Here is a 114,983-nt window from a genome sequence, read left to right on the forward strand (position 1 = left end):
TACGTATTCTTGGTCACCTTCAGGAGGAACGGCTGCAACCGCTTCTGGATTAGCGGCAGGAACTTACACTTGTACCATCACAGATGCGAATTCATGTCAAACAACGCAATCTTTTACAATCACTGAACCTTCAGCTTTTAATATTACAAATTCACATATAAATGTATCTTGTAATGGAGCTGCCAACGGATCAGCAACAGTTAGTGTAACTGGAGGAACAGGAGCTTATACGTATTCTTGGTCTCCTTCAGGTGGAACTGCTCCAACTGCTTCAGGACTAGCTGCCGGGACATACACTTGTACTATTACGGATGCTAACTCTTGTCAAACAACAAGTACTTTTACTATTACTCAACCAGCTATCCTTGACAACTCAATAACTTTAAGTAGTACAATGCTAACCGCAAACCAAGTTGGTGCTACTTATCAGTGGATTGACTGTACTAATGGAAATGCAGTACTTCCAGGTGAAACAAACCAAAATTTCACACCAACAGTTAGTGGCGATTATGCAGTAATTATTACAATGGGAAGCTGTTCAGTTACTTCATTTTGTACAACTGTTTTAGGAGCTGTTGATTTTGAATCTAATACCAATTTTGTGGTTTATCCTAATCCTAGCAACGGAATCATAACTATTAAATCAAGTTTTGATGGCCAATTTCAAATTATGAATCAATTAGGACAAATTGTTCGAACAGTTGATGTAATTTCAGGAATTGAAAAAACTATTGAACTTGAAAACGTTGCAAAAGGAATTTATCACTTGTCTGGAAATACAAAAGAAGGTGTAAAAGTAAATAAGAAGATCATTCTTAATTAAAAGAAGATCAACATAAATTATAAAAACGAGTACGCTTATAAACGTGCTCGTTTTTTTTCTGCAATCTCATTACTGACAGCAAAAACAGGTATTTTCACTCATAACCGTCCTTAAACTTATTAATAGATTTGATCTAGAAACTATTAAATCAATAATCATAAACAATCAACCAATTAAAAGTAAAATCATGTCAGAACAAAAACTGCAAAACGAAGTTGTGGCTGGAGAAGTTCCTTCACAAGCAACATTTTCATTAGTATTAAGCCATTTGTATAAAGGCGACAAACCAGTTATTGCAAACGCAAATTGTGTCTTTTCTTATTCTTGGAATTTCGACACCAACATGGGATTAGCACAATTAGTATCAATCGATAATTGTGATGTAAATATCACATTGCATCCGCTAGGAATCCAGGGTTATTTAGATTTTATGTCTGATATGGCTCCTACTTCTGTAGTTATCAATGGTCAAAGAGTTGTTCTAAACCGTATCATCCTGAACATTCAATTGGCAACCAACAAACGAAGTGGCGGTATCATGTTCAATGAAAATGGAGATATTATCCAGACAACTGATAATTTTGTCAACGCAAAAGCATCGTTTTAATCACTTACTTTGCCACTAAAAAAGAAAGCTGTCTCAAAAGGACAGCTTTTCATTTTATTGTTAAAAAATTCCATTAAAAAGGAACATCACTATCATCATCAAAAGAATTCATGTTGCTTCCAAACGCTTCATTTGGACTTGGCAAATTAGGTGTAATAAACGGATTGTCATCCATATTCATACGGGAAGGCATTGCGTCGAAAGGAGAACCAAAATCGTCAAGATTGTCAAATTTACCCAAACTTCCGATAAATTTTAAACGAATGTTATCCAATCCTCCGTTACGGTGTTTTGCCACGATAAACTCTGCCTGACCTTGAGTTGGTGTGCGCTCTTCATCATCCCATTCATCAATTTTATAATATTCAGGACGATAAATGAACGATACAATGTCCGCATCCTGCTCAATAGCTCCTGATTCCCTCAAGTCGGAAAGTAGTGGTCTTTTACTGGCTCCACGCGTTTCAACGGCACGCGACAACTGCGAAAGTGCAATTACCGGAACATTCAACTCTTTTGCCAAAGCCTTTAAGTTTCGGGAAATGGTCGAGATTTCCTGCTCACGGTTTCCTCCTCCTTTTCCGTTTCCTCCAGCGGTCATTAACTGAAGGTAATCAATTACGATCATCTTAATTCCATATTGAGAAGCCAAACGACGGGCTTTAGCACGCAAATCGAAAATAGAAAGCGAAGGCGTATCATCAATATATAAAGGGGCTTTCTCCAAATCTTTTACTTTGATGGAAAGCTGTTCCCATTCGTGTTTTTCTAATTTTCCGGTTCTTAGTTTTTCCGAAGAAAGTCCTGTTTCTGAAGAAATCAAACGGGTAATTAACTGTACGGAGGACATCTCCAAGGAAAACAATGCAACCGGTGCTCCCGCATCAATCGCCATATTTCGAGCCATCGATAATACGAACGCGGTCTTACCCATACCCGGACGTGCCGCGATAATGATCAAATCCGAAGGTTGCCATCCGGAAGTCAGTTTGTCCAAATCGTGAAAACCGGTTGGAATTCCGCTCAATCCTTCTTTATTAGCAATTTCTTCAATTCTTTTTTTCGCCTGAATAACCAAACTTTGCGCCGTTTCCGAACTTCTTTTGATGTTTCCTTGCGTTACCTCGTACAAACGGGATTCGGCTTTGTCGAGCAAATCAAAAACATCGGTGGTTTCATCATACGATTCTTCAATAATTTCTGAAGAAATACGAATCAAACTGCGCTGAATAAATTTCTGAAGGATAATGCGCGAGTGAAATTCGATGTGTGCCGAAGATGAAATTTTCTGGGTAAGCTGAATCAGGTAAAAATCACCACCGGAAAGCTCCAATTTTGCATTCTTTTTTAACTGAGCCGAAACGGTTAATAAGTCGATGGGCTGCGTATCGTTAAACAATTGAACGATTGCCTCAAAAATGTATTTGTGAGCGTCTTTGTAAAACGCCTCAGGGCTTAAAATATCGATTACCTCATCTACCCCTTTTTTGTCAATCATCATTGCGCCAAGCACAGCTTCTTCAAGGTCTAGGGCTTGAGGCGGCAGCTTGCCTTTTTCCAGGTTGATAATGGTAGTTTTATCAACTTTAACGGGGTTTATATTTCTGAGGTTTTCCATGGTGCTAAATTAGCCAATTTTTGCAAAAATTAAATTTGAGTTGTTAATAAACCAATGTTCATAACTCATCATTTATTGTTAATAAGTCAAAAAAAATCCGAAGCGGTAAGGCCTCGGACTCTATATCTTGTGAGCAATTGATTTTACTCTTTATACTCGCCCATGTTGCAGTATTTATCCATTCTCTGAGCCACTAGATCAGTTGTTGATAAATCTTTCAACTCGTTAAAAGCATTCATAACATATTGCTTAACATTCTCGAAAGCAGTAACCTTATCACGGTGTGCCCCTCCAAGTGGTTCCGGGATAATACCGTCGATTAGCTTGTTTTCTTTCATGTCTTTAGCTGTTAATTTTAAAGCTTCTGCGGCTTTCTCTTTATATTCCCAGCTTCTCCATAAAATAGACGAACAAGATTCCGGTGAAATAACCGAATACCAAGTGTTTTCCATCATATAAACGCGGTCACCAACACCAATTCCTAAGGCTCCACCAGATGCTCCTTCACCAATGATTACAGTAACAATCGGCACTTTCAAACGCAGCATCTCAAAAATATTTCTGGCAATGGCTTCTCCTTGTCCTCTTTCTTCTGCTTCTAAACCTGGATAAGCTCCCGGTGTATCTACCAATGTTAAGACAGGAATGTTGAATTTTTCGGCCATCTTCATTAAACGAAGCGCTTTGCGGTAGCCTTCAGGATTTGCCATACCAAAATTACGCAACTGGCGCATTTTAGTATTGATCCCTTTTTGCTGACCGATAATCATAAACGACTGGCCGTTGATTTTACCTAGTCCGCCTACCATTGCTTTATCGTCTTTCACACCTCTATCTCCGAACAATTCCAGAAAAGTATCGTTGGTAAGGTTCGAAATGTGCTCTAAAGTATAAGGACGGTTTGGGTGACGCGACATTTGAACACGCTGCCAAGCCGTAAGATTCTTATATATATTCTTTTTGGTTTCTTCTAATTTCTTTTCGATTTGTTTGCAGGTACTGGTAACGTCTACATCCGACTCCTGCCCAATGATTTGGCATTTATCCAATTGCTCTTCAAGCTCTTTAATTGGAAGTTCAAAATCTAAATATTCCATTTTGTTTTAATCTTTGGTTTTAGTTTGAAATGCAAAGATAAAATTTTCATTTCACATTGCGGAAACTATTTCTTAATTAGTTTTTCTCTTTTTGTAGTTTTTCATGATCCCATTCAATACTACGGTGGCTAATATTATTGAAGCTCCAATGTAAAATTCAGAACTCATTTTTTCGCTTTCCTTAAAGACCAAAACCCCTAAAATGATCCCGTAAATCGGTTCAAGATTGATGGTTAGCATGACCGTATAAGGCGTTAGAAATTTCATCACTTTTACAGAAGCCAAAAAAGCATACGCTGTACAGACTGACCCTAATACCAGCAGCCAAAGCAAATCATTCATGGAAATTTTGAAAAAATCTGTAGTAAAACTTCCGTTGAAAAGAAGGTAAATGGAAAAGAACCCTACACCTCCCAATAACTCATAAAAGGTAATGACAGCTGCGTCGTTGGATTTAGCAAACTTCCCGTTAATTACTGAAAAAGATGCCGATAAAAATGCCGAGGTAAGCGCTAGCAAAATCCCTTCCACGTAATTCCCCTCTACTTTAAAAATTATCCCAAGGCCAAAAACCACCAAAAGTCCGAACAGAACTTCATATAAAACAATCTTTTTTCCGTAGAAAACAGGTTCGAGAATCGCTGCAAATAAAGCCCCTGTAGATAAACAAGCCAGCGTAACTGAAATATTGGAAACTTTAATCGCCTGAAAAAAAGTAAACCAGTGCAAAGCAATCACCAATCCTGAAATAAGAAAAGCAACCAGCATTCGTTTGGTAAGCACTAGTGAAATTTTTCTTAATTTAATGTAAAAGAAGATTATTGAAACCGCTATCAACATTCGATACCATACTAAAGATAAAGCATCTAATGTAATAAGCTTCCCTAAAACTGCAGTAAACCCCCAAACGAAAACAATCAAATGGAGATGAAAGTAGCTTTTTAGTTTATCGTTTGGCATTTCGAAGTAGATAAATAGCTAAAATTCCAAAAAGAACGTTTGGCAACCAAACTGCAATTAGTGGCGAAATACTGGAAGCTTCGGCCAAAGTTCCAAAAACTTTATCAAAGAAAATAAAGGTAAAAGCCAAAGAAATTCCCAAAGCCAGATTGACTCCCATTCCGCCTCTACGCTTCATCGACGAAACCGCCACCGCAATAATGGTTAAAATAAAAGCCGAAACCGGCAAACTATACTTCTTATACTTAACCACCAAATAGCGATCAATATCTGAAGAACCTCGTGCCTTTTCTTTTTCAATAAACTTGTTTAACTCTCCTAAAGTCATGGTTTCAGCAATGTAAACCACCGGTGTTAAATCGTCAAGATCGAAATCAAACTCTAAATCTTTCTGTCCTTGAGCTTCTAAATTATCATTTAAATCACCGACGTATCTTTTTTTATAATCAAATAAAGTATAGGTACTGTCTGCTTCGTTCCATTTAATCCTGCTTGCTGTGATTTTATATTCCAATTTACTGTCTTTAAATTTTTCAAGGGAGAAGTTAAATCCCATTTTAGACATATAATTGAAGTTACTCACATAAATGAATTCGTCTTTACTAATTTGACGATAAACATCCTGATTTTCACGAACTTTCGGATTGTTTTTCAAATAAGTGTACCGAAAATCATTATACCCTTTACTGGCTTTCGGAACCAAAACAAAGGCCATTAGCGCTGCAAATAAAGACACTACGGTTGCACCAATAAGATAAGGTCTTAAAAAACGCGTAAAAGAAATCCCGGAACTCAAAATAGCAATAATCTCAGTGTTATTTGCCAATTTTGATGTAAACCAAATTACCGATAAAAACAGGAAAATCGGGAAAAGCATATTGGCAAAATAAATCGTAAAATTAAGATAATAGGTCAGAACTTCTCCGAACGGCACCTTATTTTCAATCATCTTATTTACTTTTTCAGAAACATCAATCACTATTCCGATGGGAATAAAAAGCAATAACATTACCGAAAAAGTTGTCAGATAACGCTTTAAAATGTATTTATCGATTATTTTCATCCGGGTCACAGAAAATTAAAGTCGCTGACTCATGTTTTTAACCATCATCTCTTTCCACTGACGGAAATCTCCAGCTAAGATATGCTTTCTTGCCTCACGAACCAACCACATGTAAAAACCTAAGTTGTGGATTGTTGCAATTTGCTTACCAAGGTATTCATCGGCAGCAAACAAATGGCGTAAATAAGCTTTGGTGTATTCTGTATCTACGAAAGTGTGTCCCATTTCATCAATTGGAGAAAAATCATCGGCCCATTTTTTATTTTTGATGTTGATGGTACCGTTGGCCGTAAACAACATTCCGTTACGGGCGTTACGTGTAGGCATTACACAATCGAACATATCAATTCCTAAAGCGATGTTTTCCAAGATATTAATTGGCGTTCCTACTCCCATCAAATATCGGGGTTTGTCTTCCGGAAGAATTGCAGTAACCACTTCGGTCATCGCGTACATTTCTTCAGCAGGTTCTCCAACGGAAAGTCCTCCGATGGCGTTCCCTTGGGCTCCAACACCAGCAATATATTCAGCTGATTGCGCCCTTAAATCTTTATAAGTACTTCCCTGAACAATCGGGAAAAACGTTTGTTCATAACCATATTTAAAAGGAAGTTTTTCCAAATGATTGATGCATCGGTCTAACCAACGGTGGGTCATGTGCATGGAACGTCTTGCATAATGATAATCACACGGATAAGGCGTACACTCATCAAAAGCCATAATGATATCAGCACCAATAGTACGCTGGATCTCCATTACGTTTTCCGGTGAAAAGAAATGGTACGAACCGTCAATGTGCGATTTGAACTTCACTCCTTCTTCTTTGATTTTTCTGTTCGAAGAAAGGGAATATACCTGATATCCTCCTGAATCGGTCAAAATATTACGATCCCAATTCATGAATTTGTGCAATCCACCCGCTTTTTCCAAAATTTGGGTTTGCGGACGCAGGTATAAGTGATAAGTATTTCCTAAGATGATATCCGGGTTGATATCGTCTTTTAATTCACGTTGGTGCACTCCTTTTACAGAGGCTACAGTTCCCACAGGCATAAAAATCGGAGTTTCAATAACTCCGTGATCAGTGGTTACAAATCCGGCTCTCGCCTTTGTTTGTGGGTCTTTTTGTACTAAATCGAACTTCATATATACATTTTACAATCGGCAAAGATAAAACAATTACAAATTACCAATTGTCAATTGCGAGTTAAAAACAATGTTAATCCTTTAAATTAATTTTCAAATCCTCAATAATGGAATTACCCCATCAACAAATAGTCAAAATCCCAATTATCTGATTATCTTTGCAACTGTTTAACTTTTACTTTCAAAATGAAACCTAACATTCAACAATTAAGCAATTTAACGATTCAGGTAAGAAGAGATATTCTTCGTATGGTTCACGCGGTAAATTCAGGTCACCCTGGAGGATCTTTAGGCTGTACAGAGTTTCTTGTAGTGCTTTACAAACACTTAATGGAGCGCAAACCGGAATTTGACATGAACGGTATTGAAGAAGACATCTTCTTCTTGTCCAACGGACACATTTCACCGGTTTTCTACAGCGTTTTAGCACGTAGCGGATATTTCCCAGTGAAAGAATTAGCTACTTTCAGAAAATTAAATTCCAGATTACAGGGCCACCCAACTACACATGAAGGACTACCTGGAATTCGAATGGCATCAGGTTCATTAGGACAAGGTCTTTCGGTTGCCATTGGAGCGGCTCAGGCTAAAAAATTAAATAACGATAACCACTTGGTGTACATCTTAACCGGTGACGGTGAATTGCAGGAAGGTCAAAACTGGGAAGCAATCATGTATGCTTCGGCTAAAAAAGTAGATAACCTGATTGCTACTGTAGATTTAAACGGAAAACAAATCGACGGTTCTACAGACGAGGTACTAAACATGGGCGATTTAAAAGCGAAATTTGTAGCTTTTGACTGGGATGTAGTTGAAATTAAAGAAGGTAACAACATTGAGGCCATCATCAACGGAATGAACCATGCCAAATCTTTATCAGGAAAAGGTAAACCGGTTTGTGTATTGTTACATACTGAAATGGGACACGGAGTTGATTTTATGATGCATACACACGCTTGGCACGGTAAAGCTCCGAATGACGAGCAATTGGCAAGCGCATTGGCTCAAAACTATTCTGAAGACGAAGTAGATTACTAGGATAAAAATTGATGCTTTAAAGTTCTGACAACAGAACATACAAACCTTTCAGTTTTTAACTCTTTCAATTAAAAAACAAAATGAAAAAATATACAAATACAGGAAGTAAAGACACCCGTTCCGGTTTCGGAGCTGGTATGACCGAACTAGGTCAGAAGAACGAAAATGTGGTTGCTTTGTGTGCCGATTTGATTGGTTCTTTAAAATTTGACGATTTCAAAAAAAATCACCCGGAGCGTTTTTTCCAGATCGGAATTGCTGAGGCAAACATGATAGGAATTGCTGCCGGTTTAACTATTGGAGGAAAAATTCCTTTCACGGGAACTTTCGCCAACTTCTCTACAGGACGTGTTTACGATCAGATTCGTCAGTCTGTGGCTTATTCTGATAAAAACGTAAAAATCTGTGCTTCTCACGCCGGTTTAACTTTAGGAGAAGACGGAGCAACGCACCAGATTTTAGAAGATATCGGTTTAATGAAAATGTTACCGGGAATGACAGTAATCAATACTTGTGATTACAACCAAACTAAAGCTGCAACCATTGCACTTGCAGATCATCATGGGCCGGCTTATTTACGTTTCGGACGTCCGGTTGTTCCTAATTTCACTCCTGCAGATGAGCCATTCGTAATTGGAAAAGCAATCCTATTAAACGAAGGAACCGATGTAACAATCATTGCAACAGGTCACTTGGTTTGGGAAGCTTTAATTGCTGCTGAAACTTTGGAAGCAAAAGGAATTTCTGCTGAAGTTATCAACATCCACACCATCAAACCTTTGGATGAAGAAGCAATCTTAAAATCTGTTGCTAAAACAGGTTGTGTAGTAACTGCAGAAGAGCACAATATTTTAGGAGGCTTAGGAGAAAGCGTTTCAAGAGTTCTTTCCTTAAACAATCCAAAACCACAGGAATTTGTTGCCGTTAACGACAGTTTTGGAGAATCCGGAACACCTGAGCAATTAATGGACAAGTACAAGTTAAACAATCAGGCGATTGTGGAAGCTGTAGAAAAAGTAATGAAGAGAAAATAATCTCATTATTAATAATAAAAAAATCCCGCTCAATGAGCGGGATTTTTTTTATTTATATCTTATTGAATAATATCTAAATTAATCGTAGTAAAACAATTTTTATCTAAATGCCTTCTTTTTCTGGTTGGAGTTGCATAATCCCCCGAACAATCAGGAATCCCCTGAGTGTCATCCACATAAATAGTTGCAGGATCATTCGCCGCAGCACCGTTAAAAGGATACACATACCTGTTTACAGATTGAACTACACCATTATTATTCTTTATAGTTACCGTATGAGTAATTTCATCTTTGGTTAAATACCCGTCATTATCATCATCAATATCTCTGTAATCCGGAATACCATCACCATCGGTATCTTGTAATGTCCCATCAGCATTATAATTAAATTCAAAGTGCGACTCTACACCATCTAAATCCGTATCTAAATGTGTAACATTATTAAGGTTAAAAATGAAAACCAAAGGAGAGTATGCGGTAATATCACCAACAGCTCTCTCATAATACCCCAAACCTGACGGTAAAAACACCACACCAGCCCCATAAGCCTTATGAGTTAACACCCCTTCAGAATTTAGAGTATTCTTACCACTTCTAAATTTAGGAAAAATATACTGCCACCCTAAAATAGTCTCATAAAGATTGATGTTTACTGAATTTGGTCTTTGATCGAAAACAGTATCATCAAGCAACATCCCTTTGTAGGTTGTTAAAATTTTATCCACGGCACATGGAGTTTTTCCTCCGTTGTTATAAACCGCTGGATCCTCCGGATAACCCTGAAATAAATTCAAATAGTAAACCTTATATTCTAAGCCATGCAATTTAACGGTCATAAACGTTAAAAGCGGGTGGTCTTTAATAGGTGTTTGAGGAGTACCTGTATCAATTTTACCAATAACAACATTAGTAATATCTTTGGTTCCGTCCCCATTATCTACTTCATTATAGGTTACATAATGGTTTTGCAAGTAGTCTTCAATTTTTGCTAAATCTTCCGGATAAACCTCTGCATAAGGTCTTGGGGGAGTATATGATGTCCCACCATCGTCTTTCTTACAAGCTGTAAAAAAAACTGCAAAAAGGAAAAAACAAGCTATTTTATAAGCGATCTTCATTATTAGTAATTTTAATGGCGCAAGATACAATTTTACTTTATTTTTGTACTATTATTAACAATGATTTTAACGAATTCCGATGAGGATTGACAAATATTTGTGGTGTGTGCGCTATTACAAAACCCGCAGTATTGCCACTGAAGCCTGTAAAAAAGGACACATTACCATCAACGGTCAGGAGGCTAAACCTTCAAGAGATGTGTTCCCATCCGATAAGATTACCTTACGAAAAGACCAGATTAATTACGTTCTGATCGTTTTAGACATCCCGCAAAATCGCGTTGGTGCTAAACTCGTAGATATTTACCGAAAAGACGAAACACCGGCAGAAGCTTTTGAACATCTGGAACTGCTTCGTCTCTCTAAAGAACATTACCGAGCTAAAGGAACCGGGCGCCCGACCAAAAAAGACCGTAGGGACATTGACGATTATTCTCTTGATTTTGATTCCGAAGACCATGAAAACGAAACTGAATAGCCACTATTGGGAAAACCGTTACCAAAATAAGGAAACCGGCTGGGATGTTGGTCAAATCACCACACCTTTAAAAGAATACATAGACCAGATTCAGGACAAATCCTTAAAAATACTGATTCCGGGAGCAGGCAACGCGTATGAATTAGATTATTTGCTTTCTAAAGGATTTACCAATGTTTTTGTTGTCGATTTTGCCGAAACTCCGCTGCAAAACATCAAAAAACGTTTTCCTGATTTTCCCAGCGAACAACTTTTACAAACCAATTTTTTTGAATTGGATAACACATTCGATTTGATCATGGAACAAACCTTCTTTTGCGCCTTATCGCCTGAATTACGCAAAGATTATGCAAAGAAAATGAGCGAATTGTTAAATAAAAAAGGAAAACTCTTCGGATTGCTTTTCGATTTTCCACTTACTGCAGAAGGTCCTCCATTTGGCGGAAGCAAAACAGAATACGAAAACTTGTTTTCAGAAAAATTCGACATTAAAGTATTAGAACCCGCATACAATTCAATAAAACCACGAGCCGAAAAAGAGCTATTCTTTATCCTTCAGCTCAAATAATATTTACAATTGTAAAAAAGTCTCTTTCTTAAAAATTCGTTACTTTTGGGTTGAATTTAAAACACTTTAGAGTCGATTCAAAAACAAACAACACAACATGAAAAACATCATCTTAACCAAAGAAGAAATCCAGCATAAAACCAAACGCATTGCCTTTCAGATTTATGAAACTTTCGCCGATGAAAACGAAGTAGTTTTAGCCGGAATTGCCAACAGCGGATTCACGTTTGCCAATAAAATAAAAAAGGAACTGGAGCAGATTTCCGATTTGAAAGTTACCTTATGTGAGGTAGAGATTAACAAAAATAATCCTCAGGATGAAATTCGCACTTCCATCCCAAAAGAAGAATATCAGAATAAAGGATTGGTACTTATAGACGATGTTTTAAACTCAGGCACTACATTAATCTATGGTGTAAAGCATTTTTTAGATGTTCCTTTGAAAAAATTCAAAACTGCGGTACTCGTAGACCGTAATCATAAAAAATACCCTGTAAAAGCTGATTTTAAAGGTTTATCCTTATCTACTTCACTTCAGGAGCACATACAAGTTGTTTTTGAAGGAGAAGACCAATATGCTTATTTAAGTTAAGCTGGTAATAATTTCCTCAGTTATGACTTGCGGTGATTTATCATCTACATCAATAACTACTTTAGCCTGATGATAGAAATAGCTTCTTTCAAAAAGATGTTTCGCAATAAAATCTTCTAATTCCGCATCGCTCTTATTGGCCAACAAGGGGCGATGTTTTTTTTCTGAGGCAACTCTTTCTACAATTTTCTTTATTGAAGCCTTTAAATAGAAGGAAAATACGTTTCCAGGCAAAAGGACTTCATGATTGTTCGCATAACATGGAGTTCCTCCCCCAAGACTTAGCACAAAAGTTTCATGCTTCTCTAAAAAAGTTTTCAGCGTTTGATGTTCTAATTTTCGAAATTTGATCTCTCCTTCATCTGTAAAAAGTTGAGAAATTGTTTTTTGGGTGTTTTTTTCGATGATTGCATCCAGATCAAAAAAAGGAATTTCAGTTTTTTCAGCCAATAATTTACCAATTGTAGTCTTCCCGGACCCCATATACCCAACCAAGATAATTTTTTTCATCACAATAAAACCTTATAAATTAAGCGCTTACCAAATTCCTTTAAAAAAAAGTCAAATTTATAATAAATTTCCCTTGGAAAATAAATAATACGCCTTATATTTGCACCCGCAATCAGGAAATGATTACAGACTCGGTAGCTCAGCTGGTAGAGCACATCACTTTTAATGATGGGGTCCTGGGTTCGAATCCCAGCCGGGTCACAAAAATGACCTTTTTCATTTCCTGAATGCAACGACTCGGTAGCTCAGCTGGTAGAGCACATCACTTTTAATGATGGGGTCCTGGGTTCGAATCCCAGCCGGGTCACGAATAAATTAAAACATAAGCAAAAGCGTAAAGTTTACTTTTAAGATTTTGAGTTGTTTTGATTTTCAAGGCGGAGCCTTGAGGGATCAACGAAGTTAATCCTTAAAAAACATAAAAGTCAAACAGTATTGTTTGACTTTTTTTATTTACGGCCACGTGGAGAAATTGGTAGACTCGCCATCTTGAGGGGGTGGTGCTGCAAGGCGTATGGGTTCGAATCCCATCGTGGTCACAAATAAATTGAAACATAAACAAAAGCGTAAAGTTTACTTTTACGCTTTTGAGTTGTTTTAATTTTCAAAGCGGAACTTTGTAGGATCAATAAAATTATCTGTTTTAAAAATACAGCTCTTAAAATGTCTAATTAGGCAAATTATTTAGCTTTTACTAACGCAATTGCAACACCCAATTAGAGACAATAGTCATTTTTTAAGTATATAGTTCACTAAAGCTTTCAGAAAAGGACGCTTCGGGCAATTCCAAATTACTGACAACTCCTCAAAAAACGTTGTTTTTTCATCTAAAAATTTAAAAATCAACTCTGGCTTTACCTTAGAGAACATTCCTGAAAACAACTCATATCCTAATTCATTCCTTTCAAATAAAACCGAAACAAACAAACTATCATAAAAAGTAAAACGATTTGGTTTATAAAACGTTCTGAAATCAATGATGTTTTTTTTCAAGACCTCCACTACTTTTTTGGAATACTTCACAGAATTTTTAAAAGTATAGCCCGTACTCGCTTTTGTCCATCCTCCGGCGGAGCCAATATTTAAAATTCGTTTTGAATTAAGCGTCCATAACGGAAAAACAGACATTGGTATGATGCCGCTTTCTTGTCTGGTGATTTGATAATCAAAAATCCCTTTTTGCTCCAAATAGCTTTTGATTTCAGCAACATACGCTTGATCGTTTAAAACATCAGCAGAAAAAAGAGTATACTCCACCAAAGCTTCTGTTTGCGAAACAGGCAAAACATACATAAAACGTGTATTCCCTTTCTGCAGCACCGAAAAATCCATAAAAACAACACTATTGCTATCAAAAAACGGTTGTGTTGTTTTTACAAACCAGCCCTTAAAATGCTGTAAAAGCAAAGGATACCTGGTATTATTTTTCAAACGATTGGTATCAAAAACACTATTGAACAAAACATCGGCTGAATAACAATTTTGATTGGTCTGCACCTCGACCCCATCAATAGTTTCAGCAAATGATTTTACACATTCTTTTTTCCATTCAATCGTCGAAGATGCTTTCAGCTCATTTATAATTCGACCGTAGAATGTTTTGGATTCAATCATCTTATACTTGAACTCTTCAGAAAAACATTCAATCTGAAGCTTATTGTTTTTAAAACCACCTTTGGTCCACGTTTTACTAACAGCCCAATCCCATTCTCCAGTCCCGTATTCCCAAAAACACCAAGTCCTGTCATTGTCATTTTTATCAGAAGGCTCAAGCACTAAAATATTTTTTCCGGTGGTTAAATCAGCCTTAACCATCTCATTCAAAATCATGAGAGCCGCCATACCTGCTCCCGAAAAAATATAATCGTATTTCATATCCTTGTTACTGAATCTAAACAAAAATAACGAAAGCGGGAATAATTTCTTAAATTTGTTTAAGAAAAAAATAAAATCAATGAACATTATTAAAAATGTGTTTAGCATTAAGGATCTGGAAAACCTTTCCGGAATCAAGGCACATACCATTCGAATCTGGGAAAAACGATACGGTTTACTGGAACCAATGCGAACAGAAACCAACATTCGTCATTATGACATTGAAAATCTTCAAAAACTGCTAAACGTTACCTTATTATACAACAACAATTATAAAATTTCAAAAATTGCCCAATTCAGTCCAGAGAAAATTGCAGAACTTGTAAAACAGACCGCAACAAGAGAAAATCACTTAAGTCATGTGCTCTCCAATTTTAAATTGGCCATGATGAATTTTGACGAAATATTATTCCACAAGACGTATAAAGACCTGGAGAAAAACAACGATTTTTCAGCGATTTTTTTTGAAGCACTGATTCCATTGCTTCATGAAATAGGTATTTTATGGCAAACCGATACCATAACACCTGCCCACGAACATTTTATCAGTTATCTAATCAAACAAAAACTTCTTGTAAATATTGAAAAAATTCAGTCCTTACCACAAAAAAATGAAGGAACCTACGTCCTTTTCCTTCCTCCTAACGAGATTCATGAATTGGGCTTGCTGTACCTCAACTATGAAATCCTGAGAAACGGTTACAAAACCATTTTTCTAGGACCGAGCATTCCTATTGAATGCCTAACAGATATTAAAAAACGTTTTAACAACATCACTTTTGTAACTTACATAACTGTCGAACCTAGTCCTGACGCCATTAACGACTATTTAAAAGAGTTTGAAATCAGCTTACTGACGCAGGATCAATCGAAACTTTGGGTGTTTCTAAAATCTTCAGAATACATTGAAGAACATAGGCTTTCAAAGAGCATAAAAACATTCTCTAAGATCACAGATATTCGATCAGAATTAATTTAACGGAAGATTTTATAATTTTGTTTAACTTTTTATTATTTTTGTTAAACAAAATATGAAAACAACGATACAAATAATTGGTTCCGGTTTCTCTTCTTTGTCAGCAGCATGCTATCTGGCAAAGCAAGGACATCGTGTTACTCTTCACGAAAAAAATGCTACCATTGGTGGACGTGCACGACAATTAAAGAAAAATGGTTTCACCTTCGACATAGGACCAACTTGGTATTGGATGCCTGATGTTTTTGAGCGCTTCTTTGCCGATTTCAACAAAAAACCATCTGATTATTATGAACTAATCAAATTAAACCCAGCCTACAAAGTATATTTTGATGTTCAGGACTTCGTCATTATTGCGGACAACCTCGAAGAAATCGCTGATACTTTTGAAACCATCGAAAAAGGAAGCAGTAAAAAACTAAAACACTTTATAAAAGAAGCCCAAAGCAATTATACTATCGCTATTAAAGATTTGGTTTATCGTCCAGGAGTATCGCCTTTAGAATTGGTTACCACTGAAACCGCCCTAAAAGTTGGTCAATTTTTCAGCAACATCTCTAAAGACATCCGTAAACAATTCAAACACAAAAAACTGATTCAGATACTGGAATTTCCGGTCTTGTTTCTGGGAGCCAAACCATCAGACACTCCATCGTTTTATAACTTTATGAATTATGCAGATTTTGGATTGGGAACCTGGCATCCAAAAAACGGGATGTACAGTGTGATTCTAGCGATTGAAAACCTTGCAAAGGAATTAGGTGTTACTATTAAAACCAATTCAGAAGTTCAAAAGATACTTGTAGAAGATGCAAAAGCAATAGGCCTGGTTGTCAATGGAGAAAAGATCTACAGTGATGTTGTAGTTAGCGGTGCCGATTATCATCATTCCGAAAGTCTTTTGGCAGAAAAATACAGAGGCTATTCGGAAAACTATTGGGATAAAAAAATCTTTGCACCTTCTTCCTTACTGTTTTATGTAGGGTTTGACAAAAAAATACAAAATGTTGAACATCATACGCTCTTTTTCGATGTAGACTTCGATGCGCATGCCGCTGCAATTTATGATACACCAAAATGGCCGGAAGACGCGTTGTTTTATGCAAGTTTTCCGTCGAAAACCGACAAGAATGTTGCCCCAAGTAATTGTGAAGCAGGCATCTTTCTAATTCCTTTAGCACCTGGTTTAGAAGACACCAAAGAATTACGTAATGTTTATTTCAACAAAATAATAACCCGTCTAGAAAAAATAACAGATCAAAGTATAAGAGAATCAATCCTATTCCAAGAATCGTTTTGTGTAAATGATTTCATTAAAGAATACAATTCATACAAAGGTAATGCCTACGGAATGGCTAACACATTGATGCAAACCGCTTTTTTACGACCAAAACTGAAAAGCAAAAAAGTGGAAAACCTTTATTTCACAGGGCAATTGACAGTTCCCGGACCTGGAGTTCCACCTTCATTAATTTCCGGAAAGCTGGTTTGCGATCTCATTCAAAAATATTATAGACCTGAAAATCAACTAGTATGAAAGCACTTTTTGATCAAATTTCGTTTGAATGCAGTAGAAATGTAACCAAAGCCTACAGCACATCGTTTGCGAGTGCCGTTCGAATGTTGGCACCCAGTATTCGTCAGGATATCTATAATATTTACGGCTTTGTGCGCTTTGCCGATGAAATCGTCGATACGTTTCACGATTACGACAAGGAAGCTTTATTTGGCTATTTTGAAGACGATTTGGAAAAAGCACTCGAGAATAAAATTAGTCTGAATCCGGTTTTGAATTCCTTTCAGGCAACAGTCCGAAAATATGATATCCCGAAATCACTCATAAATGCCTTCATGAAAAGCATGAAACAGGATTTATACAAAAAACAATACAGCACTTTCGAAGAATATTCAGAATACATATACGGTTCTGCCGATGTGGTAGGACTGATGTGTCTGAAAGTATTTGTAAAAGGGAATGATGTAAAATACGAGGAACTGAAACATTCTGCAATGCGCTTGGGCTCCGCATTTCAGAAAGTAAACTTCCTTAGGGATTTAAAAGCCGATCATGAAGAACTCAACCGTTCCTATTTCCCTAACACGGATTTAAGTTGTCTGAACGAAGAATCCAAACAACAGATTATTGCTGAAATTGAAGCCGATTTTGACGCAGGTCTAAAAGGAATCGTTAAATTACCGATAGAAGCCAAATTCGGGGTTTACACGGCGTATGTTTACTATAAAAAACTGCTTACAAAACTAAAAAAAACGCCTTCTTTAGAAATCAAAAATACGAGAATACGAGTTCCAGATTATCAAAAAGTAGGCTTACTGGCCAATTGCTATCTAAAGTACCGGTTAAATTTACTCTAAAAAAACAACTGTTATGTGGCTACATATTCTGGTTTTTCTACTCACATTCTGCACTATGGAATTTATAGCATGGTTTAGCCATAAGTACATCATGCACGGTTTTTTGTGGTGTTTACATGAAGATCATCATCATAAATCACACGATTCCTGGTTTGAACACAACGATGCTTTTTTTGTAATTTATGCCATCATTAGTGTTACTTTTTTTCTGCTTTGGAAAAGTAATATTTTAGAAATTGGTCTAGCTATTGGCTTAGGCATTTTGGCTTATGGCATAACCTATTTCATAGTGCACGATATTTTCATCCATCAACGTTTTAAACTTTTAAGAAATGTTAACAATCGCTATGCTAAAGCTGTTCGAAGAGCTCATAAAATGCATCACAAACATTTAAGCAAAGAAGACGGGGAATGCTTTGGCATGTTGATTGTCCCCTGGAAATATTTCAAAAATACCAAATAAAAAGTCCCGAAATCGGGACTTTTTTTTATTATTTAAACAACTCCTGCAAAGGCTTAAGTTGTTCTACATCCACGTTTGATTTCTGTATCAATTGAAGCATTTTAAGTACCGCTGTAGGATTCATATCTTCACCGGTAATACGAACAACCGCCAGACCGTTTTCTTTTTTGCTTCCGTAGAGAACAAACTCATCAATGTGCTCGTCTTGACCTACACATTTAAATTCAGCTCCGTCTTTACCAAAATTCACTTTAATTAACGACTCGTATTTCTTATCGTTTAAAATTGTTTTAATTTTCTCTTTCTCGGCCTGAATTTCATTCTGATTTGTTCCATCGGCTTTTAAAGTTAAGATATTCACTTTCTCGAAAGCATCCAGAACCTGTTTCTCGTCACTGGAAAGTTTTGTTTTTTCCAAGTTGAGAATTGTTGGCGACACATCTAAAACCGTAAACCCTTTACTTTCGCTTTTCTCTACAAAATATTTCTGCAAGGTTGGCTTCTGCTCACATCCAGTTAAGAATAGAGCAGCAAACGCCGTTATAAACAGTATTTTTTTCATAGTTTATTTTTTTGAAGCTTTCTTCAGCGAATCTCCGCCTGGCAACCTCATTTTCTCGGTCAGGGCAGAAATTTCATCCAAATCAAAATTACCTGTTAAAGATAATAAAACGGTTTCATTTCCTTTTACGTTTACTCCTTCAATAAACATCAAAAGTTCTTTTACCTGACTGCTGGTCGCTCCCGATTTTACATAAATGTTTACTTTTTTCCCGCTGTCGTTCACACGCATCAATTCATCCAATGGGTTCGATTTCAAATAACTCCCCACCGTCAATTTCATATCGGTAGCTGTTTTGGAACTATTGGTAGTAAACACTTTTAAATTGTCCAGTTTTTTAAGCAAAGACATATAAGCCTGCGCTTCTTTATCGGAAGCATCTACTTTTACTTTACTCATCAATTCGAACATTTTCTTGTTTACAATAACCGAAGTCACATTATCCTGTCCATCGTATTTATCGAAACTGGATTGTGCAAAAATTGCGGTTGTAAATAACGCTACCACTACTGTTAAAAATAACTTCTTCATTTTTTGATTATTTAAAGATTGTTTTTGTTGTTTTATTGTACTCCTCTATATACTCAATACTTTCCACTCCTTTATTCACATTGAGCGAGACCAACTGCAAGGCTTTCTGTGTTTCCTGAAAAGCCAATTCCGGACTATCAAAAGTCCCTAAATCTTTAGGAGTCTGCTGCTCTTTGTTCATAATAAAGTAAGTTCCGGCCAAAATTGCAACACTTGCTGCTACGGAAATCCACGCTACATAAGTTCGTTTTCTAGGTTGTAGTGGAATCGTTTTAGTAAATTGTTCTTCTTTAGCCTGGGTGAAGTAACCAAATACAACTCTGTATTGTTCCAAATGGGGCGCCACATCGGGAGAAGAAAAATAATCTTTCAACTGTTTTTCCTCGGCTATACTGGTTTCTCCAGAAAAATATTTTTCTAATAGTATTTCTATGTTATGCAATTCCATAATTGTGCTTTTTAATCAATTGCTCTCTTATTTCTTTTCTGGCTCGGGATAAGGCTACCCTTACCGCTGTTTCGTTCATATCGAGTATTTCGGCTATTTCTGAAAATTCATACTCTTCTACATCGCGCATCTGGACAATTAACCGTTGTTGTTCCGGAAGCTTTTCAATTATCTTTTCCACCCAACTCCAACTGTCTTTGTCTTCAATTTGCTTCTGAACGGTTGCTGCCCGATCCGAATAATTATTATGAACGATTTGCAAATTTGATACCCTTTTCGATTTCAACTGATCCAGACAATAATTTTTGGTCATTGTCATGGCTAAAGCTTCCACACTTGAATAATTCGAAAGTGTTTGATTTTTGTTCCACAACTTAACCAAAACCTCCTGTGTAGCATCTTCTGCTTCTTCGGTACTTACCAACAGTCGCTTTGCCATCCGGAACAGCTTATCTTTAAAAGGAGCAATCAGTTTTACAAACTCCTGCTGATTCATACTTTACTTTTGTTTGGTGTTGGTTATACAATCTAGACGAACTACTAGTTACTTTGTTACAAGGTATGATAAAAAAAATCTAAAAATAAAAATCCCGGCGTGTGAGACCGGGACAATACTAAACATACAGGAAAAAATTACTATTAAAAGTATGTTATTGTTTTAATTATTAAAGTAAAAACCGTTTGGTCCTACGCCAACTGTGTAAGTATTTAAAAGCGCCCCAGAAGTTGCATATTGGTACACTTTACTGTCTGACGCAAAATCTCCTCCGTCTGCAATGAAAACTTTACCATTTCGTACCTCAAAACCATACATTTGACCCCATGCAGAAGTTGAAGTATAAGTAACCACCGGAGTTGTTGGTACAACAGTTGAAACTCTTCCCATTGAATAAACCGAAGTTCCTGCTGTAAAATACAATTTATCTTCATCAAGGTTTAATTGTTTAGGACCAGATATCGAGGCCGGAATATCCACTGTAGAAGCTATCTGATTAGTACTTAAACTGATTTTGATAATTTTCCCAGGAGTACCATAATTTGCTGTCAATACATACAGGATACCGTCTTTAACCTCAAATGAGTTTGGAGAATTTCCCGCTCCTAAATCGATAACCGCTTCCGTTGCTCCTGTTGCGGGGTTGTACACTGTTATAGAGTTTCCGCTTCCGTAGTAACCGTTTGCAATGTATAATTTCCCATTGCTCTCTAAGATTTTTTCCGACCAGTTATTAAGCTGAATTTTTGTAGTTGCGAAAGAGGTTAAATCAACAACGGTTAAGAAATCGTCAGCTCCCGTTGAATAATCTGCATAGTTGGTAATGTATGCTTTTCCATTAACAACTGCACCATATCTAGGATTTTCAAGATTTGTGGAAATTGTTGTGATGTATTTAAAAGTATAACGATTCACAACGGTTACTTTATTAGCAGAACCAGATAAAATCAATGCTTTATCATCTGCAAAAAACATGGATTGCAAATAGCTGCCTAATCCTTCAGCTGTTGGGTTTACAGTTCCGAAAACATTTTCTTCGATGGTTCCGTTATCACCTAAAAAGGTAACAGTAGCCGTAGTTGGATTGCTATTTCCTTCATTCAGTACAAAAGTTCCTTTTTCATAATCTCCTAAAGGGGCTACCACCGGCGCTTCGTCTTCACTACAAGAAGTTAAAAAAAGTGATGCCGTAACGGCCATGAAAAATAATTTACTGATTGGTTTCATTGGTTATTAAAATTTAAAATTGATATACAGATTAAAGTTTCTGCCGGGCATGAATCTTCCTTCCACAATTTCATACTTCACCTGAAAAAGATTCTGAACCTTGGCGCCTACTTTTATTATTTTTTTCTTTCCGAAATCGTAATCCAGGCCAAAATTGGACACATTGTACGCTTTCAAATTATACTTTGGATTATTGTCTGAACGGGTAAATACTTCCCCCACATACATATTCTGGAAATAAGCCGAAAGCTTTCTGTAGTAATAACCTAAAGAAATTGTTGCTTTATGGTACGGAACATAAATGAGTTGCTTGCTGGTTTCTCTGTTTTTGGAAATGGTATAAGAATAGTTCCCGTCAATTGAAACGGCATGCTTCCCGAAATTTTTTCTGGCATTCAATTTACCTTCCAATCCGTAAGCCTCTACTTTATCGATATTCATTGGTCTCCAAACTGATCCGGCCGGCAACCATCGGATCATATCCGTAATGTCGTTGTAAAAACCGGTCAGTTCCAAAGTCACATATTTGAATGCAAACTGATTCCCGATTTCATACTGCTGAGAAGTTTCTGGCTTCAAATCTCTGTTTCCACTCCCAATCCAGTACAAATCATCAAATGAAGGGATTCTGTAATTTTTAGAAGAATTAAGACGTAAACTGTAATAATCTGTACATTTAAACTGTACTCCGGCCGAATACAAATACGGGCTTTTGTACACATTGGTTAGTTCCCTTCTTGCGGTAACCTCATACAAAAACCATCCGATTTTATGATTAAGCATTATACTTAACCCACCTACTCTTCGATTTTCATAAGTGATGTCCGAACCGTTACCTTTGTTTTGCGAATAATCTGCAATGGCATTCAGTTTCATGTTTTTAGCTAAATCATACGACAGATCGTATTTGGTCAAAAACGTTTCCACTTTTCCAAAAGAGAAATTAGTTTTTTTGATGTCCGGAAAATAATTGTATTCCTCTGAAAGGAAACCAACTTTAAATTTCGAAACCCATTTCCCATAGAACCCTGCCCATTCAAACAAATTTCTCATGTTCAGGTTTTTATATTTTGTTGGGATTTCCGTTGAGAAAATCAGGGAAAAATGACGTTCTCCACTAAAAAAGTTACCGTAATATTTCAGGTAATTCTTCTCATTGATTTTGTAACCGAAATTGGCATTCAAACTGGTATTGTAAAACGCTCCATTTAAATTTTTCTTATCGGTTCCCGGAATCGTGTAATCGTTTTTAGAATCGTAACGGGTAAATCCAACCGAGGTATATACTTTATCGGAAGCAGCTTTCACACCATAATTCACAAGGCTAGTAGAAAAACTGCCGTATTCCAGACGAAAGCAGTTTTCAAACGTTTTCTTAAACTCAAAATCGTTATTTAAGTGGATACTTCCTCCAATGGCACCACTTCCGTAGATAACACTTCCCCCTCCGGCACGAACACTTACTGAACTGAAATCGGAAGCATTCAACGTATTAAAATCGGTTTGTCCTAAGGTTTGGGAGTTAATGTTGATTCCGTTCCAGATTACGGCGGTTTGAGCTCCAGTGGTTCCTCTAAAAGAAGCCGAAGAACTCATTCCGAGACCGTATTCCTTAAAGTAAATACCTGTGGTGTAATTAAGTAAATGAGTTAAAAGCGGATTGTTTTTTTTCAGAACCGAATCATTCAGGGTATGTACTGATTGCGTACTCGTGAATTTTTTCAGCTGGGAATCGGAAACGATAAGCTCCTCCAAATGGCGAACAGCAGGTTCCTGTGCCAATAAAAACTGGCCCATCAATACAAAAACAAACACTAAGAGATTTTTCCTTGTCATAGTTTAAAACTTTTCTTCCCGAAAGTTTAACACTTAAATGTACTAGGCAGGTCTCCTGGCTTGCGTCCTGTTATTCACCTTCCCGTCTTTTACAACAGTGGTTTGAAGAATAACAACAGGCTTTATAGCTTACAGTTGCGGGTACAGCTTAGGTTTTGAACCTAATTCCCTTTTAATGCGCTTCATAAAAACGAAGCAACAACCTCAATACAGGTGCAAATATAAAATTATGATTATAAAAAATACAATTTCAAGTATATTTTTTACTCTTTTTTTGAAAAATCCACAAAAGAACAAACTTTATTCTCACAAATCTATTCTCATTACCGAACCGAAATCGACTTTATTCTGAAAAGCATCTTTTAATGGTAAACCGGAAATCTTACATAAAATACTCCGAATCACTCCGGCATGTGAAACGATAACAATCGGTTTTAAAGATCCGGTCTTTAATTCCGATTCCATAAACTGGACCACACGGTCAAATAATTCTGTAAACGATTCTCCACTGGGTACTTTTTCATGAACAAAATCCTTCATCCAAGGATCGAGTTCCTCCTTTGGAATGTTGTCCCAAGGTTGTAATTCCCAAGCACCAAAATTCATTTCCATCAGTCGCTCGTCCGTTTCATAATTGGAAGATGAAAGATAATCTGCTAAAAGTGTGCAGCGCTGTAGTGGGCTGGAATAAAACTGTGCGTTTTCCGGTAGTTGGTCTTTAATCTGTTCGAATTGATGCAAGTAGGGCTCTAGTAAACCCACGTCGGCTTGACCGTAACAAATTCCTTTCTCACAAACCGTTTCCGTATGACGTACTAGATAAACTTCCATAAAACGATAATCGACAAATAAAAAACCACTTCACAAACCTGCTGGGTTGCTCCCAAACAATCCCCGGTATAACCGCCAATCCATTTCTGAAAATAACGCGCCAAAAAAAATCGAGCTACAAAAACCGGCACTAAAACCAAAAGCAATTGCCATTGAAAACAAGAAAGAACAATTAACGGAAGTAACCCAAAAAAAACTGCTCCTACAACTTCGCGCCAACCATACTGTTGGGCAATTGGTTTGCTTTTACTGGTAGCATCCTCACGGGAATAATTATGCGTAAAAACGATCGAAATTGCCGCCAAACGACTAATGGAATGCGCCGATATAAACAAAAGCAAAGTTAAAGTTAAGACATTCATCTGAGCGTTTACTTTGATTATCATCTCTCCAATTGCATGAAGTTTAAGCAAAAACAAAAGCACGACCCCAATTGCTCCATAAGCGCCAATTGCACTGTCTTTCATGATAATTAGGATCTTCTCCTTAGTCCATCCGCCTCCGAAACCGTCGCAAACATCGGCAAAGCCGTCTTCGTGAAATGCTCCGGTTACTAAAATTCCGGTTATTAGTCCTAAAAGGACAGCAACTGTTTCTGAAAACAATTGAGCTGAAATCCAAAAAACAAAAAACACTACAAGACCAACAATCCAGCCAACAATTGGAAAATATCGTGTAGCTTTATTCAAATAGTCAGGATTATGATCAATATTCTTAGGACACGGAATTCGCGTATAAAACATTAATGCGGTAAAAAATATATCGAGTTCTTTTTTCATATTAAATTGATTAACAACGAAACTTACCTTTTTGAGTTACTTATTACTCACTCCTGCACTCTCAAAACTTGCCATCTCATTCAAAAAAGCAACTGCCGATTGCAAAATTGGAAATACAACCGCGCAGCCCGTTCCTTCCCCCAAACGTAAATCGAGTTGTAAAATCGCTTTAGCATTCAAATAATTCAGGAGTTTACTGTGTGCCTGTTCTGCAGACTGATGACTGAAAATCGTATTTTTAATAATGTCCGGTTGGAGTTTATAAGCAATTAAGAAAGCTACACTGCAAATAAAACCATCCACCAAAATAAGCATGTTGTTTTTATAAGCTTCGAGCATTCCTCCGGCCATTTGCAGGATTTCGAAACCTCCAAAATAAGCCAACTTGCTTTCTAAATCATCGGCTCCTTTATAGGATTCGATCGCTTTTCTTAAAATTTCGCTTTTGAACTTGAGCTTTTCTTGGTTTACTCCGGTGCCTTTCCCCACACATTCTTCAATGGAAATTCCGGTAATAATGCTCATTAATACCGATGCTGTAGAAGTGTTCCCGATTCCCATTTCACCAAAACCAATACAATTGCTTCCTTTTTCAGCAATTTCCGAAACAACCTGACTTCCTTTTTCAAAACAAAGTTCCAATTGGCTTTTGGTCATGGCTGGCCCGTGTAAAAACGATTGCGTTCCTTTATCAACTTTAGCAGAAATCAAGCGTGCATTGGGTGGAAAATCATAATTCACCCCTGCATCGACTATAGCTAACTGAATATTATTTTGCTTACAAAAAACATTGATAGCCGCACCTCCTTCTAAAAAATTAGTCACCATTTGACGGGTCACATCTTGAGGATAAGCGCTTACTCCATGTTCGGCTATTCCGTGATCGGCGGCGAAAACAATCATGTTCGGTTGTTTAATTTCTGGAGTTAAAGTTTGAAAAACGGTTCCGATTTGCTTGGCCAAAATTTCAAGAACTCCTAAAGCTCCGGTCGGTTTGGTTTTATTGTCGATTTTATGCTGAAGTGCCGTTTCAAGTTCAAAAGTATCATTGTTCATTTCAGAAGTCAAAGATTTGTTTTCAGATTCAATTTGATGGATTGCATCGAGTTGTGTGACCGATGGCTTTTCCGATTTCTGCTTCCAATGCAACTGCTGTAACATGGGTTGCTGGTTGTAATCTGTAGCAGGTTTTCCGATGCAGAAATACCCCAAAGGCTCAATGTGTTCGGGTAAGCCTAAAAGTTTTTTGAACTGATAATAATTCAGAATGGAAACCCAGCCCATGGAATAGCCCTGTTCGGTAAGGGAAAGCCAAATGTTCTGCGCTGAACAAACCGCACTGAACTTGATCGCTTCATTACTTCCCACCGTTCCAATAGTGAAGGAATTCAGTACCGAACGGTCGTAACAAATCACCATTCCGAGCGGTGCTTCTTCTATTGCTTCAAGTTTCAACGCTTTGTATTGTTCCTTTTGAGATTCGTTATCGGTTTGATTGGCCGCTTTTTGGTCGTATTCCAAAAAAAGATTTTTAATCGCTTTTTTTAAATCTTTATTTTTAATGATATAATATTTTGTAGCATCCGTCAAACCTACGGAAGGCGCATAATGTCCCGCCTGTAAAGCTTTTTCAAGCACCGAATCCGGAACCTCATCACCGGTAAAATGACGGGTATCTCTCCTTGATTTCATTATATCATAAAGTGCATCCATAGAAAATTTTATTTTTTCTCTTTAATTTTTACAGGGATTCCGGAAACCATAAGCACTACCTCATCAGCCTTTTTAGCTAAATATTGGTTCATCCAACCTTGCAATTCGGTAAATTTCCTTCCGATGTGGGTTTCGGCATGAACGCCCATTCCTATTTCATTGGTAATAATGATGATAGTCGCGTTTTCCTGCTTGGCAATTGCTTCAAATTCAAACTTGGCTTGCTCCAAACTTAAAGCAACATCGTTTTTCGTATCCACAAAAAAATTGGTCAACCAAAGCGTTACACAATCGATGATTGCAACATTTTCTGAAAAATCGATTTCGCTCAAGTGCTTTTCCTTTTCAACATTGATCCAGCGTTCGTCTCTTTCCGATTGATGGCGGTCGATGCGCTTTTGAAAATCGTCGTCCCATTTTCTTGCTGTTGCTACATACATTGGTTTTGCGGAAAGTTCCATCGCTAAATCTTGAGCGTAGCTGCTTTTTCCTGAACGCTCGCCTCCTGTTATTAAGTAAATCATTATTTTATCTTCTTAACTCTTTGTTTTTTCTTTATTTATATGGACAATGAAGACAACTTTCTTCGCAACAATGCCCTCTTTTTAAATGATACCATGCTTTAAAAACCTTTTTTTCATCTTCTAAATAATAGTCAATTCCTTCAATAAGATTTTCAGTTTTAGGAAGTTTACTCGCTTTACTATCATGAGCCTCTTCTGGTAAAACTGCCGCTACATATTGATCAATTTTAATGCTACAAGCGGTTTTAAAGCAATCTGGACACAAGCAATCGACCACATCAGTAGGAACAAAAATCGGCGGGAAATCGTTGCACCAGCATTTACTTCCTTCAAGAGTGTCGCCACAATTAAAAGGGACTCCGCAGGTGGAACACTTTTTTATTTTCTGGATATTCATGCCGTAAAGATAGTGCTTGTGCTTTTTTTAGAATTACAATCAAGCAGTATTTTTTTGCAAATTCTTATACCTTTGCGCTGATGAAACACAACACAATGAAAACTTTTTTCTGTAAAACACTACTCGTTTTCTTTCTTTTCACCATAATCGGATGCAAAAAAAATGAAACGGTAGAAAGCCAAAAAAATACCGAAGCCAAAAACAGTATTCAATACGCCAGCGGGCTTGCTATCTACAAACACGAAGGCTATTCCGTAGTTAAAGTTAGTAACCCGTGGCCTGATGCGAATAAAGTGTTTACCTATATTCTGAAAGAGAAAAACGGAGTAGTTCCGGATAGTTTACAAACTCATCCAACAATTCAAGTTCCTTTACAGTCTATTGTGGTAACTTCAACAACCAATGTTCCGTTTCTGGAAATGTTAGGAGTTGAAAACAAATTGATAGGGTTTCCACATACCGACTACATTTCCTCAGAAAAAACCAGAGCGCTTATCGATAAAGGCATCGTTAAAAACGTAGGTCAAAACGAACGATTGAATATCGAACAACTTATTGATTTAGCACCGGAACTTATCGTAACCTTTGGGGTAGACAACAATAATCCAATGATCAAAAATCTTGAAAAAAGCGGTTTAAAAGTATTAATTCAAGGCGATTGGATGGAACAATCTCCGTTAGGAAAAGCCGAATGGTTAAAACTTTACGCAGCTTTATTTGGAAAAGAAAAAGAAGCCGATGCCTTATTTGCTAACATCGTAAAAGAATACAACAACGCTTTATCATCTGTAAAAAATATAAAAGCAGAAAAGACGGTTTTATACGGTAATATGTACCAAGACCAGTGGTATGTAGCTAAAGGAAACAGCTGGGTGGCGCAATTTTTAAAAGATGCGAAATCCAACTATTTATGGGCGGACGAGCAAGGCTCCGGAAGTTTAGGCTTAACCTTTGAAAAAGTATTGGAAAAAGCAAAAAATGCAGATTTTTGGATCGCGGCAGGAACGTTTAAAACTTTAACTGAACTCTCGGCAAGCAATCCGCATTACAGTCAGTTTGATGCGTTCAACAAAAAAAATGTATATACTTTTGAAAGTAAATTAGGTGCAACAGGCGGAACAGTTTACTATGAAATGGCGCCAAGCCGACCGGATTTGGTCTTGAAAGATTACATCAAAATTTTCCATCCTGAGTTATTACCAAATTACCAATTAACTTTTGCTGAAAAACTGAACTAAATTGGCCAACCGCAAACGAAATATCGCTTTATTCTGTACCCTTGGATTAGTGCTTATAGTGCTTTTACTGGCAAACATTAGTTTTGGCTCGGTGACGATTCCTTTTAAAGAAGTAATTACCAGTTTAAGCGGCGGACAGGCAAGCAAAAGCACTTGGGAATATATCATTATTAATTACCGTTTGCCAAAAGCGATTACTGCGATTTTAGTTGGCATGGGCCTTTCCATAAGCGGATTAATGATGCAAACTCTGTTTAGAAATCCACTTGCCGGTCCTGATGTTCTGGGATTAAGTTCCGGAGCCAGTTTAAGTGTGGCCTTTGTGATATTGGGGGCCAGTTTACTTCCTCCCTTTTTAAGTTCCATAGTATTATCTCCCTATGGATTGGTTTTAGCTTCAACCATTGGAAGTTTTATTGTTCTGATCGCTGTAATAATGGTTTCCCAATATTTACGGGATACAATGGCCATACTAATTATCGGACTGATGTTCAGCAGTTTCACCAATGCTTTTGTTAATATTCTAACCTATTTCAGTACTGCCGAACAACTTCAAAAATTCACCTTCTGGTCTATGGGAAATCTTGGAAGTTTATCCTGGATGTCTATATTTCTATTGTCGATTTGTGTTGCAGTTGGACTACTCTTAGGACTTGTTAACGTAAAGCCCTTAAACACATTGCTTTTAGGTGAAAATTATGCCCGAAGTCTGGGACTTGATTTTAAAAGAACGCGTTTAATCATACTATTCACAACCAGCATTTTAACCGGAAGCATTACAGCTTTTGCCGGACCTATTGCCTTTATCGGATTAGCAATGCCTCATATCGCCAAATTAATATTCCAAACCAGCAACCATTTTGTGTTGTATTGGAGTACTTTGCTTATTGGAGCTTCAGTGTTGCTTATTTGCGATATCGTTTCCCAAATGCCGGGAATGGAACTTACCTTACCAATTAACGCTATTACTTCTATAATCGGTGCGCCGGTTGTGGTTTGGTTGTTGGTTCGAAAACGAAAAATGATGAATTAATGATCAAAACCGTTCTACATACCAACCAACTTACCATTGGGTACGTCTCAAAAAACAATAAGACCATTATTGCCCAAAACCTGAACCTGAACTTATCGGAAGGAAAACTGATTGCTTTGATAGGCGCTAACGGAATTGGAAAATCCACCTTATTGCGCACCATTACAGGAATTCAGAAACCTTTGGAAGGATCTGTTTTTCTAAACGATAAAAAAATAAGCAATTTCGAACCTTTGGAACTTGCGCAAAATTTAAGTGTCGTGTTAACGGAAAAACTTCCGCCAAGTAATTTGACCGTTTTTGAACTGGTCGCTTTAGGCCGACAACCCTACACCAACTGGATCGGATCTTTAACTGAAAAAGACCTTGCCGAAATTGATCAGGCAATAGAACTGACTCAGATTTCACATCTTCGTCACAAAAAACATTACGAAATCAGTGACGGTCAATTACAGAATGTTTTGGTAGCACGCGCTCTGGCTCAGGACACGCCTTTAATCATCCTTGACGAGCCTACCACCCATCTCGATTTGGTGCACAAAGTTGCCCTGTTCAAACTCCTTAAAAAACTAACTCATGAAACCGGAAAATGTATTTTATTTTCTACTCATGATGTGGATTTAGCCATTCAGTTAAGTGATGAAATGATTGTAATGACTCCTGAAAAAGTAACACAAAACGAGCCGTGCAATCTAATTTCAGACGGAACTTTCAACACTATTTTTAAAGACGAGCACATTATTTTCGATCCGGAAAAAGGAAAATTCATCATACGCTAACCAATCTTGATGGGCAATTTTTCGTAACTTTAAGCTTCCAAAAAAACTAAGTTATGAATGCAAAATCAATTATAATGCTGCTCTTATTCAGTTTTTCAACCCTGCAAAGCTTTGCGCAATTAAAACCGGTTTCCTATTCAGACGGCAATCAAAAGCTGGAAGGTTACTTTGGTAAACCCGTAAAAGCAAACGCAAAAAAAGCCGGAGTATTGATTTTACCCGCTTGGATGGGTGTCGATGCACATTCTAAGGAAAGCGCGCAAGCCCTATCAAAGTTAGGATATTACACTTTTGTTGCCGACATCTATGGAGCCGATAAACGTCCTGCCAATACTCAGGAAGCCGGAAAATTGGCCGGTCATTACAAAACCAATTATAAAGAGTACCAAAACCGAATCCATCTAGCACTGCAACAACTCATTAAAAACGGTGCGAATCCAAATGAAATTGCAGTTATCGGTTATTGCTTTGGCGGAACCGGTGCTTTAGAAGCTGCCCGTGCCAACTTTCCCGTAAAAGGTGTGGTTTCTTTTCACGGTGGATTAGGTCGTGATGCAAACCGAACCATTGAAACCATCAAGCCAAAAGTTTTGGTTTTACACGGTGCCGACGATTTTTTCATTCCCGAAACTGAAATCAAAGCCTTTCAGGATGAAATGAGAACCGGAAAAGCCGACTGGCAAATGGTTTATTACGCCGATGCCGTTCACGCCTTTACCCATAAAGATGCCGGAAGTGACAAATCCAAGGGGGCTGCTTACAATGAAAAAGCCGATAAACGCTCTTGGAAAGCCATGCTGGATTTTTTCGATGAGATTTTCAAATAAGTTATTCCTCTAATTCGGGGAGTGTTTCTTTTACTTCTGAAACTGGTTTTTCAGGAATCATTTTATTGAGCCCTTTTTCAAACAAAGGCAAGAACCATACAAAAACCAATACACCCAGAAAATTAAAGAGGAAATGTGCGTTTGCCAAAGTTTGCTCTAAGGGAAGATCGCCACTGATCCACTCCACAAAACGCACAAACGGATAAAACAGCAACAGGCAAATCACAATCGAAATAAAATTGAACAACAGATGGAACAAGCCGGTTTTGATTCCCTGGCGGCTTCCGTTTATGGTGGCAAGAAGTGTGTCACTACAGGTTCCCAGTTCGGCACCAAGCATAATGGCAACACCACCAATTAAAGTGATTGCTCCTTTTTTCACCAATAAAATAGCCATCCCGACTGTTGCAGAAGACGATTGAATGATCAAAGTAACAACTGCTCCGGTTATCGAACCTGTAATCGGATCGTCCATCGCAGCCATCCATTGATGAAATAAAGGATCTTGTTTTAAGGGCGCAATTGCTGTTTCCATAATGAACAATCCGAAGAATAACATTCCAAAATAAATGAACAACTGCCCATAACGTTTAAGATGTTCTTTCTGGGTGATGAGCAGAAAAGCCATTCCAATCATCAATAAAATTGGAGAATACTTTGCAACATCCAAAGCAATGATCTGGCTACTGATCGTGGTACCAATGTTCGCCCCCATCACAATTCCCATGGCCTGCCTAAAAGTAAGTAAGCCGGAATTAACCAATACGATAGTAATAATAATCACTACTGATGAAGAATCCAGTAAAATTGTAATTATCGTTCCGGTAAATATCGCCGTAAAAGTATTTTTGGTAAAATGAAGCAGCCATTTTTTTGGTTTTTTGGCAGTAACTTTTCGAATAACATCAGACAAACTGGTTACTGCATACAGGAAAAGGACCAAACCTCCCAAGAGGGTTAAAACAATCTCTTTCATGGCTTCCAATTTTAAAATTGAAATTACCCGAAGTTAAGGCTTTTTTACAATATAAAAGTTTTTAAAACATTATATTTCAGTTAATTAACAAAAAAGCTCCACTTAAAAGTGAAGCCTTGCTTATAAACACAACGAGTGATTTTATTTTTGCTGATAATCGTAATTTACCATCCAGTTAATCCCGAATTTATCGGTGAACATTCCGAAATAAGCCCCCCAGAATGTTTTATCCATAGGCATGGTTACTTTTCCGCCTTCAGACAAACCGTTGAAAATTCTTGTAGCTTCCTCTTCACTATCTGCATTAATCGAAATAGAGAAATTATCGCCTAATTTTGGAATTCCTCCAAAGCCTTCCACGGCATCACTTCCCATTAAAACCGTATTTCCAATTGGTAAAGAAATGTGCATGATTTTATTTTTATCAGCCTCTGAAATTGGGTATTCTGAAGGCATTTCTGAAAATTTCCCTGCATAAGGAAATTCCCCTCCAAAAACTGATTTGTAAAAATTAAACGCTTCCTCGCAGGTACCGTTAAAGGTAAGATAAGGGTGTACACTTGCCATAGTTTGTTTTAAATTGGTTATATCTCAAATGTAGTTAAAGTTTTCCTTTTTCCAAATAAAGGGTACATATCACGCAAAAAAAATAAATTAAAACACTATTAATCAATTACTTATAAAAATCTAAACTATCTTTGTAGCTTAAAACTAATCTTTCCGGAAACATTAATTTCTAATAAAAAAATTAAAATGTATGGAAAAGATTTACCGCTTCAGAAAACTGCTCCCAATTGTTCTGTTACTTCTTTACGTCTCTTGTGACAAAGAAGAGATGATTCCAAATGATTCCGACAAAAAGGTAAAATCCGAAACCAGTTTTGAGTCTAGAGTGGCTGGTTTAAGTGTTTTCAAAGGTCCCGAAGTAAATCTAGGCCGGGGAAAAATTCGTTCATGGATAAGCATCAATTCACAAGGAGAACCTGAAGAACTTGGTGTTGAAATGACACCTAATGCCTTACGGGGTTTACCTGTAGAGTCCGAACACAGTCACACCATTGTAGTTCCTTTGCACCTTAAAGCCAAACAAATTACTCCTTTTGATCACATTGGCTTAAATTGGAATCCCAACGGTCATGAGCCCGAAGGCGTTTTTGACGTACCTCATTTTGATTTGCATTTTTACATGATTTCAGTAAAAGATCGCGAAGCAATTCCAGCTTGGTCCCCAGAAACCGATGCCTTGTTTAACAATTATCCTCCACGTGGATATATGCCACAGGATTATTTTACACCTCCAGGACCTGCAACTGCAGAAGCTCAAATGGGTAAACACTGGCTTCCGGTAAATTTGGGAGATTTTTTACCCTTTAAATCAATTATGATTTATGGTTCTTATGACGGTCGGGTAATTTTTTATGAACCTATGTTTACTTATAAAATGTTAACCAATCCTTTTGAAGGAACCAGTCGGGATTTCTCTGTTCCTTCTTACTATCAAACCTTAGATTCCTATCCGTCTACTTACAATATATATAAGGATGAAGATACCGGAAAAATCTATATCTCTATGAGCAACTTCTTAAGAAAAATTAGATAACCTGCTTCTTGCAGGTTTTTTTTTACAGCATATACGGAAATTTACGATTGATTCGTTCCACTAAGTACCAACACAACAATGATAGTAAACAGATCATGAAGTATTTCAAAACAATCATTTCAAACATTTTTTGGGGCAAAAATTCATACACCAACCGAATCATGTAAGGGTGCGTTAAATAAATTCCCAATGAAAGACTTGAAGGAATGGAAAATCGTGTGGTAAAAGTTCGTTCCACAGAAAAAGACAAAAGCAACATACTTAATGGAAGTATGGAAATATAAAAATCCAATGCCGGCAATTTGCAGGTATAATAAAAATAGGATTCCAAAAGAAGTCCAACAAAAGAAAACAACAAGACCGATTTCTTTAAAAACAACCCATTTTTCCAATGCGGATAAAGGCTTCCGAGCATCAGAAACGGATAAGCAAAAAACAAAAAATTTCGTGTGGAACCCATTCCCGTATAAATCAGTTTCAACAATGGAAAAGCTTCCAAAGCGTTCATTTTATAGGCCAGTTGAAAAGCATATCCGAATAAAAACAGTGCACAAATAAAACCAAACTTAACTGAAACGCTTAATTTTCTAAAAAAATACAACATTACTACTCCACCTACACTCGCCAGCAGATACCACAAATGCCAATATCCAAAAACAAGCTTCGTAATTGCATCCGAAGTAGTGAATCTTCCTAATTTATAAAACCGGATAAAATCAGGAAGGTAAATTAATTGCCAGACAAAATAAAGCAGCAAGATTCTTAAACAATATTTTTTCAGATAAGCGAAATCTTCAAGTTTGTTTCTAAGTAAATAACCGGAAATGATAAAAAAAGTTGGAACGGCCACACGGGTGATTGCGTTAGAAATTTCATAAGAAATCAAGCCCTGTATTCCATTAAGTTTGGCAACCGGAAAAATATGCAACGCCACAACCAATAAGGCTAAAATAAGCTTTAAAACATCTAACGAAGCACTTCTTTTTATCATCTTGGGACTTTGGACTAAATTAAGAAATTATCCACTTCTTTAACCTCGCCTGCCTTTAAATTTTGCAGTTCTAACGAACCTACCCTAACACGAATCAATCGTAAAGTGGGAAATCCGACAGCTGCCGTCATTTTTCTAACCTGACGGAATTTACCTTCTGTTAAAGTAAGCGAAACCCAACTGGTAGGCCCGTGGCGTTCATCGCGAATGCGTCTTCCTTGCCCGATACAACTTGGCAATTCATCAATAATTCTTGCTTGACAGGGCTTAGTTGTATAACGAATTCCTTTGAAACCAATTTCAACTCCGCTTTTAAGTTGCGAAACTGCTTCTTCTGTTATAATTCCGTCAACTTGCGCATAATATTCTTTTTCAATGGTTTTACTTCGGATGATTTCACTCATCATGCCATCGGTAGTTAAAAGGAGTAAGCCTTCAGAATCTTCGTCTAAACGACCAATAGCCATAGTTTGCTCAGGAAAATCAAACAATTCCCCCAAAAGTCGTTTAGAGCGTTTCTTTTGGTAAATAAACTGACTTAAAAATCCGTGGGGTTTATGAAGCAGGAAATGTCGGTGCATGGATGGTCTTGGTAAAAAATAAGGTTTCGGAGCTTTCTCACAAAAAATTATAAACGTAATCGGTTTCTTAACACCGAAATCAAAAAAGCTGTTGTAAATTTATGCTTCTTTTTTCACAAAATCAGTACTCTAAAAAAATATAAATGGCAACAAAAGAAAAAACAACAATTACGGTGGCTGCCACAGTAAACGCCCCGATTCAAAAAGTTTGGGAATTTTGGACCAGTCCTGAGCACATTACCCAATGGAACAATGCTTCCAACGACTGGCATACTCCTTGGGCAACCAACGAGTTAAAAACAGGCGGGAAATTCAGTTACCGCATGGAAGCAAAAGACGGAAGCTTCGGTTTCGATTTTAATGGAGAATACACCGAGGTTAAAACCAACGAGTTCATCGAATATATTATTGCAGACGGCAGAAAAGTTCAAATCGTTTTTGAAACCAACAATCTGCAAACCATTGTAACAGAAACTTTTGAAGCTGAAGAAGTGCATCCGTTAGAAATGCAACAGGACGGTTGGCAGGCCATCATTAATAATTTCAAGAGACACGTCGAAACTAATTAAAAACATTGTTATGAAATCACAAATTTTCATCAACCTCCCTGTAAAAAATTTAGCCAAAGCCATGGAGTTTTACACTCAAATCGGCTTTAAAAACAACCCGCAATTTACCGATGACACTGCCGCGTGTATGGTTTTTAGCGAAGAAATATTCGTTATGCTCCTAACACACGACCGATTTAAAGGTTTTATCGTTAAAGATTTGGCAGACACTTCCAAAGTTACTGCTGTAATCAATTCCCTATCGATGGAAAGCGTTGCAAAAATGAATGAAACGGCAGACAATGCTTTAAATGCAGGAGGAACTCAACCAACCGAACCTAAAGATTACGGCTTTATGCAACAACGAAGTTTTGAAGACTTAGACGGTAACTTTTGGGAAGTTTTTTATATGGACATGAGCCAGTTTCCTCAGCAATAATATCAAACATTAAGAAATGAAAAATCCAATATATCCATGCTTGTGGTTTAATACCGAAGCTAAAGAAGCTGCAGATTTTTATTGTACGGTTTTTGAGGATTCCAAAATCACAGCAAGTAATCCGATAGTGAGCACCTTTGAAGCTTCCGGGCAAAAATTCATGTGTTTGAACGGCGGGCCAATGTTTTCCATTAACCCTTCAATTTCTTTTTTTGCAGTTTGTGAGACCGAAGCCGAAGTTGACAACGCTTGGAGCAAACTAACCGATAACGGAAAAGTTCTAATGCCTCTTGATGCTTATCCGTGGAGTCAAAAATACGGCTGGGTTCAGGACAAATTCGGGGTAAACTGGCAATTATCATTCGGAAAATTTGAAGAAGTCGGACAGAAATTCACACCAACATTAATGTTCACCCAAGAAGGTAATGGTAAAGCGACAGAAGCCATCAATTTTTACACTTCCCTATTTCCAAATTCAGATATAAAAGGAATTTTACGATTTGATGAAAACGATCACGGAGTTCCGGGAACAGTCAAACATGCTCAATTCACCTTAAACAATAATGTTTTTATGGCTATGGATGGTGGATTAGGCCATGATTTCTCATTCAACGAAGGCGTTTCCTTGGTTATTGAATGTGAAGATCAGCAGGAAATTGACTATTTCTGGAATAAACTAACTGAAAACGGACAAGAAAGCATGTGCGGTTGGCTTAAAGATCAATACGGTGTTTCCTGGCAGGTAGTTCCGGAGATTTTAGGAGAACTTATGAACGATCCAGAAAAAGGACAACGTGTGGTTCAGGCCTTTCTAAAAATGAAAAAATTTGACATTGAGACTTTAGTAAACGCTTAGTTTCAGAAGAACTATAAAACGCCAATCTGAGTCTTTTGGATTGGCTTTTTTTATTACATTTACATCATAAAAACCTAACCCATGTCACAAACCATACTAGTACTAGCCGCATTTATTATTGCACTCGCTGTTGGAATTTATATCGGGAAACTACTTTTTTCCGCTCAATCCAAATCAGAACAATCAGGTCTTGAAGAACGAATAAATGGTCTTTTAAATCAAATCGAACAGTTAAAGCAACAATTCCAGATCGAACGCACTAGTTTTGAGAAGCAAATCATTCAACTAACTTCGGAAAAAGAAACCATTCGAAACGAAAAAGAAGCTGTTGCCATTCAACTTTCTAAAAAAGAAGTCGATTTTGAAAATCTTTGGGAACGTCATAAAGAACAAAAAGATGAAGTAAATCAGCTTCAGGAAAAATTCACTAAAGAATTCGAGAATCTTGCCAATAAAATTCTGGAAGAGAAAACCGTAAAATTTACCGAACAGAACAAAGAAAACTTAAAAAACATCTTGAACCCGCTTCAGGAAAAAATTCACTTATTTGAGAAAAAAGTAGAAGACACCCATAAAGAAAGCATTGATTATCATGCCGCTTTACGTCAGCAAATTTTAGGACTTCGTGAAATGAACGAGCAAATGAGCAAGGAAACCTTAAACCTGACTAAAGCCTTAAAGGGCGACAGCAAAATGCAAGGAAATTGGGGTGAGCTTATTTTGGAACGCGTACTGGAAAAATCTGGTTTGGAAAAAGGCCGTGAATACGAAGTACAACAAAGTTTCACTACCGAAGACGGCTCACGCGTGCAGCCCGATGTGGTGATCAATCTTCCGGACGGCAAGAAAATGATCGTAGATTCCAAAGTATCCTTAACATCCTACGAACGCTATGTTAATGAAGACGATGAAGACGCAAAGGCAACTTTTTTAAAAGAGCACGTAAACTCAATTAAGCGTCATGTTGAGCAATTAAGCAGTAAAAATTATCAGGATTTGTATCAGATTGAAAGCCCGGATTTTGTATTACTTTTTATTCCGATGGAGCCTGCTTTTGCCATTGCCTTAAACGAAGACAATTCACTGTACAACAAAGCTTTCGAGAAGAATATCGTTATTGTGACGCCTTCAACACTGCTAGCAACTTTACGTACAATCGACAGTATGTGGACCAATCAAAAGCAACAGGAAAACGCTTATGAAATTGCGCGTCAGGCAGGGGCTTTATATGATAAATTTGAAGGTTTTGTTTCCGATTTGATCAAAATTGGAAAAAAAATGGACGAAGCCAAATCAGAATACGGAAATGCGATGAACAAGTTAGTAGAAGGAAAAGGCAACCTTGTGACCAGCGTTGAAAAACTTAAGAAAATGGGAGCCAAAGCCAAAAAAGCCTTACCCGAAGCCATCTTAACCCGAGCATTGGAAAAAGAAATCAATCCTGAAAATTAAAAGCTTATGAGAAAGTATTTTTTCTTTGGAATTACTGCGTTACTATTAATGTTTGCCGGTTATTTTACTTTTGTTTACTATGTTCCTTACAGTGAAGGAGTTCGCGCTGGGGAATTAATCAAAATCAGTAAAAAAGGAGTTTTGATGAAAACCTGGGAAGGCGAAATCAGTCAGGGAATTTCAGGAGCACAAATTTTCAGCTTTTCGGTTTTGGACAAAGACCAGAAAGTGATTGATGATCTTGTCAATTACCAAGGAAAATACGTCAAAGTCACTTATCTTGAGCGCTACATCACCTTTCCTTGGTGGGGAGACTCACACTATTTTATTACTAATGTTCAGCTTGAAAATTCCCCACATTTTAATCAACAGTAAACCATGCAAACCTTTAAAAAAGTAAGCGCGTCAAAAGTTACCATTTCAGAATTGATGCTCCCCTCCCATTCCAATTTCAGTGGAAAAATTCATGGAGGTTATATCTTATCGCTCATGGACCAGATTGCCTTTGCCTGCGCATCGAAATATTCGGGAAAATACTGCGTAACAGCTTCAGTAGACACTGTAGATTTCTTAAATCCGATTGAAGTAGGGGAATTGGTTACTTTAAAATCTTCAGTAAATTATGTTGGAAAAACCTCAATGGTTGTAGGGATTAGAGTTACTTCAGAGAATATTCAGACCGGGAAAGTTAAACATTGTAATTCTTCATACTTTACAATGGTTGCTAAGGACAACGAAGGAAATTCTGTTGCTGTTCCAACCCTAATTCTTTCCAATTTGGAAGAAATACGCCGTTTTTGTGAAGCTGTAAAACGAATCAACAGTAAAAAAGAATACAAAGCTCACGAAGAAACGTTTGATTACACCACCGAGGAAAACATAAAAAATCTAACTTCATTCAACATAAAGTTAGATTTATAACTTTTTTAATAAATTTTATTATTTATTATCAGTTTTAACTTAAATGGAAGCTGTTTTATTATATATTTGAATGATTTACAAAAAATTATATAATAAATGCAAAAAAACTACTTACTAAAACTTACCCTATTTCTATCGGCATTTGCATTGTTTTTCATTGTGGCTTGTAACTCCAGTGATGAAGCCGAAGCATATACCCCAATCCCTTCAGTTTCAGTAGATCTTACAAAAGTTCCTTACGCTAAACTTTCAGAATACAATTTTTTTGAAGGCGACTTAAAAAACCAAAAACCTCTTGTCGATGTAATTCCTTATGAACCGGCAAGTTCTTTGTTTTCGGATTATGCCCATAAAAAAAGATTTCTCTGGTTGCCTAAAGGGACCAAAGCAACCTATAATGGAGATGATAATGTGTTCGAATTTCCGGTAGGGTCAGCGCTCATCAAAACCTTCTACTACGATAATGTTCAACCAGGAAACACAACTAAACTGATCGAAACCCGTTTGTTAATTCGAAAAGAAAACGGATGGAAAGCATACACTTACGTCTGGAACGACCAGCAAACCGACGCTTTATTGGAAACCACCACCAACGGAGCCTTTGTTCCTGTAACCTGGCTTGAAAACGGCACATCCAAAAGCATTACTTACAAAGTGCCTTCTCAAACGGAATGTGTAACCTGTCATAAAATTAACCCAAACCAAACCGGAGAAATAACAATTCCTATTGGCTTAAAACCTCAAAACCTTAATACCTCATTCAATTATTCGTCTGGTGCACAAAATCAAATTGAAAAACTTAAAAGTTTAGGTTATTTAGGAAATGATGTACCTCCAGTATCGCAAATCTATTCAACCGTAAACTGGAAAGACACCAGCAAATCTTTAGAATTACGTGCGCGCTCCTACATCGATATCAACTGCGCACATTGCCATCGTACCGGCGGACATTGTGATTACACTGTACAACGCTTCAATTTCAGCAATACCAACTTACAAGATTTTGGAGTTTGCCTTACACCTCAATTTAACATTCCAAATATGCCTTTTATCATTAACAGTGGAGATGCCGATCATTCGGAGATGATTTTCAGAATGAATTCAACTCAAGAAGCTGAAATGATGCCAATTATAGGAAGAACGATCGTTCATGAGGAAGGGGTTCAATTAATAAAAGACTGGATTAATTCAATGCCGCAAAATTGTCGATAAACCAAAAACAACACTATAAACTATGAAAAAAATTACTCTTATTCTTATTTCTTTTTTAGGATTGAGTGGTATGGCACAAAACACCTGCGCCACAGCTGTTCCTATTACAGCCGGCACGCATACTGTTAGTGCAATTGATGGTACCAATATTACCACTGCCTGTTCTACCGGAGCAGCTTTGGCAGAATGGTACACCTACACACCAACTCAAAATTACACGGTTACGATAACTTCGGATTTAACGGCTAATTTATGCAAAGACACCCGCGTTTTTGTTTACACCGGAGACTGTTTCAGCTTATCTTGTTTAGCCAATGATGATGATTCCGGAAACCTTGCCTGCAACAGCGGAAATTCCAATTCCTATTTATCAACCACTACTTTTGCAGCTACTGTAGGAACAACTTATTATATTGCTTGGGACAACAAATGGAGTGCCGCCGGATTTGATTTCCAGATAATCGAACAACCTTTTGTAGCGCCGCCTATTACTTTCACAATGTCAACGATTCAAAGTAGTTCTACAATTTGTGCCGTTACGGATTTGAACGGAGATTATCTTGACGACATCGTTACGGTACAGAGCAATCAAATGACAGCACTTACACAGAATGTGGGCGGTGGTTTTACCTCGACGGTACATGCATTACCAGGATTGACTGCACAACCAAGCTGGAGTATTGCAGCAGGAGACTTCGACAAAAACGGTTTTAACGATTTAGTATTCGGAAGTGGAAGCCGTGTTGCAGTAATAAAAGCAAATACAGGAGCAACCAGTTATACAGAGATTACATATCCTCAAAATATTTTCACTCAAAGAACCAATTTCGTAGACATCAACAGCGATGGCCATTTGGATTTATTTGCTTGTCACGATGTAGATCAGAGTCATGCCTACCGCAACGATGGAAACGGAAACCTTATTTTTGACCAGCCCTTTTTCCCAACTTTAGATGTTGGTGGAAATTATGCTTCTATTTGGACCGACTATAACAATGACGGCCACATCGATATGTATTTGGCAAAATGTCGTGGAGGAGCACCAGTGGGAGATCCACAACGTATTAATTTACTTTACAAGAATAATGGCGACGGAACTTATACCGAGGTTGGAGCCAATGCTGGAGTGAACGATGGTGCACAATCATGGTCTACCGCCATTGAAGATTTTGATAATGACGGTGATATGGATTTTATGCTTTCCAACATTTCCGACACCAACAAATTCTACAGAAACAATAACGACGGAACCTTCACTGATATCTTCTCAACTACCGGTATTGCTGCTCAAGTAGGATCTTGGGAAATTCAGTCCGGTGATTTCAACAACGATGGCTGGGTAGATTTCTTATGGCAAAACACTAAAGAATTATATCTGAATAACGCAGATGGAACTTTCACAGGATATGATTTACCTTTTAGCGAAGGTGGAATCGGTGATTTAAACAACGACGGTTTCTTAGATGTTCAATATGAAAATAAGGTTTATTACAACACACCGAACGGAAACAATTGGATCAAAGTAAATCTTCAGGGAACTCAAAGTAACCGCAACGGTATTGGAGCACGTGTAGAAATTTACGGAGCATTTGGCAAACAACTTCGTGAGATTAGAAGCGGACACGGTTTCAGTCATCAAAGTACGATGAATGCACATTTCGGAATAGGTACCAATGATCACATAACTCAAGTAATAATTCGCTGGCCTTCAGGTCTTGTAGACACTTTCAACAATCCGAATATCAACCAGGCACTTTTAGCTGTGGAAGGGGTTACACTTAGCATGAATCAATTCGATACTTCTGTATTTACTATTTCGCCTAATCCGGCAAAAGAAGTTTTAAACATTCGCAACAACACAACTGTTGCGTTCAATTCTGGACAAATCTTCGATCTAAACGGAAGACTGGTTCAAAGCTCAAAATTGGAGAATTCTACTATCAATATTCAATCACTAAAAACAGGGACTTACATTGTTGTTTTAAGGGATTCTGAGGGAAAAGATTATTCTCAAAAATTCGTAAAAGAATAAGTTTTTTGATTTACAAAAAAGACGCCGATTGGCGTCTTTTTTATTTCCTTTATATCATTAAAATTTAGAAAACCCGAACCAGGTTAAACCCGAAACAGATTTCTCCTTTATCCCAACGTCCAGCAGTTTGCCCTAAAAATCCCGTTTCATGCATTGCTCTGGAATTTGTGAAATGCATTTGAAAAACATGCCCTCCGGTTTCCAGATCAACACCTATGGAAAGAGGATTTTTATAAACTGATCGCGAATCTCTGTTTAAATGGGGAGCATAATCCATATTTACAGACCAGCGTTTTCCAAATTTATATCTTCCTCCCATTCCGATTGCAAATTGACTATTGTCCTGAGGATTCGGTAAAATAGGATTACCACTGGCATCATAAATATCACGCACAGTGTTTTCATGGAAATACGTTGGAGCCAATTCTAAAGAAAGCTTATCTGAAAATCTTCTGGAAACTAAAACTTGAGTAACATAACTTAATCGATTTTCAAATTTCATATTCGGATATACGCTCTTTTTAATTTCCGTATTAATAGCAATACTGTTAAAACCCACAATGGTAAAAGGAAACCCTTCTTTTTCTTGTTGCACTAATCGGTATTTTGCTGCTAAATCATATGTTTCCTGAAAACCGCTTCGGGAAGCGTGAATGGTCAACCATTCCTTAATTCCGTAAACAAATTTCAATTGAGTATTAGCATCGTCTAAACCAAAAAAATCATCAAATCCCTTTTTAAGGTAACTGAAACGGTGGGCAACAATAAAATAAAAATCACCTTTAGCCGCCAATTTGGTGGATTCAAGATTTACAATTTTAAGCGATTTAAAAGCAGATTCGACTTTGGAGTCGGTTTTTACGGTATCAATCTCTGAAAGCAAATCGTCTTGAGAAAATCCATACAGGGGAAGCATCGCAAAGGCGAGTACTTTTAAAAATTTTAAATTCATATATATACTATTCAGAAATTATTAAACACTGATCCATTTTCATCTCTTCAAGCAGGTCATCGTAACCAATGAAACGTCCTTTAATTTTCACATTAGACAACTGCTGAAGGTTGGCTGGTAATTGATCTTTAAAAACCGCAAACATTTTATCATCAATAATAAGGGCATTTTCAGCTGTATCAATCTTTGAAATTTTGCCATATACGTCTATGGTTTTGTCAAGATACTTTGCATTGGCCTTATTTTCATCAGTTTTAAATTCTTCATTGATAGAAAGGGCGGAAACCAAATAACTCCCCTTCTCTGATGCAATATCACGATGATCTTTATAAAGATAGGAATAGACTAAATAGCAGCCAATTAAAATCAAAACTACAACTGATAAAACTTTATATTTCCTCATACACGATAAATGATTTCCCACAAAATTAACGAAATATTTTTTTATTTTTCAAATAAAATATCATAACTTTAAACATAATTAAAAAATCAACAATGCGTTTAACAAAAAATATTTTTCTAGCAATTCTTAGTTTCGCTGCGTTAAGTTGTGCAAACGATTCAGAATCAGATCTATACAACAACACTTCAAACAATGCAATCACGTACAACACGGTTGTAAGACAAATTGTTCAGGATCGATGTCAGCGTTGCCACACCCAACCGCCGCAAAATAATGCACCAATGCCACTAACCACCTATGCTTTTGTTAGACAAGCTGTTGAACAACGAGGATTAATTGACCGCATTTCCCTCCCACAAGGCACGCAGGGTATGATGCCTAATGGAGAAACAAGATTACCACAATATCAGATAAACCAAATCATTGCCTGGAGAGATGCAGGCTTTCCTGAATAACTTAAGATTATGAAAAATATACTTTTACTCTTTTCAGCACTTCTGTTTGTGAACAGCACTTTTTCACAAGAGAAAAAAATTACTAAAACCGGCGAAATTAATTTTGAAGCCTCTGTCCCGTCTTTTGAAGAAGTAAAAGCCAAAAGCAAGAGCGTAACCTTTGTTCTAAATACCGAAACCGGAGACATTGCAGCACTTGCCCTTATTAAAGGATTCCGCTTTAAAATCGCTTTAATGGAAGAGCATTTCAATGAAAACTACATCGAAAGCGACAAATATCCAAAGGCAACTTTCAAAGGAAAAGTTTACGGATTCGATATGACTAAACTATCCGAAACCAGTAAAGACTTCTCCATCAAAGGAAATTTGGAACTACACGGAAAATCAAAAGAAATAACCGTGCCGGCCAAAATAAAGAAAACTGCAGACGGAATTGAAATTGTCTCAAATTTTTCAGTAAACTCAGATGATTTCAACATCCAAATCCCAAAAGTAGTAAGCAATAAAGTTTCTAAAAAAGTAAATATAAGCCTTGATTGCGTTCTCAAATAAATTATGTTAGTTATTCAACAAAAACCTTTTAGCCCAACTAAAAGGTTTTTTATTTTTAATTAATTAAATTCGCGTACCAAATTGTAATTTATGCGAATAAAACTACTTATTACTTCTTTGCTAATCAGCACAATTGGATCGGCACAGAAGAATTTAGACCCTACACCCGAAGACATTTCACTGGCAAAATCCATTCGTGAGAAAAACAACAAAGCCGATGTTGCCATCTTAAACAGTAATGAACTCGTAACTTTTGATTTGAATTCAAAAGAAGGCAAAGTAATAGTTAACCATTCCATTAAGGAAAAATGGATGAACATTAACCATCGTGCCGACATCCGTAAATATGAATTTTACGACAGTCAATCGGAAATTGAAAGTTTTGACATTAAATTCCGAAACGATAAAAAAACAAATTTCTATGTTACAGACGAATTTTATAAGAGCGAAGACTTATTCTATAACGATGCCCGAATAAAATACACTACCATAGATTTTCCGGTTCAAGGCTACACCTACAATTATAACTTTGAAAAGAAATACAAGGATGTAAAGTACTTTACCAGCATATTTTTCAATGATGAATATCCTGTAATAAAAAAGCAGGTTACCATTGAAGTTCCAAAATGGTTGGAATTGGAAATTAAGGAATTCAACTTTAAGGGTTATAAAATCAATTTAAACAAGGCTCCTAACGATAAATCTGAGACTACCACTTACACTTACACTATTGAAGAACTTCCGGCCAGCAGTAACGAATCCAACACGCCAGGGCCGAGTTATCTTTATCCTCATATCTTGATAATTGCAAAATCATACACAAAAGACGGCAAAAAAAACACCTTGTTTAATTCTACAGCCGATTTGTATAAATGGTATAAATCATTGGTAGACACAATGAAAGAAACACCAGATGCTTTGAAAGAAAAAGTGGAGGCCTTAACTAAAAACGCCAAAACCGACGAAGAGAAAATCAAAAAAATTTACTACTGGGTTCAGGACAACATTCGTTACATCGCTTTTGAAGATGGAATTGCTGGTTTTAAACCCGACGAGTCGCAAAACGTTTTCCAGAAACGTTACGGAGATTGTAAAGGAATGGCCAATTTAACCAAACAAATGCTTAAACTTGCCGGATTTGATGCACGATTGACCTGGATTGGAACCAAAAGAATTGCTTATGATTATTCAACTCCTTCGCTTTCGGTTGATAATCACATGATTTGTACGCTTTTCCACAACAATAAAAAGTACTTTTTGGATGGAACCGAAAAATTCAATTCATTTGGAGAATACGCAGAACGCATCCAAGGAAAAGAAGTTTTAATTGAAAATGGCGACAATTTTTATGTTGAGAAAGTTCCTGTTGCAAATTCTTTAAGCAATTCAGAAACCTTTACTTCTATCTTGAAAATTGAAAATGAAATGCTTGTTGGAAAAACCAACACGACTTATGCAGGAGAAAGCAAAGCATCCTTTTTACACAGTTTCAACAACATCCGCAGCAACAACAAAGAAACTGCATTAATGGATTATTTGTCGGACAGCGATAAAAACAATACCATCAGCAACATTAAAACTTCCGATTTGACAAATAGAGACGGAAAAATAAGCATCGATTATGACATCAAATTAAACAATAAAGTATCGGCTTTTGATAACGAAATTTATGTAGATCTGGATTTCAAAAAAGAATTCTCAAAACTAAGTTTAAAAGACCGCAAGTGCGATTTTGAATTTCCTTACAAAGAAAATTATTCTGCATCCATAAAACTGGAAATCCCTGCAGGATACAAGGTAACCAAATTACCTGAGCCCTTATCCATATCAACGGAAAACTACAAAGTAAGCATTACTTGCCAGCAAGTTGGAAATGAAATCGTTTACAGCAAACTCTTCGATTTTAAAAACGGAACCATCAAAGTTGATGAATTTTCGCAATGGAATACATTATTGGATAAAATCAATAAAATATACAACGAACAGATCACTTTAACCAAATCATAAACCATGACCAAAAAACTATTATTATTCTTACTGGTTGCTTTTTCTTTAAACGGTTTTTCTCAGGACAAAGAGGAAATTAAGGATTTCTTCTGGGGAAAAAACGACGATTACAAAAATGCCACAACAATTCCCGATAAATGGAAAAATGAATCGGCAGTAATTATCTATAAATATGAAGATTATGATTTTCATAAATTTGGAAAAAGTGTTACCTATCGTTCAGCTCTACGCAAAAGAATCAAACTTCAGGATTTGGCAGCGGTAAAAGAGTTTTCCGAGTTCAAATACACTGATAAATTTAGTTTTTACAACAATCAAACCCGAACCACTTTAGGGATTAAAATCATCAAACCGGACGGGAAGGAAATTGTAGTTGATGTTGAAAAAGAGTCTGTTAAAGAAGACAACAAAAAGAAAATAGCCATTCCAAATCTTGAAGTGGGTGATATTCTTGATATTTACGATTACAGCACCGAATCATTCGTATCCCATTTCGAATACGGATTTGAAGAAGTGGAAAAAACCTTGGGCGATACCCATCCTATTATGAATTACAAATTAACGTTTCAAACCGAAAATGATTTCTTTGTAAACTTCAGCACTTATAATGGCGGGCCTGAATTAAGGGAAATTCCACTAAACAAATCCAACGAACGCAAATACGAAATCGTTGCAACAGACATCGAAAAAAATGATTTTCCAAAATGGTTTTACCCGTTAGTAGAGCTTCCGTGCTATAAATTCCAGGTGTATTTTGCACGCTCCGGCAAGTTTGAAAAAAATGCTGATGCGTTTTTACCTGAAAAGGAAAACATCATTAAAAAGAGCGTTTCAAAAGAAGATGTACTAAACTTCTACACTAATAAATTCAGACCTCTAGGAAACTTAAGGGATATTGAAAATTTCCTAAAAGGAAAAACGTTTGCCACAACCGAAGAAAAAGTAAAAGCAGTGTATTTTTTCACCAGACATTACTATTTCACAAGGTTTTTTGAAGCAATTGCCATTCAAAAGGCCAACATCATGAGCCCGTTTGAATTCTATGAGCCAAACTCAATTATCTTACAGAGCGATACTGATTTTATCAACCATTTCATGGCTTTTTTAAAGGATAATAAAATCGATTACGATATTGTGGTGGCGACTAACCGTCATAATGGCCCTATAAAAGATTTACTGATTCAGAAAAATGCTTCGGTAATTTTAAAAGTACATGCGGAAAACCCTGTCTATATCGAGCACTTTACTCCTTTTTCAGATTTGGATAAAATTTCTCCGCAATTGGAAAACACAGAAGCTTACGCTCTAAAGGTGAGCAAGCGCAAAAAAGTGGTTGATGTTGAAGAAATCAAATTACCAATTTCCAGCTATAAAGACAATACTTCAAAACAAATCTCTACTTTGAAATTTGAAGAGAATTTTAATGGCTTTAACCTGGAAAGAGAGACACAATTAAACGGACACAACAAAGACGACGAACAAGGTAATAAACTGTATTTTTACGACTACGTTAATGAAGACTATCAAAAATACAGCACCAAACCTTTTATTGAACTTATCGGAAACAAGAAGAAAAAAGAACGTTACTCTAACGAATTTAACTCTTTAATCAACAAAATAAAAGACAAACAAAAAGAAGAATTCAAACAAACCGCTACACAGGAATTCGATGCCGAGGTTGAAAACCATAGTTTGGAAATTGTAAATACCGGACGTTTTGGAAAAACAACTCCGTTCGTTTATAAAGAAAAATTCAGCTGCAAAAACAACTGGATTAAAAAAGCTGGAGAAAATTATATTTTTGAAGCGGGTAAACTAATTGGTTCGCAAATCAACGTTGAAGATAAAGAACGAAAAAGAACTAACAATATTTATCAGGAATACCCGAGATCATTCGAAGAAGAAATTACGGTTGAAATCCCTGAAGGCTTTACAGCAACAGGATTAGACAAACTGAATAAGAAAGTAGAAAACGAAACAGGAGGTTTCATCAGTTCAGCTACTGTTGAAGGAAACAAAGTTCACATCAAAGCCTACAAATACTACACAGCCAGCTATCAACCTAACAGTAACTGGAGTAAAATGGTAGCTTTTTTAGACGCTGCTTACCAGTTCACACAAGAACGAATATTGTTTAAGAAAAACTAACAAACAAAAAGCCTTTTAGATATCTAAAAGGCTTTTTTAATTACAATTCGACAAATTCAAAATGATTCAGTTTGTCAATATATAGAAGCGTTTTATTACTGTCTTCACTTCTGGAAAACATGGGTAAAAATTTCGCACCGTGTACAAATTCATCAAAAGTATAAGAGGTACGCTTAACCACCGAGGTACTGAACATATCATCAAACACCTTCACATAAACCACAAGTTCACCCTTTCCTTGTTCAAAATCTTCTTTGGACAAATTATACAATGGGCTGTCTTCGGTTATCGGATGCACCAGTGTCCAGCTTAAAGTTAAAGCGTTGATGCGTTCCATTTCCAAATCAAGAGAATAGAATTTGTTAACCATTTGACCATTTTCTTCAATGCGCATTCCTAGAGTCATTCTTGCTTCTGCATCGGTTAAATTGGTGTTTTTATAGGGAGTCATTCTGAGCATTAAGGCTGTAATACCTTCATATGGAGCAATAATTGCATTTTCAGAAAAACGAATAAACGCTTTTGGTTTACTGAAACGCCCATAAAACAACCCCGTTGCAATTGCAAAACTCAACAGTCCGAAAAGCGCTTCAACAGAGGCCACAAAACTAGCCCAAAAACCAGTAGGACTTATATGCCCATACCCTACCGTTGTGAAGGTTTGCGCGCTGAAAAAAAACGCCTGTCCAAATTTATCCAAAGGATTATTTGCAGTAATACCGTTTAGGTGCTCAACTCCAATCAAGCAATAAATCGATGCAAAAAGCAGATTGACCAGCAAATAGAAAAACAATATGGTCAGCATGAATTTCCACCGCGGAACTACCAACATCGTATGATACCAACTAATGCTTTCCGCAAAACCGATGCCTTCTTTTTTTACATTGGCATCTCCATTTTTATCGATAAACCTTCCTCCGTAATTAGAAGCGCTGGTCCCGAAACCTGTGTTTACCTCAGTTTTTGCCCGAGAATTGATTCGTTTTAAAAAAGCCATAAGATGTTGCGTGTTTTTAACTAAATTGAACTATTCAAAGTTAATCGAAAATGAGGTATTCTTTTCAAGCTGAAATTTACAAAATCGGAATCAATTGGACGGTCGATGTTCCTCTGGAAATAACTGAAAAACTTAGCGTCAAAAAAGGCTACATCCGAATAAAAGGAACAATTAACGGTTTCGCATTTAACAAATCGCTCGTTCCGGTTAAAGAAGCTCCCTACCGCTTATTTGTAAATTTAATTATGATGAAAGGCGCGAAAACAGCTATTGGGCAAAGAGCAACCTTCTGCATCGAACAAGACACTTCCGATCCGGAAAAAGAATATCCAATGCCAAATCAGTTAGCCGAACAACTAAAAGAAAACCAACTTGAAGAAACTTTCAACAACCTAACCTTTTCCAGAAGAAAAGAAATCGTCCGGTATTTAAGTTTTATTAAAACCGAAAAAACGTTTCAACGCAACATTGAAAAAGTAATTGCTCAACTCAAAGAAATAAAAAAAACATCCTAATATCCTAAAATAAAAAAATCCCTCTGCCGAGGGATTTTTTTTATCATATTATCTGCTTAAGTACATTTTTCTTCTCGAATACAATTCGTAGAACTGATCGTCTTTCAAATCATCGATAAACAAAATGCTTTCCCCTGTCGATTTCATCTCAGGCCCTAAAGCTTTGTTAACGTTTTTAAACTTGCTGAAAGAGAATACCGGTTGCTTGATGGCAAATCCTTTCAATTGTGGATTGAAGTTAAAATCCGTTACTTTATTATGGCCTAACATCACTTTAGTAGCGTAGTTCACATAAGGTTCTCCATAAGCTTTCGCAATGAACGGTACCGTACGGGAAGCCCTTGGATTCGCCTCAATAATGTATACGATATCGTCTTTAATTGCAAACTGAATATTGATCAAACCAACTGTTTTCAAGGCTAAAGCGATTTTCTTTGTATGGTCTTTGATCTGTTGCATCACGAATTCCCCGATATTGAACGGCGGTAAAGTCGCGTTACTGTCACCCGAGTGGATTCCACAAGGCTCAATGTGCTCCATGATTCCAATGATATAAACATTTTCTCCGTCACAAATCGCATCGGCTTCTGCCTCAATAGCACCATCCAAATAGTGATCTAACAACAATTTATTCCCCGGAATCGATTTCAATAAATCAATTACGTGTTCTTCCAATTCCTGCTTGTTGATCACGATTTTCATTCCCTGACCTCCCAATACATACGAAGGGCGAACTAATAACGGGAAGTCTAACGAATCGGCTAATTTTGAAGCTTCTTCGGCACTTTCGGCGATACCAAATTTCGGGAATGGAATATGCAATTCGGTCAATAAATCTGAGAAACGGCCTCGGTCTTCGGCTAAATCCAAAGCATCGAAACTGGTTCCTAAAATTTTGATTCCGTATTTATTTAATTTTTCGGCTAATTTAAGTGCAGTCTGACCACCCAACTGAACAATTACTCCTTCCGGTTTTTCGTGTTGGATAATATCGTAGATGTGCTCCCAGAATACCGGCTCGAAGTATAATTTGTCTGCCGTATCAAAATCTGTGGAAACCGTTTCCGGGTTACAGTTGATCATGATGGTTTCGTAACCACATTCTGCAGCAGCTAGAACCCCGTGAACACATGAGTAATCAAACTCAATTCCCTGCCCGATACGATTCGGTCCTGAACCTAAAACCACTACTTTTTTCTTATCAGTTACTACGCTCTCGTTGTCTACGTAACGAGTACCATCGGGTCTTTGAATTTCCGCTTCAAAGGTTGAATAATAATAAGGAGTTTGTGCTTTAAACTCAGCGGCACACGTATCTACCAGTTTGTACACACGTTTCACGCCCATATCTTCACGCAACTTGTGCACCTGACTTTCCAGACAGCCTAGCATATGTGCAATCTGACGGTCACCGTAGCCTTTTTGTTTCGCTTCTAAAAGTAAATCTTTAGGAAGCGTGTCAATTTTATAATTGGAAATCTCTTTCTCTAAAGCGTATAATTCCTCGTATTGCTTTAAGAACCACATATCAATTTTAGTAATTTCATGGATTCTCGACAGCGGAATACCCATGGCAATCGCATCATAAATTACAAAAACGCGATCCCAGCTGGCATAGGTTAATTTTTCAATAATCTGGTCGTAGTTTGTATAACCTTTCCCGTCAGCTCCTAAACCATTTCTCTTAATTTCAAGAGATTGTGTTGCTTTGTGTAAAGCTTCCTGGAACGAACGCCCAATTCCCATAACCTCACCTACGGATTTCATCTGAAGTCCTAACGTTCGGTCGGCTCCTTCAAATTTATCGAAGTTCCAACGTGGGATTTTTACGATTACGTAATCCAAAGTTGGTTCAAATAAAGCCGAAGTGGATTTTGTGATTTGATTTTGTAATTCATCAAGTGAATATCCCAAGGCTAATTTGGTCGCAATTTTAGCAATCGGATAACCTGTCGCTTTGGATGCTAATGCTGAGGAACGCGATACACGCGGGTTGATTTCAATAGCCACGATGTCTTCTTTTTCATCTGGAGAAACCGCAAACTGTACGTTACATCCTCCCGCGAAATTTCCGATACTGCGCATCATCAAAATCGCCATGTCACGCATTCTCTGGAACGTTCTGTCGGAAAGTGTCATCGCTGGCGCTACCGTGATACTGTCTCCGGTGTGGATTCCCATCGGATCCATATTCTCGATGGTACAGATGATTACAACGTTATCGTTTTTATCGCGTAATAATTCTAATTCGTATTCTTTCCAGCCTAAAAGCGCTTTGTCAATCAAAACTTCATGGATTGGAGAAGCCTCCAGACCACGCGTTAACAAATCGTCGAAATCTTCTTTTTTATGAACGAAAGCTGCTCCTGTACCTCCTAGAGTAAAGGATGGACGGATTACCAAAGGAAATCCGAATTCCTGAGCAATTTCTTTTCCTTTTAAAAACGAGTTCGCTGTTTTAGCCGGCGCTACCGGAATATCGATTTTCTCTAACAATTGTTTGAACTGCTCACGATCTTCAGTAACGTTAATCGCATTTACATCTACCCCGATTAATCGTACTCCGAAATCTTGCCAAATTCCTTTTTCATCGGCTTCCAAACATAAATTCAAAGCAGTCTGCCCTCCCATCGTTGGCAATACCGCGTCGATTTGCGGGTGTGCTTTAAGGATTTCGATAATCGATTTTGTAGTAAGCGGCTTTAAGTAAACATGATCGGCCATAGAAGGATCCGTCATGATGGTTGCTGGGTTCGAATTGATTAGGATAACTTCGATTCCTTCCTCACGTAATGAGCGTGCAGATTGTGATCCCGAATAATCGAATTCACAAGCTTGCCCGATTACTATGGGTCCCGAACCAATAATTAAAACCGATTTAATTGAAGTGTCTTTAGGCATTGTGTTGTGTTGTTGTATGTTGCGTAAAAATTTATCAAAAAGGTACAAAAAAAGCGTTACCGATAAAAAGTAACGCTCTATTTATGATTTAAAAAACCATTATTTTTTGTGTCTAGGCTCAGATGAAACCGTTAACTTATGTCTTCCTTTAGCTCTTCTGCGTGCTAATACTTTTCTTCCGTTAGCAGAAGCCATTCTATCCATGAAACCGTGTTTGTTTCTTCTTTTTCTTTTCGATGGTTGAAACGTTCTCTTACTCATTGCTTTTATCTTTAAATCGTGATTTTAAATTGTTCAGCTTTGAATTTACTTGCTTCAAAACCGAGTGCAAATATACAAAGACTTTTATTTCTGACAAGTCCTTTTTAAAAAAAAATTCTCTTAAAGAACTTTATTTGCACAAGAGCCTTAAATATAAAGCGGTCATAGTTTATAAAAACTAATTTCGGCGACTCGTTTCTATTTATTACATTTGCAAACCTAAATACAAAAGTACTATGTTTCATAAAAATATCAAACTTGTTTTAGCCGGATTAATTATCGCATTGGGAATTTGGCAATTCACAGAAAACAATATCGGAAACGGGATTTTCCTATTACTTTTCTCCTCAATTTTCATCTTACTTTATTTTAAAAATGAATTCATCTTGTTGGCATTTTTCCAATTAAGAAAGCAAGATTTCGCTGGAGCTCAAAAATGGCTGAATTATATTAAAAACCCAGAAACCGCTTTAGTGAGAAAGCAACAAGGATACTTCAACTACCTGCACGGTCTAATGAATTCACAAACCAATTTATCCGCTGCTGAAAAATATTTCAAAAAGGCAGTGGAATTAGGCTTAAGTATGGATCAGGATTTAGCCTTGGCTAAACTTCAATTAGCAGGAATTGCCATGACTAAACGCAGAAAAGTTGAGGCGACCAACCTACTGAATGAAGTTAAAAAACTTGACAAACAGAACATGTTAAAAGATCAGGTAAAAATGATGAAAGATCAGTTGAAAAAAATATAACAACCGGTTAACCTACAATACACTAAGCGCTTTTCGAAGCGCTTTTTTTATTTGCAAGCCTTACATCGGATAATTATGCAGCTTATCGGTAAATCACGTTTTTTGGCGATTAAAACCGTAACTTTACCGACCTAAAAACAAAGAAGATGCGGAAATTCTACTTATTTTTTCTAGCATTTAATCTTCTATCTTTTACACTTTTTGCACAAGATAGCGCGCACGCTTTGTTTTCCTACAACATACGCAAAAACATAAGCCCTTACATAAAAAATTCAAACGCCGCTTACGAGAAAGGAAATACCGTATTAGGGGAAAAGCTATTCGATTCATTAATTCACAACCATTTAATAGGAACCAAATTCGATAATTTCGCCCTAAAACGATTACACAAAAACAAACTACAGCTAAACACCATAAAAAGGCCGATTTACTTACTCACTTATTCTTCTTGGTGCGTGCCTTCAAAAGGAGAAATTCCGGCATTGAATAAATTGGCTAAAAAATACGAGAAAGACATTCAACTTGTTGTAGTGTTATGGGACCGAAGACATGATATGAAAAGAATAGCCCAACGTTTCAGTTATCGCATCGAAGTTTGTTATGCACACGAAACTTATCACAAAGACAGCTACACCGTTTCTACCTTAAAACATACTTTAGGCATCCCTACTACTTTTTTAATTGATCAAGATATGAATTTGATTGACATAAGAAGAGGCGGGATCAATCCAGGACCAAAAACAACTTATCTCGAATCATTCAACATCAACTATAGTCGATTTCAGGATGGATTGAATGTTTTACTCCTCAACGAAAACACCTTTCAATCACGATTGGCTTCTCACGGACTATTTCCCTAAAATCATTTTTCCGGCGATGAGCAACAAAATTACACCAAAGATTTTTTTAAGCATTTTTTGATCGATACTGATGGCAAGTTTACTCCCTAAAAAGCCTCCGAGAATAAATACCGCTGAAATAATTATTGCATACTTCCAGTTGATGTAACCTTCTTTGTAATAATTCATTACCGCAAGTAAAGTAACCGGAGGAAGCAAAGCCGCCAAACTAGTTCCCTGCGCCTGATGTTGTGTAAATCCTAAAAGAACCAAAAGCGGAACAATAATAATTCCGCCACCTACTCCAATCAATCCGCTTAAAATACCGGCCAGTAAACCGATAACCATTAAAGCCAAAACCAATGTTACACTCATCTTTCCCATTATTTTGTATATCCTTCTAAAGGAATCTGAATTGTATATACTTTATTAGGTTGCACAACCAGTTTTTTATCACGCAGCCACGGATTGTGAATTTTCAATACTTTATAATTAACCCCTTGACTTATAGCAAACTGCGCCAAATCATCAATATTTGCGGTAACCTCCACTTTTTTGGTTGGAATTAACGGATACATAACGCTTTTCGGCATTACATAACCATATTTTTCATTGTTTTGCATAATTTCCTTCAATGCTAAAATCCTGAAAACATAACGATAAGTCTCATCATTTAATAACAAATCATAGTAATCGGCAACTTTTTGTTCGTCCATCATTCTTAAAATTCCATTTAATCCACCATTATATGAAGCGGCTGCCAAGGTCCAAGTTCCGGATTTTTCTTTTGCTTTCAACAAATATTTACAAGCCAACTCAGTAGATTTTTCAAGATGATAGCGTTCGTCTACCACATCGTTTACCTCCATACCCAATTCTTTGGCGGTTGCCGGCATAAATTGCCAAACACCTTTTGCTCCGGATGGCGAGGTCGCATTGATCAATCCGCTTTCAATTACTGCCAAGTACTTAAAATCATCCGGCACTCCGTATTGCTTCAAAATCGGCTCAATTACCGGAAAAACACGATTTGCCCTTTTGATTACCAACTCGGTAGTCGCATGAAGATTAATATTCACTGTTAATTCTCTATCTAAACGCTCACTAACATCAGCCAATTGCAATGGTACTTTTTCACCACAAAAATCCATTTCTACCGGAAGTGATGTATGTACATAGGAATGTGTTGTTTTAGTACTTGTTGTTGCATAGATAAACAATCCGCTAACAGCCAATACACCGGCTATGGCAATAGTTTTTTGAATCAGTTTCATAATATCAGCTTTAATTATTCGGTTATTATTCTAGGAAGGTTTTCATTCAGCCATTTTGCTTTGAACAATATCATGGCATGCGTCCCTCCTTTTACTACTATGCAGTTTCTAATATTTTTAATCGGAAAAACAGAATCCATATCCCCGTGAATATGAATCACATTCGGATCAATTTTCTTACGGTCCCAAAGCAAAACGTGCTCGATTGCCCAATCTAAGTATTTTTTATCGTTTACCGAAAGGTATTTTTTATACAATTCAAGCCGCTCTTTAATTTTCTCGTTGAGGCCGTATTTTAAAAGAAACTCCACATTGGAAAACATTCGTGTGGGAATCAATTTGTAGGCTTTGGTGTTTTTAGCGATTTTCATCCGCAGAGGAAATTCCATTTTGCATTTCACACTGGAAATAATAATGGTTTTCTGTACCGGAATAAGCTGGGCCATTTCCTGCACTAAAATCCCTCCAAAAGAAACCCCGATTAAAACCGGATTCTCATGGGCAATTTTCTTAACCATTCGTTGGGTGTACATTTGCAGCGTTTCCTTCTTTTCGGGCATGTCCCATTCTAAAAGATGTACTTCGAATTGCTCTTCGGGAAGTTTGATCCTCTCAAAAATTTTGGAGCTAGCCGCCAAACCCGGCATAAAATAAACATGGATTCTACTCATTACAAACGTTTTAACGCTTCATTATCAGCATTTCTGACATTTTTTGCCGAAATTTGCATATAAAAATAACGCATTACAAACGATTTCGCAACGCGGGTCGCTCTTAAATTATCTTTAAATTTTACTCAAGACTGTATTTGTCATGGAAATTAAAAACAATGAGTTACTACGACAGTTTGAAAACCAAACCGATAAAGGTTTATTGTCCGTGGAGTATTCCATTCAGGAACGAAAACTTTTTTTAACTAAACTCAATTGCAATGACGCTTTGGACGAGGACACCGTTACGGAATTTCTGAAAAGCATTATGGCCATTGCCGAAGAAAAAAAATACCGTGTGGTTCCTACCAATCCGAAGATTACGAGTTTTTTCAGAAAAAACCCATCGTACAAAGAACTGCTTCCTCCGGGAATTAAGATTTAACTAACAACAAAAGTCGCTTTTAATAAGCGACTTTTTTATTTCTGAAAAAATAATGTATTTTTATTGCATGGCACCCGAAGAACTTTACACCGACGTCCTGCATTTTTTTGAAGACATTCAAAAATACTACGGGAGCAAAACTGAAATCATTGAAGGCATCTGTACTTCTTCCGGAGATTTTTCAGCAGATTTTTCTACCTGGAACCTTTTTGAATTTGACCTTATCCGCTCGGCCTACAGACGTACCGGCGATCGTTTTATGATTGAAGGCGAAGGTATGTACTACGAAATATCGGCCACCTCTATCGTTTCGTTTTTACAACCCGGCAGAAACAAATTCGAATTTATTGAACAGTTAAGTGAAAATGTGTACCGGATTACCAAACTTAGGTTTCATTATAAATACTAGTATTTAGTCACAGTTTAATTCGGTTTAAACCTCAACATTCACAAATTCCATTCGAACCATACCGTCTTCATCGATTCTGGTAAGGTTGATTTCATGTAAAGTATTTACCAATTCCGGATTCCAAGGAGTTTTTACTTTTACATAATTTTCGGTAAATCCGTGAATGTAACCTTCTTTATTTTCTCCTTCAAACAAAACGGTTCTGGTAGTTCCGATTTGGCTTTCGTAAAAAGCACGGCGTTTTTTAACCGATAAACCTCGTAACATTTTACTTCGTTTGGCACGTACATTTCCGGGAACAACGCCTTCCATTTCTGCCGCTTCGGTATTATCTCGTTCCGAATAAGTAAAGACGTGCAAATACGAAATATCCAATTCGTTTAAAAAATTATAGGTTTCCAAAAAATGTTCATCGGTTTCACCCGGAAAACCAACAATCACGTCCACCCCAATACAAGCATGTGGCATCGCCTCGCGGATTTTCGTCACTCTTTCGGAATATAATTCACGTAAATAACGACGTTTCATTTTTTTCAGAATGTCGTTACTTCCGGATTGAAGCGGAATATGAAAATGCGGTACAAACGTTCGGCTTTGGGAAACAAAATCAATCGTTTCGTTTTTCAACAGATTTGGTTCGATGGACGAAATACGCAAACGCTCAATTCCTTCCACCTCATCAAGTGCCTGAACCAATTCGAAAAAGGTATGCTCGTGCTTTTTATTTCCGAATTCGCCTTTACCGTAATCTCCAATATTCACGCCAGTTAGTACGATTTCTTTAATTCCCTGCTGAGAAATTTCCTTGGCGTTTTTCATTACGTTTTCCATCGTGTCGCTTCGGGAAATTCCGCGTGCTAATGGAATGGTGCAATAGGTACATTTATAATCACAACCGTCCTGAACTTTTAAAAAAGCACGGGTTCTGTCACCAATGGAATAACTTCCCACATAAAAATCAGCTTCTTCGATTTCACAAGAATGCACCTCGCCCATGTCGTTTTTAGACAAATCGTTGATGTAATCCGTGATCTTGAATTTTTCGGTCGCGCCTAAAACCAAATCCACTCCGTCCACATCGGCCAATTCTTCCGGTTTTAACTGCGCATAACAACCTACCGCTGCAACGAATGCTTTCTCGTTGAGCTTCATGGCTTTTTTAACAATCTGTTTGAATTGCTTGTCGGCGTTTTCCGTTACCGAACAGGTATTGATTACGTAAATGTCGGCTACTTCTTCGAAATCGACACGGTCAAAGCCTTCGTCCTGAAAGCTTCGCGCTATGGTTGATGTTTCTGAAAAGTTCAGTTTGCAACCCAGCGTGTAAAAGGCAACTTTTTTTCTGTTTTCCATAAGTAAGCTTAATTAATGAAATCGTCGTCAAAAATTAAGGCTGCAAATTTAAGTACAAAATTCGGTTTGAAAAAATTATTAAAAAGCTATCGCTCAACTATTTGCCGCCTCCCTTTTACTTCAACTTTTTACTATTCGACATTTTAACAGGTTTATCAACGTAATAAAAGTGGTTCCGAACATAATAAAACACGTTTACCAACCTAATAAAAGTGGTTCTGAACGTAGTAAAACACGTCAACCAACGTGGTAATAACAGTTCTAAACGTGGTAAAACACGTTAACCAACGTGGTAATAGCAGTTCTAAACGTGGTAAAACACGTTAACCAACGTGGTAATAGCAGTTCTAAACGTGGTAAAACACGTTAACCAACGTAGTAATAACAGTTCTGAACGTGGTAAAACACGTCAACCAACGTGGTAATAACAGTTCTAAACGTGGTAAAACACGTTAACCAATGTGGTAATAGCAGTTCTAAACGTGGTAATAGCAGTTCTGAACGTGGTAAAACACGTTGAGCAACCTAATAAAAGTAGTTCGGAACTTTTTTCAAAAGTCTTTCCCAATAAAAAACCCGACTCACGCCGGGTTGTTATTTCTTTATTTTAAATTCTTGGGAGCGAGCATATTCTCTGGATTCAGGATGTCGTCCAATTCTTCTTTGGATAAAATATTGTGCTCCAACACTAAATTGTAAACACTTTTACCGGTTTCCAAAGCCTCTTTCGCAATTTTAGTACTGTTTTTATATCCGATATAAGGATTCAAAGCGGTCACAATTCCGATACTGTGCAACACCATTTCACGGCAATGTTCTTCGTTAGCAGTAATTCCATCAATACATCTTTCACGCAAAGTATCCATCGCATTCGATAACAATTGCATGGATTCCATAATTGCATAGGTTAAAACCGGTTCCATTACATTAAGTTGCAATTGCCCTGCCTCGGCTGCCATGGTAACGGTCAAGTCATTCCCGATTACACGAAAACACACCTGATTCATCACTTCCGGAATCACCGGATTTACTTTCCCCGGCATAATCGAGGAACCCGGCTGCATCGGTGGCAGGTTAATTTCATTCAAACCACAACGCGGGCCAGAGGAAAGCAAGCGCAAATCGTTACAAATCTTGGAAATTTTAATCGCCATGCGTTTCAAAGCCGAAGAATAAATCACGTAAGCCCCAGTATCCGGCGTAGCTTCAATTAAATTCGGAGCAGAAACAATTGCCAGGCCGGTAACTTTTGCTAAATTCTCAGCACATAATTTAGCATAACCCGGAGCAGCGTTAATTCCGGTTCCAATGGCAGTGGCTCCCATATTGGTTTCCAGCATCAGATTGGAATTATGCGTTAGTCGATCTACCTCTTCATCTAAAGTAGCTGCAAAAGCTTCAAATTCCTGACCAAGAGTCATAGGAACCGCATCCTGCAATTGCGTTCTTCCCATTTTCAAAACGTGTTTAAATTCCTCGCCTTTCTTACGAAAAGAAGCAATCAATTCTTTAAGATGCTCAATAAGCTGCATATTGGAATGAATCGCTGCAATACGAATCGCTGTTGGATAAGCATCGTTTGTAGATTGAGAAAGGTTTACATGATCGTTGGGAGAGCAATATTGATAGTCGCCTTTTTGATAACCCATTAGTTCCAAAGCGCGGTTGGCCAACACTTCATTAATATTCATATTGGTGGATGTCCCTGCGCCACCTTGAATCATATCTACAGGAAACTCCTGATCGAACTTGCCTTCAAGAACTTCTTTAGCCGCAGCAACAATTGCATCTTTTAGTTTTGCGTCCAATAATCCTAATTGAAAATTTGTCTCAGCCGCTCCCCATTTTACATAAGCCAAGCCTTTAATAAACTCAGGAAACTGATGAAGTTTTACACCGGAAATCTTAAAATTTTCAATTGCTCTTTGGGTCTGAATCCCATAATAAGCTGATTCAGGAACTTGCATATCCCCTAACAAATCGTTTTCTGTTCTGTACATGATTTTTCAGTTTTGAGGAATAAATTTACAAAAAAACCGCGACTACTTATGCAATCGCGGTTTCTATTTCTTGGAATAAAAGACTATTCTTTTCGGTACTTTTTGGTTTCTTCAAAAACGTGTTCCATAATTTTAGCATCCTGTTCCGTAAAATCCACATGACGACGGGACATTACAATTTTAGCGGTTTGAAACGCTTTACTGGTCATATAGGTTGTAAACCCTGAAGCGCCACCCCAAGAGAAACTCGGTACAAAATTGCGCGGAAAACCACTTCCGAAGATATTCGCAGAAACTCCCACAACGGTTCCGGTATTGAACATCGTATTGATTCCGCATTTGCTGTGATCACCCATCATGAGCCCGCAAAACTGCAAACCGGTTTTGGCAAAGCCTTCGGTTTCATAGCTCCACAATTTTACTTCTTCGTAATTGTTTTTCAGGTTGGAATTGTTACTGTCTGCCCCGATGTTACACCATTCTCCTAAAACAGAATTTCCTAAAAAACCATCATGTCCTTTGTTGGAATATCCGAAAAGAACAGAATTATTCACTTCGCCTCCAATTCTGGAATGAGGCCCAACAGTTGTAGCTCCGTATATTTTAGTAGCTAATTTCACTTGTGCTTCTTCGCACAAAGCAAACGGCCCGCGAATTACAGAACCTTCCATAATTTCAGAATTTTTCCCGATATAAATAGGTCCGGTTGAGGCATTTAAGGTGACGAATTCTAACTTTGCTCCTTCTTCGATAAAAATATTTTCGGGTGCGATTACATTTACGCTCTTAGGAATAGGCTGTGAAAAACGTCCTTCGGTGACAAGCTCGAAGTCTTCACGCAAAGCCACATCATTTTTGGAAAAAATATCCCAAGTATTCTGGATTTGAATGCAGTCCTGAGTGTATTCGATGATTTCATAAGTATCAAAATCCACTTCTTCCTGATTTTCCTTGCTGTAAAAAGCGATCACCTCATCGTTATAAAAAATCGCCTGATTTGCCTCTAAAGACCGTACCATCTCCGAAAGAATGTCGTTAGGCAAAAACGAAGCATTGATCATGACGTTTTCTTCCATTTCCACCATGGGAAACTTTTCCATTAAATATTCTTCCGTTAATGTGGTGGTGGTGTATCCTAAGTATTTTTCCCATTTTTCACGAATGGTTAAAATCCCGACACGGATATCGGCTACGGGACGGGTAAAGGTAAAAGGCAATAAAGCATTGCGAACAGTTCCGTCAAAAAGTATATAGTTCATGAGTATCGGTTTGTTTATTGGTTATCGGCAACCAAAACCAAAGTTACAAAGTTTTCGTTCAGATAAAAATAAAAAGCCTCCCAAAACTGAGAGGCTTTCAAATCTATTGAAACAGCTATTATTTGCTGAATTTCGCGTATTTGTTTTTGAATTTATCAATACGTCCTGCAGTATCGATAAGTTTCGATTTACCGGTATAGAAAGGGTGAGATGTTCTTGAAATCTCCATTTTGTATACTGGGTACTCTACACCGTCAACAGTGATGGTTTCTTTAGTTTCTACTGTAGATTTAGTAATGAATACATCTTCATTCGACATATCTTTGAAGGCTACTAATCTGTAATTTTCCGGGTGAATTCCTTTTTTCATGGTAAATCTTTTTTATTAATTGGTTACAGCTGTTCTGATGCTTTTATTCTCTAAAAGGTATAAACACACTGTAACTTTTTTGTTTATAAACTTTTTATTTCAGGCTGCAAATTTACAACTATATTTTTAATTTCAAATAGTTGTGTAACTTTTTTTAAAGAACAGTAACTAACTGCTGATAGAGCAGAATTCTTATATTTGTAAATTATTTAAACCAAAAACAGAAACTATTATGAATCCAATCATCAAACAAAACGGAATTAATTATGGTCTGGCCATGGGTATAATCTCCGTACTTTTTACCGCTTCCCTTTATGCAATAGACCTAAAGCTTTTCACCAATATGTGGTTAGGCATCATTATGATTGTTGTTTATCTTGTCATTGGTATCATTCTGGTTTCAAAAACAAAAAAACAATTAAACGGTTTAATCACTTTTAAAGAAGCTTTTACCGTATATTTTATTGCCGCAGCTATCGGAGCAGCAATATCCGTAGTATTCAACATCTTATTGTTTAATGTTATTGATCCGGCTGCAAAGGAAACCCTAAACAACGAAGTAATCGAGTACACGGTAAACATGATGAAAAAAGCCGGCACTCCAAGCGATAAATTAAAAGAAATCGTTGAGAAAATGCAAGAAACAGACAATTATTCTGTTGGAAATCAATCTAAAGGACTTGTTTTCAGTTTGATTTTTTCTGCCATTTTCGGATCGCTTTTAGCTTTAATTTTCAGAAACAAAACATCGAACTTAGAATAATTTAATGAATTTATCCATCATAATTCCTTTACTGAACGAACAGGAATCGTTACCCGAGCTGCATTCGTGGATCGTGAAAGTCATGAAAGAAAACAATTTCTCTTATGAAGTTCTTTTTATTGACGACGGTAGCACCGACAATTCCTGGAACACCATCGAAGCACTTTCGGCAGAAAACCCGAACGTTAAAGGAATTCGTTTTTTACGCAATTACGGGAAATCTCAGGCACTACATGCTGGTTTTGCCAAAGCTCAAGGCGATGTCATCATCACTATGGATGCCGATTTACAGGACTCACCCGATGAAATCCCTGGGCTTTTCAATATGATTACCAAAGATAATTACGATTTGGTGTCCGGCTGGAAAAAGAAGCGCTATGATTCAGTCGTTGCTAAAAACCTGCCTTCAAAATTGTTTAATTGGGCAGCCCGAAAAACTTCCGGCGTTCATCTGAACGATTTCAACTGTGGTTTGAAAGCCTACAAAAACATTGTGGTAAAAAACGTGGAAGTTTCAGGCGAAATGCACCGTTATATTCCGGTTTTGGCAAAAAATGCCGGCTTTGGTAACATTGGCGAAAAAGTCGTGATTCATCAGGCGCGCAAATACGGTTCGTCTAAATTCGGAATGAGCCGCTTTGTTAATGGCTTTCTGGATTTGATCACGATTTGGTTTTTATCGAAATTCGGTAAACGCCCAATGCACTTGTTTGGCGCTTTAGGTGTAATTATGTTCCTGATCGGTTTTTTATCCGCAGGCTACATCGGAATTATGAAATTATACAAAATTTACAGCCACGAACAGGCTATTTTGGTAACCAACAACCCTTGGTTTTATATTGCTTTAACTACAATGATCATCGGAACACAACTTTTTCTTGCCGGGTTTCTGGGTGAGATAATTTTACGAACAAAAAACAACGAAGAACGCTACAAGATTGCCAAGGAAATCAACCTGTAATCTTAGTAAAATTAAAAAACATTGAAGTAATGCACATTGAAAAAGCAATTTTAGACAAAGTAAACGTTTGGCTTTCCCCAACTTTTGATAACGAAACTCATCAGGCCATCCGCGAAATGATGACTTCTGCACCAAAGGAATTAGAAGACAGTTTCTATAAAAACTTAGAATTCGGAACCGGAGGAATGCGCGGTATTATGGGCATCGGAACCAACCGTATCAACAAATACACTTTAGGAAGAAATACTCAAGGGCTTTCCCAATATTTAAAGCAATCCTTTCCGGGAGAACAGATCAAAGTTGCCATTGCTTACGATTGCCGTCATAACAGTGACACACTTGCTCAATTGGTAGCCAATGTTTTTTCGGCAAACGGCATCAAAGTGTTTTTATTTTCCGACATGCGTCCTACTCCGGAATTATCGTTTACGGTAAAGCAATTAGGTTGTCATTCCGGAATCGTATTAACCGCTTCACACAACCCGCCGGAATACAATGGTTACAAAGTATATTGGCAAGACGGAGGACAATTGGTTCCACCACAGGACAATGAAATCATTCAAATCATCGAATCCTTGGATTACAGCGAAATTAAATTTGAAGCCAATCCGGATTTAATCGAATATATTGATACGGAATTGGATAATGCTTTTATCGATTCTTGTATTGAAAATGCAACGTTTAACACTTCGGCTGCAGCCAAAGAAAATTTAAAAATTGTTTTCACTTCGCTTCACGGAACTTCCATTAAATTGGTTCCCGATGTTTTGGCTAAAGCTGGCTATTCCAATGTGGAAATCGTTAAAGAACAAGCTGAACCTAACGGAAACTTCCCAACAGTGGTTTCACCAAACCCTGAAGAACCGGAAGCTTTAACCATGGCGCTGGAATTGGCCGAGAAAACAAATGCAGATATCGTTATCGGTACCGATCCAGATTCTGACCGTTTAGGAGTAGCCGTTCGTGACAACAATGGCAAAATGATCTTATTAAATGGAAACCAAACCATGGTTGTCATGACACATTTTCTGCTTCAGCAATGGAAAAAACAAGGAAAACTAACTGGAACAGAATTTGTTGGATCAACCATCGTATCTACACCAATGATGTTAGAGCTAGCTTCTGGATTTGATGTGGAATGCAAAGTAGGTTTAACCGGCTTTAAATGGATCGCCAAAATGATCAAGGATTTCCCGAATCAGAAGTTCATTGGTGGTGGTGAAGAAAGTTTCGGTTTTATGGTGGGCGATTCCGTTCGCGATAAAGATGCGGTGGCTTCTACCCTTCTGGTTTGCGAAATTGCAGCGCAGGCAAAAGAAAAAGGAAGTTCTTTATATAAAGAATTACAACAGATGTATGTAGATTTTGGTCTTTACAAAGAACACCTGATTTCCATCACCAAAAAAGGAATGGACGGCGCCAGCGAAATCAAACAGATGATGGTGGATTTACGCGAAAACCCCGTAAAAGAAATCAACGGTCAACGCGTTGTTTGCATCGAAGATTATCAGTCTTCAAAAGGTAAAGATTTAATGAACGGAGAAGAATTCGGGATTGAAATTCCAAAATCGAATGTTCTTATTTACTATCTGGAAGACGGCAGTAAAATCTGTGCACGCCCAAGCGGAACCGAACCTAAAATAAAGTTTTACTTCAGTGTGAACTGCGCCATTGAAAGCGTTAGTGAACTTCATGAAGCTGAAGCTTATCTGGATAACAAAATCAAAAACATCATTGCTGAAATGCAATTGAACTAATTAATGGACAGCAATTTATTAAAAATACTTCCTTACGCACTTCGATATAAATCACATATCGTGTGGAATGTAACGTACAACATTCTTTATGCACTTTTCAGCACTTTGTCTTTCATTGCGCTGATCCCAATGATGCAGGTACTTTTCGACAATGCAGAAAAAGTTACCGAAAAACCCGTTTTCGAAGGCATTGGAAGTCTTATGAATTTTTCAAAAAACTATCTTTACTACCACATCACAACCTTATCGGAGCTGAAGGGCCCACAATACGCTTTGATGTTGGTAGTCGCTTTGGTAATTTCCACTTTTCTTTTTAAAAACATTTTTAACTATCTGGCATCTTACCATATAATGCATTTAAAAAATGGTGTTTTAAGGGATTTAAGAACTACCATGTACGATAAAATCATTGAGTTACCGATTTCCTATTATTCCGAAAAGAGAAAAGGAGATGTAATGGCTAGAATGTTAGGTGATGTTAACGAAGTACAAAATTCATTCTTTTCAATTCTGGAATTAATTATTAAGGAACCTTTAACCATTGTTTTTGCAATTGTTTCGATGCTTGCTATCAGTGTAAAACTGACGTTGTTTGTTTTCATTTTCATTCCAATTTCGGGTTTTGTTATTTCAAGAATTGGCAAGAACCTGAAATCAAAATCTGTAAAAGCACAAAATGAAGCCGGATTCTTAATTTCAATTGTAGAAGAAAGTTTAAGTGGTTTAAAAGTAGTAAAAAGTTATAATGCTGAAGGTTCTTTTAAAAATAGATTTAACGATTCGGTTAACCGCTTATTGAAGCTATCCAACAGCATTGGCAACAAAAACAACCTGGCTTCCCCTCTGAGTGAATTCATGGGAATCGTAGTTATTGCCATCCTTCTTTGGTATGGTGGACAGATGGTACTTTTGGAAAAAGCCGCCAATGGAAAACCTCTTTTGGATGGCGCCGCTTTCTTAGCCTATATGGGATTAGCATACAATATTTTAACTCCCGCCAAGGCAATTTCCAAAGCTTCTTATTCCGTTAAAAACGGATTAGCTGCTGCAGAACGTGTTTTTGAAGTACTGGAAGTAGAGAATGAAATCCAGAACAAACCCAATGCAGTTCAAAAAACTACTTTTGACAACAAAATTTCCATTGAAAACATTAATTTCCGATACGAAGAAGAAAATGTGCTGAAGAACTTTTCACTCGAAATTCCTAAAGGAAAAACCGTTGCTCTTGTAGGGCAATCCGGAAGCGGAAAAAGTACAATTGCCAACTTACTGACTCGTTTTTATGACGTTCAGGAAGGAAGTGTAAAAATTGACAGTGTTGACATAAAAGACATCAACATGCATTCCTTACGAGGTTTGATGGGCTTGGTAACTCAAGACAGTATTTTATTTAACGACACCATCAAGAAAAACATTTTACTCGGGAAGCCTAATGCTACCGATGAAGAAATCATCGAAGCTTTAAAAATTGCCAATGCCTACGAATTCGTGAAAGACTTACCCAACGGAATAGAAACTAATATCGGGGATGCCGGAAACAAACTCTCCGGAGGTCAAAAACAACGTCTTTCCATTGCGCGTGCGGTGCTTAAAAATCCGCCGATTATGATTTTGGACGAAGCGACTTCAGCTCTTGACACCGAAAGCGAGCGTTTGGTTCAACAAGCCTTGGAGAACATGATGCAAAACCGAACTTCTGTTGTAATTGCACACCGTTTATCAACTATTCAAAAAGCGGATAAAATTGTGGTAATGCAAAAAGGAGAAATTGTAGAACAGGGAACCCATGAAGAACTTTTAGCGAAAAACGGATCGTATTCCAAATTGGTGATGCTTCAATCCTTTGAGTAGTCATTCCAGAATTCTGAGGTTTTTCAGGTTGATCAATTATTAGAATTACTAAAATTACACAACATTAATGTACGTAAAAAACCCAAATATAAAGCTTCCAGAAAATCCGGACACTGTTATTTGGAAGTACATGGATTTGTCTAAATTTTTGGATATTTTAATCTCCGGAAAAATGTTTATGTCGCGTTCCGACAAGTTTGAAGATCAATACGAAGGAACCTTTAGCGAACCTACTTTTGAGGAGATCAAAAAGATTTCTGAAAACAATCCGAAGTTTTTGGACTACTACAAATCTCATCGTGAAAATGTAGTGATCAGCAGCTGGCACACCAATGAATACGAAAGTTTTGCCATGTGGCAGGTTTTTACCAAAAATAACGAAGGATTGGCTATTCAGTCTACCATTGGAAAGTTAAAAGAAGCCTTGGCAATGGAACGCAATTTTGAGCAATACATTGGAGAAGTAAATTACATCGACTATAAAAAAGAACTGATTCCCTTTGATGATGCGTTTTTCCCTTTTCTGTTCAAACGCAAGAGTTTTCAGTACGAGAACGAGATCCGGGTTATTTCCGATGTTACACCTCAAAAACTATCAATTAATGAAGGTTTAAAAATTGATGTAGACATTACCAAAATGATTGAAAAAATCTACATCCATCCTAAAAGTGAAAATTGGTATAAAAAACTTGTTATTGAGGTTGTATCCAAGTTAGGTTTTGACTTCACCATTGAAAAATCGGATTTGGAAAGCGATATTTTGATATAAAAAAAAGCGAACCTAAGTTCGCTTTTTTTATTTAACTATTTCAATCGGTTCGTATTGCTCTGCTTTCCATTCTCTGGCAAGAAGATTGACAAAGTAATAATGCACCTTATCATTTTTATCAAAAGCGCCATTTTTGTTATTATCTTCAATAGTTCTAAAATAAAGACGATTCTGAACATCAATCACACTCCAATCAATTAATTCTTGTAATTCCGGAGATAGTTTAGTGAACTTTGTTCCGTTAAAATTACTTATGTAAAGTGCTTTAATATCATTGGAATCGATCTTACTGTCTCTGTTCGTGTCCGAATCAACCAAAGCATAAACCAAAATTTGCTTTTTACTTCTATCGGCTATTGTATTCAAATAGGTCGCGGTTTGAATCTGAATCACCTTATCCGTTAAAGGACGTAATGCGGTAGAATCAACGTGTTGAAATTTTAGGTTTTCAAAATAACCGGTCAACTCAAAACGATTATAGTTCGACAAGGCATAACTCACCGAATTTGTTTTACTGGAACCATAACTGCTACGTTCCGCCGAGACACGCACATCTCCGATTGCATGAATCAGATAACGAGTACCTTCCATGTTGATGGGTAAATCGGCAATTTTAATCTGAGAGGAATCCCTTTTCACCTGATGTTCTGAAGCAGACTTATTCTCTTCGTAAATTACTTTAGGTTTTTCGGTTTCCTGTTTACAGCTCGCCAAAAAGGCAAAAGCGGAAAACAAAAGATAGGTTTGAATTTTTTTCATCCTCTTTGATTTTGTCTATCAAATATAAAACTTTTACAAACGAACTACAATCTAATATTTAATTTCACATTAAAGGTTCGAGTTGTCATGTAATTCGGTATCCCATATTGGCTCTTCGTATACACATCACGCACCCAAGTATTGGTAATTGCATTCTGATTGTTGAACATATTATAAATTTCCAATCCAAGGGCAAGTTCCTTGAAATTTTTCAACCAATTTCGGCTCGAATTAATTGTTGCATCCTTGAATACATAAGAGAATCCGACATCCGCCCTGCGGTAATCATTCAAACGCATTTGGTATTTATATGGATCGGCATAAGAAGGAGAACCTCCCGGAAGCCCTGTGTTGTATACTAAGTTCATGTAAATTTTCACGTTTGGCAACGCAGGCATATAATCCTGGAACAATAAACCGAATTTCAAACGTTGGTCTGTTGGTCTTGCGATGTTCCCTCTGTTGTTTTGATTTTCTTCCGTTTTCAGGTAACCGAAACTAAACCAAGATTCTGTACCCGGCACAAATTCTCCGTTAAGACGAAAATCAGCTCCATAAACATAAGCCGTAGCATCGTTATTAGCACGGTAACGGATACGAACATTGTCAATCGTATAGGTATTCACGTCAGACAACATCTTATAATACGCCTCGGAAACCAATTTGAAAGGACGGTCCCACATCTTAAAACTATAATCGTTGCTAAATACAATATGGTACGATTTCTGCGCTTTTACATTGGGTTGTACTACTCCATCATAATCTCTTAATTCACGATAAAAAGGTGGCTGTTGATACAAACCTCCGGAAAGTCTGAACAACATGTCTTTTTCCCATTCCGGTTTCAATGCGAATTGAGCTCTTGGGCTGAAAACCACCTGACTGTCTCCACTAATACTATCTCCCGAAACTTGCCACTGATGCGCACGAACACCAGCATTTATCCATATTTCATTACTCCCTAAAGTTCCTCTGTAATTCCATTGAGCGTAACCTGAAAAACGGTTGATTTTTGCAAAATTAGTTGCACGAACATTTTTATAAGGTGCTAAAGGCCCGTAATAAGGATTGTACGGCTGGTCATTAGGAACATCAATAATTGGATTTGGCAAAGAAAAACCGGCAGAATCTACTACTTCCCATTCCACCAAACGGTCACGAATATCTTCTCTTGTATATTTGAAACCCCATTCCACTTGACTGTTCTTCTTAACTAGTTCATGAAATCCTTTCACTTCCGCATTTACAATCAAAGCATCAAGATTATTTCTTGCGTGCGTTAATTGAGAACCAACTCCACGTGAATAAACCACATCCCCAAAAGTATCTGAACCAATATTGGTATCAATTTCACCTAAACGGTATTGCGCCAAAATATCAAAATGCTCCTGCTCCTGCGTGTGGTAGGCGGAACCGATGAATTTCAACTTAAAATCATCATTTACCTGATATACTGATTTTACAGCACCGAAATAAGTAAGGTATTCGTCTTTTTCCTGACCATCATAAAAAACCTGAAGCGCAATTGGTTCGTCAATAGTTCCGAAATTAGTTTGTCTGCTTAGCGGTTGATAGTGGTATTTGTTCTGTGAAATATTCCCCAGAAAGCTCCACTGCCATTTAGATGAAGCATCATAATTGATCTGAGTTTGAATGTCTGCAAAACTCGGTTTATAGTTACTTTGGGTTTCCTGACTGTTTACCAGCAAACTGTTGTTTCGGTAACGGATTCCGGTAATATTACTCCATTTCTGATTTTTGGAAACCAAATCGACCGTAGCACTTCCGCCTAATAAACTTGCATCCAAAGCCGCTTGAAATTTGGTAGGTCTTCGGTAGGTAATATCTAAAACCGAAGAAAGTTTGTCCCCGTATTTCGATTGAAAACCTCCGGCCGAAAAATCTACATTGGAAACCATTTCAGCATTAGTAAAACTCAATCCTTCCTGCTGCCCCGAACGGATCAAGAACGGACGATAGACTTCAATTTCGTTTACATACACTAAATTCTCGTCGTAGTTTCCACCACGAACTGCATATTGTGTACTCAATTCATTATTGGAATACACCCCTGGAAGTGTCTTTAAAATGTTCTCCACCCCAGCATTTGCACCAGGAATCAAACGAATGGTTTTAGGCTCGATGGTAGTTATACCTTCTACCCGCTTGCGTTTATTTCCGGAAACAACAACTCCTTCGAGCTGTTCTGCCTTCTGATTTAAGACTACATTTAACTCGTAATCTTCGTTTGGTTTCAGCTCTACACTAACAACCGCTTTTTTGTAAGAAACATGAGTGATTTCAACGCTCACTTTTTGATTCGCCGGTATCACTAAAAGATAAAAACCGTTTTCATTGGAATTGGTGGTTTTTCCTTCTGCTTTGATGGTTGCATTCTGAATGGGAACATTTGATTCGTCCAGCAAGATTCCTTTAATCCTTGCAGTTTGGGCTATTGCAGAAAAACCTACAAGAAAAACACAGATAGTTAGTAGTTTAATTATTTTTTTCAACTGGTTGGGTATTTTTTGTTTTTAAGAAATGTGTTTCAAAGATAGTAGAATTTCCCATTTTGTCGGAAACTACTACCTTTAATTCGTTCTTTCCTTCTTCATAAATTGCATCGTCAAAATAATGGGTTAAGGTTTTAGTCTTATAATCATAATCCATCAAAATCCATTTTCCGTTCAGATATCCGTTGTATTGCTTGATTCCGGACAAATCATCATCAATATGAACCGTCAAAGTATCAGACCCATCAAGATTTTCTCCTTCTTTAAAATTTGGTCGATAAATTCTTGGAGCTATGGTATCTGTTGCTAAGAAGAATTTACCTAAATCTTTGGTTCGGGCCGAAAACAAATTTCCTTTTTTATAGGTGGTAAAATATTCTTTTTTTGTTCCATCCATTCTGGAAATAAAGGTTTTATCGCGATTAATTCCCGAAATAGCTGAAACGTCGAAAGTAACAGTAATATTATTGTGAACCGGAACCGTTTCGTTATGAAGATAAAGTACATTGTCCTTTACCTCAAAATTCATGTAAAAATCCTCATAGAAAGCATTTTCAGGAATAAAAACCGAAACATTGTCTTTGGTATAATTATTATCGTTTCTGGATTTGACATAGTAAGGGGTAATCTTTTCTTCTTTAGCAATGGTTGCATCGGCTTCAGAAAATTGAATAGGGACGTTAATCATTCGTTTATTTCCATGGAAGTCTGAAATTTCAATTCGGTAATTGAAGGTACTGTTCGGTAAAACAGAAATAAGCCCATTTTTCTTGTTTTGATCTATCATAGAAAACGGGTATCTTCTCTTAAAGAATAACTTTTGAACCGTCTGGTTGATGGTTTTATAACGATAATAGTCTATGAAATTATTAATGTACCGCGTTTGGTCGAAGGAAAACTTATCAAATTCATAACTGAAAATCTGGGACCCATTTAAAAAAGCTGCTGCTTTATAGATTCCATTCCAATTGTAATTATTATCTGCAGTATCGTATGTATTTACAGCAAAACCAATCGTGCCTTTTCCTAATACTTTTGAAGCAAGATAACTGCCGTCAGGTTGAAGAGAAAGACTTACAGGAATGGTTCGCTGGGATTGGTTGACAACAGAACTGTCACCCACAGCATAAGCCACCAGATCGTTAATCATGGGTGCTTTTTTATCTGGCATTTTAGCATCGAAACCAAAAAACAGGGGATTAATCGTTTGTTCGGTCTTACTGTCCCTTATTTCAAAATGAAGATGTGGACCTCCCGAACTTCCTGTATTTCCAGAGAAAGCAACTTGCTGACCTTTTTCCACTCTCAACTCATTGGCCATGGGAAAGAGTTCAATTTCGTACGACTTTTCAGCATATTGTCTTTTACGCACAAATTCTGCTATGGCTCCTGTAAACTGCTTTAAATGTCCGTAAACTGAAGTATATCCGTTGGGATGGGTAACATACAAGGCTTTCCCATAACCTCCTTCAGAAATTTTTATACGGGAAACAAAACCATCTGCAACAGCAAAAACAGGCAATCCTTGCCGCTGAAGTGTTTTAAAATCTAATCCGGAATGAAAGTGATTACCACGTAATTCCCCAAAAGAACCCGAGGCAAAAAGTGGTATATCCAAAGGAGATCGAAAGTAATCTTTAGGATAATCTTGGCGCTGTCCAAGACATAAGGCAGATAAAAACAAAAATAAAAATGGCAATTTCATAAAATAAATTTTGGCTAATATTCAGCTAATGTATAAAAAATAACCTATAAAATAAACCGGAAGCTCATTTTTATATAACTGGCTATCACACAAAATATTATCAAAACAATTTCAACATTTTTGAAAATTTAGACAAAAGTATTGTTATATATCAAATGGAATATTAACTTTGTAAATCATGTAATGAAATTGGTCTGCAATGAGTGGATTATCTGAAATCGTTGATTCTCTTGAAATTAAATTCTCTAAACTTGTTCAAAAACTGGACAGTCTGGAGAACACCAATCAGGAATTACGAAACGAATTATTAAAATCCGAAAGCACAATCAACAGGCAAACGGAGGAAATTCAGGTATTAAAAAACCAATATGAAACTCTAAAAATGACCAATTCATTATTAGGCAGTGACGAGAATAAAAGAGAAACAAAACTCAAGATAAATTCATTAATACGCGAAATTGATTATTGCATAGCCCAACTTTCTGATTAGTAGAAAATGAGTGAAAAGCTTAAAATAAAAATATCAATTGCCGACCGGGTATATCCGCTAACCGTAGATTATTCGCAGGAAGAAGGGCTTAGAAGTGCCTCTAAAAAGATTGATTCCATGATTAAGCAGTTCGAACAAAACTATGCCGTTCGCGACAAACAAGACGTTTTAGCCATGTCTGCCCTGCAATTCGCATCGCAGCTGGAACAAAAGCAAATTGACAAATCAGTTGATTATTCAGAGGCTTTTGAACGTTTAAAAAAAATGGATGAAAAACTGAGCGCAATTCTTTCAAAATAAATACGTTCTTTACATAAATCAAGATACTGCCTACATTAGTACCTATTTGATAAACTCAACACTAACAAATTCAAATGAGTGAATCATCGTTTCTAAAGCAAACTGCCTTGAGCAGGTCCTTGAACAGCGAGTTAACTCAAAACTTGTCTATACGAGTTTATGCAATACCCCTAATGTAGGCTTTTTTTATATATAATTTTCAAACAACTTATGAATACACTAATTATAATTATTGGCTGTCTGGCCGGAATCGGAGCAGGATTCGGAATCGCGAAATATTTAGAAAAAATGAATGTTTCCAACCTTATCAAAAACGCAAAAAAAGAAGCGGCATCGATTTTAAAAGACGCAAAAGCCGAATCCGAAGCCATCAAAAAAGACAAATTGCTTCAGGCGAAAGAGAAATTCCTGGAATTGAAATCGGAACATGAAAAAGAAATTTTAGCCAAGGATAAAAAGATTGCAGAAGCAGAAAAAAGAACCCGAGACAAAGAATCTCAAGTCTCAAACGAATTAGCAAAAACCAAAAAGCTAAACGACGAAATTGAGCATAAAATTTCTGATTATAACAACCGAATCGAGCATGTAGACAAAAAACAGCTTGAGGTAGAACGCCTTCACAAAAGCCAGGTAGAGCAATTGGAAACCATTTCCGGTCTTTCTGCCGAAGATGCTAAAAACCAATTGATGGAAAGCTTAAAAGCTGAGGCCAAAACCAACGCTATGGCTTACATTCAGGAAACGCTTGAAGAGGCTAAAATGACAGCTCAACAAGAAGCTAAAAAAGTAATCATCAACACCATTCAACGTGTTGGTACTGAAGAAGCGGTTGAGAATTGCGTATCGGTTTTCAACATTGAATCTGACGATGTAAAAGGACGAATCATTGGTCGTGAAGGCCGTAACATACGTGCATTAGAAGCAGCGACGGGAGTGGAAATCATTGTAGACGATACCCCGGAAGCAATCATCCTTTCTTGTTTTGACCCAGTTCGTCGTGAGATTGCCCGTTTGGCATTACACAAACTAGTAACCGACGGACGTATCCACCCTGCCCGTATCGAGGAAGTAGTTGGAAAAACACAAAAGCAAATCGAAGAAGAAATTATCGAAGTTGGTAAACGTACCGTTATCGATTTAGGAATTCACGGATTACACCCGGAATTGATCAAAATCGTAGGTAGAATGAAGTACCGTTCTTCTTACGGACAAAACTTATTACAACACTCTCGAGAAGTAGCCAAACTTTGCGGAATCATGGCTGCAGAATTAGGATTAAACGTAAAATTAGCTAAGAGAGCCGGATTATTACACGATATCGGTAAAGTACCGGAAACCGAAAGCGAATTACCACACGCAATCTTAGGTATGCAGTGGGCCGAGAAATACGGTGAAAAAGAAGAAGTTTGCAACGCAATTGGAGCGCACCACGACGAAATTGAGATGAAGTCTTTAATTTCTCCGATTATTCAGGTTTGTGATGCGATTTCCGGAGCGCGTCCAGGAGCAAGACGTCAGGTACTTGATTCTTACATCCAACGTTTGAAAGACCTTGAAGACATAGCTTACGGATTTAACGGAGTTAAAAACGCATATGCTATTCAGGCTGGACGTGAATTACGTGTAATTGTGGAAAGTGAAAAAGTAAGTGATGAAATGGCAGGAAGTCTGTCTTTTGATATTTCACAAAAAATCCAGACCGAGATGACTTATCCAGGTCAGGTTAAGATTACCGTTATTCGTGAAACAAGAGCGGTAAATATTGCGAAATAACCGTTTTACATATTTTATAAAAAAGGCTCTGAATGAATTAGAGCCTTTTTTTTATCTATTTTCTGGGATGATACGCGTTTAATACTTCCGAAAGATGTTTGCGGTCCAAGTGCATATACACTTCTGTAGTGGTAATTGATTCGTGTCCTAACATCATTTGTATGGAACGTAAATCGGCGCCGTTTTCTAGCAAATGAGTCGCAAAAGAGTGGCGAAAAGTATGCGGGCTAATTGTCTTGTTTAAATTGATTTTTATGGCTAAATCTTTAATTATGGCAAACACCATTGCCCTTGTGAGTTGTTTACCCCTACGGTTCAGAAAAAGCGTGTCCTCAAACCCTTTTTGAATAGTCAACCTATTTCTTATTTGTTCTTTATAAATTATCATATATTTTTGGGTTGAAGGGCTAATCGGCACAAAACGCTGCTTGTTTCCTTTTCCGGTAATTTTAATGAAACCTTCCTCAAAAAACAAATCGGATATTTTAAGACTGATCAATTCTGAAACCCTTAAACCACAACTGTAAAGTGTTTCCAGCATCGCTTTATTGCGTTCCCCTTCCTCTTTAGACAAATCAATTGCTGAAATTAACTGGTCGATTTCTACCAGCGAAAGTGTATCGGGCAACTTTCTTCCAATTTTAGGCACCTCAATTAATTCCAGAGGCGTAGTGGTTCTGTAATCTTCAAAAATCAAATAATTAAAAAAGCTTTTCAATCCCGAGATGATTCGCGCTTGTGAACGGGCATTCACTTTCCCGGAAATCGAATAAATGAATTGCTGAACGGTTTCTTCAGAAATTTTCACGGGATTCTCATCAATAGAATGCTCCTCTAAATATGCTTCGAGTTTTTCAATATCAAAACCGTAGTTGTCTATAGTGTTTTGGGACAAACCACGCTCCAACCTCAGGTAGTTTTTATACTCTTTTATGTAGGATTTCCAGGACTGCATCTGCGTTAAAAAAAATCTAAAATTACCAGAGGTGAATACTATTCGGCATGATTTATGGTTTAAATATAGAAACTAAAATTTATTTATATGAGAACTTTAAAATTTTTATTTGCAGGTATAGTTTTATTCGCTGTTTCAACTACAGCAACTGCGCAGCTCGGAAGCAGCATCGGTATTAAAGGAGGTATGAACTATTCTACCGTAACCAAAGGTGATTTTGAACAAGGTCCGGACCCAAGAGTGGGATATCATATCGGACTAGTTGGAGAAATAGGCCTAGTACCCAAAATACTTTCTCTTCAACCGGAAGCGCTTTATTCCCGTCAAGGTTTTGAATACGACAATGTATTAGGAAACCGCATGCAGTACAAACTGGATTACATCAATTTTCCAATTTTAGCAAAACTTTATTTATTTAAAGGATTGAGCTTGGAAGCAGGCCCTCAATTTGGCTTAAAGATAAGCGAAAAAGTGGATTACAAAGGAGAAAACAATACGCCTCCACAGGAAAACAACTATAACAACTTTGATACAGCTCTGGCGGCCGGTTTATCGTTTAATTTTCCCGGTGGCGTTTTCCTAACGGGTCGCTATACCCAAAGTTTAAATGAAGTCATTAAAGACAGCGACGCCAAAAACAAAGTGTTCCAGGCCGGAATAGGATTTAAATTTTAAAATAAACACTGATAAAAACAAAAAGCTCCTTTAAAAGGAGCTTTTTTTTAAAAAAAACAATCTGTTAGAATTTATAGCCAACAGATAATTGGAATACACCGTTTTTAACAGCATCTCCGCTATTGTTTTTTGCAATGTCACTCAAACCTAGACAATATCTTGCCTGAAACATTAGTCCCATTGGTAAAGCATAACCCGCACCAAAATTCAAACCAAAATCAGTGGTTTCCAAAGAATCTTTGAAATCATGACCGTCCTCGTCTTCCGCGGTCATTAAAAAACCAATCTGCGGACCAGCCTCTACGCTAAATCCTTCTGCAACGAAATATTTAGCCATAACCGGAACATTGATATAACCAAGTTTCCATTCGCCATTACCGACATCAGCTTTTGCTCCTTGTGCAGAATACAAAACCTCCGGTTGAATCGCAAATTTGTCGTTCAACATAATTTCTGCAAAACCACCAACATGAAAACCGACCAAAGCCTTAGTATTGTCTTCACTAACAGTTGCAATATTCAAACCTGCCTTAGGCCCGAATTTAACCATCCCGGCACTAGACATCCCCGAAGATTTGTCGTCCTGTGCCTGTGCTGCAGTTCCCAATGCGAAAACAGCAGCTAAAACCAATAACGTTTTTTTCATAGATAATTGAATTTAATATTAATTACTTATAAATTTATCCATAAATAACAAGCAATAAGCTATTAATAAAACACTAGATATCAACAATTTAATTAACAAAAAAAGCCCCGCTAAAGCGGGGCTTTTTAATATTCTTAAAACTCTGTTGATTAGAACTTGTAAGTTAAACCAAATTGAGCAGTTGAGAAGAAGTTGTTAAACACATTAACATTACCGTTAAATTCACTTACAGCTTTTCCACCATCCCATTTTTTTGTAGAGTAAGACAATACATCAGTTAAACCAAAGTTAATTGCAAAACTTTCAGAAACGAAATAGTTAATACCTAAACCAGCACCAACTCCAACTCCTGAATATTTAGCATCAGCTAAACCAGCTTTTCCGTTTTGGAAATTAACTCCAGCTTCAGCGTAAGTTTTGAATCTTTGACCTAAATCTAAGAAATAGTAACGACCGAAAACACCTGCATCAAAGTTTGAGTTTTTGTCTGTATCAGTTCCTGCAGTTTCTTCTTTATCAGAACCGATTCCTAATTGAATACCTACAGCGAATTTGTCAGTTACGAAATAACCAGCTTTAGGATTGAATTCGAAAGAGTTAGTTTTAACCTCAGTGTTTTTATCATTTGTTGAACTGAAACCTAAGTTTCCTTCTACCATGATGTTACCTTTAGAAAAACCAAAACCTTTAGCTTCTGTAGTCTCTTGTGCATTAGCAAATCCGAAAGCGAATACTGCTGCAACAGTTAAAATAATTTTTTTCATGTTTAGTTTAAATTTTAAAAATTTACTCGACAAATGTATAAAAATAACATTCCAAAAAAATTTGACTAAAAAAAAACAGCCCTTTTTTATAATTTTTTTAACCCATATTAAATTTAAATTACTGATATTTAACCACTTAATTTTTGTTAAAAAAATGAAAAATAACCTCATTTTTTTATTTTTTTCAAAAAAACAACGATGTATTTTCTTACATTTTTGTTTATTTTTTTCTTAAATTTGCTTAGAACAGCCAAAATCAGTGCAAAACTTAAAGTACAGACTGCTAAATTTTTCTTTAAGAAGTTACGTTAAAGACCTATTTTACTACATTTACAAAAACAACTTGTATGAAAATTATCATAATAAACGGCCCTAATTTAAACTTGTTGGGAAAACGCGAACCTGAAATTTACGGCAACGAAACCTTCGAAGATTACTTTTTCCTCTTAAAAAACAAATACGCTACGGTAGATTTACATTACTTCCAGAGCAATATTGAAGGGGAAATCATTTCAAAAATTCAGGAAATCGGTTTTTCGTATGACGGAATCATTCTCAATGCTGCGGCATACACGCATACTTCCATTGGAATTGGCGATGCAGTAAAAGCCATCAGTACTCCAGTGATTGAAGTACACATATCCAATACCTTTTCCAGAGAAAGTTTTCGTCACCAATCATACATTTCTCCAAATGCGAAAGGAGTAATTATCGGATTTGGGCTAACGAGTTACGAATTGGCCATCAAATCTTTTTTATAACCTATACAACCAATCATCAATTAAAATCGTCTAGCATCATAAACCTTTAAATGAAAAAACTATTTTTTTTAACTGCCCTTCTTTTTATTTCAAACGTATTTGCACAAATCAAAGGAAAAATCACCGATAAAAACGGAAATCCCATCCCCTACACCACCGTAATGATCCAGGGAACCTATAACGGAACCTCGGCTAACGACGACGGCCTTTATGAGTTAGTGGTCAAAGAAAAAGGAAATTACACCTTACAATTCCAATCTTTAGGCTATAAAACCAAAAAGGTAACGCAAGACATTTCTCAATTTCCATACACTATAAATGTAACGCTTGAAGACGAAAATTACACATTGTCTGAAATGGTGATCACCCCAAGTAAAGAAGATCCGGCTTATGCAATCATACGAAGCGCCATTAAAAACCGAAAAAAGAATTCGGATAAAACCGATAAATACGAGGCTGATTTTTATTCCAGAGGAATATTCCGAGCAAAAAACGTTCCCAAGAAATTTATGGGCGTGGAAATTGGCGATTTTGACGGTTCATTAGATTCTACCGGAACCGGAATTTTATATCTGTCTGAAACCGTATCCAAGATTGCCTATGAAAAACCGGATAAGATTAAAGAAGAAATCATCGCCTCTAAAGTAAGTGGTGACGACAACGGATTCAGTTTTAATACTGCCCGCGGAACCAATTACGATTTTTATTCCAATTATGTAGAAATGGGCATCAACATGATTTCCCCAATTGCAGACAATGCTTTAAGTTATTATAAGTATACCTTAGAAAGCACTTTTGTTGACGACCACAACCAACTCATCAATAAAATCAAAGTAAAACCAAGACGCGACAAAGAACCCGTTTTTGAAGGCTATCTATATATAGTAGAAGATACTTGGGCCATTTACGCTATTGATTTAGACAGTAAAGGTTACAGAATGCAACAGCCGATTTTGGAGAACATTAAATTTACGCAAAACTACAACTACAATCCGCAGACTAAAATTTGGGCAAAGAACCAACAAACCATCGATTTCAAAGCAGGCATGTTTGGAATGGGCTTTACCGGAAAGTTCACGCATGTGTTCAGTAATTATGTTTTCAGGGACAAATTCGAGAAAAAAGTGTTTACCAATGAAGTGGCCAAAATTGTAAAGGATGCCAATAAAAAAGACGACGGCTTCTGGAATGAAAGCCGACCGGTTCCTTTAACCGATGAAGAAATTGGCGATTATCATAAAAAAGACAGCATTCAAACGATACGAAAATCGCAGGTCTATCTGGACTCCATCGATGCTAAAGGCAATAAGTTCAAATTACAAAAACTCATTACCGGTTACACTTATCGTGACACCTACAATAAATGGTCTGCATCATACAAAGGCGTTTTGGACGTTACCTCATTAGGATTCAATACCGTGCAAGGCTGGAATCTAGATTCTGGTTTCTCGTTCAGTAAACGCGATGAAGAAAAAGGGAAATACACGTTCATCAATTCGGTATTCAATTATGGTTTTGCCGAAGACCGTTTGCGCATCAACGGAAGCATTACACATCGTTTCAACAACATCAATTATGCTTTGATTACCTTGTCGGGAGGAAGCAGCATCAATCAATTTAATCCTTCCAATCCGATTAGCAATTTGGTGAATTCGGTAAGTACTTTATTTTTCAAGGATAATTATGCGAAATACTACAACAAGGAATTTGCAAAAATTGCTTACAGCCAAAACGTTCTGAACGGAATCGGTTTAACAGGAAGTCTAGAATATTCCGCCAGAAAACCACTATTTAACAATACCGATTATGTTCTTATTAAAAACGATAAGGACTACACTTCCAACAATCCTTTACTACCTTATAACAACTCGGTTGCGGCATTTGAAAAACACAATTTGATGAAAGCGACCATTGGAACCCGTATCAGTTTTGGCAATAAATACATCACGCGTCCCGACGGAAGAATCAACATTGCTAATGATGACTATCCAAAACTTTCTTTTAATTACGAAAAAGGATTTGCCGGAAATAAAGACAGCTACAATTATGACTTTGTAAGTGGGCTAATCGATTACGATAAAACTCTTGGAAATAAAGGTGATTTTGCCATACGATTAAAAGGCGGAAAATTTTTCAATGCTGAGAATATATCTTTTATCGATTACAAGCATTTTAACGGAAACCAAACGCACATCGGAATGGCGAATAAATACTTGAATGTATTCAACCTGCTTCCCTACTATACCAACAGTACTAATGATGCCTATTTTGAAACCCATATGGAACACAACGACAAAGGGTTTATCATGAACAAAATTCCGCTTTTAAACAAATTGCAATGGAATTTGGTGGTTGGCTTTCATCAGTTAAACGTTCCGAATTACAAACCGTATCAGGAATTCTCGGTTGGTTTTGACAATTTCGGATTGGGTAAATTCCGTTTAATGCGTATCGATTATGTTCGTTCCTACCAAAGCGGTTTTCAAACGGATGGCATCGTTTTCGGCCTGAAATTTTTGAATATTTTAAACTAAATATGGCCAATAAAAAAAGCGTTGAATTCTACTCAACGCTTTTTTTATGCAAATCATTTCATTTTTGAATCTGAATCTTTAAAATCAGTTTCATTTATTGGAAGAAACTGAAAATCAGAAGTCCTAAATTCGATACTTCCCGGAGTATAATAAGGTATTTTCATGTATTTGTAAACCGCGCCGCTTCCTAATCTTAAAGTATCCCCTCTTTTCAAAAGCAAAAAAGGCTTTACCTCTTGATTTCCACCATAGGAAATGTATTTAAAACGACCCCGAAGCGTGTCTCCAATAATAACACCACGAACATTGCCGGAATCTATAATTCCATCAGCATAGCGCACTTTGTAGCGACCATAGAATTGATCGTTATCAATCTTCAAACTAAGTACTGCTGAATTTTCATTTCTAGTTGCCTTATAAAACTGTTGTTGTTTATTCTTATCAGAATTGCAACTAATCAGAAAAGAAGCAAGCACCATTAGTATTAAATACTTCATCCGATTTCTTAATTATAGTTCTTTACTTAACGAAAACATCGTATCCAAACCTAATCAGAGTTCCTATCACAACTATTAAAAAGAAACCGCGAATAAACCCATTTCCTTTTTTAATAGCCAGTTTCGCTCCTAAAAAACCGCCCAAAGCATTACACAAAGCCATAGGAAGCGCCATAGCCCAAATAATTTTCCCTTTCAGCACAAAAAGGCAAATTGAACCGAAATTAGTTGCCAAATTAACCATTTTTGCATTTGCCGAAGCATGAAGAAAATCAAAGCCAAGCACAGAAACAAACGCTACAACCAGAAAACTTCCTGTTCCCGGACCAATAAAACCATCGTAGAACCCAACAGCCATACTAATCACAATTGCATATAAAATTTGGGTTTTAAGGCTTAACTCCTTCTCCTGATGCTGCCCAAAATTCTTTTTCATGAAGGTGTAAATCGCTAAAAAAGTAAGCACCACTAAAAGAAGCGGTTTCATGAAATCGTTGCTTACCTTTATAAGAACACTAGAACCGATAAATGAGGAAGCAAAGGCGATTACCGACATAATCCCTAACAATTTCCAGTTCATCTGCACTTTTTTCAAGTATTGAAAAGCGGCAAAACTGGTTCCGCTAAAGGCAGGGATTTTTAACGACCCAATGATAGAAGCTACCGAATAATTCGGCAATAAAATAAGTGCTACCGGTGTTTGAATCAAACCACCACCTCCAACTATGGCATCAACAAATCCGGCAAAAAAAGAAGCAAGGCAAAGAAAAAATAAAATATCAAGTTCCATAATCTGTAAAAAGAAAAGAGCCGAATGTATTACAATTCAGCTCTTTATAACTATTCATAAAAACATAAATTACGCACGAACAATGTTAGCGCCTAAAGCTCTTAAACGCTCATCGATTTTCTCATAACCCCTGTCAATTTGTTCAATATTTTGAATCGTACTGGTTCCTTTAGCCGTTAAAGCGGCAATCAACAAAGAGATTCCGGCTCTGATATCCGGAGAACTCATTGTAGTTGCTTTCAATTGCGATTTGAAATCGTGCCCCATAACCACCGCTCTGTGCGGGTCACAAAGCATGATTTTTGCCCCCATATCAATTAATTTATCTACGAAAAACAAACGGCTTTCAAACATTTTCTGATGAATTAGCACATCACCTTTGGCTTGCGTCGCTACAACCAAAACGATACTCAATAAATCCGGTGTAAAACCAGGCCAAGGCGCATCGGATATGGTTAAAATAGAACCGTCAATATCGGTTTTTACCTCGTAACCGTTTTGATGGGAAGGTATGTAAATATCGTCTCCTCTTCGCTCCAAAGTAATACCAAGCTTTCTGAAAACATTCGGAATAACACCCAAATTGTCCCAGCTTACATTCTTAATAGTGATTTCACTCTTAGTCATGGCGGCAAGACCAATCCAAGATCCGATTTCAATCATATCCGGTAAAATTCTGTGCTCACAACCTCCAAGGCTTTCCACACCTTCAATAGTTAATAAGTTAGAACCGATTCCGGTAATTTTTGCTCCCATCGAGTTCAACATCTTACATAACTGTTGTAAGTATGGCTCACAGGCTGCATTGTAAATTGTTGTCGTCCCTTCTGCTAAAACTGCAGCCATTACGATATTAGCAGTTCCCGTTACCGAGGCTTCGTCTAAAAGCATGTAAGTTCCCTGTAATTTTCCATCAATTTCCACACCGTAAAAATGATCGGCTCTTTCGTATCTGAATTTTGCTCCTAAGTTGATAAATCCTTCAAAGTGCGTATCCAAACGACGACGTCCGATTTTATCTCCTCCCGGTTTTGGAATGTATCCTTTCCCGAAACGCGCTAAAAGTGGCCCAACAATCATGATCGAACCTCTTAAAGACCCACCTTCCTTCTTAAAAGCTTCGGTTTCAAGGTATTTTATATTTACTTCATCGGCCTGAAAGGTATAATCTCCAGCTCCGTTTTTTTGAATTTTAACTCCTAAGTTTCCTAAAAGCGTGATCAGTTTGTTCACGTCAATAATATCAGGAATATTGGTAATCCTAACTTTTTCGGAAGTTAACAACACCGGACACAAAACCTGCAAGGCCTCATTTTTAGCCCCTTGCGGAATAACATCTCCTTTTAATCGTATTCCTCCTTCAATTTTAAACGTTCCCATCGGCTTATATTATTTACGGTTGTTAGTATTAGTATTGTTGTTCGGTTTTTTATTTTTCTGATTCTGGTTTTGATTCTGATTCCCGTGCTTTTTCTGCTTGTTATTGCTGTTGAACTGCATCTTGTTGGACTGCTTTTTGTTCACGCGCATCAAATCTGTGGTATTGGAAAGTTCCTCATCGGTTTTTAACAGATTGATTTTCCCTCCTGACAACTCGTACAAATGCTCAAAAATCACTTCATCTTTAACCGAATCTTTATTCCAGCTCAAATACGATTTTTTCATGTGGTTGGCAATCACCATCACCAGCGCATTTTTAAGTTCTCCTTCTTCCCACCCATTAGCAACATCAATCATATATTTGATATTGTTCCCATAAAAACGGTACTTCGGGAAGTTTTGCGGATAATTTAATTTACCCGGCTTTTGATGTAAAATTGCTTTATTAGGAATCGGATACGGCGAATCGACATCCAGTCTAAAATCGGACATAATAAAAATCTGGTCCCATAATTTATGCTGAAAATCGGGCACATCACGCAAATGCGGATTCAAACTTCCCATCACCGAAATGATATAGCGTGCCGCTTTGTTGCGCTCATCTCGATCACTGATTTCCGTTGCCTGATCTATCAGTTTTTGTAAATGACGACCGTATTCCGGAATAATCAGGTGCGAACGTTCCGCGTTGTATTCCAAATGATTTATTGCTTCTTGTGGTGTAAATTGCATGTTTTGTTTTTAAAGGGAAATTATACCTTCGACCGTAGACAACTCCTGATATTTATCAATAACACTCTGGGCGCTTTTCATAGTTACATTTACAGAAACACTGGTATACTTACCTGTTTTGGACTGACTGGTTTCGATTACTGCACCCATTCCGTCGAAAGAGGTTTCAATAATCATAATCTTGTCTTTATCTGTCGGAACTATAAATTTAAACAAATACTCAGAAGGCCAAATGGTTGAATTGACTAATTCTTCTTTAAGGCGCTGATAAAATTCTTCGGTTTTCTTATCCATCTTCAATCAAAAATAAAAGCAAATATACATTAGAGTTCGCAATTATGAAGCATGATTTCGGAGATTTTAAAACTTTAAAACACATAAATTTAAAAACTACTTCACCTGTTTCACAAAAAAGCGTAAATTTGCGCCTTATTTCAAAAAAGTGGCTAAAGAAATTGTCTTAATCATCGGCGGACCAGGCTCCGGAAAAACCACCATTATCGACGGTTTGACCGAAAAAGGATACGTGTGTTATCCCGAAGTTTCGCGCGAGGTAATTCACGAGGCCCAAAAGCAGGGAATTGAGCAATTGTTTTTAGAAAAACCACTTTTATTCAGTGAATTATTACTGGAAGGAAGAAAAAAACAGTTCAAAAGTGCTGCTCAAGAAGTCGATGAAGTTGTTTTTATCGACCGTGGCATTCCCGACGTTTTAGCCTATATGCACTATATTGGCGATGCTTATCCTTCTTTTTTTGACGAGGCATGTAAAGAGCATGTTTATTCCAGAATTTTCATCCTTCCGCCATGGGAAGAAATTTACACCAGTGACGAAGCCCGTTACGAAACCTATGAGCAGGCGGTTTTAATTCATAAACACCTTATTGAAACTTACGAAAAGTACGGTTATTCACTTACCGAAGTTCCAAAAGATTCTTTAGAGAACCGTATCGATTTTATCCTTCAAAACTTAACAAAATAAGCTATCTTCGTAACCAATATATGGGTTTACACTTTGAAAGCTTTAGAAATTCTCAAAAAATACTGGAACCACGATTCCTTTCGAACACCACAAAATGAAATTATTGAATCGGTTCTAAAAGGAAACGACACCTTTGCCCTATTACCGACCGGCGGAGGAAAATCGATATGCTTTCAGGTTCCCGCCATGATTAAACCGGGAATATGCCTGGTTATCTCTCCGCTTGTAGCCCTAATGAGGGATCAGGTTGCCAACTTGCAGAAACGAGACATAAAAGCCATTGCTTTAACCGGCGGAATTTCCTCAGAGGAAACCATCGATTTACTGGATAATTGCCAGTTTGGAAATTACAAATTCCTGTACCTCTCACCGGAACGTTTGCAATCCGACTGGGTTTTAGAGCGAATTAAAAACCTACCCCTCAACCTTATAGCTATTGACGAGGCGCATTGTATCTCACAATGGGGACATGATTTTCGTCCGGCCTATCTAAAAATCGCTAAGTTAAAAGAGCATTTTCCTAAAATCCCTTTTTTAGCGTTAACCGCATCGGCAACTGAAAGAGTACAAAAAGACATTTGCCAGCAATTGAAATTGCAAAATCCTCAGCTTTTTAAAAAATCCTTTGCGCGGGAAAACATTGCCTATATGGTTCTGGAAACCGAAGACAAACTTTATCGCATTGAACAGATTTTAAGCAAAAACCCCGAGCCTTCGATAATTTATGTACGCAACAGAAAAAGTTGCCATGATATTGCAGCGCAGCTTAACAGTTTAGGCTTCAAAGCAATTTTTTACCACGGAGGCATGACTTCCAAGGAAAAAGAAAAAAACATGCAGCTCTGGCTTTCTGAGGAATTTCCCGTAATGATTGCCACCAATGCTTTCGGTATGGGAATCGATAAGCCGAATGTAAAAACCGTGATTCATTATCAACTTCCGGAAAATCTGGAAAATTATTATCAGGAAGCCGGTCGTGCTGGAAGAAACAGTAAGAAAGCATTTGCCGTTATGCTTGTTGCACCTTCGGATTTACAGGCTACAAAAAAGCAGTTCTTAGATATTTTACCCGATAAGCCGTTCCTCAAGGAAGTTTACATCAAACTGAACAATTATTTCCGAATTGGCTACGGAGAAGGTATTAACGAAACATTTTCCTTAAACCTAAATCATTTTTGCCAACAGTATAAATTTCCGGTACTCAAAACTTACAATGTTTTACAATTTCTGGATAATCAGAGTATTATTTCACTCTCTAAGGAGTTTTCAGAAAAAATCACCATCCATTTTCTGATTTCGAGTAAAGAAATTTTGCGTTACCTCAGTTTAAATCCTTCGGATGAAAATGTCGTTACAACAATTTTGAGAAATTATCCCGGGGTTTATGATTTGGAGACTCCAATCAACACAAATCTGATTGCTAAAAAATCTGGAACTTCTGAAGAAAATGTGGTTTCCATTTTAAAGCGAATGCACGAAAAAGAAATTTGCACGTTTCATTCCCAAAACAACGACAGCAGCATTACGTTCAACGAAATTCGCGAAGACGAGCTGACCATCAACAGGATTTCCAAATACCTCGAACAACAAAACGAAATTAAAGTTAATCAGTTTGAGGCGGTTCAAAACTACATCGCCGATAAAGAAAAATGCAAAAGCAGCTTACTGTTAGAATATTTTGATGAAACCGAAATCAAGGATTGCGGCATTTGTTCCACTTGTCTCCAAAAGAAAAAAACATTAAAAAAACCAACAGAATTAGCCCAGGATATTTTGTCTCTACTGAAAAAATCGGCACTAACCTCCAGAGAAATCGAAAATGAACTGAAAATAAGCTCAGAGGAAACTATCTTTGCACTTCGACTTTTACTGGAAAACCACAAAGTCACAATCAATTCTAAAAACCAATACAGTTGCATCTAATGGAAAAGCTACGCATTGTTTTCATGGGAACTCCGGAGTTCGCCGTGGGAATCCTTGATACCATATATAAGAACAAGTACGAAATCGTTGGAGTAATCACCGCTCCCGATAAACCTGCTGGGCGAGGTCAAAAGATCCAGCACTCTGCGGTAAAAGAATATGCCTTAGAAAAAAACCTTCGCTTACTTCAGCCTACCAACTTAAAAGATGAGACCTTTTTAGAAGAATTACGAGGTCTTAACGCAAATCTTCAGGTGGTCGTTGCTTTTAGAATGCTCCCTGAAGCAGTCTGGCGCATGCCAAAATTAGGAACGTTTAATTTACATGCTTCGTTACTTCCGGAATACCGCGGTGCCGCTCCAATAAACTGGGCAATTATTAACGGTGAAACCAAAACCGGAGTAACTACTTTTTTTATTGATGACAAAATCGATACCGGAGCCATGATCTTAAGCGATGAACTAGCTATTGGAGAAAACGAATCTGCCGGTGAACTTCACGACCGTTTAATGGTTCTGGGCAGCCAAACTGTTGTGAAAACTTTAGCTATCATTGAGAAAGGTAATGTAACCACCAAAGTTCAGTCTACTAATGAAGACATCAAAACTGCTTACAAACTAAACAGAGAGAACTGCAAAATCGATTTTAACAAAAGCGGAACAGCTATACATAATTTAATCCGTGGCTTAAGCCCTTATCCGGCAGCCTGGTGCTATTTTAAAGACAACGATCAGGAATGGGCCGTTAAAATTTACGAAACGATTTTTGAACCAACAGCACATTCCCATGATGCAGGAACCTTAATTTCTTCTAAAAAGGAATTAAAGATTGCAGCAAAAGGAGGATTTTTAAAAATCGTGAGTTTACAGTTTCCTGGCAAGAAAAGAATGTTCACTCATGAGCTTTTAAACGGAATAACTTTTAGCGAAAAAGCCAAAGCGCTGTAAGCCCCGGAAACACTAATATTAGCGAAATTTTGAAAAAAGCAAGTTAGCTTATTAACAATTAAGACAAGTTATCAACATTTTGAAAGGAAATTTTGCAAAAAACTGAAAAACACTTGCGTAATCCGGAAATTCATATAAATTTGTAGGACATTAATTAATTAATCAATCTATTAATAACTATTATTATGAACAAATCAGAATTAATCGATGCAATCGCTGCAGACGCAGGTATTACTAAAGCAGCTGCTAAATTAGCTTTAGAGTCATTCTTGAAAAACGTAGAAGGGACTTTGAAAAAAGGTGGAAGAGTATCTTTAGTAGGTTTCGGATCTTGGTCAGTATCTAAAAGAGCTGCTAGAGAAGGTAGAAACCCTCAAACAGGAAAAACTATCAAAATTGCTGCTAAAAACGTAGTGAAATTCAAAGCTGGAGCTGAGTTAGAAGGTTCTGTAAACAAAAAATAATTTGTAGCTTTACAATACTAGCCCCGATCATATCGGGGCTTTTTTTTACTTTTCAACGATTTTATTTTGGGTTGATTTGTTTTTTTTGTTAAATTTAATTCTAATCTGACGAAGTAGTGTTAAATAATTAATTAAATACCTACAAAAAGATGATACTAGTTAAACCAAAAAAAGGAAATTTGCTCGTTGCAGAACCTTCAATTATTGGGGATCTTTCTTTCAACAGATCTGTAGTGCTTTTAGCTGACCACAATAACGATGGTTCGGTAGGATTTATTTTAAACAAACCGCTTCGTTACACTATTCACGACCTGATTCCTGAGATCAATGCTAATTTCAAAATTTATAACGGTGGTCCGGTTGAACAAGACAATCTGTATTTTATCCACAATATCCCGGAACTAATTCCTGACAGCATTGAAATTTCAAGTGGTATTTATTGGGGTGGTGATTTTGAATACACCAAAAACCTCATCAATCAAGGAAAAGTCAAAAAGAACAACATTCGTTTCTTTCTTGGCTACACCGGTTGGGATTCTCATCAGCTAGAGCATGAGTTAGAAGAAAACTCATGGATTGTTTCCAAAAACAGCTACGAAAACAAAATCATCGGAAAATCGGCAGCTCATTTCTGGAAAGAAAAAATCATGGAACAAGGTGGCGAATACCTAATCTGGTCTAACGCGCCGGAAAATCCAATTTTAAATTAATTAACCCAAACGAATTTGAGCGTTTAACTTCTTCAGTACTTCTGAAGCAAATTCATTTTTGTATCCTTTTTTCCTGTATTTGGTCACGGGCTGAATACCTTTAATGGTGTTGGTAATAAACAATTCGTCTGCCTTTTGTAAATCGAACGGAGAAATGGACGCCTCCACTACTTCTAAACCTTCAATTTTTCGGGTAATCGCTAAGATTTGCTTACGCATTATTCCGTTTAAACAACCCTCTGAAAGTGGCGGCGTGATCAATTTACCATTCATCAGCATAAATAAATTGCCCTGTAAAGCCTCAACAACATTCTTGCTATCATTCATTACCAAACAATTCTGATAACCGTTCTCGTGCGCAAAAACGCTACCGGTAATCTGAACCAATCGGTTATTGCTTTTTAAAGTAGACAGCAATTGTGCAGTGATATAAAAATCTTTGAAAAGCTCTACTTCATATTCTTCAGTTTCAAAAGAATAAAGTTGGTTTTCCAGAAGCTCAGCAGTAATTATGTAGTCGATATCATTTGTTTTCGGAAGATAAAACCCTCCAGATTTACGAAATACCGTAAAACGAACTCGGCTCGAATTTGAAAGTTTTTTAGCCTGAACCAAACTCAAAATCTGCGTTTCAAAATACTCCATGGTAAATTGCATTGGAATTTCCATTCGAACAATTCGCATTGAGGCCATCAGTCTAAAATAATGATCTTCAAGAAAAAGAACTTTATTATCCAAAACTTTAATCGTTTCAAAAACAGAGTCCCCATATAAAAAACCTCTGTTTTCCTGAAGTTCGATTCCCGAATTCTCTACTAAAGTACCGCTAAAATTAATCATAAAAAAAGCCCTGATTTTAATTCAGGGCAAATATAACCTTTATAAATTGAAAATTAAACGGATCCTATTACATGTTTTAAATCGGAAACCTGATTCTCCCAAAGCTGTTTTGCTTCGCTGATTTCAGTTTCCATAGCAAAATCAACCACCATTAAAGACACATCTTTAGTAATTTCATCTTCCAGTATTCGAAGTTCGAAATAATATTCTCCGTCTTTATTTTCTTCATCTACCCACCTAAATTTCACCTTTTCTCCGGTCTTTTTAGAAGCCAATCGAGCCTTCTCTTCCGAATCATCCCAAATAAATGTAAAAAATTCTCCACGAGAATTCACATTATCCGCAAACCATTCTGAAAGTCCAGACGGAGTTGAAATATATTGATATAATAATTGGGGCGATGACATGATGGGGAACTCTAATTCGTATCTAACTTTACCTTCCATAAATGCTACTAAAATTTTTGGTAATATAAGAATTAAACATACAAAAAAAAGAAAAACGAAAAAAAATATTTTTTTACAAAATATGTTTGGAAGCTATAAATTAAGTTTTATATTTGCACCCGCATTCAGCAAGGATGCACAACCGATAAATGGCGAGGTAGCTCAGTCGGTTAGAGCGCAGGATTCATAACCCTGAGGTCACGGGTTCAACTCCCGTCTTCGCTACAAAAAAGCAAAACCCTAACTAATCAAACAGTTAGGGTTTTTTATTGTTTATTTTTCTTGAACCAAACTCACTAAAAATTCAAAAAGAGCGAATACATGGAATGAGGAAACCTACCGAAGAGTTTACTTATACAAATTCAGGATAAAATTGAATATAAAATAAAAGCTGAAATCTTATTAAAATTTCGAACTCATAGAAGCTTTTACTCAAATCATCTCTCATAATTTCAATTCATCGAAACTTTAACTCAATTCATCGAATAGTACAGTATTTCATACAAAATGAGCCGCTAATTATTTATCTTTAGTAAAGTTTCCAAAAAACAAAACCTTTATTTAGGGGAAAAGTGTGTCCTGTTAAATCTGTTTTAAAAACAGACGTAATTGTGCCTATTCTCTAAAGTTAAGGAACTCATAAGAACTCATTTAAGAAACGAATTGTTTTACATAAATCGAGTACTATGAAAAAAAATTACTTCTTACACATTTTGTGTTTTTTACTGATTCCAGGCCTATATGCTCAGGAAGATTGTAATTTACAACGAACGGTTTCCGATCCTGTGATTTGTAATGGAGGAACTGCTGAAATTATTTTAACTGGAAGCGTTTCCGGATCCGTTTACAAATTGCGAATTGGCACTGCAGATGTTGCAGGTCAGTCCGTAACAGGAACAGGAGGAGATTTAAGTTTTTTTGTTTCTCCAGCTGCAACTACATCCTATAATGTTTATGTTGAAGAATGCGGATCCTCATATACAGATCTAGCATTAGTTACCGTAAACCAAATTCCTGATGTCGCAGCAAGTTCAAATTTTCAAACATCTTGCTCTGGTAATACAATTACACCAATAACTTTTTCAGGAAGTTTAGCCGGAACAACTTACAATTGGACAAGAGACAACACCGTTGACGTAACAGGAACCATTGGCTCCAGTGGAAGCGGAACAATTTCCGGAACATTGATCAACAATACAACAAATACAGCTACTGTTGTTTTCACAATTACTCCAACTAAAAACGGATGTGACGGTACACCAATTACGGTAAACATTATCGTAGAACCAAATGCAACAGGTAGCACATCACTATCCTCACAAACCATTTGTGCTAATGATAACATAACACCCATTACTTTTACCCCAACAATTCCGGGAACTGTATTCAATTGGGCTATCACAACTCTTCCTGCCGGTGTTGGAGGAACTATTGTAACAACAGGTAGTGGCTCAGGAACTATATCCGGAACTTTGACAAACAGCAATTCAAGTGCACGAACAATAATAATAACGGTTACTCCTGAAATAAACGGCTGTCCGGGAACATCTTTCACTGTTTCTGTTATAATAAACCCACGTCCGAATGCTACAGCCTCTGCTCCAAATCAAACTAAATGTTCAGGAGTTGGATTATCTACTTTTGGTATTTCTCCTGCAACATATACATGGACCAGAGACAATCAAATTAATGTTAGCGGATTTACAAACGGATCAAATTCTACAAATCCCTTAACCGGACTAGGTTTAACAAATAACACCTCCTCTCCACAAACAGTTACTTTTACTGTAACCCCATTCATCGCAGCTACGGGATGTACTGGTAACCCTATCAATGTAACGGCTGTTATCAATCCTACTCCAGATGTTACTGCAAATCTTATGACTCAATCTGTTTGTGAAGGAAATAATATTTCAGACATTATACTTTCAAGCAGCGTATCAGGAACCACCTATTCATGGACAAGAACCGAGACCATCGATATTACAGGAATTCCAGATACCGGAAACGGCAATATCACCGGTGCACCAATTAACAACACCAATTCCCCACAAACCACAAGAATTCGCATTACACCTTCTGCCAACGGCTGTACCGGGCCCTATATAGATGTTTTTATCACTGTTAACCCGACTCCTACAACCACAACAACTGTTGCCAGCCAAACCAAATGTACAGGTGTAGCCATCACTCCAATTCCTTTTACCCAAACCGTCGTGGGAACATCATTTAACTGGGTAAGAGACAATACAACATTGGTTACTGGTATGCCAAATAACGGAAGTCTTCCAAACACTACAAGCACCATAAACGGCACATTAATAAACAATACCGCTACGGCACAAACCGTTATTTTCACTATAACTCCAATAGCTAATGGTTGTCCCGGTACGCCAATAACCTCAACTGTAATAGTAGAACCTGTATCTTTAGGCGGTACAGTTTCAACAGTTACTGCTCAAGCCTGTCATAATGCGACAGGAACTTTAACCTTAAGCGGATACAGAGGAAATATCGTTAAATGGCAGCGTTCCATTGATGGTGGAACAACTTGGCCGGCAGCACTTGAAATAGCCAATATTACCTCTTCTTGTAATTATAACGAAACACAAACCACATTATTTAGAGCAGTAGTACAAAACTCAACCTGCTCGATTGCTTATTCTACAGTTTCCAGAATAATTGTGATTCCTGACATTGCCCCTAACCCGGTAACCGCATCGCCTTCAACCATTTGCAATGGAGATACTGCTGTCTTAACAGCCTATTCAAGTTATGCAACAAGTTCATCCTTAGCAACCGGCGGAGCATTTAATACTGCAAACCCAACCGGTTGGCAAGTAGACAGCTGTGGTAACTGTTTGAGTGCTGGAGCAAGTAATACCGATCCGGGCCCATGGCAGCTCTCAGCAACCAATGGCGGAACCTATTCCGGAATAACCTATCAATCAACTGGGAAATTTGCGATTGTACATGGAGCTTTTAATTCTTATTTGTACACTCCTACCTTCAACACATTCGGGCTTACTTCAGCTACTTTAACCTTTACACATTCTTTTCATCTTTTAGCTGGAGCAACTGCATCGATTCAAATTTCAGTAAACGGTGGAGCTTACACTACCTTGCAACAATATACCGGACCTTTGGATTATGGAAATCCAATTGGTTTTTCCCCAGGAAGTGTTGATTTGAGCAACTATATTGGCTACCAAAATTTAAGAATTCGATTTTATTTTCAAGGAAACAATGGAAGTTCATGGGCAGTTGACAATATTGGAATCCCTGAAACTCCTACCGCAGGAATAACAACTGAATGGGTTGATGCCAATGGAAACAGCTTCCCGCCAGACACTAGTGTAAATGGAGTAACCACATTGAATGTTTCTCCAACTACAACTACAATTTACAGAGTAAGATCCTACATTAACGGTTGCTTAAGCAATCAAACCACTTCGGTAACGGTAACGGTAAACCAAAGACCTACGGGAGTAATCGGATCGAACCAAACGGTCTGCAATGGTGGAACTGCCACATTTAGCATCGCATTAACCGGTTCTGCCCCATGGCGAATTACTTATTCTAACGGAACTACCTCAACAACTGTAAATAACGTTAATACAAACCCATATGTATTCAGTGTAACCAATGTAACAACAAACAGAACCTATACAATAACTGCTTTAAACGATTCAAAATGTAATGCGATTGCAAGCGATTTTAGCGGATCGGCAACTGTTTCCGTGCTAAATGGAACAAAAGGACTTTGGACAGGATTTGCAAGCACCGACTGGTTTGACTGTTTAAACTGGGCAGGCGGATTACCTGATGCCACAACAGATGCAACAATTCCAAACTCTGCTCCAAGAATGCCTGTTATTGATCCTGCCAGTCCTAAAGCACCGGTTGGAGGCATCGCTATTGCAAGAGATTTAATTGTAAGTTCAGGCGCCTCAGTAACCATGACTTCGTTAAACTCTAAACTTCACATCAAAAGAGACTGGAAAAACAGCGGCTCATTTATTCCGGGATTAGGAACCGTAACATTTAACGGAGGGGCAGGTAATCAGATTCAACTTATTAACTTTGGAATTAAACTTAATGAAAGTTTTTACAACCTGTCTTTAGAAAACACAGGAACTGCAAAAGGGGTTAGTGTGGAAGATGGTTTTCAGTTAACTGTTACCAACAATTTAGTTTTAACCAGTGGAAATTTAAGACTTGTTGGGGATGCACAATTGGTACAAAATGGTACACAACCAAATCCGGCAGGAGGAACCGGAAACTTACTGCGCGATCAACAAGGAACCAAAAGCAGTTATCATTACAATATTTGGTCTTCTCCAGTGAGTGCAAACAACACCAGCTATACTGTGGGAGGCGTTCTTAGAGACGGAACCAATGCTGCAGCTAATCCGTTTGCTCCCGGAACCATTAATTTTGGAGATGGTGTTTATTTTGCTGATGGACCGTTAAGCAGTCCCATTAAAATTTCGAACAGCTGGATTTATAAATACACGTTGGTAAGCACTAACTATTCGTCCTGGCAACTTTTGGGAAGTACCGGAACCCTTAATGTGGGTGAAGGTTTCACTATGAAAGGAGTTACAAACACTGCTGCTATTACTGATCTTCAAAATTATGTATTTGTTGGAAAACCAAACAACGGCAATTTTAACCTTTCGATGGCAGACAATCAGCTATACATGATTGGAAATCCTTACCCGTCAGCCTTAAATGCAGAACAATTTATTACCGACAATTTAGGTTCTTTTAACGGAGCACTTTATTTTTGGGATCATTTCGGAGGAACTTCACATTATCTTAGCCAATATGTAGCAGGATATGCAACTTACAGCTTAGCAGGAGGAGTTGCTGCAATTTCTGATGATCCAATGATTAACAACAACAATGCTATGGGAACCAAAGTACCAACTAAGTATGTTCCCGTAGGCCAAGGATTTTTCATAAGAACCGACATTGCAGGACCAACCGGAAACAATCCTAATCAGGCTACTCCGCAACCTGTTGCCTTTAAAAACTCACAACGGGCTTTTGCCAAAGAAGCCTCAGGCCAATCAGTTTTTATTCGATCTGCAAACAGTCAGATGACACAAAATGATGATTTACGTCAAAAAATCCGTTTAGGATTCACAACCAGTACGGGAATAAGAAGACAATTATTATTAACGGCCGATTCCAGAACTTCGAACGCCTTTGATAAAGGATACGATGCACCAATGATTGAAAACAATCCAAGCGATATGTTTTGGGAATTAGACAACTTTAAGTTGGTAATTCAGGCAGTAAAAGATTTTAATTTGGAACAGGAAATCCCTTTAGGCGTTAAAACAGAACAGGCTGGTCTGAATAAAATTAAAATTGATGCACTGGAAAACTTCTCTGACAACACAGAAATATACTTATTTGACAACCTGAACAACAGCTATCACAACATCAAAGCTCAGGACTTCAACATCGAATTAGCAGCTGGCGAGTACAACCATCGCTTCTCATTACGCTTTACAAATGAAACTTTAAGTACAAACGAAGCGTCTTTAAACAACGGAATCTTAATCTATACGGATAAAGACAATATCCTTACCATTCAAAACAACACCTTAGATTCAAGAGCAGAAACAGTTGTTTTGTATAACATTTTAGGGCAATCAGTTGGTAAATGGGAGGTTACTGATCAGCAGCAACAAAATATTCAAATTCCTGTTGAACATGTACGATCCGGAGCCTACATCGTCAAGCTTAAAACCTCAACGGGCTCGCTGAGCAAAAAAATAATCATACAATAATTAGAAAGTCCCTTAATTGGGACTTTTTTTTTAAAAAATCATGGCTTTAAAACAAAATAAGTACTTTTGCGTTTCTTAAGATAAAAGCCATGAAATTTCGATTTTTAGTACTACTTGTTTTATTTACATTCCCTCCAGTTTTTGCTCAGTTAAAGACCGTGATTGGACAAACCGACTACCCTTTTTGGATCAATGTCCCAGAGGCTGAAAAAAATGAAAAGCAACCCGTTTTAATTTTCTTGCACGGCAGAAGCCTTTCAGGAACCGATATTAACCGTGTAAAACGTTATGGGGTATTGCGCGCTATGGAAAGAGGAAGAAAAATTCCGGGAATTGTGGTCGCTCCTCAGTTGGCTTCTGGGCCTTGGAATCCTGATAAAGTTTTACAGCTTTTGGAATATGTTCAGAAAAACTACAACACTGATTTAGCACGAGTTTATGTTTGCGGAATGAGCTTAGGCTCTTACGGCACTTTGCATTTTGCCGGAAAATACGCTGATAAAATCACGGCTGCCGTTGCAATTTGTGGTGGCGGTAATGTAAACGATGCCTGCAAACTTGCTACGCTTCCTTTATGGATTCAGCATGGAAATAAAGATTTCATCGTTCGTATGTCGGAATCAAAAAAAGTAGTAGATGCCATAAAAAAATGCAAACCAGATGCCGATGTAACTTTCACCATAATCCCAGGTGGCAACCACAGCAATGTGGAGCAGTTGTTTCATGAAAACGCACTATACGATTGGCTCTTCAAACAAGTAAAAAAATAACCTTATAAAAAAAGAGCTGTCGTAATTGACAGCCTTTTTGTTATTTTAAGATTTCCTTCAGTTCTTCAAAACTTACTTTCTTTTGTTCTCCCGAAGCCAAATCTTTTAAAGCGAATTGGTTATTTTGTATTTCATCTGCTCCAACGAGTACCGCAAAAGGGATTCCGCGTTTGTCTGCATGTTGAAATTGTTTTCCGATTTTAGCATTATCGGGGTACATTTCCACTTTAATTCCGGCTTTTCTTAACGCCGAAATTGCTTTCATCGAATACAAAGCTTCATCTGGCCCGAAATTCAAAAACAAAGCTTTAGAAGTTGATGTAACGGTTTGAGGAAAAAGATTTAATTCTTCCAGAACCAGATAAATTCGATCCAGTCCGAAAGAAATCCCTACGCCGCTCATATTTTTCAAACCGAAGATTCCGGTCAAGTCATCATAACGACCACCTCCGCCAATAGAACCCATCGCTACAGATTTTGGCGCAGCAACTTCAAAAATGGCTCCGGTGTAATAATTCAAACCGCGAGCCAAAGTAACGTCCAAATCCAATTCGGATTTATCCAGACCAAGCGTTAAAACATTATCGCAAATGAATTTTAATTCCTCTACTCCTTTTTTTCCTTCTTCTGAGGAAGCCAATAAAACAGAAAGTTTTTCAATTTTTTCCGAAATAGATCCTGAGAAATTGAACAGCGGCTGTACTTTTTCCAAAGCAGATTCCGAAATACCTTTGGCTAACATTTCTTTTTTCACACCGTCTTCTCCTATTTTATCCAATTTATCTAAAGCCACAGTAAAGTCAATTAACTTGTCCGATGCTCCGATTACCTCGGCAATTCCCGAAAGGATTTTTCTGTTGTTGATTTTGATGGTTGCCCCTTCCAAACCTAAAGCTGAAAACACGCTGTCATACAACTGAACCAATTCTACTTCCTGCCATAACGAATTAGAACCTACCACATCGGCATCACACTGATAAAACTCTCTGAAACGCCCTTTCTGCGGATTATCGGCACGCCAAACCGGTTGAATCTGGTAACGTTTAAACGGAAATTCAATTTCATTCTGATGCTGAACCACATAGCGTGCAAAAGGAACGGTCAAATCGTAACGCAACGCTTTCTCGGATATCCTTGCGGTGAATTTATTAAGTTCGATGCGCTGCTCAAGAGTTATGGTTTCTGCGGAATTTGATTGCAGTCCCTCAATAGATTTTGGCAGTTCGATTTTACTTTTATTGTAGAAAAAATTTCCCGAATTTAGGATTTTAAAAATCAAACGGTCGCCTTCTTCCCCATACTTCCCCATTAAGGTTTCTGAATTTTCAAAGGTTGGCGTTTCAATGGGCTGATAACCGAACTTTTCAAAATTCGTTTTGATGATGGAAAAAATATAGTTTCGTTTCGCTACTTCGGCAGGCGAAAAATCACGGGTTCCTTTGGGTATGCTTGGTTTTTGAGCCATTTTTTTAGACTTCTTAGATTATTAGACTTCTTAGACTGTTAGATTGTTAAACCTTTTAGATTCCAGACAATTCCAATAGTTTTTCTTTTAGCCCCGGTTGCAGCAACTACCTTGTAGTGCGGAAAACGGGAACTACGTATCCGGATAAAACCTGTAGTTTCGCTCCTAACACTTTGCAAATATCTTACTTTTTAAAGAATTTCGTAAATCTGTTTTGGGAAACTTGTAACAAATGCCGTATTTTAGTGACAAATTGCTACTATGTTTGGAATCGGATTATTTAGAGAAAATACGAAAATTGCCTTAGGAGCAATTAAAAGCCAGTTGTTGCGTACCATTTTAACGGTAATGATCATCGCTATTGGAATTACCGCTTTGGTAGGAATCTTAACCGTGGTTTCCGCCTTGGAGAACACAATCATGAAGGATTTTGCCTCGATGGGCGCCAATACGTTTTCCATCAGTCAATATGATTTTTCTGAGCGCGTGAACCGCAACAGTACCGAACAAAAAATCAATCCGGTCATTAGTTACCCTCAGGCAAAAGGGTTTCAGGATAAGTTCAACTATCCGTTTTCCACTACTTCGCTTTCTTTTACTGCCACTACTACAGCTGAAGTGAAATACGAATCCAAAAAGACAGATCCTGAAATCTCGGTTTTAGGTGCCGACGAATATTTCCTTCCCAATAAAGGGTTAGAAGCCACAAAAGGAAGAAATTTTACCGGTTTTGACATCTCCAATAATAATTACGTTTGCATTTTAGGTTCCGATTTTGAGAAAGGACTTTTTAAAGACCTAAACCCAATTGATAAAACCATTTCGATTCGAGGTGCCAAATTTAAAGTAATTGGTGTACTGAAAGAGAAAGGTTCCACTTTTGGAAACAACCAGGATTTAAGAGTTTTGATCCCGATCCAGATTGCGCGTTCAATCTTTTCCACACCAAACATCAATTACGATATCAATGTAATGGTTGGAAAAAAGGAAATGTTGGCTCAAGCGTCTGACCATGCGACGATTACCATGCGAAAAATCAGAAAACTAAGTCCGGTACAGGAAAATAATTTCGGAGTAGAACGCAGTGATGATTTAATCCAGCGTTTGCTTTCCAATACGGAAGTATTACGCATCAGTGCTTGGGTAATCGGGATTATCACGGTTTTCGGATCTTCTATTGCCTTAATGAACATCATGCTGGTTTCGGTAACCGAAAGAACGCGTGAAATCGGGGTTAGAAAATCCCTTGGCGCCAAACGTTCCACTATTGCGTGGCAGTTTTTTACCGAAACTTTGGTAATTGGCCAAATGGGTGGTATTGTTGGGATTATTTTAGGAATCTTAGTTGGTTTCGGAATCGCTAAAGCCATCGAATTCAGTTTCGTGATTCCTTGGATGGCAATTATGGCGGCTTTTATTACCACTTTTGTTGTGGCTATCGTATCAGGTTTGTATCCTGCGATTAAGGCTTCGAAATTGGATCCGGTGGAAGCGTTGCGCTACGAGTAACGAGTCGCTGTTTTACAGTCTGATTATTTTGACTGAAAATTACCTTTGAGCATTCGGTGGTTTCCGTAAATATCTTTTCGCAATTCGATGTTTTGAAACTTAAGGTTCCCTAACAAATCCGTCATTTCTTTTCCAAGATATTGGTTAATTTCGAAGAACAGTTGCCCGTTTTCGGATAAATTTTTGACTGCTAATTCTGAGATTTTACGGTAAAAGAGCAGCGCATCGGTATCTTCGACAAATAAAGCCAAATGCGGCTCATAGTCTAAAACGTTTTTCTTGATTTCTTCCTTTTCAAGATTTCTCACGTAAGGCGGGTTGGAAACGATGATATCAAACGTTGCGAGTAAATCTTCGGTTTCCAAAATACTTTGATGAAGAAAAATAACCGTTACTTTATTTCGTTTGGCATTTTTTTGGGCTATCTCCAATGCTTTTTCAGAAACATCCATGGCATATACTTTCGCATTCGGAAGGTCTTTAGCTAACGAAATGGCAATACAACCGGAACCGGTTCCTATGTCAAGAATTTTCAATTCTTTATCTTTTGAATTCTCTTTGATAATCCAATCCACCAATTCTTCAGTTTCCGGACGCGGTATCAAGGTATTTTCATTGACAAAAAAAGGAAGCCCGTAGAATTCGGTTTCCCCTAAAATATACTGAATCGGTTTGTGTTCTTTGAGTTGCGACAACACGGTTTCCCATTGCAGAAGTTGCATCCCGTCCAATTCAAAATTCGGATTCAGAGCCAAATCCACGCGTTTCATTTCGTGAAAGGCTTCCATCACAATGAAAAAGAAACTTTCAATTTCCTGCTCATCATAAAAAAGAGAAAGTTCTTGGGTAAAATTATTTTTATAGTCTTTGAGAAGCATTATTTTGTATGAAATTCTTAATCAATTATTACAATTCCTTTATCATCCAAACCGGACAAGACGAATGCCCAGTGCAACCCATTGGAGCATCTAGATAAGTGAATCCCGATTTTTTGTACAATTTCTGAGCCGCTTCCATAAAAGGCATCGTTTCCAGATAACATTTAGAAAAACCAAACGTTTTGGCTTTATCCAGACAGAGTTGGATCATTTTTGCTCCCAATCCTAATCCGCGTGTTTGAGGAAGAAAGTACATTTTCTGTAATTCGCAAACCTCAGGAGTACCATTTGCCAAAGGCGCAATTCCGGCACAGCCGATAATCTTACCTTCTAACTCAACAACAAAATAAACCGAATTGGGCTCGGAATACGTTTCAAACATACAATCCAATTGCGGATCCGCATAGGCCGTTCCAACTTTGGGAACATTAAATTCTTCCAAAACACTTCTAATCACTTTGGCAACCTCTGGATTATCAGCTTTTTGAATTTCTCGAATAAGAACTTCACTCATTGCTTAGAAATACTTTATTTTTGCACTGTGAAGGTACGTCAAACGCTTCTGATAAAAAAGCAATATCTAAATTATCATTAGCCATTAAACCAACGTTCCGAAAAACCATGACCACAGACGAAAATTATATAAAACGCTGTATCGAACTCGCTAAAAACGGCTTGGGAACAACCTATCCAAATCCTTTGGTGGGAAGCGTTATTGTACATAACGGAAAAATCATCGGAGAAGGCTGGCATAAAAAAGCTGGAGAGCCGCATGCTGAAGTAAACGCTATTAATTCTGTCAAAGACAAGTCATTGCTTTCAGAATCAACAATCTATGTGAGTTTGGAGCCGTGCTGCCATTTTGGAAAGACCCCACCGTGCTGCGATTTAATCATAGCCAATAAAATTCCGAACGTTGTGATTGGAACCATTGATCCCTTCGCAAAAGTTGCCGGAAGCGGGGTTAAAAAATTGCTGGAAGCGGGCAAAAAAGTAAAAATCGGGGTTTTAGAAGACCAGTGCAACGAGCTCAACAAACGTTTTTTCACTTTTCATAAGAAAAAAAGACCTTATATTATTTTGAAATGGGCAGAAACCTCAGATGGCTTTATTGCGCCTTTAACCAAGGAAGAAAAAAAACCGGTTTGGATTACCAATTCATATTCAAGACAATTGGTTCATAAATGGCGAAGCGAAGAACAGGCCATTTTAGTTGGCACGCAAACGGTTTTGGACGACAACCCTCAGTTAGACACCCGCAATTGGGATGGAAAAAATCCTATTCGAATTGTGATTGACAAATCGGGTAAAATTTCCAGCGAGCACCAGGTAAAAGATGGAAAAACCAAAACAATTTTCATAACGGAGAATCAAAATTTTGTCAATTCTGATAATCTTTTTTACGAAAATTGTACCTTTGATACTTCTTTAGCTCACAACATAACCGAGGTACTTTTTAATCATGAAATTCAGTCGGTTATTATGGAAGGCGGAAGAAAGACATTACAGACATTTATCAATGCCAATCTGTGGGACGAAGCCAGGATTTTCAAAGGAAATGTTTGTTTTAATAATGGGATTTCGGCACCAAATCTGACGGGAAAACTAATCGAAAAGCAAACGTTTTTGGATGACGAACTCTTAATTTTCAGAAATGTATGATTGATACTATTATTTTTGATTTTGGCAATGTGTTCATCAATTTGAGTCAGGAAGCTCCTTTTGATCATATGCGTAAAATCGGTTTGGTTTGCTGGAATGAAGATTTAGACAGCCTCAACAAACGTTACGAAAAAGGAAAAATTGACGAAATGCAGTTTTTTACCGCTTTTCAGCGCTACATTCCCAACAAAGAACTTGAAGAAATCCGTGAAGCCTGGAATGGAATTTTATTGGATTTCCCTTTATACCGTTTGGAATTCCTGCAACGCTTATCCAAAAAATACCGATTATTTCTTTTAAGCAATACCGACAAAACCCACATTGACAAATTCGAGCATAAAGTTGGGTTAACCTTCTCCAGAGAATTTTATCAATGTTTCGAAAAAGTATATTTCTCCTACGAAATCGGATTGCGTAAGCCGGACCCTGAGATTTTCAACTACATCATCAACCGTCATAACCTTGACCCGCACCGCACTCTTTTTGTTGACGACAACAAACACAATACAGAAGTGGCATCCAATTTGGGTTTACACGTTTGGAATTTGGAGGTTGGAAAAGACGATGTTGTAGATTTGTTTGATAAAACCTGGTAATTTTTCCTTGAAAGATACTTATAAAACGCTAGCTTCTCCTTCGGAAGAAACTCTATTCAAAGAAAAGAACAGTAAATTTTTCGGCTATGCCTTTCCTGTCGCTTCAGAGGAAGAAGTAAAAACCATACTTGAAGATTTAAGAAAACAGCATTATTCAGCAAGACATTGGTGTTACGCTTTTCAACTTGGAACGGATAAAATTTATTACCGCGCCAATGATGATGGTGAACCAAACAATTCAGCCGGCATGCCTATTTACGGACAAATTCAATCTTTTGATCTTACCAACGTATTAGTAGTAGTGGTTCGCTATTTTGGAGGAGTAAAACTTGGCGTAGGCGGTTTAATTTCTGCCTATAAAACCGGAGCACAAATGGCTTTGGAAGCTTCAGAAATTATCGAAAAAACCATCGACATCCATTACCTGATTCAGTTTGACTACAAAAACATGAACAAAGTAATGCGGGTAATCAAAGAAAAGAACCTTGACATCATTTCCCAAAAAATGGAAATGAGTTGCGAAATTGAAATCGCCACCCGAAAAAAAAATGCCGAAATGGTATTCGACATTTTTTCTAATTTATTTGAAGTGACAATTACCCAAAAAGATTAGCTTTTGATTAATTTAATGGTAGCTGCTGTTGAATATGCAAAAACTGCATTTAGAAAGTAAACTCCTGATTTTAGAGTTAAGCCTTTTTTATTGAATTCCTCTAAAGAATCTACCGAAAAAACTTCTTTTCCGATCACATCGAACAAATACATTTTTTCAATTTTAGAATCTGAAGTAATTGTTATTGTATCTTTAAAAGGATTTGATAAACTTCAAATTTAGTCTTAGTAAAATTTTCATCACCCAACAACACAGCATAATTAACATCTTAAACTTGCTCAATTACGCTTGTCAATCCTTGCAAAGCCTGTTTCAAAGCGTTTACTTCACAGGCGCGTGTTCGTATATAATTATCCTGATAGTAATCAATCTCATAATCTTGAAAAACCGCATTCAGTTGAGCGTTATTAGTATGAACAATTCCGTCTATTGTTGACACATAAACTCCATCATTAGCATTAACTAAAGAAATCATTAATTTATCCGAAGAAACAAAAACCTGCTGCTCTTCGCATACTTTTCTAACAACCGTAACATAAATACTAAGCTCATTTTTTAAATTCACGAGATTTTCAGGCGCGCATTGTACCAACCCCATGTTATCAGAACCAAAATCATAGATTGGCAAAGCTGTAGCACTATAATTCGATAAAATCTGATCAAGTCCAAGGTTATTGGTCATCGCTCCATTTTGAGGAACATCATAAACATAATTCGGTTGATTAAGCACGATCTGAAGCTTACCTTGAGCAAACCCAGTAGCAGCTACAAAAAAAAGAAAAAGCACTTTTTTCAGCATTACATTTCGATTAAGAATTTATAAATCAAAAATAATAAAAAAAAACCTACTTTTTAAGTTTTACTTCAATTTTAGTTTTCTACAAAATCCATTAACCGTTCCGTAACATAAGTTGGCGGTAAAGTTGGGCGTCCGGTTTTCATATCCACAAATACCAAAACCGAATTCCCGGTTGTTAATAACTCTCCTTTTTCATTGCTGATTTCGTAGTCAAATTCTATCTTAACAGAGGTTTGTTTTTTGAAGATAGTTTTCACAGTAAGCAAATCATCGTAGCGCGCCGGTTTTTTATAATTCATTGAAAGGGAAACCACCGGAAGCATGATGCCGTTTTCCTCCATCCATTTATAGGAAACCCCAAGGTTTCTAAGCCATTCCACTCGTCCCATTTCAAAATATTGGGCATAATTCCCATGATACACCACCCCCATTTGATCGGTTTCCGCATAGCGAACACGCACTTGAAATTCGAAAATTTTCATATTAATATTATGTTAATTTATTCTAAATTATTTTTTAAAATTCCCTACAATTTTTTTTTTACAAAATCAATATCAAAATGATTTTTTTTTGAAAAATTTTGTCCACATATTTGTCTTCCCGAATCTGAGAAAAGTAACCTGAGTTAACTTTTTGTAGGACAACAAAATAATCAATTTTTATGCTTGAATATATGAACAAAACTGCGCAATCGGTCTGGAATAACTGTCTTTCATTCATAAAAGATAACATTCAGGATCAGGCTTACAAGACCTGGTTCGAACCAATTAAAGCAGTTGAGCTTACTGAAAATACCTTATATATTCAGGTCCCTAGTAAATTCTTCTACGAATGGCTGGAAGAACATTACGTTAAACTCTTAAAAGTAGCCCTTACCAAAGAACTTGGCCCGGGCGCTAAGTTACTTTATAAAATTAAAATGGAGAACAAACTTGGCAACAAACTTCCTTTCACGGAACAGCTGCCAAGTAACAATCGTCCTGCAGTAAAACCACAGGAAATCGATGTTCCCATCCAAAACAAAAACCCTGAGTTAAAAAACCCGTTTGTTATTCCTGGAATCCGAAATGTAAAAATCGAATCCCAGCTGAATTCCAACTACAGTTTTGACAATTTCCTTGAAGGGGATTCCAACAGATTAGCACGTTCAGCAGGTATGGCAGTTGCCAACAAACCAGGCGGTACTTCTTTTAACCCATTCCTAATTTTTGGAGGAGTTGGATTAGGAAAAACGCATTTGGCTCACGCGATTGGTGTGGAAATCAAAGAAAAGTATCCGGAGAAAACCGTTCTTTATATTTCTGCAGAAGTTTTCACCCAACAATATATTGATTCAGTCAAGAAAAACACCCGTAACGATTTCATCCATTTTTATCAGTTAATTGATGTACTAATTATTGATGATGTGCAGTTCCTTTCCGGAAAAGCCGGAACTCAGGATGTATTCTTCCATATTTTCAATTACCTGCACCAAAACGGAAAACAGGTTATCCTTACTTCGGACAAGGCACCTGTTGACATGCAGGATATTGAACAGCGTTTGTTATCACGATTCAAATGGGGACTTTCCGCAGAAATTCACCAACCTGATTACGAAACAAGGGTTTCCATCCTAAAGAACATCTTGTACCGCGATGGTGTGGAAATGCCGGAAGACATTATTGAATATGTTGCTAAAAATATCAAGAGCAACGTTCGTGAACTGGAAGGTGCTATCATTTCCTTGATTGCACAATCTTCATTTAACAAACGTGAAGTTACAACCGAATTGGCGAAACAAGTAGTTGAAAAATTTGTAAAAAATGTAAAACGCGAAGTTTCCATCGACTACATTCAAAAAGTGGTTTCCGATTACTTCCAATTAGAGGTTGAAGTTTTACAATCGAAAACCAGAAAACGCGATGTGGTTCAGGCAAGACAACTTGCGATGTTTTTTGCAAAAAAGTTTACTAAATCTTCACTGGCAACAATCGGTTCACAAATTGGGGATCGCGATCACGCAACGGTGCTTCACGCATGCAAAACGGTTGACAATTTAGTTTCTACTGATAAACAATTCAAAAAATACGTGGAAGACATCCACAAAAAGCTTTCGTTATAAAATGCCCGTAAAAATAGTAATGGTCTGCTTGGGGAACATTTGTCGTTCCCCACTGGCAGAGGCCATCTTACAATCCAAATTACCCAAAGACCTCTTTATTGTTGATTCTGCCGGAACCGGTGGCTGGCATGTTGGCCAAGAACCAGACAAACGTTCCATCCTTACGGCAAAAAACAGAGGTTTGGACATTACCGGGCAGCGCGGAAGACAGTTCTCAAAAAATGATTTTGAAAATTTTGACTACATTTATGTAATGGATCATTCCAATTATAAAAATGTAATTGCGCTTGCTCCAAATCAGGATGCTAAGTCAAAAGTAAAAATGATTTTAAACGAATTATTTCCTAACGAAAACGTAGACGTTCCAGACCCTTATTACGGAGGACAAAACGGTTTCGAACAGGTATTCGACATGCTGGATGAGGCTTGCTCTATCCTTGCTGAAAAACTAATCTCAAAACACCTGTAATACTATGAACACTTTTGGCAAACTTTATCTGATTCCAACAACTTTAGGCGAAATGAATCCCGAAGAAGTGCTTCCGATAACCATAAAACGTACCCTTGAGTTCATTGATTATTATATAGTTGAAAACGAAAAAACCGCACGTCGATTCATCAAAAGCGTACATCCTGAAAAAAAACAACCCGAGCTAAAACTGTTCGCCTTAAACAAACACACAGAGATTTCCGAGCATCATGAATTCATAAAACCTCTTTTAGAAGGAAAAAACATGGGACTCATGAGTGAAGCAGGCTGTCCGGGTGTTGCAGATCCAGGCGCAGTGATTGTAAAACTGGCCCATGAAAAAGGCATACAAGTAGTACCGCTGGTTGGACCTTCATCAATACTATTGGCTATTATGGCTTCCGGTATGAACGGCCAGAGTTTTGCTTTTAACGGCTACCTCCCTATTGACAAGTCGGAAAAGAAATCGGCACTTAAAAATTTCGAAAAACTTTCTTACGATAAAAACCAGTCGCAGTTATTTATCGAAACCCCATACCGAAACAATAAATTAATGGAAGATTTGTTGCAGATTTTACAGTCGGGAACTCATTTATGTGTTGCGTGCGACATCACCCTTCCAACGGAATACATCAAGACATTTACCGTGAATCAATGGAAAAAAAATAAGGCCGATTTGCACAATCGACCTTGTATTTTCATTATTCATAAAATGTCTTAATCTCTTAATCCAATTTTACTTTTGCTTCCGGATTTGCCAAGATATTAGAAGTATCATAACCTGCAAATCTCTTTATGTAACTTCGTAAGGAAGTTCCAAAACCGTCGGTAAAACCATTTCTTCCGTTGCTCCTTAAATAACTCTTCACTGAACCCGCTCCACCTAAATGAGCTGCGGCCAACAAACCTGATTCTGTTATTCGGACACCGTTTACAATGCGGCCGTCATAACGATTAATCTCTTTGCGCAATTCCCATTTATTTCGCGCCAAAAGTGCTTTGAATGCTTTTTCCTGTAGCCTGGGATTTCTTAAAAAATCTGTTGTATTGTTAATCCCGATTGTTCTCAAAGTACTTTTTCCAAATTGGTATTTTCCCATATATCCAAAAGGATTAACCAATCTGTATTTCCCTAAAGATTCTTTAACCGCTATGGCTTGCTTAAACCCTACATACGATTTTCCGGTATAAGGTAGATCGTAATAAACTTTTTCTGTTTCTTCTTTGGTAGGAACCAGGTAATTAATCACTTCGTCATCTTCTACGTGAAAGCCTTCTAATTTTTCAGGTTCAAATGCTTTAAAACCTGAGCTGATCAACGTAATCAGGAGTGTTAACCCTGTAAAGTAAGTCCATTTTTTTGTCATAAATTTGTGTTTCTCATACGCTGTCACCGTGATGAATTATCTCTTTGCAAAGATAAACCCAAAAAAACAAACCTGAAAATCAGCAAGTTAAAGTTTTCCTAAAAATAGATAAAGTACAGTTTTGTCCGACTAAACTGATTGATTTCCAGGGTCGGAGCCGGAACTTTGATCGTGTTAAAAATTGAAAAAAGCGTCTTCAAAGTATGCGACTGAGTGTTAATTTTGGTCAAATCAACATCAAAACTCAGATAAAATTGCCGGGTACGATGATTAAAACTCATTAATTCGGCAGGAACCGTTTCTCTACTTCCTGAAACCATTCCGTCTGCACCGTAACCAAAAGCTAAGTTAAGCCATTTAGGGACATAATCCGCTTTAACAAAAGAATACAGATTCGCAGAAAGCCAATACGTTTGCCCATTGTAATCTTTTAAAATCTGTTCGTTCCAACTTTCCCCTAAAGTATTTGGTCTTAAGGCTGCATATTTTGTTTTATGAAAGGAGAATTTAGGAATAATACGTTGTTCCTCCCAAAGCAACTCCTGAGAAACGTAAAGTCCTGTTCCAGCTGCATTGGCCAAAACATCTCCCCAAGAAGCACCCCATTCTTTAGAAAAACCATCAAAAACCTCAACAACCGACATGAACGCAAAACCAAGTGTTCCGCCATAAATAAGCTGTTGTTTCTTAGTTGCTCCACTCCAGGCTAAGGCTTCTGCCCCCATTCTACCTAAATGATAGTTGGAATACAAATGACCTGCTTTGTCCATTTGCATCCAATCGTCGTTATCATTAATAAAGTGAAAAGAAGATTTCGGGTAATCTTTATACCAGATTTGATTTAAACCGATTAAAGTTCCGCCAAGTAAGGCTCCTTCGGTTATATAAACAAGCTGTTTCCGTTTAGGATGTAAAGAATCGGATGGAATCAGAAAATTACTTTGTGTATTTTGTCCGATTAAAGAAAAAGAAAAAAATAAAAATAAAAAATACTTCACGTTAGTTTGCTTGAGCTTCCAGTAACTTGCGCAAAAAAACAATTTCTTCTTTTAAAGTTGATATATGTTCTTTATCTGCACTCATTAAGGTATCAATATACTTAATTGAATCGTTTTCTGATACTTTTACCTGCAAATTATTAATTTTTTCTTCAATTAGTTCCGAAACACTTGTTTGAAGAATCTTTGCAATACTTATTAAACGTGTAATACTTATTCGTTCATCATCTTTCTCAAGACGCGCGTAACTTGGCTGAGTAATACCCAATTCTATTGCCAAATATTCTTGAGACAATCCGTTTTTCTCCCTCAGTTTCCTAATCTTACTTCCTATTTTATTCACAATTTGAATCATTTAAGTTACAAAAATAATAAGAATATTCATATAAATAAAATTTTACCCAAGACAACATGTACTTTTGTAAGCGAAAATATTTCTTACAATTATTAAGCAAGAATCAGTGCGCAGGATTTAGCCAATAACTAAGAAGTACTTTTAAATTCACATTAAAACTTAAACACAATGGGTAAATTAAATTTAGATGCTCTTAAATTAAGAGCAGAAGCAGTAGCTTCAGAAGACTTGTTAGCAACAATTTCAGGTGGATTACAAAACGCTTGTCATGATGACGTTATCTATGACGGGGGAACTCTTCCAGAAGTAGTTATCAAGAAGTAATTATTAAAGGATCACGCAAGTAATTGCTCACCGTCGAAGTTGCATTTGTAACTTCGACGGTTTTTATCAAAATTACAATTCAATTAGTTCTAAAAAGAATCAATCAAAACTCCAACCAAAAGATCAATGAGATTAGCAGAGGATGTCCAAAAAAATGCCGATGATATTATCAACACAATGAAAATTTTACTTTATAAAGAAGATCCGCAGATTTTAGAAAAGGTAGATTTTGACAATGACAGCATTTTTCTAGAACCACTTCTTTTTGCATATTTCAATTCAAAAAAAAACAACGTGTTTCCAAAAGAAACATTAAATGAAATTATACAAGGGCACTTTACTCACAAAGAGCCTTTGCGCATCAATCATTCATACAATAAAAATAAAATCGCCTACATTCCAAACTTAGGCTATTTCCAAAAAGAGAATACCGGTCTGCTGGAACCTCTTTTAAAAATTGATCGATTTGAGATCATAAAAGATACACATCCATTACTCGAAACGTATTTTATTCAATACTACAAAGGTCATATCTTAGATGAAAATCCAATCCACAACACAAATTGGAAATCGCATTACCAAGAACTAGAAAAAGCGATTAACATCATAAAAGAAAACATCCCTGATTTTTATTCGGAATTAAATTTCGCAAACAAAAAAATCTATCTTCATGACAATCCAAAAATCTTGAATTTCACATCTGTAGAGACTTTAGGCATGCTGTATTTTTATGTAATTGGCAACAACAATCTTTTGTATTTTATAGAAGAACTTATCCATCAAGGAGCGCATAATTACTTATACTATGCTGTCCATAACAGACAAGAATACTTCAAAATTGATGTCGATAATCTAATCATGAGAGATCTCACAAAACAAGCGTGGGATTACAGAGACGTATATGGGGCTTTCCATGGGTTATTTACTGTTACAAAGCGAGTGGAATGTTTTGATCAGCTGCTAACAAAAAACGTATTTACCGGCAGAGAAAAACATGAATTACTGGGAAGGCTTACAGATCAGTTTTCGAGATTTAGAACTGGACTTGAATTATTAAATCCTGAAGAAGTCTATACCGAAAAAGGAGGTGCATTATATCATGAGTTAGACACAAAATGCGCGTCGTTACTTGAAAAGTACAAAAAATTGAAAACCGAATTCGACCTTAGCAACCGAGATCTCGATTTTAGATACGATGATTTTTGCAAATTAAACAGCTATGAGACATTTTTAGAAAATGACGCTAAAAATTATTACCAATTTTAATTCCAAAAAAGCCGTGAAACAAATTACATCCTTACTCATTTTATATACAAACTTTTTTTTCGCGCAAAATATACAAGCTGATTTTGTTTTCAACAACGTTAGTATTGTCTCCATGACTAGCAATAAAGTAGATAAAAATCAATCCATTGCGATAAAAAACGGAAAAATAATTGCAATAAACGATTCTAAAACATCAAAAATAAAAGCTGAAAAGAGTATTGATCTTAAAGGGAAATTCATAATGCCAAGTTTGAGTGATGCTCATGTTCATCTTCCTGAAAGAGAAGATCAATTGGAAAAAGTACTCAAACTTAATCTAATCAATGGAGTAACTAAACTTCGTTCAATGCGCGGCGATTGGAATCATTTGCAATGGAAAGCGAAGTACAACAATAAAGAAAGCATCAATCCTAAACTATACTTATCCCCTCCTCCAATCCATAGAGGACTAGAGAGTTCAAAAAAACAATTCGAAAATTTCGTTAAAAGTGCCGCAGAAAATAACATCAAATTCATAAAAGTTCTCAGCATTAAAAACCAAAAAACCTTTGAAGAACTTGACAGCATCTGCAAAAGCCATAATATTTCAATTGGCGGTCATTTTCCCAGC

Annotated in this window: 117 protein-coding genes, 4 tRNA genes, 1 other RNA gene, 1 pseudogene and 1 riboswitch (1 of these 124 running past the window's edge); of the genes and pseudogenes, 66 read left to right on the forward strand and 57 right to left on the reverse strand. The window is 37.2% G+C overall.

Annotated features, from left to right (window positions below; all coding sequences use genetic code 11):
- Together LZZ90_RS02855 and LZZ90_RS02860 are read left to right on the forward strand one after the other, a co-directional pair.
- Window positions 1–823: T9SS type A sorting domain-containing protein (locus tag LZZ90_RS02855; RefSeq protein ID WP_237789189.1), on the forward strand; the 823-nt coding region annotated here is incomplete at its 5' end.
- A gap of 187 nt (window positions 824–1,010) precedes the next feature.
- Window positions 1,011–1,430: a hypothetical protein gene (locus tag LZZ90_RS02860; protein ID WP_237789190.1), complete on the forward strand. Its 420-nt coding sequence runs from the start codon at window positions 1,011–1,013 to the stop codon at window positions 1,428–1,430.
- 73 nt (window positions 1,431–1,503) lie between these two features.
- Here LZZ90_RS02860 and dnaB read toward each other — a convergent pair whose 3' ends face one another.
- From dnaB to tgt, 5 genes are all read right to left on the reverse strand, one after another.
- Complete coding sequence (gene dnaB, locus LZZ90_RS02865) at window positions 1,504–3,048, reverse strand: replicative DNA helicase (RefSeq protein ID WP_237789191.1); 1,545 nt, start codon at window positions 3,046–3,048, stop codon at window positions 1,504–1,506.
- Between the two features lie 143 nt (window positions 3,049–3,191).
- Window positions 3,192–4,145 (reverse strand): acetyl-CoA carboxylase carboxyltransferase subunit alpha, encoded by a 954-nt coding sequence (locus LZZ90_RS02870; protein WP_237789192.1) that lies wholly within the window; start codon window positions 4,143–4,145, stop codon window positions 3,192–3,194.
- A 72-nt stretch (window positions 4,146–4,217) separates the two neighbouring features.
- Window positions 4,218–5,105, reverse strand: coding sequence for a DMT family transporter (locus LZZ90_RS02875; RefSeq protein WP_237789193.1), 888 nt, complete (start codon window positions 5,103–5,105; stop codon window positions 4,218–4,220).
- Window positions 5,092–6,168, reverse strand: coding sequence for an LptF/LptG family permease (locus tag LZZ90_RS02880; protein ID WP_237789194.1), 1,077 nt, complete (start codon window positions 6,166–6,168; stop codon window positions 5,092–5,094). The genes LZZ90_RS02875 and LZZ90_RS02880 overlap by 14 nt, the downstream gene beginning before the upstream one ends.
- 15 nt (window positions 6,169–6,183) lie before the next feature.
- Window positions 6,184–7,314 carry a tRNA guanosine(34) transglycosylase Tgt gene (tgt, locus tag LZZ90_RS02885; RefSeq protein ID WP_237789195.1) on the reverse strand — a complete coding sequence of 377 codons (1,131 nt, stop codon included), beginning with the start codon at window positions 7,312–7,314 and terminating at the stop codon, window positions 6,184–6,186.
- Window positions 7,315–7,500: 186 nt separating this feature from the next.
- On the opposite strand from tgt, the gene LZZ90_RS02890 reads away from it, so the two are divergent.
- Together LZZ90_RS02890 and LZZ90_RS02895 are read left to right on the forward strand one after the other, a co-directional pair.
- Window positions 7,501–8,352, forward strand: a complete 852-nt coding sequence (locus LZZ90_RS02890) for a transketolase (RefSeq protein WP_237789196.1) — start codon at window positions 7,501–7,503, stop codon at window positions 8,350–8,352.
- A gap of 80 nt (window positions 8,353–8,432) precedes the next feature.
- Entirely contained in the window at window positions 8,433–9,386 is a 954-nt protein-coding gene (locus LZZ90_RS02895; RefSeq protein WP_237789197.1) for a transketolase family protein, read from the forward strand.
- 59 nt (window positions 9,387–9,445) lie between these two features.
- Here the strand turns inward: LZZ90_RS02895 and LZZ90_RS02900 are convergent, their stop codons facing one another.
- Window positions 9,446–10,504, reverse strand: coding sequence for an FKBP-type peptidyl-prolyl cis-trans isomerase (locus LZZ90_RS02900; protein ID WP_237789198.1), 1,059 nt, complete (start codon window positions 10,502–10,504; stop codon window positions 9,446–9,448).
- A gap of 79 nt (window positions 10,505–10,583) precedes the next feature.
- On the opposite strand from LZZ90_RS02900, the gene LZZ90_RS02905 reads away from it, so the two are divergent.
- From LZZ90_RS02905 to LZZ90_RS02915, 3 genes are all read left to right on the forward strand, one after another.
- On the forward strand, window positions 10,584–10,982 hold the full coding sequence (locus LZZ90_RS02905; RefSeq protein WP_237789199.1) for an RNA-binding S4 domain-containing protein: 399 nt from the start codon (window positions 10,584–10,586) through the stop codon (window positions 10,980–10,982).
- The gene (locus LZZ90_RS02910) at window positions 10,963–11,550 is read left to right on the forward strand and encodes a methyltransferase domain-containing protein (protein ID WP_237789200.1); all 588 of its coding nucleotides are present in this window, start codon (window positions 10,963–10,965) and stop codon (window positions 11,548–11,550) included. Before LZZ90_RS02905 ends, LZZ90_RS02910 begins: the two co-directional genes overlap by 20 nt.
- 97 nt (window positions 11,551–11,647) lie before the next feature.
- Window positions 11,648–12,142: a phosphoribosyltransferase family protein gene (locus LZZ90_RS02915; RefSeq protein ID WP_237789201.1), complete on the forward strand. Its 495-nt coding sequence runs from the start codon at window positions 11,648–11,650 to the stop codon at window positions 12,140–12,142.
- On the opposite strand, the gene LZZ90_RS02920 is transcribed toward LZZ90_RS02915, so the two are convergent.
- Complete coding sequence (locus LZZ90_RS02920) at window positions 12,134–12,652, reverse strand: shikimate kinase (RefSeq protein WP_237789202.1); 519 nt, start codon at window positions 12,650–12,652, stop codon at window positions 12,134–12,136. The genes LZZ90_RS02915 and LZZ90_RS02920 overlap by 9 nt on opposite strands.
- A 128-nt stretch (window positions 12,653–12,780) precedes the next feature.
- On the opposite strand from LZZ90_RS02920, the gene LZZ90_RS02925 reads away from it, so the two are divergent.
- The 3 genes from LZZ90_RS02925 (at window position 12,781) to LZZ90_RS02935 (ending at window position 13,191) form a co-directional block, all read left to right on the forward strand.
- Window positions 12,781–12,853: transfer RNA gene (locus tag LZZ90_RS02925), tRNA-Lys, on the forward strand.
- 33 nt (window positions 12,854–12,886) lie between these two features.
- A tRNA-Lys gene (locus LZZ90_RS02930) sits at window positions 12,887–12,959 on the forward strand.
- Window positions 12,960–13,109: 150 nt separating this feature from the next.
- A tRNA-Leu gene (locus tag LZZ90_RS02935) sits at window positions 13,110–13,191 on the forward strand.
- A 190-nt stretch (window positions 13,192–13,381) separates the two neighbouring features.
- Here LZZ90_RS02935 and LZZ90_RS02940 read toward each other — a convergent pair.
- Window positions 13,382–14,527, reverse strand: a complete 1,146-nt coding sequence (locus LZZ90_RS02940; protein WP_237789203.1) for a lycopene cyclase family protein — start codon at window positions 14,525–14,527, stop codon at window positions 13,382–13,384.
- Window positions 14,528–14,606: 79 nt separating this feature from the next.
- On the opposite strand from LZZ90_RS02940, the gene LZZ90_RS02945 reads away from it, so the two are divergent.
- Genes LZZ90_RS02945 through LZZ90_RS02960 form a run of 4 tightly spaced genes read left to right on the forward strand, consistent with a single transcriptional unit; the run spans window position 14,607 to window position 18,339 of the window.
- The gene (locus LZZ90_RS02945) at window positions 14,607–15,506 is read left to right on the forward strand and encodes a MerR family transcriptional regulator (RefSeq protein ID WP_237789204.1); all 900 of its coding nucleotides are present in this window, start codon (window positions 14,607–14,609) and stop codon (window positions 15,504–15,506) included.
- A 52-nt stretch (window positions 15,507–15,558) separates the two neighbouring features.
- Window positions 15,559–17,040: an NAD(P)/FAD-dependent oxidoreductase gene (locus tag LZZ90_RS02950; protein WP_237789205.1), complete on the forward strand. Its 1,482-nt coding sequence runs from the start codon at window positions 15,559–15,561 to the stop codon at window positions 17,038–17,040.
- Window positions 17,037–17,876: a phytoene/squalene synthase family protein gene (locus LZZ90_RS02955; RefSeq protein ID WP_237789206.1), complete on the forward strand. Its 840-nt coding sequence runs from the start codon at window positions 17,037–17,039 to the stop codon at window positions 17,874–17,876. Before LZZ90_RS02950 ends, LZZ90_RS02955 begins: the two co-directional genes overlap by 4 nt.
- A gap of 13 nt (window positions 17,877–17,889) precedes the next feature.
- The gene (locus tag LZZ90_RS02960) at window positions 17,890–18,339 is read left to right on the forward strand and encodes a sterol desaturase family protein (RefSeq protein ID WP_237789207.1); all 450 of its coding nucleotides are present in this window, start codon (window positions 17,890–17,892) and stop codon (window positions 18,337–18,339) included.
- Window positions 18,340–18,367: 28 nt separating this feature from the next.
- On the opposite strand, the gene LZZ90_RS02965 is transcribed toward LZZ90_RS02960, so the two are convergent.
- From LZZ90_RS02965 to LZZ90_RS03015, 11 genes are all read right to left on the reverse strand, one after another.
- Window positions 18,368–18,901, reverse strand: a complete 534-nt coding sequence (locus LZZ90_RS02965; RefSeq protein WP_237789208.1) for a DUF4252 domain-containing protein — start codon at window positions 18,899–18,901, stop codon at window positions 18,368–18,370.
- Window positions 18,902–18,904: 3 nt separating this feature from the next.
- Window positions 18,905–19,432, reverse strand: coding sequence for a DUF4252 domain-containing protein (locus LZZ90_RS02970; RefSeq protein WP_237789209.1), 528 nt, complete (start codon window positions 19,430–19,432; stop codon window positions 18,905–18,907).
- Between the two features lie 7 nt (window positions 19,433–19,439).
- The gene (locus LZZ90_RS02975; protein ID WP_237789210.1) at window positions 19,440–19,880 is read right to left on the reverse strand and encodes a hypothetical protein; all 441 of its coding nucleotides are present in this window, start codon (window positions 19,878–19,880) and stop codon (window positions 19,440–19,442) included.
- Entirely contained in the window at window positions 19,867–20,376 is a 510-nt protein-coding gene (locus tag LZZ90_RS02980) for an RNA polymerase sigma factor (protein WP_237789211.1), read from the reverse strand. The genes LZZ90_RS02975 and LZZ90_RS02980 overlap by 14 nt, the downstream gene beginning before the upstream one ends.
- 162 nt (window positions 20,377–20,538) lie before the next feature.
- A complete protein-coding gene (locus LZZ90_RS02985) occupies window positions 20,539–21,603 on the reverse strand; it encodes a DUF5074 domain-containing protein (protein WP_237789212.1) in 1,065 nt (354 codons plus the stop codon).
- Between the two features lie 6 nt (window positions 21,604–21,609).
- A complete protein-coding gene (locus tag LZZ90_RS02990; RefSeq protein ID WP_237789213.1) occupies window positions 21,610–23,439 on the reverse strand; it encodes a TonB-dependent siderophore receptor in 1,830 nt (609 codons plus the stop codon).
- A 27-nt stretch (window positions 23,440–23,466) separates the two neighbouring features.
- Window positions 23,467–23,661: riboswitch (cobalamin riboswitch) on the reverse strand.
- An 84-nt stretch (window positions 23,662–23,745) separates the two neighbouring features.
- Window positions 23,746–24,270 (reverse strand): alpha-ribazole phosphatase, encoded by a 525-nt coding sequence (gene cobC, locus LZZ90_RS02995; RefSeq protein WP_237789214.1) that lies wholly within the window; start codon window positions 24,268–24,270, stop codon window positions 23,746–23,748.
- Window positions 24,255–25,049 (reverse strand): adenosylcobinamide-GDP ribazoletransferase, encoded by a 795-nt coding sequence (locus LZZ90_RS03000; RefSeq protein WP_237789215.1) that lies wholly within the window; start codon window positions 25,047–25,049, stop codon window positions 24,255–24,257. Before LZZ90_RS03000 ends, cobC begins: the two co-directional genes overlap by 16 nt.
- Before the next feature lie 36 nt (window positions 25,050–25,085).
- Window positions 25,086–26,762, reverse strand: a complete 1,677-nt coding sequence (cobT, locus tag LZZ90_RS03005) for a nicotinate-nucleotide--dimethylbenzimidazole phosphoribosyltransferase (RefSeq protein WP_237789216.1) — start codon at window positions 26,760–26,762, stop codon at window positions 25,086–25,088.
- An 8-nt stretch (window positions 26,763–26,770) separates the two neighbouring features.
- Window positions 26,771–27,286 carry a bifunctional adenosylcobinamide kinase/adenosylcobinamide-phosphate guanylyltransferase gene (gene cobU, locus LZZ90_RS03010; RefSeq protein WP_237789217.1) on the reverse strand — a complete coding sequence of 172 codons (516 nt, stop codon included), beginning with the start codon at window positions 27,284–27,286 and terminating at the stop codon, window positions 26,771–26,773.
- Window positions 27,287–27,317: 31 nt separating this feature from the next.
- Complete coding sequence (locus LZZ90_RS03015; RefSeq protein WP_237789218.1) at window positions 27,318–27,683, reverse strand: DUF5522 domain-containing protein; 366 nt, start codon at window positions 27,681–27,683, stop codon at window positions 27,318–27,320.
- 95 nt (window positions 27,684–27,778) lie between these two features.
- Between LZZ90_RS03015 and LZZ90_RS03020 the strand changes: the two genes are divergently transcribed.
- The 4 genes from LZZ90_RS03020 to LZZ90_RS03035 are packed head-to-tail and all read left to right on the forward strand — an operon-like array spanning window position 27,779 to window position 31,560.
- Complete coding sequence (locus LZZ90_RS03020) at window positions 27,779–28,921, forward strand: ABC transporter substrate-binding protein (protein WP_237789219.1); 1,143 nt, start codon at window positions 27,779–27,781, stop codon at window positions 28,919–28,921.
- 1 nt (window position 28,922) lies between these two features.
- A complete protein-coding gene (locus LZZ90_RS03025; RefSeq protein ID WP_237789220.1) occupies window positions 28,923–29,954 on the forward strand; it encodes an iron ABC transporter permease in 1,032 nt (343 codons plus the stop codon).
- Complete coding sequence (locus tag LZZ90_RS03030) at window positions 29,954–30,733, forward strand: ABC transporter ATP-binding protein (RefSeq protein ID WP_237789221.1); 780 nt, start codon at window positions 29,954–29,956, stop codon at window positions 30,731–30,733. Before LZZ90_RS03025 ends, LZZ90_RS03030 begins: the two co-directional genes overlap by 1 nt.
- A gap of 53 nt (window positions 30,734–30,786) precedes the next feature.
- On the forward strand, window positions 30,787–31,560 hold the full coding sequence (locus LZZ90_RS03035) for a dienelactone hydrolase family protein (RefSeq protein WP_237789222.1): 774 nt from the start codon (window positions 30,787–30,789) through the stop codon (window positions 31,558–31,560).
- Window position 31,561: 1 nt separating this feature from the next.
- On the opposite strand, the gene LZZ90_RS03040 is transcribed toward LZZ90_RS03035, so the two are convergent.
- Window positions 31,562–32,536 carry a Na/Pi cotransporter family protein gene (locus LZZ90_RS03040; protein ID WP_237789223.1) on the reverse strand — a complete coding sequence of 325 codons (975 nt, stop codon included), beginning with the start codon at window positions 32,534–32,536 and terminating at the stop codon, window positions 31,562–31,564.
- A gap of 141 nt (window positions 32,537–32,677) precedes the next feature.
- Window positions 32,678–33,103, reverse strand: coding sequence for a VOC family protein (locus LZZ90_RS03045; RefSeq protein WP_237789224.1), 426 nt, complete (start codon window positions 33,101–33,103; stop codon window positions 32,678–32,680).
- A 190-nt stretch (window positions 33,104–33,293) separates the two neighbouring features.
- On the opposite strand from LZZ90_RS03045, the gene LZZ90_RS03050 reads away from it, so the two are divergent.
- The gene (locus LZZ90_RS03050; RefSeq protein ID WP_237789225.1) at window positions 33,294–34,136 is read left to right on the forward strand and encodes a DUF5602 domain-containing protein; all 843 of its coding nucleotides are present in this window, start codon (window positions 33,294–33,296) and stop codon (window positions 34,134–34,136) included.
- A 22-nt stretch (window positions 34,137–34,158) separates the two neighbouring features.
- Here the strand turns inward: LZZ90_RS03050 and LZZ90_RS03055 are convergent, their stop codons facing one another.
- Window positions 34,159–35,127: an acyltransferase family protein gene (locus LZZ90_RS03055; RefSeq protein WP_237789226.1), complete on the reverse strand. Its 969-nt coding sequence runs from the start codon at window positions 35,125–35,127 to the stop codon at window positions 34,159–34,161.
- A gap of 14 nt (window positions 35,128–35,141) precedes the next feature.
- Window positions 35,142–35,708 (reverse strand): pseudouridine synthase, encoded by a 567-nt coding sequence (locus LZZ90_RS03060; RefSeq protein WP_237789227.1) that lies wholly within the window; start codon window positions 35,706–35,708, stop codon window positions 35,142–35,144.
- Window positions 35,709–35,851: 143 nt separating this feature from the next.
- Between LZZ90_RS03060 and LZZ90_RS03065 the strand changes: the two genes are divergently transcribed.
- From LZZ90_RS03065 to LZZ90_RS03100, 8 genes are all read left to right on the forward strand, one after another.
- Window positions 35,852–36,277, forward strand: coding sequence for an SRPBCC family protein (locus LZZ90_RS03065; protein WP_237789228.1), 426 nt, complete (start codon window positions 35,852–35,854; stop codon window positions 36,275–36,277).
- A gap of 10 nt (window positions 36,278–36,287) precedes the next feature.
- A complete protein-coding gene (locus tag LZZ90_RS03070) occupies window positions 36,288–36,695 on the forward strand; it encodes a VOC family protein (protein WP_237789229.1) in 408 nt (135 codons plus the stop codon).
- A gap of 16 nt (window positions 36,696–36,711) precedes the next feature.
- Window positions 36,712–37,551 (forward strand): VOC family protein, encoded by an 840-nt coding sequence (locus tag LZZ90_RS03075; protein WP_237789230.1) that lies wholly within the window; start codon window positions 36,712–36,714, stop codon window positions 37,549–37,551.
- An 81-nt stretch (window positions 37,552–37,632) separates the two neighbouring features.
- Window positions 37,633–39,003: a DNA recombination protein RmuC gene (rmuC, locus tag LZZ90_RS03080; RefSeq protein WP_237789231.1), complete on the forward strand. Its 1,371-nt coding sequence runs from the start codon at window positions 37,633–37,635 to the stop codon at window positions 39,001–39,003.
- 6 nt (window positions 39,004–39,009) lie between these two features.
- On the forward strand, window positions 39,010–39,378 hold the full coding sequence (locus LZZ90_RS03085) for a 6-phosphogluconate dehydrogenase (protein ID WP_237789232.1): 369 nt from the start codon (window positions 39,010–39,012) through the stop codon (window positions 39,376–39,378).
- Between the two features lie 3 nt (window positions 39,379–39,381).
- A complete protein-coding gene (locus LZZ90_RS03090; RefSeq protein ID WP_237789233.1) occupies window positions 39,382–39,924 on the forward strand; it encodes an acyl-CoA thioesterase in 543 nt (180 codons plus the stop codon).
- A 96-nt stretch (window positions 39,925–40,020) separates the two neighbouring features.
- Window positions 40,021–41,136, forward strand: coding sequence for a hypothetical protein (locus LZZ90_RS03095; RefSeq protein WP_237789234.1), 1,116 nt, complete (start codon window positions 40,021–40,023; stop codon window positions 41,134–41,136).
- Window positions 41,137–41,158: 22 nt separating this feature from the next.
- Window positions 41,159–43,168, forward strand: coding sequence for an FG-GAP-like repeat-containing protein (locus tag LZZ90_RS03100; protein ID WP_237789235.1), 2,010 nt, complete (start codon window positions 41,159–41,161; stop codon window positions 43,166–43,168).
- Between the two features lie 64 nt (window positions 43,169–43,232).
- Here LZZ90_RS03100 and LZZ90_RS03105 read toward each other — a convergent pair whose 3' ends face one another.
- Together LZZ90_RS03105 and LZZ90_RS03110 are read right to left on the reverse strand one after the other, a co-directional pair.
- On the reverse strand, window positions 43,233–44,120 hold the full coding sequence (locus LZZ90_RS03105; RefSeq protein WP_237789236.1) for a DUF5777 family beta-barrel protein: 888 nt from the start codon (window positions 44,118–44,120) through the stop codon (window positions 43,233–43,235).
- 7 nt (window positions 44,121–44,127) lie between these two features.
- Complete coding sequence (locus LZZ90_RS03110; protein WP_237789237.1) at window positions 44,128–44,523, reverse strand: hypothetical protein; 396 nt, start codon at window positions 44,521–44,523, stop codon at window positions 44,128–44,130.
- Between the two features lie 281 nt (window positions 44,524–44,804).
- On the opposite strand from LZZ90_RS03110, the gene LZZ90_RS03115 reads away from it, so the two are divergent.
- The 4 genes from LZZ90_RS03115 to LZZ90_RS03130 all read left to right on the forward strand — a co-directional run bounded on the left by LZZ90_RS03115 (window position 44,805) and on the right by LZZ90_RS03130 (window position 49,685).
- The gene (locus LZZ90_RS03115) at window positions 44,805–44,978 is read left to right on the forward strand and encodes a hypothetical protein (protein WP_237789238.1); all 174 of its coding nucleotides are present in this window, start codon (window positions 44,805–44,807) and stop codon (window positions 44,976–44,978) included.
- 9 nt (window positions 44,979–44,987) lie between these two features.
- Entirely contained in the window at window positions 44,988–45,530 is a 543-nt protein-coding gene (locus LZZ90_RS03120; protein ID WP_237789239.1) for a YceI family protein, read from the forward strand.
- A 90-nt stretch (window positions 45,531–45,620) separates the two neighbouring features.
- Window positions 45,621–47,537, forward strand: coding sequence for a transglutaminase domain-containing protein (locus LZZ90_RS03125; protein WP_237789240.1), 1,917 nt, complete (start codon window positions 45,621–45,623; stop codon window positions 47,535–47,537).
- A 3-nt stretch (window positions 47,538–47,540) separates the two neighbouring features.
- Window positions 47,541–49,685 (forward strand): DUF3857 domain-containing protein, encoded by a 2,145-nt coding sequence (locus tag LZZ90_RS03130; RefSeq protein ID WP_237789241.1) that lies wholly within the window; start codon window positions 47,541–47,543, stop codon window positions 49,683–49,685.
- Window positions 49,686–49,725: 40 nt separating this feature from the next.
- Here the strand turns inward: LZZ90_RS03130 and LZZ90_RS03135 are convergent, their stop codons facing one another.
- Window positions 49,726–50,682: an ion channel gene (locus tag LZZ90_RS03135; RefSeq protein WP_237789242.1), complete on the reverse strand. Its 957-nt coding sequence runs from the start codon at window positions 50,680–50,682 to the stop codon at window positions 49,726–49,728.
- 50 nt (window positions 50,683–50,732) lie between these two features.
- Here LZZ90_RS03135 and LZZ90_RS03140 point away from each other — a divergent pair, with 50 nt between their 5' ends.
- A complete protein-coding gene (locus tag LZZ90_RS03140; protein ID WP_237789243.1) occupies window positions 50,733–51,197 on the forward strand; it encodes a YdeI/OmpD-associated family protein in 465 nt (154 codons plus the stop codon).
- Between the two features lie 48 nt (window positions 51,198–51,245).
- Here the strand turns inward: LZZ90_RS03140 and carB are convergent, their stop codons facing one another.
- Complete coding sequence (carB, locus tag LZZ90_RS03145) at window positions 51,246–54,098, reverse strand: carbamoyl-phosphate synthase large subunit (RefSeq protein WP_237789244.1); 2,853 nt, start codon at window positions 54,096–54,098, stop codon at window positions 51,246–51,248.
- 99 nt (window positions 54,099–54,197) lie between these two features.
- Window positions 54,198–54,359, reverse strand: a complete 162-nt coding sequence (rpmH, locus tag LZZ90_RS03150; RefSeq protein ID WP_008464848.1) for a 50S ribosomal protein L34 — start codon at window positions 54,357–54,359, stop codon at window positions 54,198–54,200.
- Between the two features lie 236 nt (window positions 54,360–54,595).
- On the opposite strand from rpmH, the gene LZZ90_RS03155 reads away from it, so the two are divergent.
- Window positions 54,596–55,111, forward strand: coding sequence for a DUF2892 domain-containing protein (locus LZZ90_RS03155; RefSeq protein WP_237789245.1), 516 nt, complete (start codon window positions 54,596–54,598; stop codon window positions 55,109–55,111).
- Window positions 55,112–55,257: 146 nt separating this feature from the next.
- Entirely contained in the window at window positions 55,258–55,971 is a 714-nt protein-coding gene (locus LZZ90_RS03160) for a TlpA disulfide reductase family protein (RefSeq protein ID WP_237789246.1), read from the forward strand.
- On the opposite strand, the gene LZZ90_RS03165 is transcribed toward LZZ90_RS03160, so the two are convergent.
- Genes LZZ90_RS03165 through LZZ90_RS03175 form a run of 3 tightly spaced genes read right to left on the reverse strand, consistent with a single transcriptional unit; the run spans window position 55,960 to window position 57,895 of the window.
- A complete protein-coding gene (locus LZZ90_RS03165) occupies window positions 55,960–56,325 on the reverse strand; it encodes a sulfite exporter TauE/SafE family protein (protein WP_237789247.1) in 366 nt (121 codons plus the stop codon). The two genes, LZZ90_RS03160 and LZZ90_RS03165, sit on opposite strands and share 12 nt — an antisense overlap.
- A gap of 8 nt (window positions 56,326–56,333) precedes the next feature.
- Window positions 56,334–57,224, reverse strand: a complete 891-nt coding sequence (locus LZZ90_RS03170; protein ID WP_237789248.1) for a lytic transglycosylase domain-containing protein — start codon at window positions 57,222–57,224, stop codon at window positions 56,334–56,336.
- Between the two features lie 14 nt (window positions 57,225–57,238).
- Entirely contained in the window at window positions 57,239–57,895 is a 657-nt protein-coding gene (locus tag LZZ90_RS03175; protein WP_237789249.1) for an alpha/beta hydrolase, read from the reverse strand.
- Window positions 57,896–58,037: 142 nt separating this feature from the next.
- Between LZZ90_RS03175 and LZZ90_RS03180 the strand changes: the two genes are divergently transcribed.
- A complete protein-coding gene (locus tag LZZ90_RS03180; protein WP_237789250.1) occupies window positions 58,038–58,319 on the forward strand; it encodes a GNAT family N-acetyltransferase in 282 nt (93 codons plus the stop codon).
- A gap of 52 nt (window positions 58,320–58,371) precedes the next feature.
- Window positions 58,372–58,728 carry a hypothetical protein gene (locus LZZ90_RS03185; protein ID WP_237789251.1) on the forward strand — a complete coding sequence of 119 codons (357 nt, stop codon included), beginning with the start codon at window positions 58,372–58,374 and terminating at the stop codon, window positions 58,726–58,728.
- A gap of 24 nt (window positions 58,729–58,752) precedes the next feature.
- Here LZZ90_RS03185 and mtaB read toward each other — a convergent pair whose 3' ends face one another.
- The 4 genes from mtaB to LZZ90_RS03205 form a co-directional block, all read right to left on the reverse strand.
- Window positions 58,753–60,081: a tRNA (N(6)-L-threonylcarbamoyladenosine(37)-C(2))-methylthiotransferase MtaB gene (mtaB, locus tag LZZ90_RS03190; RefSeq protein ID WP_237789252.1), complete on the reverse strand. Its 1,329-nt coding sequence runs from the start codon at window positions 60,079–60,081 to the stop codon at window positions 58,753–58,755.
- 602 nt (window positions 60,082–60,683) lie between these two features.
- Window positions 60,684–62,081 carry an aspartate ammonia-lyase gene (aspA, locus tag LZZ90_RS03195; protein WP_237789253.1) on the reverse strand — a complete coding sequence of 466 codons (1,398 nt, stop codon included), beginning with the start codon at window positions 62,079–62,081 and terminating at the stop codon, window positions 60,684–60,686.
- 83 nt (window positions 62,082–62,164) lie between these two features.
- Window positions 62,165–63,340, reverse strand: coding sequence for a GlmU family protein (locus LZZ90_RS03200; RefSeq protein ID WP_237789254.1), 1,176 nt, complete (start codon window positions 63,338–63,340; stop codon window positions 62,165–62,167).
- A gap of 118 nt (window positions 63,341–63,458) precedes the next feature.
- On the reverse strand, window positions 63,459–63,710 hold the full coding sequence (locus LZZ90_RS03205; protein ID WP_237789255.1) for a type B 50S ribosomal protein L31: 252 nt from the start codon (window positions 63,708–63,710) through the stop codon (window positions 63,459–63,461).
- 232 nt (window positions 63,711–63,942) lie between these two features.
- Between LZZ90_RS03205 and LZZ90_RS03210 the strand changes: the two genes are divergently transcribed.
- The 5 genes from LZZ90_RS03210 to LZZ90_RS03230 all read left to right on the forward strand — a co-directional run bounded on the left by LZZ90_RS03210 (window position 63,943) and on the right by LZZ90_RS03230 (window position 69,811).
- Entirely contained in the window at window positions 63,943–64,473 is a 531-nt protein-coding gene (locus LZZ90_RS03210; RefSeq protein ID WP_237789256.1) for a DUF4199 domain-containing protein, read from the forward strand.
- A 4-nt stretch (window positions 64,474–64,477) separates the two neighbouring features.
- Window positions 64,478–65,434, forward strand: coding sequence for a glycosyltransferase family 2 protein (locus tag LZZ90_RS03215; RefSeq protein ID WP_237789257.1), 957 nt, complete (start codon window positions 64,478–64,480; stop codon window positions 65,432–65,434).
- 29 nt (window positions 65,435–65,463) lie between these two features.
- Window positions 65,464–67,191: a phospho-sugar mutase gene (locus tag LZZ90_RS03220; RefSeq protein WP_237789258.1), complete on the forward strand. Its 1,728-nt coding sequence runs from the start codon at window positions 65,464–65,466 to the stop codon at window positions 67,189–67,191.
- Window positions 67,192–67,194: 3 nt separating this feature from the next.
- Entirely contained in the window at window positions 67,195–69,042 is a 1,848-nt protein-coding gene (locus LZZ90_RS03225) for an ABC transporter ATP-binding protein (RefSeq protein WP_237789259.1), read from the forward strand.
- Window positions 69,043–69,109: 67 nt separating this feature from the next.
- Window positions 69,110–69,811, forward strand: coding sequence for a hypothetical protein (locus tag LZZ90_RS03230; protein WP_237789260.1), 702 nt, complete (start codon window positions 69,110–69,112; stop codon window positions 69,809–69,811).
- Window positions 69,812–69,838: 27 nt separating this feature from the next.
- Here the strand turns inward: LZZ90_RS03230 and LZZ90_RS03235 are convergent, their stop codons facing one another.
- From LZZ90_RS03235 to LZZ90_RS03245, 3 genes are read right to left on the reverse strand one after another with little or no spacing between them, the layout of a single operon-like run.
- Entirely contained in the window at window positions 69,839–70,570 is a 732-nt protein-coding gene (locus LZZ90_RS03235) for a hypothetical protein (RefSeq protein ID WP_237789261.1), read from the reverse strand.
- A 44-nt stretch (window positions 70,571–70,614) separates the two neighbouring features.
- Window positions 70,615–73,083, reverse strand: coding sequence for a carboxypeptidase-like regulatory domain-containing protein (locus tag LZZ90_RS03240; protein WP_237789262.1), 2,469 nt, complete (start codon window positions 73,081–73,083; stop codon window positions 70,615–70,617).
- On the reverse strand, window positions 73,067–74,788 hold the full coding sequence (locus LZZ90_RS03245; protein ID WP_237789263.1) for a peptidoglycan DD-metalloendopeptidase family protein: 1,722 nt from the start codon (window positions 74,786–74,788) through the stop codon (window positions 73,067–73,069). The genes LZZ90_RS03240 and LZZ90_RS03245 overlap by 17 nt, the downstream gene beginning before the upstream one ends.
- 199 nt (window positions 74,789–74,987) lie before the next feature.
- Between LZZ90_RS03245 and LZZ90_RS03250 the strand changes: the two genes are divergently transcribed.
- The 4 genes from LZZ90_RS03250 to rny all read left to right on the forward strand — a co-directional run bounded on the left by LZZ90_RS03250 (window position 74,988) and on the right by rny (window position 77,351).
- Window positions 74,988–75,278 carry a hypothetical protein gene (locus LZZ90_RS03250; RefSeq protein ID WP_237789264.1) on the forward strand — a complete coding sequence of 97 codons (291 nt, stop codon included), beginning with the start codon at window positions 74,988–74,990 and terminating at the stop codon, window positions 75,276–75,278.
- A gap of 6 nt (window positions 75,279–75,284) precedes the next feature.
- Entirely contained in the window at window positions 75,285–75,578 is a 294-nt protein-coding gene (locus LZZ90_RS03255; protein WP_237789265.1) for a cell division protein ZapA, read from the forward strand.
- Window positions 75,579–75,631: 53 nt separating this feature from the next.
- Window positions 75,632–75,737, forward strand: a non-coding RNA gene (ssrS, locus tag LZZ90_RS03260) — 6S RNA.
- A 51-nt stretch (window positions 75,738–75,788) separates the two neighbouring features.
- Complete coding sequence (gene rny / locus LZZ90_RS03265; protein WP_237789266.1) at window positions 75,789–77,351, forward strand: ribonuclease Y; 1,563 nt, start codon at window positions 75,789–75,791, stop codon at window positions 77,349–77,351.
- Between the two features lie 55 nt (window positions 77,352–77,406).
- On the opposite strand, the gene xerD is transcribed toward rny, so the two are convergent.
- The gene (xerD, locus tag LZZ90_RS03270) at window positions 77,407–78,306 is read right to left on the reverse strand and encodes a site-specific tyrosine recombinase XerD (protein ID WP_237789267.1); all 900 of its coding nucleotides are present in this window, start codon (window positions 78,304–78,306) and stop codon (window positions 77,407–77,409) included.
- 87 nt (window positions 78,307–78,393) lie between these two features.
- On the opposite strand from xerD, the gene LZZ90_RS03275 reads away from it, so the two are divergent.
- Window positions 78,394–78,981, forward strand: a complete 588-nt coding sequence (locus LZZ90_RS03275) for a porin family protein (protein WP_237789268.1) — start codon at window positions 78,394–78,396, stop codon at window positions 78,979–78,981.
- Between the two features lie 64 nt (window positions 78,982–79,045).
- Here the strand turns inward: LZZ90_RS03275 and LZZ90_RS03280 are convergent, their stop codons facing one another.
- Both LZZ90_RS03280 and LZZ90_RS03285 read right to left on the reverse strand, forming a co-directional pair.
- Complete coding sequence (locus LZZ90_RS03280; protein ID WP_237789269.1) at window positions 79,046–79,627, reverse strand: porin family protein; 582 nt, start codon at window positions 79,625–79,627, stop codon at window positions 79,046–79,048.
- A 149-nt stretch (window positions 79,628–79,776) separates the two neighbouring features.
- Entirely contained in the window at window positions 79,777–80,391 is a 615-nt protein-coding gene (locus LZZ90_RS03285; protein WP_237789270.1) for an outer membrane beta-barrel protein, read from the reverse strand.
- 347 nt (window positions 80,392–80,738) lie between these two features.
- Between LZZ90_RS03285 and aroQ the strand changes: the two genes are divergently transcribed.
- Window positions 80,739–81,152, forward strand: coding sequence for a type II 3-dehydroquinate dehydratase (gene aroQ, locus LZZ90_RS03290; RefSeq protein ID WP_237789271.1), 414 nt, complete (start codon window positions 80,739–80,741; stop codon window positions 81,150–81,152).
- Window positions 81,153–81,202: 50 nt separating this feature from the next.
- On the forward strand, window positions 81,203–83,686 hold the full coding sequence (locus LZZ90_RS03295) for a DUF5686 and carboxypeptidase regulatory-like domain-containing protein (RefSeq protein WP_237789272.1): 2,484 nt from the start codon (window positions 81,203–81,205) through the stop codon (window positions 83,684–83,686).
- Between the two features lie 53 nt (window positions 83,687–83,739).
- On the opposite strand, the gene LZZ90_RS03300 is transcribed toward LZZ90_RS03295, so the two are convergent.
- From LZZ90_RS03300 to LZZ90_RS03320, 5 genes are all read right to left on the reverse strand, one after another.
- Window positions 83,740–84,183, reverse strand: a complete 444-nt coding sequence (locus LZZ90_RS03300) for a hypothetical protein (protein WP_237789273.1) — start codon at window positions 84,181–84,183, stop codon at window positions 83,740–83,742.
- A gap of 22 nt (window positions 84,184–84,205) precedes the next feature.
- Window positions 84,206–84,973 (reverse strand): TSUP family transporter, encoded by a 768-nt coding sequence (locus LZZ90_RS03305; RefSeq protein ID WP_237789274.1) that lies wholly within the window; start codon window positions 84,971–84,973, stop codon window positions 84,206–84,208.
- Window positions 84,974–85,042: 69 nt separating this feature from the next.
- The gene (murA, locus tag LZZ90_RS03310) at window positions 85,043–86,353 is read right to left on the reverse strand and encodes a UDP-N-acetylglucosamine 1-carboxyvinyltransferase (protein ID WP_237789275.1); all 1,311 of its coding nucleotides are present in this window, start codon (window positions 86,351–86,353) and stop codon (window positions 85,043–85,045) included.
- A 9-nt stretch (window positions 86,354–86,362) separates the two neighbouring features.
- Window positions 86,363–87,085 carry a DUF4290 domain-containing protein gene (locus LZZ90_RS03315; protein ID WP_237789276.1) on the reverse strand — a complete coding sequence of 241 codons (723 nt, stop codon included), beginning with the start codon at window positions 87,083–87,085 and terminating at the stop codon, window positions 86,363–86,365.
- Between the two features lie 9 nt (window positions 87,086–87,094).
- Entirely contained in the window at window positions 87,095–87,379 is a 285-nt protein-coding gene (locus LZZ90_RS03320) for a DUF493 family protein (protein WP_237789277.1), read from the reverse strand.
- A gap of 148 nt (window positions 87,380–87,527) precedes the next feature.
- On the opposite strand from LZZ90_RS03320, the gene LZZ90_RS03325 reads away from it, so the two are divergent.
- From LZZ90_RS03325 to LZZ90_RS03345, 5 genes are all read left to right on the forward strand, one after another.
- Entirely contained in the window at window positions 87,528–88,067 is a 540-nt protein-coding gene (locus LZZ90_RS03325; RefSeq protein ID WP_237789278.1) for an AAA family ATPase, read from the forward strand.
- Between the two features lie 33 nt (window positions 88,068–88,100).
- Entirely contained in the window at window positions 88,101–89,990 is a 1,890-nt protein-coding gene (locus LZZ90_RS03330) for an ATP-dependent DNA helicase RecQ (protein ID WP_237789279.1), read from the forward strand.
- A complete protein-coding gene (gene fmt, locus LZZ90_RS03335) occupies window positions 89,990–90,937 on the forward strand; it encodes a methionyl-tRNA formyltransferase (protein WP_237789280.1) in 948 nt (315 codons plus the stop codon). Before LZZ90_RS03330 ends, fmt begins: the two co-directional genes overlap by 1 nt.
- Before the next feature lie 185 nt (window positions 90,938–91,122).
- A complete protein-coding gene (locus LZZ90_RS03340) occupies window positions 91,123–91,401 on the forward strand; it encodes an HU family DNA-binding protein (RefSeq protein ID WP_026979330.1) in 279 nt (92 codons plus the stop codon).
- Window positions 91,402–91,550: 149 nt separating this feature from the next.
- On the forward strand, window positions 91,551–92,111 hold the full coding sequence (locus tag LZZ90_RS03345) for a YqgE/AlgH family protein (RefSeq protein WP_237789281.1): 561 nt from the start codon (window positions 91,551–91,553) through the stop codon (window positions 92,109–92,111).
- Here the strand turns inward: LZZ90_RS03345 and LZZ90_RS03350 are convergent, their stop codons facing one another.
- The gene (locus LZZ90_RS03350) at window positions 92,112–92,951 is read right to left on the reverse strand and encodes an aminotransferase class IV (RefSeq protein ID WP_237789282.1); all 840 of its coding nucleotides are present in this window, start codon (window positions 92,949–92,951) and stop codon (window positions 92,112–92,114) included.
- Window positions 92,952–93,004: 53 nt separating this feature from the next.
- On the reverse strand, window positions 93,005–93,397 hold the full coding sequence (locus tag LZZ90_RS03355) for an START-like domain-containing protein (RefSeq protein WP_237789283.1): 393 nt from the start codon (window positions 93,395–93,397) through the stop codon (window positions 93,005–93,007).
- 151 nt (window positions 93,398–93,548) lie between these two features.
- Here LZZ90_RS03355 and LZZ90_RS03360 point away from each other — a divergent pair.
- The 3 genes from LZZ90_RS03360 (at window position 93,549) to LZZ90_RS03370 (ending at window position 99,971) form a co-directional block, all read left to right on the forward strand.
- A tRNA-Met gene (locus tag LZZ90_RS03360) sits at window positions 93,549–93,622 on the forward strand.
- A gap of 461 nt (window positions 93,623–94,083) precedes the next feature.
- A complete protein-coding gene (locus LZZ90_RS03365) occupies window positions 94,084–99,201 on the forward strand; it encodes a PKD-like domain-containing protein (protein ID WP_237789284.1) in 5,118 nt (1,705 codons plus the stop codon).
- An 89-nt stretch (window positions 99,202–99,290) separates the two neighbouring features.
- Entirely contained in the window at window positions 99,291–99,971 is a 681-nt protein-coding gene (locus LZZ90_RS03370; RefSeq protein WP_237789285.1) for a dienelactone hydrolase family protein, read from the forward strand.
- A gap of 40 nt (window positions 99,972–100,011) precedes the next feature.
- Here LZZ90_RS03370 and hisS read toward each other — a convergent pair whose 3' ends face one another.
- A complete protein-coding gene (gene hisS / locus LZZ90_RS03375; protein ID WP_237789286.1) occupies window positions 100,012–101,436 on the reverse strand; it encodes a histidine--tRNA ligase in 1,425 nt (474 codons plus the stop codon).
- 261 nt (window positions 101,437–101,697) lie between these two features.
- Between hisS and LZZ90_RS03380 the strand changes: the two genes are divergently transcribed.
- Window positions 101,698–102,945, forward strand: a complete 1,248-nt coding sequence (locus LZZ90_RS03380) for an ABC transporter permease (RefSeq protein ID WP_237789287.1) — start codon at window positions 101,698–101,700, stop codon at window positions 102,943–102,945.
- Between the two features lie 23 nt (window positions 102,946–102,968).
- On the opposite strand, the gene prmC is transcribed toward LZZ90_RS03380, so the two are convergent.
- Complete coding sequence (prmC, locus tag LZZ90_RS03385; protein ID WP_237789288.1) at window positions 102,969–103,823, reverse strand: peptide chain release factor N(5)-glutamine methyltransferase; 855 nt, start codon at window positions 103,821–103,823, stop codon at window positions 102,969–102,971.
- A 28-nt stretch (window positions 103,824–103,851) separates the two neighbouring features.
- Window positions 103,852–104,337 (reverse strand): GNAT family N-acetyltransferase, encoded by a 486-nt coding sequence (locus LZZ90_RS03390; RefSeq protein WP_237789289.1) that lies wholly within the window; start codon window positions 104,335–104,337, stop codon window positions 103,852–103,854.
- Window positions 104,338–104,444: 107 nt separating this feature from the next.
- On the opposite strand from LZZ90_RS03390, the gene ribD reads away from it, so the two are divergent.
- Genes ribD through LZZ90_RS03405 form a run of 3 tightly spaced genes read left to right on the forward strand, consistent with a single transcriptional unit; the run spans window position 104,445 to window position 106,694 of the window.
- A complete protein-coding gene (gene ribD, locus LZZ90_RS03395) occupies window positions 104,445–105,485 on the forward strand; it encodes a bifunctional diaminohydroxyphosphoribosylaminopyrimidine deaminase/5-amino-6-(5-phosphoribosylamino)uracil reductase RibD (protein ID WP_237789702.1) in 1,041 nt (346 codons plus the stop codon).
- A complete protein-coding gene (locus LZZ90_RS03400; protein WP_237789290.1) occupies window positions 105,482–106,081 on the forward strand; it encodes an HAD family phosphatase in 600 nt (199 codons plus the stop codon). The genes ribD and LZZ90_RS03400 overlap by 4 nt, the downstream gene beginning before the upstream one ends.
- Window positions 106,082–106,088: 7 nt before the next feature.
- Entirely contained in the window at window positions 106,089–106,694 is a 606-nt protein-coding gene (locus tag LZZ90_RS03405) for a YigZ family protein (protein ID WP_237789291.1), read from the forward strand.
- Here the strand turns inward: LZZ90_RS03405 and LZZ90_RS03410 are convergent.
- The 3 genes and pseudogenes from LZZ90_RS03410 to LZZ90_RS03420 all read right to left on the reverse strand — a co-directional run.
- Window positions 106,691–106,885 (reverse strand): annotated as a pseudogene (locus tag LZZ90_RS03410) (T9SS type A sorting domain-containing protein); the annotation flags it as partial. The gene LZZ90_RS03405 and the pseudogene LZZ90_RS03410 sit on opposite strands and share 4 nt — an antisense overlap.
- A gap of 77 nt (window positions 106,886–106,962) precedes the next feature.
- Window positions 106,963–107,493, reverse strand: coding sequence for a hypothetical protein (locus LZZ90_RS03415; RefSeq protein WP_237789293.1), 531 nt, complete (start codon window positions 107,491–107,493; stop codon window positions 106,963–106,965).
- A gap of 71 nt (window positions 107,494–107,564) precedes the next feature.
- Entirely contained in the window at window positions 107,565–107,975 is a 411-nt protein-coding gene (locus LZZ90_RS03420; protein WP_237789294.1) for a thioesterase family protein, read from the reverse strand.
- 191 nt (window positions 107,976–108,166) lie between these two features.
- Between LZZ90_RS03420 and dnaA the strand changes: the two genes are divergently transcribed.
- From dnaA to LZZ90_RS03435, 3 genes are read left to right on the forward strand one after another with little or no spacing between them, the layout of a single operon-like run.
- Window positions 108,167–109,594: a chromosomal replication initiator protein DnaA gene (dnaA, locus tag LZZ90_RS03425; RefSeq protein ID WP_237789295.1), complete on the forward strand. Its 1,428-nt coding sequence runs from the start codon at window positions 108,167–108,169 to the stop codon at window positions 109,592–109,594.
- 1 nt (window position 109,595) lies between these two features.
- Window positions 109,596–110,063 (forward strand): low molecular weight protein-tyrosine-phosphatase, encoded by a 468-nt coding sequence (locus tag LZZ90_RS03430; protein ID WP_237789296.1) that lies wholly within the window; start codon window positions 109,596–109,598, stop codon window positions 110,061–110,063.
- Between the two features lie 4 nt (window positions 110,064–110,067).
- The gene (locus LZZ90_RS03435; protein ID WP_237789297.1) at window positions 110,068–110,784 is read left to right on the forward strand and encodes an SAM-dependent methyltransferase; all 717 of its coding nucleotides are present in this window, start codon (window positions 110,068–110,070) and stop codon (window positions 110,782–110,784) included.
- A 4-nt stretch (window positions 110,785–110,788) separates the two neighbouring features.
- On the opposite strand, the gene LZZ90_RS03440 is transcribed toward LZZ90_RS03435, so the two are convergent.
- The 3 genes from LZZ90_RS03440 to LZZ90_RS03450 form a co-directional block, all read right to left on the reverse strand.
- Window positions 110,789–111,430, reverse strand: a complete 642-nt coding sequence (locus tag LZZ90_RS03440) for a lytic transglycosylase domain-containing protein (RefSeq protein ID WP_237789298.1) — start codon at window positions 111,428–111,430, stop codon at window positions 110,789–110,791.
- Window positions 111,431–111,528: 98 nt separating this feature from the next.
- A complete protein-coding gene (locus LZZ90_RS03445; protein ID WP_237789299.1) occupies window positions 111,529–112,428 on the reverse strand; it encodes a DUF2279 domain-containing protein in 900 nt (299 codons plus the stop codon).
- A gap of 1 nt (window position 112,429) precedes the next feature.
- Window positions 112,430–112,771, reverse strand: a complete 342-nt coding sequence (locus LZZ90_RS03450; protein WP_237789300.1) for a helix-turn-helix transcriptional regulator — start codon at window positions 112,769–112,771, stop codon at window positions 112,430–112,432.
- A gap of 180 nt (window positions 112,772–112,951) precedes the next feature.
- On the opposite strand from LZZ90_RS03450, the gene LZZ90_RS03455 reads away from it, so the two are divergent.
- From LZZ90_RS03455 to LZZ90_RS03465, 3 genes are all read left to right on the forward strand, one after another.
- Window positions 112,952–113,107 carry a hypothetical protein gene (locus tag LZZ90_RS03455; RefSeq protein WP_237789301.1) on the forward strand — a complete coding sequence of 52 codons (156 nt, stop codon included), beginning with the start codon at window positions 112,952–112,954 and terminating at the stop codon, window positions 113,105–113,107.
- Window positions 113,108–113,233: 126 nt separating this feature from the next.
- A complete protein-coding gene (locus LZZ90_RS03460; protein WP_237789302.1) occupies window positions 113,234–114,373 on the forward strand; it encodes a hypothetical protein in 1,140 nt (379 codons plus the stop codon).
- Window positions 114,374–114,485: 112 nt separating this feature from the next.
- Window positions 114,486–114,983, forward strand: partial view of an amidohydrolase family protein gene (locus tag LZZ90_RS03465; RefSeq protein WP_237789303.1) — the 5' end (the start) only. The gene runs 696 nt beyond the window's last position; only the first 498 of its 1,194 coding nucleotides appear in the window; the start codon lies at window positions 114,486–114,488; the stop codon falls past the right edge of the window.

Source organism: Flavobacterium sp. SM15 (assembly GCF_022012335.1).
Taxonomy (GTDB): Bacteria; Bacteroidota; Bacteroidia; order Flavobacteriales; family Flavobacteriaceae; genus Flavobacterium.

Excerpts from the sequence above, each read along its gene's own strand:
- LZZ90_RS03200 (WP_237789254.1), bottom strand. The coding sequence starts at position 63,340 with ATGAACTATATACTTTTTGACGGAACTGTTCGCAATGCTTTATTGCCT.
- LZZ90_RS03000 (WP_237789215.1), bottom strand. The coding sequence starts at position 25,049 with ATGAAAAAAGAACTCGATATATTTTTTACCGCATTAATGTTTTATACG.
- tgt (WP_237789195.1), bottom strand. The coding sequence starts at position 7,314 with ATGAAGTTCGATTTAGTACAAAAAGACCCACAAACAAAGGCGAGAGCC.
- ribD (WP_237789702.1), top strand. The coding sequence starts at position 104,445 with ATGACCACAGACGAAAATTATATAAAACGCTGTATCGAACTCGCTAAA.
- LZZ90_RS03095 (WP_237789234.1), top strand. The coding sequence starts at position 40,021 with ATGCAAAAAAACTACTTACTAAAACTTACCCTATTTCTATCGGCATTT.
- carB (WP_237789244.1), bottom strand. The coding sequence starts at position 54,098 with ATGCCTAAAGACACTTCAATTAAATCGGTTTTAATTATTGGTTCGGGA.
- LZZ90_RS03125 (WP_237789240.1), top strand. The coding sequence starts at position 45,621 with ATGCGAATAAAACTACTTATTACTTCTTTGCTAATCAGCACAATTGGA.
- LZZ90_RS03220 (WP_237789258.1), top strand. The coding sequence starts at position 65,464 with ATGCACATTGAAAAAGCAATTTTAGACAAAGTAAACGTTTGGCTTTCC.
- LZZ90_RS02950 (WP_237789205.1), top strand. The coding sequence starts at position 15,559 with ATGAAAACAACGATACAAATAATTGGTTCCGGTTTCTCTTCTTTGTCA.
- aroQ (WP_237789271.1), top strand. The coding sequence starts at position 80,739 with ATGAAAATTATCATAATAAACGGCCCTAATTTAAACTTGTTGGGAAAA.
- LZZ90_RS02915 (WP_237789201.1), top strand. The coding sequence starts at position 11,648 with ATGAAAAACATCATCTTAACCAAAGAAGAAATCCAGCATAAAACCAAA.
- hisS (WP_237789286.1), bottom strand. The coding sequence starts at position 101,436 with ATGGCTCAAAAACCAAGCATACCCAAAGGAACCCGTGATTTTTCGCCT.
- LZZ90_RS03165 (WP_237789247.1), bottom strand. The coding sequence starts at position 56,325 with ATGAGTGTAACATTGGTTTTGGCTTTAATGGTTATCGGTTTACTGGCC.
- rmuC (WP_237789231.1), top strand. The coding sequence starts at position 37,633 with ATGTCACAAACCATACTAGTACTAGCCGCATTTATTATTGCACTCGCT.
- LZZ90_RS03035 (WP_237789222.1), top strand. The coding sequence starts at position 30,787 with ATGAATGCAAAATCAATTATAATGCTGCTCTTATTCAGTTTTTCAACC.
- LZZ90_RS03320 (WP_237789277.1), bottom strand. The coding sequence starts at position 87,379 with ATGGATAAGAAAACCGAAGAATTTTATCAGCGCCTTAAAGAAGAATTA.
- rny (WP_237789266.1), top strand. The coding sequence starts at position 75,789 with ATGAATACACTAATTATAATTATTGGCTGTCTGGCCGGAATCGGAGCA.
- LZZ90_RS03245 (WP_237789263.1), bottom strand. The coding sequence starts at position 74,788 with ATGAAATTGCCATTTTTATTTTTGTTTTTATCTGCCTTATGTCTTGGA.
- LZZ90_RS03170 (WP_237789248.1), bottom strand. The coding sequence starts at position 57,224 with ATGAAACTGATTCAAAAAACTATTGCCATAGCCGGTGTATTGGCTGTT.
- cobT (WP_237789216.1), bottom strand. The coding sequence starts at position 26,762 with ATGGATGCACTTTATGATATAATGAAATCAAGGAGAGATACCCGTCAT.
- LZZ90_RS03115 (WP_237789238.1), top strand. The coding sequence starts at position 44,805 with ATGCCACTAACCACCTATGCTTTTGTTAGACAAGCTGTTGAACAACGA.
- cobU (WP_237789217.1), bottom strand. The coding sequence starts at position 27,286 with ATGATTTACTTAATAACAGGAGGCGAGCGTTCAGGAAAAAGCAGCTAC.
- LZZ90_RS03075 (WP_237789230.1), top strand. The coding sequence starts at position 36,712 with ATGAAAAATCCAATATATCCATGCTTGTGGTTTAATACCGAAGCTAAA.
- LZZ90_RS03050 (WP_237789225.1), top strand. The coding sequence starts at position 33,294 with ATGGAAAAGATTTACCGCTTCAGAAAACTGCTCCCAATTGTTCTGTTA.
- dnaA (WP_237789295.1), top strand. The coding sequence starts at position 108,167 with ATGAACAAAACTGCGCAATCGGTCTGGAATAACTGTCTTTCATTCATA.
- rpmH (WP_008464848.1), bottom strand. The coding sequence starts at position 54,359 with ATGAGTAAGAGAACGTTTCAACCATCGAAAAGAAAAAGAAGAAACAAA.
- fmt (WP_237789280.1), top strand. The coding sequence starts at position 89,990 with ATGGAAAAGCTACGCATTGTTTTCATGGGAACTCCGGAGTTCGCCGTG.
- LZZ90_RS03185 (WP_237789251.1), top strand. The coding sequence starts at position 58,372 with ATGTATTTTTATTGCATGGCACCCGAAGAACTTTACACCGACGTCCTG.
- LZZ90_RS03160 (WP_237789246.1), top strand. The coding sequence starts at position 55,258 with ATGCGGAAATTCTACTTATTTTTTCTAGCATTTAATCTTCTATCTTTT.
- LZZ90_RS02940 (WP_237789203.1), bottom strand. The coding sequence starts at position 14,527 with ATGAAATACGATTATATTTTTTCGGGAGCAGGTATGGCGGCTCTCATG.
- LZZ90_RS02870 (WP_237789192.1), bottom strand. The coding sequence starts at position 4,145 with ATGGAATATTTAGATTTTGAACTTCCAATTAAAGAGCTTGAAGAGCAA.
- LZZ90_RS02990 (WP_237789213.1), bottom strand. The coding sequence starts at position 23,439 with ATGACAAGGAAAAATCTCTTAGTGTTTGTTTTTGTATTGATGGGCCAG.
- dnaB (WP_237789191.1), bottom strand. The coding sequence starts at position 3,048 with ATGGAAAACCTCAGAAATATAAACCCCGTTAAAGTTGATAAAACTACC.
- LZZ90_RS02965 (WP_237789208.1), bottom strand. The coding sequence starts at position 18,901 with ATGAAAAAAATACTGTTTATAACGGCGTTTGCTGCTCTATTCTTAACT.
- LZZ90_RS03155 (WP_237789245.1), top strand. The coding sequence starts at position 54,596 with ATGTTTCATAAAAATATCAAACTTGTTTTAGCCGGATTAATTATCGCA.
- LZZ90_RS03435 (WP_237789297.1), top strand. The coding sequence starts at position 110,068 with ATGAACACTTTTGGCAAACTTTATCTGATTCCAACAACTTTAGGCGAA.
- LZZ90_RS02875 (WP_237789193.1), bottom strand. The coding sequence starts at position 5,105 with ATGCCAAACGATAAACTAAAAAGCTACTTTCATCTCCATTTGATTGTT.
- LZZ90_RS03250 (WP_237789264.1), top strand. The coding sequence starts at position 74,988 with ATGAGTGGATTATCTGAAATCGTTGATTCTCTTGAAATTAAATTCTCT.
- LZZ90_RS03045 (WP_237789224.1), bottom strand. The coding sequence starts at position 33,103 with ATGGCAAGTGTACACCCTTATCTTACCTTTAACGGTACCTGCGAGGAA.
- LZZ90_RS03355 (WP_237789283.1), bottom strand. The coding sequence starts at position 93,397 with ATGGAAGGTAAAGTTAGATACGAATTAGAGTTCCCCATCATGTCATCG.
- LZZ90_RS02895 (WP_237789197.1), top strand. The coding sequence starts at position 8,433 with ATGAAAAAATATACAAATACAGGAAGTAAAGACACCCGTTCCGGTTTC.
- prmC (WP_237789288.1), bottom strand. The coding sequence starts at position 103,823 with ATGCTTCTCAAAGACTATAAAAATAATTTTACCCAAGAACTTTCTCTT.
- LZZ90_RS03040 (WP_237789223.1), bottom strand. The coding sequence starts at position 32,536 with ATGAAAGAGATTGTTTTAACCCTCTTGGGAGGTTTGGTCCTTTTCCTG.
- LZZ90_RS03285 (WP_237789270.1), bottom strand. The coding sequence starts at position 80,391 with ATGAAAAAAATTATTTTAACTGTTGCAGCAGTATTCGCTTTCGGATTT.
- LZZ90_RS02975 (WP_237789210.1), bottom strand. The coding sequence starts at position 19,880 with ATGGAATTGCATAACATAGAAATACTATTAGAAAAATATTTTTCTGGA.
- LZZ90_RS03430 (WP_237789296.1), top strand. The coding sequence starts at position 109,596 with ATGCCCGTAAAAATAGTAATGGTCTGCTTGGGGAACATTTGTCGTTCC.
- LZZ90_RS03280 (WP_237789269.1), bottom strand. The coding sequence starts at position 79,627 with ATGAAAAAAACGTTATTGGTTTTAGCTGCTGTTTTCGCATTGGGAACT.
- LZZ90_RS03255 (WP_237789265.1), top strand. The coding sequence starts at position 75,285 with ATGAGTGAAAAGCTTAAAATAAAAATATCAATTGCCGACCGGGTATAT.
- LZZ90_RS02900 (WP_237789198.1), bottom strand. The coding sequence starts at position 10,504 with ATGAAGATCGCTTATAAAATAGCTTGTTTTTTCCTTTTTGCAGTTTTT.
- LZZ90_RS03175 (WP_237789249.1), bottom strand. The coding sequence starts at position 57,895 with ATGAGTAGAATCCATGTTTATTTTATGCCGGGTTTGGCGGCTAGCTCC.
- LZZ90_RS03340 (WP_026979330.1), top strand. The coding sequence starts at position 91,123 with ATGAACAAATCAGAATTAATCGATGCAATCGCTGCAGACGCAGGTATT.
- LZZ90_RS03455 (WP_237789301.1), top strand. The coding sequence starts at position 112,952 with ATGGGTAAATTAAATTTAGATGCTCTTAAATTAAGAGCAGAAGCAGTA.
- LZZ90_RS03015 (WP_237789218.1), bottom strand. The coding sequence starts at position 27,683 with ATGAATATCCAGAAAATAAAAAAGTGTTCCACCTGCGGAGTCCCTTTT.
- LZZ90_RS03225 (WP_237789259.1), top strand. The coding sequence starts at position 67,195 with ATGGACAGCAATTTATTAAAAATACTTCCTTACGCACTTCGATATAAA.
- LZZ90_RS03230 (WP_237789260.1), top strand. The coding sequence starts at position 69,110 with ATGTACGTAAAAAACCCAAATATAAAGCTTCCAGAAAATCCGGACACT.
- LZZ90_RS03130 (WP_237789241.1), top strand. The coding sequence starts at position 47,541 with ATGACCAAAAAACTATTATTATTCTTACTGGTTGCTTTTTCTTTAAAC.
- cobC (WP_237789214.1), bottom strand. The coding sequence starts at position 24,270 with ATGGAAGTTTATCTAGTACGTCATACGGAAACGGTTTGTGAGAAAGGA.
- LZZ90_RS03085 (WP_237789232.1), top strand. The coding sequence starts at position 39,010 with ATGAGAAAGTATTTTTTCTTTGGAATTACTGCGTTACTATTAATGTTT.
- LZZ90_RS03235 (WP_237789261.1), bottom strand. The coding sequence starts at position 70,570 with ATGAAAAAAATTCAAACCTATCTTTTGTTTTCCGCTTTTGCCTTTTTG.
- LZZ90_RS03295 (WP_237789272.1), top strand. The coding sequence starts at position 81,203 with ATGAAAAAACTATTTTTTTTAACTGCCCTTCTTTTTATTTCAAACGTA.
- aspA (WP_237789253.1), bottom strand. The coding sequence starts at position 62,081 with ATGTACAGAACAGAAAACGATTTGTTAGGGGATATGCAAGTTCCTGAA.
- LZZ90_RS03365 (WP_237789284.1), top strand. The coding sequence starts at position 94,084 with ATGAAAAAAAATTACTTCTTACACATTTTGTGTTTTTTACTGATTCCA.
- xerD (WP_237789267.1), bottom strand. The coding sequence starts at position 78,306 with ATGCAGTCCTGGAAATCCTACATAAAAGAGTATAAAAACTACCTGAGG.
- LZZ90_RS02955 (WP_237789206.1), top strand. The coding sequence starts at position 17,037 with ATGAAAGCACTTTTTGATCAAATTTCGTTTGAATGCAGTAGAAATGTA.
- LZZ90_RS03460 (WP_237789302.1), top strand. The coding sequence starts at position 113,234 with ATGAGATTAGCAGAGGATGTCCAAAAAAATGCCGATGATATTATCAAC.
- LZZ90_RS03205 (WP_237789255.1), bottom strand. The coding sequence starts at position 63,710 with ATGAAAAAAGGAATTCACCCGGAAAATTACAGATTAGTAGCCTTCAAA.
- LZZ90_RS03300 (WP_237789273.1), bottom strand. The coding sequence starts at position 84,183 with ATGAAGTATTTAATACTAATGGTGCTTGCTTCTTTTCTGATTAGTTGC.
- LZZ90_RS03275 (WP_237789268.1), top strand. The coding sequence starts at position 78,394 with ATGAGAACTTTAAAATTTTTATTTGCAGGTATAGTTTTATTCGCTGTT.
- LZZ90_RS02980 (WP_237789211.1), bottom strand. The coding sequence starts at position 20,376 with ATGAATCAGCAGGAGTTTGTAAAACTGATTGCTCCTTTTAAAGATAAG.
- LZZ90_RS03055 (WP_237789226.1), bottom strand. The coding sequence starts at position 35,127 with ATGATAAAAAGAAGTGCTTCGTTAGATGTTTTAAAGCTTATTTTAGCC.
- LZZ90_RS03060 (WP_237789227.1), bottom strand. The coding sequence starts at position 35,708 with ATGCACCGACATTTCCTGCTTCATAAACCCCACGGATTTTTAAGTCAG.
- LZZ90_RS03305 (WP_237789274.1), bottom strand. The coding sequence starts at position 84,973 with ATGGAACTTGATATTTTATTTTTTCTTTGCCTTGCTTCTTTTTTTGCC.
- LZZ90_RS03030 (WP_237789221.1), top strand. The coding sequence starts at position 29,954 with ATGATCAAAACCGTTCTACATACCAACCAACTTACCATTGGGTACGTC.
- LZZ90_RS03390 (WP_237789289.1), bottom strand. The coding sequence starts at position 104,337 with ATGAGTGAAGTTCTTATTCGAGAAATTCAAAAAGCTGATAATCCAGAG.
- LZZ90_RS03400 (WP_237789290.1), top strand. The coding sequence starts at position 105,482 with ATGATTGATACTATTATTTTTGATTTTGGCAATGTGTTCATCAATTTG.
- LZZ90_RS02880 (WP_237789194.1), bottom strand. The coding sequence starts at position 6,168 with ATGAAAATAATCGATAAATACATTTTAAAGCGTTATCTGACAACTTTT.
- LZZ90_RS03110 (WP_237789237.1), bottom strand. The coding sequence starts at position 44,523 with ATGAGGAAATATAAAGTTTTATCAGTTGTAGTTTTGATTTTAATTGGC.
- LZZ90_RS03070 (WP_237789229.1), top strand. The coding sequence starts at position 36,288 with ATGAAATCACAAATTTTCATCAACCTCCCTGTAAAAAATTTAGCCAAA.
- LZZ90_RS02920 (WP_237789202.1), bottom strand. The coding sequence starts at position 12,652 with ATGAAAAAAATTATCTTGGTTGGGTATATGGGGTCCGGGAAGACTACA.
- LZZ90_RS03420 (WP_237789294.1), bottom strand. The coding sequence starts at position 107,975 with ATGAAAATTTTCGAATTTCAAGTGCGTGTTCGCTATGCGGAAACCGAT.
- LZZ90_RS03350 (WP_237789282.1), bottom strand. The coding sequence starts at position 92,951 with ATGATTAATTTTAGCGGTACTTTAGTAGAGAATTCGGGAATCGAACTT.
- LZZ90_RS03345 (WP_237789281.1), top strand. The coding sequence starts at position 91,551 with ATGATACTAGTTAAACCAAAAAAAGGAAATTTGCTCGTTGCAGAACCT.
- LZZ90_RS03100 (WP_237789235.1), top strand. The coding sequence starts at position 41,159 with ATGAAAAAAATTACTCTTATTCTTATTTCTTTTTTAGGATTGAGTGGT.
- LZZ90_RS03090 (WP_237789233.1), top strand. The coding sequence starts at position 39,382 with ATGCAAACCTTTAAAAAAGTAAGCGCGTCAAAAGTTACCATTTCAGAA.
- LZZ90_RS03120 (WP_237789239.1), top strand. The coding sequence starts at position 44,988 with ATGAAAAATATACTTTTACTCTTTTCAGCACTTCTGTTTGTGAACAGC.
- LZZ90_RS03315 (WP_237789276.1), bottom strand. The coding sequence starts at position 87,085 with ATGCAATTTACACCACAAGAAGCAATAAATCATTTGGAATACAACGCG.
- LZZ90_RS03020 (WP_237789219.1), top strand. The coding sequence starts at position 27,779 with ATGAAAACTTTTTTCTGTAAAACACTACTCGTTTTCTTTCTTTTCACC.
- mtaB (WP_237789252.1), bottom strand. The coding sequence starts at position 60,081 with ATGGAAAACAGAAAAAAAGTTGCCTTTTACACGCTGGGTTGCAAACTG.
- LZZ90_RS03380 (WP_237789287.1), top strand. The coding sequence starts at position 101,698 with ATGTTTGGAATCGGATTATTTAGAGAAAATACGAAAATTGCCTTAGGA.
- LZZ90_RS02945 (WP_237789204.1), top strand. The coding sequence starts at position 14,607 with ATGAACATTATTAAAAATGTGTTTAGCATTAAGGATCTGGAAAACCTT.
- LZZ90_RS03415 (WP_237789293.1), bottom strand. The coding sequence starts at position 107,493 with ATGCTGAAAAAAGTGCTTTTTCTTTTTTTTGTAGCTGCTACTGGGTTT.
- LZZ90_RS03105 (WP_237789236.1), bottom strand. The coding sequence starts at position 44,120 with ATGAATTTAAAATTTTTAAAAGTACTCGCCTTTGCGATGCTTCCCCTG.
- murA (WP_237789275.1), bottom strand. The coding sequence starts at position 86,353 with ATGGGAACGTTTAAAATTGAAGGAGGAATACGATTAAAAGGAGATGTT.
- LZZ90_RS02960 (WP_237789207.1), top strand. The coding sequence starts at position 17,890 with ATGTGGCTACATATTCTGGTTTTTCTACTCACATTCTGCACTATGGAA.
- LZZ90_RS03065 (WP_237789228.1), top strand. The coding sequence starts at position 35,852 with ATGGCAACAAAAGAAAAAACAACAATTACGGTGGCTGCCACAGTAAAC.
- LZZ90_RS02910 (WP_237789200.1), top strand. The coding sequence starts at position 10,963 with ATGAAAACGAAACTGAATAGCCACTATTGGGAAAACCGTTACCAAAAT.
- LZZ90_RS03210 (WP_237789256.1), top strand. The coding sequence starts at position 63,943 with ATGAATCCAATCATCAAACAAAACGGAATTAATTATGGTCTGGCCATG.
- LZZ90_RS02860 (WP_237789190.1), top strand. The coding sequence starts at position 1,011 with ATGTCAGAACAAAAACTGCAAAACGAAGTTGTGGCTGGAGAAGTTCCT.
- LZZ90_RS02905 (WP_237789199.1), top strand. The coding sequence starts at position 10,584 with ATGAGGATTGACAAATATTTGTGGTGTGTGCGCTATTACAAAACCCGC.
- LZZ90_RS03180 (WP_237789250.1), top strand. The coding sequence starts at position 58,038 with ATGGAAATTAAAAACAATGAGTTACTACGACAGTTTGAAAACCAAACC.
- LZZ90_RS02970 (WP_237789209.1), bottom strand. The coding sequence starts at position 19,432 with ATGAAGAAGTTATTTTTAACAGTAGTGGTAGCGTTATTTACAACCGCA.
- LZZ90_RS03370 (WP_237789285.1), top strand. The coding sequence starts at position 99,291 with ATGAAATTTCGATTTTTAGTACTACTTGTTTTATTTACATTCCCTCCA.
- LZZ90_RS03440 (WP_237789298.1), bottom strand. The coding sequence starts at position 111,430 with ATGACAAAAAAATGGACTTACTTTACAGGGTTAACACTCCTGATTACG.
- LZZ90_RS03140 (WP_237789243.1), top strand. The coding sequence starts at position 50,733 with ATGAGGTATTCTTTTCAAGCTGAAATTTACAAAATCGGAATCAATTGG.
- LZZ90_RS03135 (WP_237789242.1), bottom strand. The coding sequence starts at position 50,682 with ATGGCTTTTTTAAAACGAATCAATTCTCGGGCAAAAACTGAGGTAAAC.
- LZZ90_RS02890 (WP_237789196.1), top strand. The coding sequence starts at position 7,501 with ATGAAACCTAACATTCAACAATTAAGCAATTTAACGATTCAGGTAAGA.
- LZZ90_RS02985 (WP_237789212.1), bottom strand. The coding sequence starts at position 21,603 with ATGAAACCAATCAGTAAATTATTTTTCATGGCCGTTACGGCATCACTT.
- LZZ90_RS03215 (WP_237789257.1), top strand. The coding sequence starts at position 64,478 with ATGAATTTATCCATCATAATTCCTTTACTGAACGAACAGGAATCGTTA.